Source organism: Acinetobacter johnsonii, assembly GCF_048551975.1.
Lineage (GTDB): Bacteria > Pseudomonadota > Gammaproteobacteria > Pseudomonadales > Moraxellaceae > Acinetobacter > Acinetobacter johnsonii_A.
Map to the genome: position 1 here is coordinate 345,863 of NZ_JBIMCF010000001.1, position 97,271 is coordinate 443,133.

A 97,271-nucleotide genomic window follows, 5' to 3' on the forward strand; every position below is an offset into this window, starting at 1 on the left:
GTATTGGTTGTACGGTTTATAATGGTCATCCTGACTATCAGCGCTTTTTAGACACTGCCGATTCGGCACTCTATGCAGCCAAAAATAAAGGGCGTAACTGTATTCATGTGACTGAAAAAGTTCTGAGTGTTTAAATCTCAGACTTAAACACGAACTGTTCTAAGTCGTTTCAATTCGGTTGTTGAGGTTTTTATACCTCAACAATCACATAGTATTTTTTTACAGCTTCAATCACTTCAAATGTGCCGATAAAACTCGGTGGAATAATTCCTGCCTGGCCTGCTTTGACTTCAATGAAGTTTTGAGTGTGGGCATCATGAATACGGATGCAGCCTTCCATCACTTGAAAGAATTCTTGTTTGTTGTCAGCAAATTGAATATTCCATGAGCCAACTTCACAGTGCCAAATCCCGCAGCCCATGTGTGGGTGTTCATATAGACTATAGGTCTGGCGCTGTGGGTTACCTTGAACCAAACGGTCTGGACGTGGAAAATCAATACTCTGTTCGCCTTGGGTCAAACCATGACCTGCTAACCAAATTGCTGACATTGCGTATTCCTCTAAACAAAAAATAAATCGTTCAATGATATATGCATAAAAAAAGCCCCAACAGAGGTTGAGGCTTCATGTTTCAATTAATAGCTTTCAGGGACGGCACTTAAAAACTCACGACGCTCTTCTTTATTGGTTTTAAAGTCACCAATAAAGGAAACGGTACGAGTAGTCGATTCTTGCTTGCCGACGCCGCGCATCATCATGCACATATGTGCCGAATCAATCATGACTGCCACACCGCGTGCACCTGTCACTTCTGCAACCGCTTCTGCAATCTGCTGGGTGAGGTTTTCTTGAATCTGTAGACGACGTGCAAACATTTCGGTGATGCGTGCAAATTTAGAAAGTCCAAGGACATTGCCTTCAGGTAAATACGCAATATGTACGCGACCATAGAAAGGTAATAAATGGTGTTCACAGAGTGAATAAAATTCGATATTTTTAACCAGCACCATTTCACGGTTGTCCGATGGGAACACCGCATTATTGGTCACTTCTTCTAAGCTTTTGCTATAACCAGACGTTAAATACGAAAAAGCTTTAGCAGCACGCATAGGCGTATCGAGGAGACCTGGACGGGTTAGGTCTTCACCAACGGCAGTTAAGATGTTAGCGTAGGATTGCTGCATAGACATAAGACGTGTTCACTTACACTGATATTGAACAAGGACGGCATTGTAGCAGAAAACTATTCCAATGCCTTATTTTGGACAAAAATCCGATTACTGTTTAAACTTTGGGTTCTTTTCAGCACGTTTTAGCAACACTAAAACTGCACCTGTACCACCTTGCTTCTCTGGTGCACTCACAAAAGCCAGCACATCGCGGTGTTGACGCAGCCAACTATTCACATAGGTTTTTAAAATGGCTTCCGGACCTTTGCCGTGTACAATTTTAATGACATTTTGATTTTCATCTTTGGCCATTTGAATGACTTGTAAAACTGCGACACGGGCTTCTTCAACGGTGCAACCATGCAAGTCGACTGCTTCAAACCAACGGATGTTACCCGCTTTTAAATCTTCAAATACTTTGTGTTGCAGCGTAGCAATGCGATAACTGAGCGCGGCTTGGCTCGCTACAGGGTTGAGCATCGCTTGAGTATCGGACAGCTCAGTTGCATCGGTATACATTGGGCCTTCAGCTGCTGCACGTTTTGCTAAAGTTTGTGCATCGATTTTTTTCTTTGGATTTTTTTCTATTTTGGCAATGTTCGCAGTCTCCATCTTTTGGACACCTTGCATTTGTTTTTGAAACAACGCGAAATCATCTTCTGGCTCGGGTGGAGCAACTTGAGCTTGGGCCTCAGACTGTTTGATGGCAGTCGAATGCGGATTGGTGATTTGCTTTTTAAAGTCTTTCAGTAAATTAAACTGTTCTTTAGAAAGCGATGAATCATGTTTGCTCATAGTGTCAGAAAAATACGCAAAATAAGAAATTAGGCGATAATTATAGTCTGATTTTCCCTATATTTGAACTGAATTGCATCATGCATAGAGGGTTGTATAAACTGAAAGCAGTGTTGAAGCTTTGATCGGCAGTTCTGGGCTTGAGGCCTTATAGAAACGTGAAATCCAAATTTTAGAAAAATTAAGCCGTGGCGGTACCGATGCTGAAATATCGGAGTCGATTTTTTTATCGATCAACACGGTGAAATGGCATCTGCGTAAAATCTATAACAAGTTGCAGGTCCGCTCTCTAATCGAAGCGGTGAATTAGGCCAAGAAGCAGGGCTTAATTGAGTGATTTAAGATTGAATTTTTTATATGTTACTGTTTAACGAGATCTTCAACGGCTTTTTGAAAGGACATATCACACAGTATTCAGGGTAAGAGCATGCCTTACCCTGAATATGCCATTAAAATGATTTAGGTGTTCCAAACAGCTCGGTAAAGGCGTGATCTGGACGCGGCTGCTTCATAAAACTTTCACCGACCAAGAAGGCATGAATGTCATGCTCTTGCATCATTGCAACATCCGCTGGGGTCGCAATTCCACTTTCTGTGACCAGTAGACGAGATGGTTCAAGCAGTTTTTTCAAACGAATCGAGGTGTTTAAGTCCACATCAAAGGTTTTTAAGTTGCGGTTATTGACACCCAATACGCAACGTTCAGATAGACGCAAAGCACGTTCAAGTTCTGCTTCATCATGTACTTCAACCAAGACATCTAAATTCTGTTCAAAAGCCGTTTTAGACATTTCTTCGAGTTGTTGATCGGACAAGCATGCCACAATCAGAAGAATACAGTCCGCATGTAAAGCACGTGCTTCAATCACCCCATAAGGGTCAATCAGAAAGTCTTTGCGTAATGCAGGCAGGGCACAGTGAGAACGTGAAATTTGAATATTCTCATCGGCACCTTGGAAAAAATCGACATCGGTTAAAACCGATAAACATGCAGCACCCGCAGCTTCATATTGCTGTGCGATTTCAGCAGGATCAAAGTTTTCACGAATGATGCCTTTAGATGGTGATGCTTTCTTAATTTCAGCGATCACACCCGGTTGTTTGCTTAGTAAAGACTTTGCAAAACCACGTACAGGAGTTGCCTCAAGTGCCCATTCTTCAACATCTTTATAGCTACGTTGTTTGAGGCGTTTAGCAAACTCTTCCTGCTTGCGATCCACAATTTTGCCTAAAATCGTATTTGCGATATCTACCATGACAAAATCCTGTCTATCAAGCGTCGTATTGTTTAAGGGTTTTGCTGAATTCAGCAAGGATACTCATCTTTTCTAAAGCTTGTCCGCCGTAGATGATGTCATGTGCTAAAGCCACGCCTTGTTTATAACTGGTACAAAGTCCAGAGACATATAAACCAGCCCCTGCATTTAAAGCAATCATATTGGCTGCTTTTTCGCCTTTATCCGATTTGTTTTTACCTAATCCATCTTTGATTAAGCTTAAACTTTCAGCAGAATTTTGAATGATTAAACCTGTTAAAGTTTGCGATTCGATCCCAACATCTTCAGGTTGAATCTCCCATTCGGTGACTTCACCATTTTTGAGTTCAGCCACATAGGTGCTTGATGCAAGGCTAATTTCATCTAAACCATCTTTAGAATGAACCACCATGACATGTTCTGCGCCCAGTTGTTTCATCACTTCTGCAATAGGACGGCACAATTCAGTCGAAAACACCCCAATCACTAGACGTTTTACTCCAGCCGGATTCGTAAGCGGGCCAAGTAAATTGAAAATACTGCGAATGCCTAATTCACGACGTGGGCCAACCGCATATTTCATCGCTTTGTGATGATTCGGGGCAAACAAGAAACCGACACCCATTTCACGAATACAGCGTTCAGTTTGTTGCATGTTCAAGTCAAGTTGGATGCCTGCTTGTTCTAACAAGTCCGAGGAACCCGATTTGGTTGAAACACCACGGTTACCATGTTTAGCAATGGTTGCACCTGCTGCTGCAATCACAAAAGCAGATGCAGTCGAGACGTTAAATAAGTTCTGACCGTCACCACCTGTACCGACGATGTCGACTAAATAAGGCACATCACTGACATCAATTTTGATGGCAAACTCGCGCATGACACGAGCCGCTGCGGTAATTTCATCAATACTTTCACCTTTTAAGCGAAGACCCATCATCAGTGCACCAATTTGGGCATCTGTTGCTTCACCATTCATGATGGTGCGCATGACGTCTTCCATTTGCGGCTGCGTCAACTCAATGTTTTTAGTGATGTTATTTAAAGCTTGTTGCATATTCATTTTTCACTGCACTCATTTATGCGTAAATTTCTAAAAAGTTCTTAAAGATTTGATGGCCATGCTGACTCAAGATTGATTCTGGGTGAAATTGCACGCCTTCAACGGCAAGCGTCTTATGCTTTACACCCATGATTTCTTCAATTGAGCCGTCGGCTTCATTGGTCCAGCAAGTCACTTCTAAGCATTCAGGCAAGCTTTCTTGATCAATCACAAGTGAGTGATAACGCGTTGCTGAAAATGGAGAAGGGAGATTGCTAAAAATGCCTTTATTTGAGTGGTGCATGTCAGACAGACGCCCATGCATCACTTTTTTGGCACGAATGATTTCGCCGCCAAAAGCCTGACCAATGGCCTGATGTCCTAAGCACACCCCTAATAATGGAATTTTTCCAGCAAAATGCTGAATGGCTGGAATGGAAATTCCTGCTTCCGAAGGTGAGCATGGGCCAGGGCCAATCACAAGATACTTAGGTTGCCATCGCTCAATATCTTCCAATGTCACGGCATCATTACGTACTACTTTTACTTCTTGATTTAACTCGCCAAAATACTGGACGATGTTGTATGTAAAAGAGTCATAGTTGTCGATCATTAAAAGCATGAGCTTAACCTATTGAAATTTATGCACATAAATGTGCGTGAAGAGTCCTATGGTATTCGTGCGTTTACATTATAAAGCTATAAGTAAATTATTTTTCTCATTCAATGACTTGAATGGAGGCACAAAACCGAAATTATCATAGCAAAAAATACACAGCTAGGGCGCGACATTTTTTTGTGGGTCTAAAAATTACAATGGGTTTTGTTACTAACTGATATAGAGTTTATGAATATCTCAGATTCAAATTCTAATGAGAAGCCTCGTGGACTATGTGTAAATGTCATGAAGCATGCATATTCAATGAATATAAAAAGAATATCTTCTGATGTTGTGAGCCAAAAACTCACCAAATATCACCAAAACAGAGCATCTTTTTTTGCTTGCTCACATCTGAGATGTCGGCTTTATATTTAGTTTGAAAGGAGAGGTTTTTTATTTTTTGAAAATCAAATAAAAACAGTTAATTACGCTGCTTATATTTGATTTCAGGTATATCGCTCGCCGTGATATGAGGTGTGGAAGTCAAATCAAGGCGAAAATAACAGCTTAAACAGCGCTCTAATTTATAAAAAACGGGTGTAAATCGACCCGTAATATTTAAAAATGCACCATTATGATCCACACTCAAAATCTTTTAGATTAAATGTGAAGAAGCGTGCTTGAATATGGTGCATTTACTTTTTAGCTCAGTATAATAGAGCCAAAGCAAACAGCTTAAAACTGTTATTCTGATAATGAATTCAATATTTTAGCTAAGCTTTTTAAAGTTGGTACGGTAATTGCTTTAGAACAACCAACTACTAACACGCACTAAAGAGTGCAACAAAAATTCATCGGAGCAAAATGAGCATGGCGAACAAGGTCCTACAACTCATCCAAGAAAGTGGCGCAAAATGGGTCGATTTCCGTTTTACGGATACTAAGGGTAAAGAACAACACGTAACTTACCCAGCAGATACTATCGACGAAGATACTTTTGAAGACGGTAAAATGTTTGATGGTTCTTCTATTGCTGGTTGGAAAGGCATTGAAGCATCTGACATGATCTTACGTCCAGATGCTGCAACTGGTTTTATCGACCCGTTCTTCGCTGAGCCTACAGTAGTTGTTACTTGTGACGTTATTGAGCCATCAACAGGTCAAGGTTATGACCGTGACCCGCGTTCGATTGCTCGCCGTGCTGAAGAATACCTAAAATCGACAGGTATTGGTGATACTGCATTCTTTGGTCCAGAACCAGAATTCTTCGTATTTGACGAAGTAAAATGGGAAATTGATATGTCTGGCGCGCGCCATACATTGATTGCTGAAGAAGCTGCTTGGTCAACAAACAAAGATTACGAAGGCGGAAACTCTGGTCACCGTCCACGTGTTAAAGGTGGTTACTTCCCAGTTCCTCCAGTTGATTCTTCACATGACATGCGTGCTGATATGTGTGCGCGTATTGAAGACATCATGGGCCCAGGTCGTGTAGAAGTACACCACCACGAAGTTGCATCTTGCCAATTAGAAATTGGTGTAAGCTTCAACACAATGGTTCGTAAAGCTGACGAAGTACAACAGTTCAAATATGCGGTTTGGAACGTTGCACACCAATATGCTAAAACTGCGACTTTCATGCCTAAGCCAATGGTTGGTGATAATGGTTCTGGTATGCACGTTCACATGTCTATCTCTAAAGATGGCAAGAACTTGTTTGCTGGTGATGAATACGCTGGTCTTTCAGAAATGGCGCTTTACTTCATCGGTGGTGTAATCAAACACGCTCGTGCATTGAACGCAATTACGAACCCTTCTACAAACTCGTACAAGCGTTTAGTTCCACACTTCGAAGCGCCGATTATGTTGGCATACTCAGCACGTAACCGTTCTGCTTCTATCCGTATTCCTTACGTTTCTAGCCCTAAAGGCAAACGTATCGAAGCTCGCTTCCCAGATCCAATGATGAACCCGTACTTAGGTTTCGCAGCATTGTTAATGGCGGGTCTTGACGGTATCCAAAACAAGATTCACCCAGGTGAAGCAGCTGATAAAAACTTATACGACCTTCCTCCTGAAGAAGAAGCGAAAATCCCTACAGTTGCGCACAGCCTAGATATGGCGCTTGAAGCGCTTCAAGCGGATCATGAGTTCCTTCTTAAAGGTGGTGTATTCACTAAAGAAATGCTTGATGCATATATCGAACTTAAAACTGAAGAAGTGCGTCGCTTGAACACGACAACTCACCCAGTTGAATTTGATATGTACTACAGCTTGTAATTCTGAACTGAATTTCACTGTAAAAAACCCGCGCTAGTCGCGGGTTTTTTTGTATCATCTGTTTAACTTGAAAAAAATTGATGAGAGCAATGGCACAGCGTAAGAAGCACACCAGTTTTTATCCTTGGATTGACCCTAAAGATCAAGACAAAGGATTTAAGCTAAATTTTTCGATGGTGACTTATATTGAAGTTGGTCGCACCCCTGAAGGTTACAAGCAGGCAGAATTTGTTGCATTGAAAAGCCCAGAGTTGGCACTGGATTGTGATTATCCTCAAAGTTTTTATTTGAGTGCTGAAGGTTTTATTTTGGTGAAAACTCCGCAAGGTAAATTTGAAACCATTGCAAAAACAGATAATTGCTAAAGATTGATCTTACAATCAAATACATTCTTCATAACTCAAAAAGCGTTTAAGCGCACAGTAAATCAATGGTACAGGTAGGCTTATGCAGCAGATTCCAGCTGAACTGAAAACATGGTTATATGCTTCAGGTTCACTTACTCAGCAACTGACGGATTTGGCTGATGGAGCGTTTAGGGTTCAACCAACCAAAGAGCATTTTCAGCGTCTTCAGTTTATCGATGCAAAATGGATGGGCATGCCGTTTCAGCATACGTCATGGGTACGAGAAAGTTTTTTATATGGCAGTGATGCAGAGCCTTGGGTTAAAGCCAAAAGCATTTTCCCGATTTTAAGTTTACGAGGTCGTGCTCGACTATTTAAACATATTGGAAAAAAACCGATTGGTTGGTTTTTATTTCAGCGTACCAATCCGGCATGTGAACGCCGTGTTATTTGGTTGGATGATGGCTGGACAAGACAGAGCTGTTATACTTGGCACGGCTGCAAGTTTATTGTTCAAGAAACGTTTTTAGCGAGTTTTGAGCAATTTTTGCAAAAGCAGAATTCAGCATCTGAAGGACAATCATGACAACTGCGCATCAAATTACTTGGCGTGAACGTTTAGAAGCCTATTATTATTTATGTCGTTTTGATAAGCCTGTTGGCACAGAATTGGTGTTCTGGCCTACCATGTGGGCACTATGGATTGCAGCAGAGGGCATCCCGCCAATTAGCATTCTGATTCCGATGGTACTTGGCACGGTATTTATGCGTGCGGCTGGGTGTGCAATTAATGATTTTGCTGATCGTAAAGTCGATGCGCATGTAGAGCGCACGAAAATGCGGCCTTTAGCAACAGGGATTATCACGGCTAAAGAAGCCATTTATGTGTTTCTAGCTTTAGTCTTTGCCAGTGCTTGTATGTTGTTATTTCTACCGATTGAAACATTCTATTGTGCTTTAGGTGGGCTTTTTCTCGCATTTATATATCCTTTCATGAAACGCTATACCCATTTGCCTCAGGTTGTTTTGGGCATGGCCTTTTCGTGGGGAATTCCGATGTCCTTTACGGCTATGGGCAAACCATTAGATGTAACCTGTTGGTTGCTTTATTTTGGCAATCTGGCTTGGACAGTGGCGTACGATACTCAATATGCGATTACCGACCGTGAATATGATTTAAAAATTGGGGTGAAGTCGACAGCCATTTTGTTTGGTCGTTTTGATATTCAAATTATTTCATTTTTACAGGCGATGAGCGTGGTTTTGATCGGTGCGGCACTTTACCTTGAAAATTTATTGATGCCATTGGGTTTAATCGCATTGCTGGTAGTTGTGGCTGATTTTATTTATCAATGGTCAAAAACCAAAGACAGAGATCCACAGCGTTGTTTTTGGGCATTCCGTCACAATCGTTGGGTGGGATTCATTATTTTTACTGGAATCTTTTTAGAATTAATTATTTAAAGTGATTATTTGGTTGAAAAGCGTCCTATACAGGGCGCTTTTTTTATGTCTTAATAAAACGGCATGTAGTTTCATGCTTAAAAAAACAACGAATAAAAGGATATTTTATGAAACGCTCGAAAATAGCATTAGCCCTTACAGTTGCCGTTTCAATGCTGTTTTTAACTGCTTGTAATGACGATGATGATTCGCCCGCTTCAAACCAACAACCCACTTATCTGTCGGAAGGAAATTATTCTTTAGATACAGTCGAGAATAGCTCATCGATTAAAGTCATGACTTATAACATGACGAATGTGCAGGGGAAGACAGCAACCGCAACGGCAATGGTTTTATTTCCACAGGTAGCTCGACCTAAAGATGGTTATCGTGTTGTGGTATGGGAGCATGGAACGGTCGGAGGTGGAGATGATTGTGCACCAAGTAAAAATGTGATTCATCCACGCTTTAAAATTTTAGCGAATACATTATTGGCTGCAGGCTATGTCATTGTTGCTCCAGATTATGAAGGTCTAGGTACATCAGGTGTACATCCTTATTTGAATTTGTCGAGTCAAGCTAATTCTGCCATTGCAGCCGTCAAGGCCGCAAAAGAGCATTATGGTACCCAGTTAAATGGAGCATGGATGTCGATTGGCCAATCACAAGGTGGACATGCATCATTGGGTACAGCAGAGTTTGCTAATACAGATACGACTTATAAAGGAGCTGTGGCTGGTGCACCTGCGTCAAGTTTAGGACAAATTATTCAAATTTATCTTGATCCGCAGATGAATCTTGATGCGAATAATCAGTCTAAAGGACTCAATCGATTAGATGAGCAATTGCAACAAGTCCGTGGTGCCGTTGCAGGGGGGCTGATTCCGCCAGAGCAAGGCCAAGCACTGATTGATCAAATAGCAGATGGTTATGCTGAACTCTTGGCTTATGCGGCACTCACAAGCTCGGGAATTAAAGCGTATCAGCCTGATTATGATTTAAAGAATATCTTTACAGCGGGTGCTGCTGAAATTGCGGAAATTGCTTATGGACGTACAGGCGATGATGGTGCATGTTTAGGTTATCCAGCACCGAATAGTGCAAATGGCTTACAAGAACAATTTAAAGCGGGTGTTGTAGAGTTCTTGTCAGATCCAACACACTGGACTTCACAGTATGGTGTTGATTTAAATAAAATTAAAACAGATCCAGTGGTTCAGAAATTTTTGTCGGATAATCAACCAGCAACCAATGCCACTGCTGCGAAAGTTATTAAGACCCCTGTATTTATTATTCAGGGAGAGAAAGATCAAGCGGTACTACCTGTAGTAACGCAAGCGTTATATGCAAATATGAAAGCAAAAGCGACTGCATACTTCCCGCAAAATGCATATGCTGATGGTTATAAATTAACTATTGTACCTAATGCGACGCATACCCAAGCAATCGTATGTCAAAATAAGGAGGCTGTAGATTTTATTCAGACCTATATGTCTGCGGGTACGGGTATTGTGTTAACTGATGCACAAAAAGATGCCAGCACCAATGAAAACTGTACAGGTAAAGCACCGACATAAAATTAACCATTTAAACTGAAGATAGAGCCTCATGATTGAGGCTCTTTTTTTGTTATAGTATTGGCCCATCAAAATCTAGATATTGGAAATAGGTTGGCTATGACGAAATCAACTCAAAAACTAACGCCAAAAGTGATGTTTTTAGCGAGTCTTGGTATTGTGATTCCATTGCTTATTTTAGGGATTGCTTTTTTAGCGGTAAAAAGCGATGCAAAAAACCAAGCGGAATATCAGCGTATTAAAGAAGAACAACAGCAGCGTATTCAAGCAAAGTTGGCTGCCGAAAAGCAATTAACACTGCAGGAAGCGAGCAGCGCAGTCTCAAAATAGTTCAAGCACGGATTGCAGGCGTAATCCCAATGTGTTTGTGCAGTTGGCGAATGCTTGGAATTTCAGTAAAACGCAGAACAATGTAACCTGCTTCATTGAGCATCGCATCACGTTCTGCATCTTCTTGTTCCTTACCGATATGGGAAGGATCATCGAGTTCAATAATCACCACAACCGCTAACTGTTCATCTAATAAAACGAAGTCGGTGACTTTACGGTTAAATTTGGCCCGTATTTTATAGTGATCACTGGTAATCAGCGAACTAAATGAAACTTGAGCTAGAACATGATGGCGTGGAAATGCTTCTTTTAAGCGAATAAACATTTTACATTCAAATGGCGTAATGACGTGTTTTGCATAAAACTTTTGTTTACGGCGAAATAGGTCAGGGTAGACCATCATCACTAACGTAATAGTAGAGAAGCAGCCGATGATAAAAAAGATGATTTGACTCAGATCGAACACAATATTTTCTAGCGCAAAGAAAAAACCCACTCGAATGGAGTGGGTTTTTAGAATTTTGGCTCTCCAACCTGGGCTCGAACCAGGGACCTGCGGATTAACAGTCCGTCGCTCTACCGACTGAGCTATTGGAGAATCTGCACGCATTCTATGTGGCAAAGCTCAAAGGGTCAAGTCTTTGGCCTGATATTTTTATATAATCTGCTTTAAATGATTTAAAAATAAACGGTTTAGCTTTTATTGATGTGATTCGATTCAGCTATCTTTGATTTTCTATGAAGATATTATGGGTATTCAAGCTGAGAAGGGCCTGTATGGAAAGCTGCTTTGGAGTGATTTTGAGAGATTGGTTTTACTTATGGGTGAATGTCGTTTTTATAGATAGAAAAAAACCCAAGTCATAATGCTTGGGCTTTTTAAAATTTGGCTCTCCAACCTGGGCTCGAACCAGGGACCTGCGGATTAACAGTCCGTCGCTCTACCGACTGAGCTATTGGAGAATCTGAAATGCAGTATAGAGAAAATTACACATCGGTCAAGTTACAATTCTAAAAAAAGTCGAATTTTAGATTAAATGTTTTTTTTATAAACAATTTGATATGTCATAGCTGTATACCAGAAGGGTATAGGGTGTGTATCAAAACAATGAGTGATAAAAAAAGCCCAAGTCACGATGCTTGGGCTTTTTAGAATCTTGGCTCTTCCACCTGGGCTCGAACCAGGGACCTGCGGATTAACAGTCCGTCGCTCTACCGACTGAGCTATGGAAGAATAGTGGCTCTCCAACCTGGGCTCGAACCAGGGACCTGCGGATTAACAGTCCGTCGCTCTACCGACTGAGCTATTGGAGAATCTGATGCGCATTTTAGGGAGGAAAGGAAAATGGGTCAAGCAAAAAATATTGAGAAATGAATTGTTTGCTTTATAAATATGCGTTTAGGTAGCAAAAACAAAAAAACCGCTCAAAAAGAGCGGTTTTTTAAACAAGACGAATCTTATTTTTCAACGCCAGCAGCTTGGCCTGCATATTTCGCGTTTGCATAATCCCAGTTTACAAGACTTTCAAGGAAAGTTTTGATGTAAACAGGACGTGCATTACGGAAGTCGATGTAGTAAGCATGTTCCCAAACGTCAATGGTTAACACTGCAACTTTACCGTGTGCAAGTGGAGTGTCTGCATTTGAAGTTTTAAGGATAGAAAGGTTGCCATTTACTTCATCAGCAACTAACCAAGCCCAACCTGAACCAAATTGAGTTGTAGCAGCAGCAGCAAATTCTTCAGCGAATTTTTCGTAAGAACCGAATGCTTCATCAATTTTAGCAGCTAAAGCACCTGTTGCTTTACCACCACCGTTTTTAGCCATACAGTTCCAGTAGAATGTGTGGTTCCAAACTTGTGCTGCGTTATTGAAGATACCTGCTTTAGATGCATCACCAGCAGAAGCTGTGATGATTTCTTCTAAAGTTTTACCTTCAAGGTCAGTACCCTTGATTAGGTTGTTTAGGTTAACAACATAAGTATTGTGGTGTTTGTCGTGGTGGAATTCTAAAGTTTCTTTGCTGATGTGTGGAACAAGATCTTCGTAGCCATATGGAAGTGCAGGTAAAGTAATGGTTGTCATGTTTCATTCCTTGCAGATTTGCTGGGTTTTACTTTAAGTGCATTTATTGTAAATGATTCTATAGACAATAGGGCAGTCTTTTAATACACAAAATATGCAAAAAACTTCGTAAGGACACATATACAATACACAAGATATCGTTAGAGTCTTTCGTACAGAATATATTCATTTTAAAAGACTCCAAGCTCTAGATAGATTGAGGCGTGAGATTAATTTTTATTCTGCAACGCTGCATGGTAACGGCGATTTACTTCATCCCAATCGACTACATTATAAAAGGCATTGATATATTCAGGACGGCGGTTTTGATATTTTAGATAATACGCATGTTCCCATACATCTAAACCGAGAATAGGGGTATGACCGTGCATAAGAGGGGAATCCTGATTTGCACTGCTTTCAACAATCAGCTGGTGTTCAGGTGTCACGCTTAGCCATGCCCAACCACTGCCAAAACGGCTAATCGCTGCTTTGGTAAATGCCTTTTTAAAAGCATCAAAACCACCGAGTTGCTCATCAATAGCTTTTGCCACAGCTCCAGTTGGTTGCCCACCACCTTGTGGACTCATGACTGTCCAAAACAGTGAGTGGTTGGCATGACCACCTGCATTATTGATCACCATATTTTTAAGATCAGTAGGGACATCATTGACTTTGGCAACCAAATCTTCCGCAGACAGTTTCTCCCATTCTGTGCCTACAATCGCGCCATTAATGTTATTGATATAGGCTTGATGGTGTTTACTGTGGTGAATTTCCATTGTTTTCGCATCAATGTTGGGTTCGAGTGCATCATAGGCATATGGAAGAGCGGGTAAAAAATAAGCCATGTGTTTGATTCCTTTAATCATCAAATTTTGTTTTATTGGGATTTTTCAAAGCAGTTTTATTATCTAATTAAAAGTTAATGAGAATCAATATATTTATTATTTGCAATATTGGGGTGCAGCGTAGCAATTTATATTGTTCGTATTGGGGGGAACGTTCAACAGGTATAACAAAGATCAAATGCAAAGCGTTTTTGAACTGATGCTATGTTTTGATTTAAAAAGATGAAAGGCTAGAAATAATATTTTAGAAATTATTCATTTGCTGAAATGAGAGTGATGTCGGATACCATGCGATGTAAGCGCATTGAAAGGACTGGGATGAAAAAAGTCTCATCCCAGTGATTGCTTAGATCGGGTTATTTAACTCGAAATAAACATATTCAATATCAAATTGTTCTGAAATGGCTTGACCTAATCGCTGCACGCCGTAGCGTTCAGTCGCATGATGTCCGCAAGCAAAATAATGTATGCCTAACTCTTTGGCTTCATAGAAGGTACGTTCACTGACTTCGCCTGAAATATAGGCATCACAGCCTTGTTCAGCGGCTTTTACAATAAAATCTTGTGCACCACCAGTACAAAAACCGACTTTTTCAATCATGTTCTTATCCGCAGGAAGATGGATGGCATCGAATTTTAATTTTTCAGATACAAACTTTTTAAACTCTTCCACAGGCATTGGCTGGTTTAAATAACCAATATTGCCAATAGGATGACGCTCAGATGGATCAAGTGCCTCAATACGTTCCAATCTGAGCAAATCTGCAATCGCTACATTATTTCCAAGACTCGGATGGCTGTCGAGGGGGAGGTGATATGCCAACAAAGAAATGTCATGTTGAATCAGACTCTTGATCCGTTTACCTCGCATACCTGTGATGGGATAGGCTTCACCTTTCCAAAAATAACCATGATGCACCAGTAAAAGATCCGCATTTTCTCGGATCGCGGCATCTATGGCATCTTGCGATGCAGTCACAGCAGCTAAAATTTTACGCACTTCGGTTTTACCTTCAATTTGAAGGCCATTCGGTGCATAGTCCTTAAACTCAGGTGATTTGAGGGTTTGATCACACCACTGAATAATGTCTTGTAATTTTGCCATATCGACTTAAAAACTCTTTTTAATTGATTACATCGGAATCTATTGTTTATTTTAACTAAAGCATGACAAAACTCTTGCTTATTTTTGTGCTTCGGCTTGAATTTCGCTTTACAATAGGCATAAATTACTTAGTCATCAATGAATTAAAACATTTTAGAGGGTGAAATCGTGCGCAGGACCTTTTCCTGGTTACCTTGGGTATTACTCATTTTAGTCATTGCTGGATTTTTTGCTTGGCAGCAGTATCAAAAGCCAAAAGCGCCTGTGGCGTCAGATGGGATTAAGATGCCTGCTGAAAAGGTTGAGCCTTTAATTAACACCACGCGTACCGGTGGCGTGGTTTCTTATAGTGCCGCTGTGAAAGTGGCTGCGCCAGCAGTAGTGAATATTTTTACCACGCAAAAAGTCAAACAACTTGACCATCCATTACTCAATGATCCTGCGTTCCGTGAATTTTTTGGCAATCAAATTCCAGATCAGTTTAGCCAAAATAAAAATGAAAACAGTTTGGGTTCAGGTGTGATTGTTCGTCCTGATGGTTATATTTTGACAAATAACCATGTGATTGCTCAAGCCGATCAAATTGTTGTGGCGTTACAAGATGGCCGTCGTGCAGTGGCAAAAGTGATTGGTACAGACCCCGATACCGATTTGGCTGTGATTAAAGTTGAGTTGGCGAATCTGCCTGTTTTACCCTTTAAGCTCAGTGGCAACGAAGTGGGTGATGTAGTCTTGGCCATTGGTAACCCATTTGGTGTAGGTCAAACCGTTACGCAAGGTATCGTCTCTGCTACAGGACGCTCTGATCTAGGTATTAACACTTATGAAGACTTTATTCAAACCGATGCTGCAATTAATCCCGGCAATTCTGGCGGTGCTTTGATTGATGTCGCGGGGAATTTGATTGGAGTGAATACGGCCATTTTCTCTCAGTCAGGTGGGTCTTTAGGTATTGGTTTTGCCATTCCTGCAAGAATTTGCCAACAAGTACTGAACTCTATTCTTAAAGATGGTCGTGTGGTACGTGGTTGGCTGGGTATCAGCTTATTGCCTGTTGAACAAGTCAATATTCTAGAGCCTAAAGGGCCTGGTGTGGTTGTCGCGGATGTGTTAAAAACGGGACCTGCTGCAAAAGCTGGTTTAAAGAAAGGCGACAAGATTGTGAAAGTGAATGATGAAGTGATTACTTCAACCTCACATTTGATTAATTTTGTGGCTTTACAACCGCCAAATAGCACTATTCAGATTTCACTTGAGCGTGATGGCAAACCTTTAGATGTTGCTGTGGTTGTTGGGGAAAGAAAAGAGCAAAATCAGGACTCTCAATTTATTCCATTACCAGAACGTTAATCATTATTTAAAAATATTAAACCCTGATTATTCAGGGTTTTTTATTGCTTAGAATTTTATGATTCAGAAATTATCGTGAGGGCCAATTTGCACAAGGATTAGGGAGTAAGCTATGAATTTCTCCAAGCTCTCCATCTGCCAGTTTGCCATCCTTATTTTTATCCAGATATTTAAATAATTTAAAATTTTTATCTTTAGCTTGGAAGCGTTTATCATCGGGCCAAGGAAGAGGGTCAAAATCTTTAACGCTTAAGAATTCTTTTAACTCGAAGGTTTTATTTTTATTTAGATCATAGGTCTTATGAAACTGTTCCCAATTTAAGGAGGCTGGCTCGCAGGGGAGACTATGGGAACTGATAAATAGTGAAATGCAAAGCATGGTTAAATTTTTCATATTTTCTTTCTCAGTAACATTATTTACAGAGTGTTCAAAATGCGAAACTATTTGTGATATGGCTATAGCCTAAGCGCAAAATAGAATTCTGAATATGAATACTATAATTTATTAGGTAGGAGATTTATTGAAATATCTGTTCAGTTTTTGTGGATGCTATTTTGTATTGAGAAGTTGTATAGCGATTTATCCCTAATTTAATTGTTGAATCTGCGCAATAAAAAACAGCGACCGAAGTCGCTGTTTTTTATCTTTAGAGATTAAGCTTCTTGCTGGATACCCGCAACGAGCCAGTCTTGGGTAGAACCCGCTGGTTTTACAAAGTGCCAAACTTCAGCAAAAGGTTGCGGTAAGCTGTTGAGGTCTTCACTTACTGTACCAGTAAAACGTACGCTAACCACGTATTGACCATTTTCTGTCGCAGAGTCCGCAACCATTGCATTAAGGTTTGAAAACTCAGCTACATCTTGATCTTGGTTCGCCATAATGTCTTGATACATAGACTGGTAAAGATCAGGTGTTAAGTAACGCTGAATTTCAGAAATGTTACTTGCCGTGTTCATCGACTGAATATGATTGAAACGTTGACGAGCAATACGTAAGAAAGCCGCAGGTTCTGTACCGTCTGGCAGCTGACTACCACTATTGGTATAGGCAGCGCCAAAAGGTGCATTGTTTTGTGGTGTAGCAGCTGAACCACCTACAGACTGACCAAAAATGTTACTGTTGTCATTTGATGTACGTGGTGCAGCTTGTTGGCCAAACGGTGCTTGAGTTGAACCATTGTTTGGCGCGTATGGATTAGGTGCTACTTTTTTTTTTGCGCCCATTTTACGGAAAATGAAGAAGGCAACAGCAGCGGCAAGAAGAATCCAAATCCAGCTCGGAATACCACCTTTTTCTTCCTGTGCTTGCGCTTGAGAAGCAGAGTTATCATCTGCCAATGCATTTGCAGCTACAGCACCAATTGCAGCACCCGCTACACCGGCCGCAACCATACCACCGACGCCTGGACCAGATTTAGCTGGAGCTGTAGCGGGCGCGGTAGGTTGTTGAGCTGGAGTTGCTTGACGAGGTTGTTGATAAGACTGAGTTGGTGCGGCCTGACGGCTCATGCCGTGGCTTTTACCACCACCTGCACGTTTAGCTTCTGCGGCTAAGGGTGCAACTAAAAGAGCCGCTGTTAAAAAACCAGCAATCAAACCACGCTGTCGAACTTCCATCAAATTTTCCTACTCTATAAAAATAAATTTTAACTCTACCTTTATGCAGTCTTTTATCCTAAATTTCAATAAAAAACGTGTTTATTTTATGATAAATCCAAATGAATGGAATTTAGCTTAGTTGAGTTCGTCACTTAAGCTCATGGCTTCAGTGAGTGCCTCATGTAAGCGCGCCACGGTGATTACCTTCACTCCCGCAATGTCTTTTTGCGGTGCGTTGCCTCGCGGTAGAATAATGTACTTAAAGCCATGTTTAATGGCTTCTTTTAAGCGTTCCTGCCCATTGGGGACTGGGCGAATTTCCCCAGAGAGTCCTACTTCACCAAAAACAGCCAATTGTTGTGGCAGGGCTTTACCTCGCAGGCTAGAGGCACAGGCCAATAGGACGGCCAAGTCAGAACCTGTTTCCGTGATTTTTAAACCACCGACAACGTTGACATAGACATCTTGTCCAGATGTTTGCACGCCACCATGGCGATGCATCACCGCCAAGAGCATATTTAAACGGTTTTGTTCCAAACCTAAGGCGACTCGGCGCGGTTGACCATGTGCATCATCCACCAAAGCTTGAACCTCAACCAACAGAGGACGTGTGCCTTCACGACTGATCATCACGATTGAGCCTGCAATGGCTTCATCATAACGACTTAGGAAAATGGCTGAAGGATTCGCCACTTCTCTTAATCCTTTATCAGTCATGCCAAAAACCCCGAGTTCATTGACTGCACCAAAACGATTTTTAACGGCACGAATCATCCGATAACGTGAGTCGGACTGACCTTCAAAGTACAGAACACAGTCCACCATATGTTCAAGCACACGCGGGCCAGCCAGTGCACCTTCTTTGGTGACGTGTCCGACAATGAACAAGGCTGTACCACTATTTTTAGCAAAACGTGTCAGTAAAGCTGCGGACTCGCGAATTTGAGAAACACCGCCTGGCGCTGACTGGAGTGTTTCAGTATATAGGGTTTGAATAGAATCTAAAATTGCCACGGCGGGGCGCTCGTGAGCAAGCATTTCACATATCCGCTCAACACAGGTTTCTGCCATGACTTTGAGTTTATCTGTAGGCAGATCAAGGCGATTTGCACGCAAGGCCACTTGAGAGAGTGATTCTTCACCTGTGACATACAATGCCGCACTGTTGGCCGCGGCCATATGCGTTGCCGTTTGCAATAAAATGGTCGATTTTCCAATGCCCGGATCGCCACCAATCAGTACCACAGAGCCCGTGACGAGACCACCGCCAAGCACACGATCAAACTCACCAATTCCTGTAGCCAAGCGAGTCTCATGTGAAACAGAAATTTGATTTAAGGTGCTAATAGCAGCAGCTTGACCTGCATAGCCGCCACCCATTTTGGGCTGCGCACGATGTGTGACTGCAGGTGCAATATTGACTTCAACTAGACTATTCCATTCTCCACATTCAGAACATTGACCCGCCCATTTTGAATGGTCAGCGCCACATTGTTCACAGCGGTAAACACTTTTTGCTTTTGCCATACTTTATTTGATGCACTATTTGGAGTATTCGATGGTTCAACAGCATACAGAGGATTGGATTTGAAATGAATGCTCTGAATCAAAAAGCCACCCGAAGGTGGCTTAACGATTGAAGATTTTAAAAATTTGCTTTGAAAATAACCTTAGTACAACTCACCTGATTTACGCTTTTCGACAAAATCACGTGACTCTTTCACAATCACCGTCGACAGCAATAACAAGGCAATTAAGTTTGGAACCGCCATTAAACCATTAAAGGTATCGGCAAATAGCCAGACTAAATCAAGAGATGCCACGCAACCAATAAAGACTGATGCGATGTAAATGAGACGGTACAACAGAACATACTTTTCACCGAGTAAATAAGTACAGCATTTTTCGCCGTAATAGCACCAACCTAAAATGGTGGAGTAAGCGAAGAAAACAATACCAAAAGTCACGATCCAGCCTCCGACACCCGGCAGTAATTGGTTAAAAGTATGAGTGGTTAATACCGCGCCTGTTTCGCCACCAAAACTATTGCCCGCCATAATAAAGCCCATAACCAAAACGATCCCTGTAATACTACAGACGATAATGGTATCGATAAACGTACCTGTCATTGAGACTAAGCCTTGACGTGCAGGGTGGTCGGTTTTTGCAGCAGCGGCAGCAATGGGTGCTGAACCCATCCCTGCTTCATTTGAGAAGACGCCACGAGCAACACCGTAACGAATGACGGCACCGATTGCACCACCTGCTACAGCTTCACCCGTAAAGGCATCACGGAAGATCAGTTCAAGTGCAGGCATGACGAGTTCAAGATGGTTGAAGATAATAATGAGGCCACCGAGGACATATCCAATTGCCATAATCGGAACGATGAAAGAAGCTGCTTTAGAAATAGATTTAATCCCGCCTAAAATAACTAAAGCAGAGAATACAGTAATGACGATACCTGTGATCCATGTTGCAACTCCCGTACTGTTTTCAACAGCGAGAGCAACTGTGTTGGATTGCACTGAACTGCCAATCCCAAAAGACGCTAAGGTGCCAAATAGTGCAAAAATCAGTGCTAACCATTTCCATTTTAGGCCGCGTTCAATGTAGTACATTGGACCGCCAGACATTTCACCTTTTTCATTTTTGATTCGGTATTTAACTGCCAGTACACCTTCACCATATTTGGTTGCCATACCGAACAGGGCTGTCATCCACATCCAAAATACCGCACCTGGGCCACCAAGGACACAAGCGGTTGCAACACCGGCGATATTACCCGTACCAATGGTGGCAGAGAGTGCCGTCATGAGGGATGCAAAGTGCGAGATATCTCCTGTATGAGAATGTGCTTGGTCATGTTTGCCAAAGACTTGTTTAAAGGCCAGAGGCAACATGCGGATTTGCCAGAAGAACAAGCGTAATGTGAGGAATATCCCTGTTCCGACAATGAGGACCAACATATAGGGTCCCCAGACCAAACCACTGATAGTTTCCATAAAAGTTTGTAAACTTTGTGTATTCATTTTTCTTTTAGTCCTCTATATTTTAAAACTTTAAATTTCTAGAAAAATTTTGAGTTTTATTAAGCAATTGATATGCCACAGTCATGCTTCCTGCACGATTTTTTATTGATTTTTAGTCTTGTTGTATTTGTTACACGGAAATTTATTTTTGACAAGTGTTTTGCTGATTTTTTCAACAGGAACTTTTACGTGTCCTTTGTCGTATTAAATATAAGAAAAATTAATTAACTTTTCAAAAGATGTTGAAAATATAGATTAATACAATTTTATTTTTATTTTTTTGTTCTTTTCGGGTAATTTTGGCGACTGGAAATAAAAGATGACATCAAGAATGAGTTTAGAAAATACAGAATCGACCTCTGAACAGGGTGATTTAAAACGGAGTTTATCCAACCGCCATTTACAACTCATTGCGATTGGCGGTGCGATTGGTACAGGTTTATTTATGGGGTCGGGGAAGACGATTAGTCTCGCTGGGCCATCGATTTTAATCATTTACATGATTATTGGTTTTATGGTGTTTTTGGTCATGCGCGCGCTTGGCGAATTACTGCTTTCTAACTTGAAGTACAAATCGTTTATCGATTTCTCTACCGATTTGATCGGACCGTGGGCGGGCTATTTCGTTGGTTGGACCTATTGGTTATGTTGGATCACGATTGGTATCGCGGACTTATCAGCCATTATTTATTACCTTCAGTTTTTTAATGGAGGGATGCCGTTCACACCTGGGGAAGGGGTGATGATCAGTGTTGCGGCCATTGTGTTCATCATGGGCTTGAACTTGGTCACGGTGAAACTGTTTGGTGAGCTAGAGTTCTGGTTTGCACTGATTAAGATTATTGCCATTGTGGTGTTGATCGTCGTTGGTCTGTGGATGATCTTTACGGGTTTCACTTCAACGACGGGTGAAATTGCATCATTTAGTCATCTTTGGTCACATGGCGGAATGTTCCCAACAGGCGTGACCGGCTTCCTTGCTGGTTTCCAAATTGCGATCTTTGCCTTTGTGGGTGTAGAGCTGGTCGGTACTACGGCTGCTGAAACCAAAGACCCAGAAAAGAATTTGCCTAAAGCAGTGAACTCGATTCCAATTCGTATCATTGTTTTCTATGTGCTGTCTTTGGTGATTGTAATGTCTGTGACTCCATGGAACGTGATTGATCCGGCGGTTTCGCCTTTTGTGAACTTGTTTAGTCAAGCGGGTATTGCAGCAGCAGCAATCATCATGAACTTGGTGGTATTGTCTTCTGTGATGTCATCAATGAACAGTGGCGTGTTTTCAACGTCGCGTATGTTGTTTGGTTTGTCTCGTGAAGATCAAGGGCCAAAAGCATTTGGGCATTTAAATAAGCGTGCTGTTCCTGCAAATGCATTGTACTTTTCAGCAATTTGTTTACTGTTAGGTGCTGCACTGCAGTACTTTGTACCGAATACCGTTGAAGCCTTTACTTTGGCAACCACACTGTCGACGATTTTGTTTATCTGCGTCTGGATCATGATTATCTGGAGCTACATTGTGTATTACAAAACACGTCCAGAGTTACATGCAAAATCGACCTTTAAACTACCAGGTGGTCTATTTACTTGTTGGTTTGTGATTGTTTTCTTTATTGGTGTGATCTATGTGTTATCACTAGAAGCCGATACCATGAAAGCTTTAATGGTGAGTCCAATTTGGTTCATCATTTTGATTATTGGTTATTTTGGTTTCTACAAACCGAAACATAAATAATCGATGCCATTTAAAAAAAACGCCAGTCTTTAACTGGCGTTTTTTTTTAACTCACTATAATCTTTAGCGCTTAGTGGTTTGGTCATGTATGTTGATCAGGTTATACTTCTTCAAAATATCAAATAGGTGATCAGATGCGTTCTGTCATTTGCTGCATCAGTGTCTTGGTGATGAGTACTGCATTCGTCGGTTGTGGTCAATCTGGTACATTACATATGCCAAATGATCCAAACTATGACAAGCGAGCGAAATATTTGCTTTATAAAGACGCAGCATCTAAGCCGTCTGCACAAAAGGAAGATACAGCGCCCGTGAAGCAAGAGTTTGCTGCACCTTCAGTTGAAACCAATCAGCCTTAATACCTTAAACGCTTCATAGAAAGGATACATTCATGAGTTTTACCCGCAATCATGGGGTTTTGCACGCTGAGCAATGCTCGCTGCAACAGCTTGCGCAGCAATTTGGTACACCACTGTATGTTTATTCAAAAGCGACTTTTGAAAAACACTTTACAGAGATGGATCGTGCTTTTGACTTTATCGATCATCAAATTTGCTTTGCGGTTAAGTCAAACTCAAACATTGCGGTATTGAATGTCCTTGCGAAGCTCGGTGCAGGTTTTGATATTGTGACCGGTGGAGAACTGGCTCGTGTACTAAAGGCGGGTGGCGATGCTTCTAAAATTGTCTTTTCTGGTTTAGGTAAAACTGAGGTTGATGTTCAAAAAGCATTAGAAGTGGGTATTGCATGCTTCAATGTAGAGTCTCATGCCGAGCTAGATCGTATTCAAAAAGTTGCAGCGAAGCTCGGCAAAAAAGCACCCATTTCATTGCGTGTCAATCCAGATGTAGATGCGAAAACGCATCCTTACATTTCAACAGGGCTGAAAGAAAATAAATTTGGGATTCCGTCAGATACAGTTTTTGAAACCTATCAATATGCTGCAACGCTGCCGAATTTAGACATTATTGGGATTGACTGCCATATTGGTTCACAGCTGACTGAAACACAGCCTTTTGTGGATGCGCTAGATCGCGTGATTGTGATGATCGATCAGCTTAAAACCATGGGTATTCAGCTGAAACACATCGATATTGGTGGTGGTTTAGGCGTGACCTATAAAGATGAAGTGCCGCCTACCGTTTTTGAATATGCCAATGCAATGAAGCCCGCTTTAGAAAAATTGGGCTTGAAAGTGTATATGGAACCAGGACGCAGTATTTCGGCAAATGCAGGGGTACTCCTGACCAAAGTAGATTTACTCAAACCGACCATTCACCGTAACTTTGCGATTATTGATGCAGCCATGAACGACTTGATTCGTCCTGCACTGTATGAAGCATGGATGGATATTCAGCCCGTTACACCGCGTTCAGATGTCGAGGAAAAAGAGTGGGATGTGGTTGGTGCGATTTGTGAAACAGGTGATTTCTTAGGGAAAGAGCGTGTGCTTGCACTCAAAGAAAATGACGTACTGGCTGTATTGGGTGCTGGCGCTTATGGTTTTGTCATGAGTTCTAATTATAACAGTCGCGGTCGTGCCGCTGAAGTGATGGTGGATGGTGAAAACGCACATTTGATTCGTGAGCGTGAAACCATTGAGTCGCTTTGGGACAAAGAACGTTTATTGCCTGAAGGATAATTCAAGATGTTATTAGAATTTACCAAAATGCATGGTCTAGGCAATGACTTTATGGTGGTTGATTTAATCAGCCAAAGAGCATTCCTTGATGCTGTCACGATTCAGCGCTTGGCGGATCGTCATTTCGGCATTGGTTTTGATCAGTTGTTGATTGTTGAGCCACCTGATTTACCGAATGTTGATTTCAAATACCGAATTTTCAATGCCGATGGTTCTGAAGTAGAGCAATGTGGTAATGGCGTGCGCTGCTTTGCGCGTTTTGTACATGAGCGTCAGCTCACTACAAAAACCAAGATTAAAGTGCAAACCAAGGCAGGGATTGTAGAACCCGAACTCGGTCAAAATGGTTGGGTACGCGTGAATATGGGCTATCCAAAATTCTTACCACAGGAAATTCCATTTATTGCGGATGCTCCTGAAGCTTTGTATGACATTGCTTTGGCGAACAATGAGCAATTGACCATTGATGTGGTGAATATGGGTAACCCTCATGCAGTTACTATCGTTCCTGACGTGATTACAGCTGATGTTGCACGTCTAGGCTCTCAGGTTGAATCGCATGAGCGTTTTCCGCAGCGTGTGAATGCTGGGTTTATGCAAATCATTGATGAAAAGCATGCGCGCTTACGTGTGTTTGAACGCGGCGTAGGCGAAACCTTGGCCTGTGGGACAGGAGCTTGTGCGGCTGCGATTTCAGGTATGCGCCGTGGTTTACTCGATTCATCTGTTGAGATTGAATTGGCAGGCGGTAAGTTGCATATCGAATGGCGTGAAGGTGAAGTGGTTTGGATGACGGGACCAACCTCAAATGTCTACGAAGGACGTATCGATCTGAGTTACTATCAAAACTAAGTTTAGCGTCAAACAAAAAGCACTGATTCATCAGTGCTTTTTTTATGAAAAATGAAATAGGCATATAAAGAGCTGAGACAGTGCTACTATGCAAAAGAAAATCAATCTTCCACAGAATAGAACTATAGAGGCTGACTTGTGACTTTTGAGCCCATGCAACTGCTCGCGATGTGGTTAAAACAACGAGAAATACAAAATCAGTCTGCCCATACTTTGCAGGCTTATGAACGAGATGTGTCTGATTTTCTGCTATTTTGCGAACAGAAAAAGCTTGAGTTGGGCGATGTTGAAGCCACTGATTTACGCGAATTTATTGCACAAAAAGTTGAACATCAACAGTTGAGCTCCAGTAGTTTACAGCGGATGTTATCTTCTATTCGTCAGTTTATGAAATGGGCTGAGCAGGGGCAACATTTGGCTTTTAATCCTGCCGATGACTTTCAACTCAAACGTAAACCTCGCCCTTTACCAGGGCTAGTGGACATTGAAACTATCAATCAAATTTTGGATCAGGCCTTGCCTGAGAAAGAAGTCGAACAGCAAATGTGGTATCGAGACAAAGCTTTGCTAGAGTTGCTTTATGCCAGTGGATTACGCTTAGCGGAAGTGCAAGGTTTAAGAATTAAAGATATCGACTTTAACCGACAGTTACTGCGTATTACAGGTAAGGGGAATAAAACTCGGGTTGTGCCTTTTGGTTCTAAAGCCAAAGATGCAGTAATGAAATGGCTGAGCATTTATCCGCTGTGGAATGGTGATTTTGTGCCCGATGCACAAGTTTTTATTACTCAAAAGGGCAATCCTTTGGGGATGCGCCAGATTGAAAATAGGGTTAAGTTTCAGGCACAGCGTGCGGGCGTAAATATCGATCTGCATCCGCACTTACTCCGTCATTGTTTTGCTAGTCACATGCTGTCAAACAGTGGTGACTTGCGTGCAGTGCAGGAAATGTTAGGCCACAGTAACTTAAGTACCACCCAAATTTATACCCATGTCGATTTTGACAGACTGGCTCAAGTGTATGATCAGACACATCCACGAGCACAGCAAAAGGTAAAAACTTAGTTTATTCATACTTTAAAAATAGTGTCACATAATGCATGCACTATAGCGCTGTGTTTTAGGTTAAATGCCAAAGGTCAGAACAAACGGCGTGAACACATCCGTTGATAACTATTGTACGCACTAGGGCGCCTGTGAGATTCGGCATTATTCTTGCTTTAATCAACTTGATTAATAAGTATCAATGATCGCTCACTTTTGTTAGAAAAAGTGTGATTATGAACTTTTGTAGAATAATAAATCGGCAAAAAATAGAGTATAAACTTAAAAGAGGATGGGCTGAATATTCCAGTTTAATGAAACGGTAGATTTAAGCTTATATTGAAGATGACAAATGTGAAAATAGGTCAGTATATGATTTCAGATATACAAGCAAAGTATGATCAACTCAGCTCCGCGCAAAAAGAAATTTTTGCGGGCTATGGTTTGCGTCAGGTCAAACACTTTGTTGAAATTAGTTTATCCAATATTGAACCTGTACTGCCTGAAAATGCATTTGTTCAAGGCGTCAATGCGGCAGGTAAAGTTCAGGCTTTTAATGCAGAGACTGGGCAATACTATTTATGGATTTCCGATTTACAGTGGCAAGCGACTGCACAGCCCTCAAATAGCATTGATTTGAAAGATGACTTTCTTGAAGTCTGGAAAATTTTTAATCTTGGACAATATGAATTGATTGATTTAAGTCATATTCATCGTGATTTTTTAGAAAGTCAGTTGGCTTAATAGCATAGAGTGTATGTCGAAGCAGTGGGCTATTTTGGTCGAGTTTAGGATGATTAAAATAGCCACGATGTTGCATGCCGAGATGTTTCATTACCGCTTCAGAAGCGCTATTTTGAACTGCGGTAAAAGCAACAACCTCATCCAAGTTTAAAACCGAAAAAGCAAAATATAGACAAGCCTGTGCAGCTTCTGTGGCATAACCCTGATGCCAAAACTTCGACTTCAATCGCCAACCAATTTCGACACAGGGTGAAAAATCAAAGCACTCAGATTGAGCATGTAAGCCTGTAAATCCAATGAACTCTTGACTATGCTTCAGTTCGACTGCCCAAAAGCCCCAACCATTTTGACTGATGAATTGCTGAAACGTTTGCGCAAGAGCATCGCTTTCTGTTTGCGTGAGTGGACTAGGAAAATAATACATCACTTGAGCATCGGCATTTAACTTAGCAAATGCAGGAAAGTCATCTGCGCGCCAAACTCTTAGACGTAAACGCGCCGTTTCTATCGCAAAATTTAAATGCGCTGACATTAGATTTCATCAAGCGGCAGTTGGAAACTTTGTTTAATGATTTGACTTGGCAAGTCTGTTTTGACACTGGTAATGCCATTCTTTTTGGTTAAATGTGTGGATTGGAACTCGCGATAACTTTCTAAATCAGGCACTACAACTTTCAGCATTGCATCGCATTCCCCTAAAATAATGTAGCATTCCATGACTTGAGGGAGCTCTTTCATGGCTTCAATAAAGGTGTCGATGGTTTCGGCATCTTGACCGACTAGCCAAATACGCGAGAACAGAATCAGTTGAAGGCCAATTTTTTGTGGATCGACCACTGTAGTATAATTTTGAATAACACCTGCTTCTTCTAATAGTTTGACGCGTCTTAGGCATGAAGATGGTGATAGACCGATTTCGCGTGCTAAGTCATTATTTTGAATACGACCATTGTCTTGTAAGTGGCGAATGATATTTTTATCAATACGGTCAAGTTTTATGCGCACAGACTTTGGTGATTGTTTCATATCTTAGAATATAATTTGAAAAATACGTTTTATTATAGAATAAATTGAAAGCCAATTTTGTATTATTTCGCACATACTAATTTTCACTTTCTAATGGATGAAAGGGGAAAGGAAATGTCTGTATATGTACTCTTTGCACTGACCGTGCTGCCGCTGATTTTTACACCTGGGCCAGATATGTTATTTATTCTGTCTCAAGTTATGGGCAAAGATGCAAAAGCAGGCATGATGGCGACTGTCGGCGTATGTACAGGCTATTTACTACATTCAATTTTAGTGGCTTTAGGTATTGCTGCTATTATTGTGTCTTTCCCACTTTTATTTGAAACCATCCGCTGGTTGGGCATTGCATATTTGTTGTATTTAGCCTTTGGTTTATTAAAGTCGGTTTTTAGCACTAAAAAATTGCAACTAGACCGAAAAACGGAAAATAACCCGATCAAAAAAGGCTTTTTTACCGCACTATTAAATCCCAAAGGTATGCTTATCTATTTTGCAATCTTGCCGCAATTTATTGATAAATCTGCCAACACTGTCAGTCAAGGTTTGATTTTATCTTTACTCTTTATCGCGATGATTTTTGTGGTCTACTGTAGTTTGAGTCTGGTTTTTGCAAAACTGACACAGAAGGCCCCAATAGATGAACGTAAGCAAAAATGGATTGATGGTACTTCAGGTGGGCTGTTGGCATTGGCCGCGACATGGCTGATTGCCAATTAAACCCAGAGAAGCATGTCAGAATGGCATGCTTTTTTTGAGGAATTTTTTTGGATTGGCTAATTAAACAGCAATATTGTGTCATCGTATGTCTAGAATAATTAGTATTTGAATCTAGGGATGTGTGATCTATCTTAAATGACAGATTTATGAAGCCTGATAAAGATGTGAACAGACAGTCAATAATATATTTAATGGTGAATATTAGAGAAAAGAAATCAAATCTTTGAATAATGTAAATCAGCTAAAAATATAATAAAAATCATAACTTAATCTGAGTCCGATTTTGTGCAAATATAGTGCGTACAAAAAATTATGAACGCGTCGTTCAGCTAAATTTACGCATTTTTACAGCTCTTTGGTGAATTGTGACTTGACCGAAATGCCATACACATTGCAAGATAGGGCACCTAAAAAAATTTAAGTGAAGAGTTAAACTAACTTTTCTCAACATTTACATTTGCTAAAACAGCCGAGGATTACATGAAGGCTCTTGTTGCTGTAAAACGTGTGGTTGATGCCAACGTTAAAGTTCGCGTTAAGCCGGACAACAGTGGTGTTGACTTAACCAACGTTAAAATGTCAATTAACCCATTCTGTGAAATCGCAGTGGAAGAAGCGGTTCGCTTAAAAGAAAAAGGAACTGTTTCAGAAATCATTGTAGTTTCTATTGGTCCTAAAGAAGCGCAAGAGCAAATCCGTTCTGCAATGGCGCTTGGTGCTGACCGTGGTATTTTAGTTGAAGCTGATGACAGCCAGCTGGGTGCATTAGAAATTGCGAAAGTGTTGAAAGGCGTTGTTGACGCTGAACAACCTCAGTTGATTCTTCTTGGTAAGCAAGCAATTGATGATGACTCTAACCAAGTTGGCCAAATGCTTGGTGCGCTTCTAGGTGCAGGTCAAGGTACCTTTGCTTCTGAAGTTAAAGTTGAAGGCGACAAAGTACAAGTAACTCGTGAAATTGACGGTGGTCTACAAACTGTTGAATTATCGCTTCCAGCGATCATCACCACTGACTTGCGTTTAAACGAGCCACGTTATGCTGCTCTTCCAAACATCATGAAAGCGCGTAAAAAACCGCTTGATACCAAGTCACCTGCAGATTTCGGTGTAACTACTACAACTAAACTGAAAACAGTAAAAGTTGAATCTCCTGCAGAGCGTAAAGCTGGCGTACAAGTGAAGTCTGTAGACGAGCTTGTAGAAAAACTAAAAAATGAAGCGAAAGTGATCTAATACAGAAGGATAAAAATCATGAGTATTTTAGTAATCGCTGAGCACGACAACAAAGCACTTAACGCTGCTACTTTAAACGTTGTTGCTGCAGCGCAAAAAATCGGTGGTGATATCACTGTATTGGTTGCTGGTTCTGGCGCTCAAGCAGTTGCTGATGCTGCTGCAAAAGTTGCGGGTGTAAGCAAAGTATTACTTGCTGATAACGCAGTTTACGCAAACCAATTGGCTGAAAATGTTGCAGCTTTGGTTGCAGATATTGCTAAAGGTGGTTTCAAACACGTATTGGCTGCATCAACTACAACGGGTAAGAATATTCTTCCACGTGTGGCTGCACTTCTTGACGTGAGCATGATTACAGACATCATTGCTGTTGAATCTGCAAATACATTTAAGCGTCCAATCTATGCAGGTAACGCGATTGCAACAGTTCAGTCTGATGAAGCAATCATTGTTGGTACTGTACGTGGTACGGCATTTGACCCTGTCGCTGCTGAAGGTGGTTCTGCTGCGGTTGAAGCTGTAAGCGAAGCAAAAGATGCGGGTATTTCTAAGTTTGTTGCTGAAGAGATCGTAAAATCTGAACGCCCAGAATTAACTGCTGCGCGTATCGTGGTTTCAGGTGGTCGTGGTGTGGGTTCAGGTGAGAACTACCATACTGTTCTTGACCCATTGGCTGACAAACTTGGTGCAGCACAAGGTGCATCACGTGCTGCAGTTGACGCTGGTTTCGTTCCAAACGACATGCAAGTAGGTCAAACAGGTAAAATTGTTGCGCCTGATCTGTATATCGCTGTAGGTATCTCTGGTGCGATCCAGCACTTGGCAGGTATGAAAGACTCTAAAGTGATCGTTGCGATCAACAAAGACGAAGAAGCGCCTATCAATGCAGTAGCAGATTACTGGTTAGTAGGTGATTTGAATACCGTTGTTCCAGAATTAGTATCTAAAATCTAATCCCTAACAATGTTTCAAAAACGCTCCGAAAGGGGCGTTTTTTTATGTGCGCTTTGTTTGATAATGCATACTGCCTTTATGCAAATGAAGAATGAAATAACTTATTGGTGTTTTGTTGTTTTAAATCATTGTAATCTGAAAATTTAAGCATTTCTTAAGATGAATGTGCATCTGAATATTCAGATTTATGATACTATTTGCCATCCATTTTTAAGCTTAACTTACACAAAACATTTTTTGTTAAGTTGGGAGTTGTAATCTTGCTGATTAATACGCGTGTATCTTGGTTTGTTCTGATCCTTGCTGTTCTGTGTCTAATTTTTCCATTTTTAGCTGATCTGCAGTTTCCACTTTTAGGTGGTGCTGTTGTACGTGGCGTGGAAAATATTCAAGCGTTACTTTTATTGATATTTGCTGTATTTAGCTATTTTTACATGCAACCGATGCATCTTCCTGATGGTAAAAAGTATTTTTGGATCTGGGCTGTGTTGTGGTGGTTGCTTTTGTTTGGACGTAGCACCAGTTGGGGTAGAGACTATTTCCCTGAAGTCCCAAAAGTATATTTTCGTGGCATCTCGGTAGTTTTGATTGGTTCAGTCGTATTTATGTTGTTGGTTAAACCATTGCGCCATGAGATTGCGACAAAAATGAAGAACATTACGATACCTGCTTGGGCAATGCTGCTCACGGTGTTGGGTTTGATTATTTCTGACGGCATTGAACACAGTCGCATTTATGGTGGAATTTTCTTACATCAGATTGCATATAAAGACCTTATGGAGGAGCTATATGAGTTTCCTTTAATATTGGGCTTGTTTATGGTGGCATTTCATATTATGCGGCGCGATAAGCAAGAGATCGATCAGTAAGTCTAAAGATAGGCAAGACATGGCTTAAAGCTCTCAAAAATGAGGGCTTTTTTGCATCTTATGAAACGTTAACAGGGAATGTGATGGAGCTGTAAATGTCCATCCTATACATGTGTAAAAAATAACCCCTAAATTAAAGAAAATTAACGAGATTAACTGTGGTGACGTGACACAAAAATTAGAGTGTTTATGTTATAATTTACGGCTATATTTCAGTTTTTAGTTCAGTATTTTGAACTAATAATTTTGCAAGTTTTACGACATATAAATGCAAGCGGTTTTACGTTTGTAGAATAAGGAGTATGCATGAGCGTATCGGAAATCAGACCGATTGCGATTGAGGATGAACTCAAGAACTCGTATCTTGACTATGCAATGAGCGTGATTGTTTCTCGTGCTTTGCCAGATGTCCGAGATGGTCTAAAACCTGTTCATCGTCGTGTGCTTTATGCAATGCACGAATTGGGTAATGACTACAACAAAGCTTATAAAAAGTCTGCCCGCGTGGTTGGTGATGTGATCGGTAAATATCACCCACACGGTGATTATGCTGTTTATGAAACCATTGTTCGTATGGCTCAAGACTTTAGCTTGCGTTATCAATTGGTTGATGGTCAGGGTAACTTTGGTTCGGTCGATGGTGATAGCGCAGCTGCGATGCGTTATACCGAAGTTCGTATGCGTAAGTTGACTCATGAAATCCTTGCCGATCTTGAAAAAGATACGGTGGATTGGGAAGACAACTACGACGGTTCTGAACGCATTCCGCAAGTGATGCCAACGCGTATTCCTAACTTACTGATTAACGGTACAACAGGTATTGCTGTGGGTATGGCGACCAATATGGCGCCGCACAACATGACTGAAGTGGTGAACGCTTGTTTGGCTTATGCTGAAAACCCAAATATTTCAATTGAAGGATTGATGGAATATATTTCGGGTCCAGATTTTCCTACAGGTGGCATTATTTACGGTAAAGCGGGCATTGTTGATGCTTACCGTACGGGTAAAGGTCGTTTGCATATTCGTGGTAAATACCACTTTGAAGAAGACCAAAAAACAGGTCGTACCACGATCGTTTTCACAGAAATTCCATATCAAGTCAACAAAGCGAAAACCATTGAACGTATCGCTGAGTTGGTGAAAGAGAAAAAACTGGAAGGTATTTCTGAGCTACGTGACGAATCTGACAAAGATGGGATGCGTATTGCCATCGACTTAAAACGTGGTGAAAACGCTGAAGTCGTGGTAAATAACTTATTCCAAAACACGCAGTTGGAAAACTCTTTCAGCATTAACATGGTATGCCTAGACAACGGTCAGCCAAAGTTAATGAACTTGAAAGACATTATTGCGGCATTTATTCGTCACCGCCAAGAAGTGGTGACGCGTCGTACTATGTTTGAGTTGCGCAAAGCACGTGAACGTGGCCATATTTTAGAAGGTTTGACGGTAGCATTAGCAAATATTGATGCGATTATTGAAACCATTAAAACTTCTGCAAACCCGGCTGAGGCGCGTGAGCGTTTACAAGCGGGTGAGTGGGCAGCAGGCAATGTGATTGCATTGCTTGAAAAAGCAGGTTCTGTTTCTGTACGTCCCGACGAAATTGAAGGTGAAGACCCAAGTCGTCCGTTTGGTTTAGATGGTCAGATTTATCGTTTATCGCCTGCACAAGTGGGTGCGATTCTTGAGCTTCGTTTGCACCGTTTAACGGGTCTTGAACAAGACAAGTTGCAAGCTGAATATACTGAAATTTTAGGTCAAATTACTGAACTCACAGCGATTCTCAATGACTTCAATTTATTGATGGGCGTGATTAAAGAAGAATTAGCTTTAATTTTGCAACAATACGGTGATGCTCGTCGTACCGCAATTGTCGAGTCTCGTATTGACTTCTCGCGTGAAGATTTAATTCCTGAAGAGCAAGTGGTACTGACTGTTTCAAAAACAGGTTATGCGAAAACTCAACCACTTTCAGACTATGCTGCGCAGCGTCGTGGTGGACGTGGTAAATCTGCAACATCGATGAAAGAAGATGATTACATCCAGCATCTGATTGTGACCTCTAACCATGCCACAGTACTGTGCTTTACCAATGTTGGTAAAGTCTATCGCCTGAAAGTGTTTGAAGTGCCTCAAGCGTCGCGTGGTTCAAAAGGTCGTCCAATGGTGAACTTATTGCCACTGGATGCCGATGAGACAATCACAGCAATTCTTCCGATGATTGATGCGCCGAAGAAATTTAAAGAACGCTTAGCTGAGTTCAAAAACTTTGTGCGTAGCAATGTCGCGACATTACGTGAAAATAGTATTATCGACGCGCATTATGAAGCATTAAAAGCTTCATTCGATGAGTTGGCTGAAGATGCTGATGAACTTTCTGATGCATTACATAAGCAATTGAAAGAGTTGGGTGTTGAGCTTTCAACAACTGATTTAGACAATGAAACGGTTGTTGAATTTGCTGATCTTGCAGAGAAAATGCGTAAGAATTTCTTTGTATTTATGGCAACAGCATCTGGTACAGTCAAGCGTGTTGAATTAGAGCAATTTAGTAATGTTCGTTCAAACGGTTTACGTGCAATTGAGCTAAAAGAAGAAGATACCTTGATTGGTGTTGCAATCACCGATGGCGAACAGCAAATCATGTTGTTCTCAAATGAAGGTAAAGCAATCCGCTTCTCTGAAACTGATGCACGTGTGATGGGACGAACTGCAAAAGGGGTACGTGGTATGCGTGTCACTTTAGCTGCAGCCCAGACCGCAGATGATGTTGAAACCGACACAGATTCAGATGATGAAGAATCTTCTGATTTAAATGTGGCGAGCCGTATTGTTTCATTAGTTGTTGTACCTGAAACTGGCGAAGTACTGTGTGCTTCTGCAAATGGTTATGGTAAACGTACGCCAGTAGATGACTTCCCAACCAAGAAACGTGGCGGTAAAGGTGTCATTGCAATCAAAACATCTGAACGTAACGGTGAGTTGGTCGGTGCGGTTGCCATTGATGAATCTAAAGAGTTGATGTTGATTTCTGATGGCGGTACTTTAGTTCGTACTCGTGCCTCTGAAGTTGCTAGAACGGGTCGTAATGCACAAGGTGTACGTCTGATTCGTTTAGGTAATGAAGAAATCTTGGTCGGTGTCGTTGCTGTTGAAGCAGTTGAAGTCGAAGATGATATTTTAGATGCTTCTATTGAAACAACTGAAGAAACTGTGGTTGACGAAGTAAATGTAGATGCATCTGAAAATACAACAGATACCAATACATCGAACGAAGACTAACTGAATGAAAAAGAAAAGGGCGCTTCGGCGTCCTTTTTCATATTGGCGATGACCGAGTGGTGGATAAGATTTTATGAAAGCAAAATTACTGGTTTTGAGTTGTGCTTTGGCTTTAACAGCGTGTGATAAATTGGCACAACAGGCATTGGATTCGATCCCAAATCCGAGTCCTGCTCAAGAGAAAGTAGCTCAGCAAGCTTATCAAGCCTTTACTCAGGGCGATTTTCCACAGCTCTATACTTATTTTGAGCCAGAGTTACAGCGTAAATTTAAAACTCATGAAAAAGACATGCGCAAATTTTCAAAATCGATTCCTAAACAAGCCATAACGACTCAAAAAATTGTATCGAAACACATTGAAAAATCGACGGAAAAACCAAGTTTGTATGCAGTTACCTATGAGTATGCTTATAGCAATAAAAACCTAGTTCAATATGATGTTGGTTTTGACAAAGCCGGCGGAAGCACAAAAATTCGCAGCTTTGATGTCAAACTTTATGGGGCTTTAACGGATTAAATGGGTAGGATTGCTATCAATACGTCGTTCTAAAATTTAGTGATGCTTGAGACGCCAATAAGCAAATGCTGCACAAGCTATACCAAACACAAAGAGATACAGTAGTTTCGACAGAATAAGTGCAGTTGGTACACCCATTTGGTTCAGTTGAATAAACATTTGAATCCCTTGGGTCGATGGCAAAACATTGCCCAAGTGTTGCATCCACAGGGGCATTGCGGCGTGTGGCCATGCTGTTCCTGAAAGTAGAAATAGCGGAATAGAGGTAAATACAATGACATGTCCTGCACGTTCAGGCATATCGAAAAATGTTGAAATCAACATGCCTAAAGCCACGATACAGCCAATAAAAACCGGCACGGCCAGTAACATACCACTAAAATTTCCCCCATGTGGGTAGTCATTTAACCAATAAATAAAGCCAAATAAATATAAACAACCGAGCATACCAATGGTCAGAATTGCGCAAAAAATCGCAAAAAATTCCATCGTCGTTGGTTGCCATTTCTGTTCGCGGTATCCGGCCAATAACATCCCTAAACCGAGTACGATGGTTTGATGAATAATCAGCGGAGCAATGGCGGGGAAAATATAACTGCCATAACCCGACATGGTGTTAAAAAGTGGCGTTTGATGAATGGAAATGGCTGGAGAAAAGTGCGAAATATTGCCAAATTTTTCCACATGCTCGCGTACAGCATTTTCAATTGAGGTAGCGAGACCTAGTCCAATTTGCTTGGTTTTTAAAAAGTTTGCCGCGCTGAGATAGAGCCCAATCCCCCCGACTTCGCCATGCCGAAGACTATTGGAAAGATTTTCGGGTAAGAGCAAAATACCATCGGCTTGCTGTTGTTTAATCATATTTTCAGCATCGAGGAAATTGCCTGTCACAGCTTTCACTTCAACATTTGGACTGAGCGAAACTTGCTGAATGATGTTATTGGTCACGATACTTTGTTCTTCATCCACAATCACAATGGGCAAAGCTTCTGCTTGCTGTGCTTTGTAGGCAGTCGGATAGAAAACACTATAGAAAATCACCGAGAGGATGAGCGTGGTTAAAATCGATTGATTAGCGATAATGTCTTTAAATGTCTTGATGTAATAGTGCAAAAATGACTTCATGACACTGCTCCTTTGATTTGTTTTTTGAGGAGCAGGACAGAGGTTACAGCGTAAAAGACCACATAGAGGATAAGTATGAGTAAAGGCAAAAGGGATGAACTGATTGGGCTACCAATGACCCATTGTTCGGTTTGTAGTTTGGCATAAGGTGTGTAAGGGATAATATTGGCCCAAAATTTGGTAAACAGTGGTGCGTTATTTAAGGGGAGAGTCACTCCTGCAAAACTGAGTGATGAGCCGCCGTACACAGCAATTAAACCAAAGGTTTTGGATAAGTTGTTGGTGGCTAAAACAATGGTGCTACTGATTAAGGCATAGGCACTATAAAATAAAAGCTGTCCCAACATGATCAACCAAAGTTGACCTGCAATAAACCAACCGCGAATCTCAATCAGCCAAAACATCCACGCCCATGTCCATAAGCTAAAAATAAGTACATAGGTCAGGTTTTTCGTGAGGATGGCTTTAAAAGCAGATTGGTTGTTTAGCCAATTTTGCGCTGTATGAAACTTAAATTCTTGGCCGACTGAAAATGCGACACAGCAGCAGAGTAGTAAATGCAAAATTGCAGGAATCATAAAGGGTTCTAAATAGAACTCATAACTCAAATTTGGGTTGTATAAGGTCGAAATTTTAACGTGTGGTGTAGGTACATCTAAATAAGGGATCGTATTTTCTAAATAGCTTTCACCAGCATAGTCTGCCATTGCTTCAACTGTGCTGAGTAACATGGCTGATGAAATGGTGTTCCCCACACTAAAGTAACTTTGGTTATAGGCGATGCTGATTTCAGCATCTTTAGCTTGAACAAAACGTTGTTCGGCACCATTGGGAATACTGACGTAACCCCAAACTTTGGTTTGGTTCAGTAACTTTTCGACTTCAGTATTTTGATCACTGACGATGGCGATATCTAAAGTATGGTTGAGTCTTAAGTAGCGCTGTATGTTTTGGCTTAGCTCACTTTGGTCCTGATCAATAATCGCAATAGGCAAATGTTCAGGTTTACCTTGGGCAAACATACTGGAAAACAGTACGATAATAAACAGTGGGGCAAGCGTGACTAAACATAAATCCCACTTATGCTTGAGTAAATAGTTCAGTTCCCGCAGTAGTCCACTTAGCATTATTTGCTCTCTTTGACTTTAAACAACACACTCATGCCAACTTTTAGGTCTGGAATGGCTTGCGCAGGTGTCAAATGAACTTTAAAGCTACGAATGTCATAGCCTCCTGTTTGGCGTGTGGTCTTAATGGTGGCAAATTCGCCTTCGGCATCAATATTCTTAATATTAAAGTTGGTATGTAGGTTTAAGGCTGGAATAAAGCCTTCAATTTGTTTTGCCTGATAGATGTTGGCGTATTGGTCTTCACGAATATTGAGTGATACCCAAAGCTCGCGATCTTGAATAATACTCACAATCGGTACCCCCATCGCTACCAATTCAGAGGGTTTGCCATAAGTTTTAGAGACAGTACCGTCAATAGGTGAGAGTAGTTTGGTTTCAGCTTCAAGTGCATTGACTTCAGCAACAGCTGCTTTTGCAATTTGCACTTGCGCATCTGCTGAACTTTTTTGCTGTGGCGTGCTGCCACGTTCAGCCCGAGCATATTGTTGATATGCCGCTTCTGTCATTTGAGCGGCTGATTGTGCTGCGGCTTGCATTTCATCGCGACGTTGGCGTGAGATGACACCTTGTTGGTACAAGTTTGCACCACGTTGATAGGTGGTTTGTGCCAAAGCTTGCTGTGCTTTCAGTGCTTGCCAGTTGGCGTATAAACTCGCAATATTTTCTTCCTGAGAGCCACGTTCAGCGGTGGATTGGAGTGCTAAAGCAGCCTGTAAGCTGGCCAGTGCTTGCTGTTTTTTGGCATCGACTTCAGGGCTATACAGTCGAACGAGTTCTTGGTTTTTACTGATCTTCTGTCCGTCATGGACATAAATTTCATCAATTCGACTGGGCACTTTGGTACTGACATGGATCGTTTCTGCCTCAACCCGACCTTGGATTTCAACTGTTTTCGGTTGATAGGCCTTCCACAGTCCAAAAGCAATAACGATGAATAGAATAATAAGAGAAAGGCCCCCAATTAGCTTGATCGCTTTGGACTTTTGTTCTGTGTTCGTATTGACTGATGTTGGCTCAGTCTGTTCGCTCTCAGTCTGTGACTGCTCTTGAGTATCATTTGTGGTTAATTCCTCTTTTGATGGCACCGCTTGATCTTCTTGTTTTTCAGGTTTTTGCGGATCAGATTGGTTTTGATCTTGATTCATTAAATGGCTCTCATCAAAGAATTAACGAATAAATCGCGTATTGGGTTGCAGAAGATAAGTTTGGAACTGATGGATCGAACCATGACTTTGTAGAAGCGTCGCCAGTGACATGACATATTTATAGGCATTCAGTGCGGTTTCTGCTTTTAAAGCACTGAGCATATTTTGTGCATCGATCACTTGGGTCGCTGTTCCCATATCTTCTTTAAAGGACAGTTCTTGTATACGTAAATTTTCTTGTGCTGCTTTTATATTTTGCTCTAATAACAGATCACTTTGCTGCGCTGTGGTGGCTTCGCTATACGATTTATAAATCACATTTTCAATTTCTTGTTTAGTCCGTGCTGTCATCAGTTCAGAAGCGTAGCGTTGTAACTCTGCTGCTTGGACATTTTTGTTTTTATCAATGCCTGAGAACAGATTGTACTGTGCGGCTAAGCCAACGATCCAGTTATTTTTATCGTCTAGACTGTATTCACCAAAGGCAAAAATATGTGGTTTCTTGGCGGCGTTTTGTGCGGTGACATTGGCTTGTGCCAATTGAGTGTCCATTTGCAGTTTTTGTACTAAAGCCGATTGATCTGCATATGACTTGAGTAGGCTATTTAAATCTTGGTTTTGGCTACTGTTAATAAAGAGTGGTGTAGTGAGCTCAGTAATTTGACTGCTTTGCAAAAGGTTATTCAGTTGAAATAAACTGGCTTTTAAATTGGCCTGACTGGCTTGTTCACTGCGCTGTGCATTGTTTTTTGCCACTTCAAATTGCATGCGCTGGCCTTTACTAATAAAGCCCTGTTGTTCAAGTTTAAGTGCATTGTCATAGTGTTTTTGCATCGCATGCCAATTATATTTGCTAGACGCGAGTAACTGTTTTTGCAGTTGAACATTGAAATAGGCTTGAATCAGCTCAAAGCGTTGTAGGTCTTGCTGTTGTTTCGTATTGAGTTCGCTACGTTTTGCTTTGATATTGGCGACCTGTTTTGCACTTGAGGTTAACCCACCTGTATAAAGCGGCATCATTGCAGAAATGGTCGGGCGTATGACTTGATCTTCTAAGGTAATTTGCGAGCTATTCGGAATAAGCCCGACACCTTTGTGAATGGTTTGATCAATACCTTGCTCTAAACTACTTAAATCGCCCACATTTGGATAGGTGTTTTGCCACTCATCAATTTTCGTGGCTACGCCATCAGTCAGTGTGTGTTCTAAATTATTTTTGAGTGCACCCAGAGGCACATCGAGCTCATTATGAAAAGCATAAGCACGTACGTTCAGATCAATACGGGGGAGCCCCAAACCTTTGACCGCTTCAGCCTCTAGTTTTGAGGCTTGTTGTAAGGCTTGGGTGGCCTGTGTGCTATACGAGTCTTGTAACACACTTTGCTCAGCTTGTTGATAGCTGATAGATGCAGCAAAAATTGTTGAGCTGATTCCGAGACTGAGACCAAACATGCTTAATGACAAGATTGATGGCAGTGATGTACGCAATAAGAATTTGTTGGCTGGTATATTAAGCATGTTGAATAGTCTTTGTGGCATGAGCACGACTCTTTTCTATGTTTTTGCACATTATACGCATAATCTAACTGTTCTGAATGCTGACTCAGTTACTGAATTGTTTAATTTGCAAATGTATATCAATAGATTAGCGACATTTTTAAGCAAAGGAAATGCTTTCGTTTGAGCTTTGGTGAATCGGAAAGTGCTGCTGTAATTGATTGAGCAGTGCTGAGTTCAAACTGGATCGTTGATCTTGATTGAGTTTTTGACTGTAAAGGTGAGATTGCATTGAAATATTTTCGGTTGAATTTACTGCAAGCACTGGCTATCTGTGGTTAAATGCGATCATTTTATTGTGTTTCACTTTGAAAGGAAAAATCATGCGCGCGTACAACTTCTGTGCTGGTCCTGCTGCATTACCTACTGCCGTTTTAGAAAAAGCACAAGCTGAAATGCTTGACTGGCAAGGCAAAGGTCTTTCCATCATGGAAATGAGTCACCGTAGTAAAGACTATGTTGCTGTGGCTGAAAAAGCAGAAGCAGATTTACGTAAACTCATGAACATTCCAGAGAACTACAAAGTCTTGTTCCTTCAAGGTGGTGCTTCACTTCAGTTCTCTGCGATTCCTTTAAATTTGTTGGGTAAAAACAGCAAAGCGGACTATATCCATACTGGAATTTGGTCTGAGAAAGCACTGAAAGAAGCGCAGCGCTATGGTGATATCAATGTCATTGAAGCGGGTACGCAAATTGATGGAAAACTTGCTATTGCAGACTCAAGCACTTGGAACTTATCTCAAGATGCGGCTTATGTGCATTATGTAGATAATGAAACGATTGGTGGTCTTCAGTTTGCGGCTATTCCAGAAACCAATGCGCCATTGGTTGCAGACCTGTCTTCAAGTATTTTGTCTGCACCTGTTGATGTGACTAAATTTGGTATCATCTATGCAGGCGCACAAAAGAACATTGGTCCAGCGGGTTTAACCTTGGTTGTTGTTCGTGAAGATCTGTTAGATCAAGCCAAACCTGAAATTCCAAGCATTTTGAAATACGCTTCACAAGCGAAGAATGATTCCATGGTTAATACACCGTCGACTTATGCTTGGTACTTATCAGGTCTGGTGTTTGAATGGCTACTTGAACAAGGTGGTGTTGAAGCGATTCATAAAGTGAACCTTGAAAAGGCGAAACTGCTTTATGGTTATATCGATGCAAGCGATTTTTATGCAAACCCAATTGCTGTGCAAAACCGTTCAATTATGAATGTGCCGTTTACTTTGGCGAATCCAGATTTAGAAAAACTTTTCCTCAAAGAAGCTGAAGAAAACCATTTGTTGAATCTTGCAGGTCACCGCTCAGTTGGTGGGATGCGCGCAAGTATTTATAACGCAGTTCCACTAGAAGGCGTTCATGCGCTAGTGAATTTTATGGATGATTTTGCGAAACGCAATGCTTAAGTCATAGAAATAAAAAAAGCCCATCAAACGATGGGCTTTTTTATTGGTTTTTTACAGATTATCTAAAACAATCGTGACATTTTGGTGTCATGCCAATGAATTATTCATTTTATTTGTTGCCTGGTACGGACGTCCACCTGCAAGACTAATACGTTTGAGTAAGCGACGTTGATCGACAGGAAAGGGACGACGTGAATGTAGTGTCACCTGATTGTCCCAAAAGACAATATCTCCGGTTTCCCATTGATGTTTATAGCGAAACTCAGGTTTGAGGATGTGCGCACGGAGAACAGCAAGCAGTTCACTGCCTTCGCTATCATCGACATTGAGTAATTCAACTTCCGAACGGGTATTGAGCCAAAGCGCTTTATGCCCAGATTCTGGATGTGTGCGGACAAATGGATTGTAAGTAATCAGCTGTAGCTGGTCGATCTGCTTTTTGACGTCATCGGGAAGCGCATTATAGGCTTTGATGGTATTCAACCAAGAGGTTTGTCCGCCGTCTTGAGGAAGCTCAAGGGCATAGAGCAGAGAGCCAAAAGAGGGAAGCGGTGTCCACTGCTGATCGGCATGGAGGGAGTTCGCCATGGCCAGTGTAGTCGCCTTGACCGACCGCATTGGAAACAGGAACCACATCGTGTGGAACCCCTGTGTTAGACTGGCTAGCAAGCACAGGATTGTCTGCACTTGGGCGGAAAATAGAACCAAAATAGCTGGCAAAGGCTAAATATTGCACATCATCCAAAGTTTGGTTTTTAAAAATTAAAATCAGATGTTCAGCCAAAGCTTGTTTTAAGCGATAGATGGTTTCTCCTGCTTGGGCTTTACGGGCATCTAAACCAAAAACCACAGCACCTAAGGCTTCTTCCGCCAGTGGGATAATTTGTATTTCTTCTGGGTTTTGAAATTGTTTAGCCTGATGCCAACGCGGAGCATCATAAATCGCTTGTGAAAGTTGGGTTAGTGCGGTCATTTTGATTATTTTCTCTAGATATAGGGTCTAGAGAAAATGTAATCAAAATATGTGTAATCTTAAAATTAAAAGAAGTTCTAAAATTATGAAAAAATTTTAAAAAAACAATAATTTATTTATTGTATTGCTTTTCTTTTATAATGAAATATTGAGCTCAAAATATGCAGATTTAATGTGCGCAAAATGCCTGATTAAAATACTCAAACAGGTCAGGCGTATTCAGCCAAAGGCTAATTGCCAGAACAAACAAAGCAACGACGCTAATGCCGATACCACACTTGAGCCATAAAAATGAATTAGTCATGTACAATCGCCTTTTCATCGACAAAGAAATGTACCAGTACGCCAAAAACACTCAGAATAATAGAGAACAGCCAAATCAAGTCATAATTACCTGTCACGTCATGATTGACACCACCTAGCCATCCACCGAAAAATGAACCGACTTGATGGGTAAAGAACACGATGCCGCTCAGCATACTCAGATATTTAATACCAAACATATTAGCCACAATACCGTTGGTCAAAGGCACTGTAGATAACCATAATAAACCCATCACCACACCAAAGCTATAGATGGTGACTGCGCTGAGTGGGAGCATTAAAAAGGCAATAATTGCAATGCCTCTGAGCCCATACAAGCCCATCAGCAACTTAGGTTTAGAATATTTCCCACCTAGCCAACCCGCAGTGTAGGTGCCAACGATATTAAATAAACCGACCAGCGCTAAGAAAACAGTTCCTGTAGTTGCATTAAAACCATGGTCAATCAAATAGCCAGGTAAATGGATACCTATAAAGACGACTTGGAAGCCACAGACCAAAAAACCAAGTGCTAGGAACCAAAATGGTTTATGGTTTTTCGCAATGACTAAAATATCTTTAAAACTGAGCTGAACTTGATTGGTTGACGCAGTCGGTACAACAAAGGTCGGGGCTTTGAGCATCCAGGCCAGTGGAACAATCATCGCAATTAAAAGTGCACTAACGACCAACGCCGCAGACCAGCCAAAGTTTTTTAACAGCAGTAGGGTTGACGGCAGCATAATGAACTGCCCAAAAGAACCCGCTGCACTGGCAATACCCATAGCAAGGCTACGTTTTTCAGGCGGTGCAGCACGCCCCACCGCAGATAACAATACAGAGAAAGAGGTGGCAGATAATGCTAGGCCCAAAATAAGACCGACACTTAAGTTGAGTAACCAACCCGTAGAGCTGACTGCCATGAGCAGCAAACCGATGGTATACAACACACCACCGACGGCAACCACGATTTTAGAGCCATATTTATCTGCTAATGCACCTGTAAAGGGCTGTGCAGCGCCCCAAATCAGGTTTTGCATCGCAATCGCTAGACTAAAAACATTATGTCCCCAGCCAAACTCATCACTCATCGGTACTAGATAGAGTCCAAAGCCGTGTCGGACACCCAGTGATAATGCCAGAATTATTGCACTTCCAATGAGCATGTAAATCAGCGGTTTGGAAAAACGAGTTTCTGACATATTTCAACCAAAAAATGAGCTTAGAGTTCGCTATATTAAGTGAATTATTTACTGAAAGCGATGATAAAAAATTGACTATTTGATCAATAAAAACAATGAATATTCATGAAAAAAGACGACTTGGTGTCGTCTTTTTTGTAGTGCTTTTAAAGCTTAGAACCGGTAGCCGACACCTGCATACGCCAGAATGGGGTTAATTTCAATATCGGCTGTGGATTTAATCAGTTCACCGTGCGTAGCATCTGTGACGGTGATCGTGGTTTCATTTTTAAGATGAGCATAGGACACCGAACCGACAGCAAACCATTTATCATTAAAGTCATAGGTGAAACCAACAGTTGCAATAGGCGCGAAGGCATCAGTTGCTTCTAGCTTAACTTTAGGATTGGCTGAACTCTTTTTTCCTTCAAGTGATGCGCCAGCATTTCCTTCTTTAATATTGGCAATCATATGACCTGCCGCAATTAAATCTTTTTCAGTTTGTGGGTTAATTTCCAACTCATTAAAGTATGCATACATCATTCCAACACCGACATAGGGGCGGAATTTATTCACACCTGTTTTACCAAAGTGATATTGGAACTCGAAAGCAGGTGTCCACGCACGTGCAGATGCCGCAGGACCATGCGCTTCTAAGTCGGTAATGAAAATATCATTTTCAAGCTCTAAATTTCCTAAAGCTCCGCCCATAGGTGTTGCAGTTGCTGAAAAAGGTGCATAAATTTTTCCTTTACCTTGTAAATCGACTTTAGGCGGAATACCAGCTTTCATTTCAAAAGAAATATTGTCGGTAAAAAAGTAATTGGTCATGATGCCCAATGTGGTGACATCATCGGCTTCCAAACCTGTACCTGGATTATCCCATTGACTGAGTCCACGGATTTCAGCAGTTCCACTTAGTGCTGAGGGGACATCAGCATTAATTAAAGCTAGCCCATCAAGAGTAGCCTTTAAGAGGGGATTGACGCTACTTCCTGGCTTGATATTGTCGAGCACCGTTTGTGCTTTGATATCTCCAACTTTTGCAGTTTCACCTTCTTTAACCGATGTGTTAACACGGAAAGGTTGGGCTTTACCTTGTGGCATGACATGTAAAGCACCGACCGATACAGAAAAGCGTTTAAATCCATCACCATCTTGTAGACTAAAATAAGGTGAATCTGCATGTGTGAGCATAGGTAAAGCAGCAATAGACGTTGCTACACAAAGCAATGTTTTTTTCATTCTGGGACTCCATGTCCAAATTAACTATTCGTTTTTATAGAGCGCATTATTAAGGTTGCTGCTACGATAAAGCTGTTGTTTTTAAAGGAGATGTGTTTTTGATATTTGTGAATGTCAAAACCTGTTTTGTGTGATCGTGTTACTAGCTTGCAATCTTTGTTACAGGTGAATGAATATAATAGAGCGCTACTGTTGAGTGTTTTTTGATTCTAGGTGTTTGTAAAATAAAGATAAATTTAAAATTCAATATTTGCTTAGCCATAAAAAAGACCACCTGAAAGTGGTCTTTTTGACAGATGGCATCATATTTCATGCCAATGACATCATTTAAGACTGAAAACGTGATAAATCTTCTTCAGGTCGTGCAGTTAACACTTCAACCCCGTTTTTAGTGACCAACAACGTATGTTCATACTGTGCAGACAAGCTATGGTCTTTGGTCACTACCGTCCATTTATCGCCCAGTAATTTAGTTTTCCAGTCACCACCATTGACCATTGGCTCAATGGTAAAGGTCATGCCTTCTTCTAAAATCATGCCTGAGTTTGGCTGACCATAGTGTAAGACTTGGGGTTCGTCATGGAACACAGTTCCAATACCGTGACCACAGTATTCACGTACGACACTAAAACGTTCCGATTCGACATATTGTTGAATGGCGTGACCAATGTCGCCAATGGTTGAACCCGGCTTCACTGTTGCTATTCCACGGTACATTGCTTCTTGTGCCACTTTACATAAACGATTCGCGAGAATAGACGTTTCGCCACCCACGATGTACATCATGTTGGTATCGCCGTGGAAACCATCTTTAATGACCGTCACATCAATATTTAAGATGTCTCCTTTTTTCAACACTTTTGCATCTGAAGGAATGCCGTGACAGACCACATGATTTACCGAAGTACAAATCACATGTTGGAACGCAGGGCGACCCGGTGCTGCACCGTAACCTAAACATGCTGGAATCGCGTCTTGTTTATTGACAATATAATCGTGACAAATCGTATCTAACTCAAGTGTAGTCACACCTGGTTTAATATGTGGCTTGATCATATCCAAGACTTCAGCCGCCAGTCGTCCAGCCACACGCATCTTTTCGATGTCTTCAGCGCTTTTGATGAGTCGACGGGGTGCTTCGTAAGTACTGTTCATGATCTCTAAAAACTTTTGGAAATTTGTGTGTGACTATGGTATAAATAGCCGCCCATTTTATCAAATGCTTTTTCGTGAATAAATTTCACGGGCTTTGTGTGATGGGGCAATAAAATCCGCACATATATCGACACATTTCTCTGGGTGCCCGTTAGGGTGGAGGATGCGGATATATGGAGGCCTAACCCAAACATTTAAGGTAAAGAAAATGGCAGATTACAACGTAAGCATGCGCGACCTTCTTCAAGCAGGCGCACACTTCGGTCACCAAACACGTTTCTGGAACCCAAAGATGCGTCAATACATCTTTGGTGCGCGTAACAAAATTCACATCATCAACCTTGAGCACACTGTTCCTGCGTTAAATGATGCTTTGAACTTTGTTAACAACCTTGCTAGCAAAAAGAATAAAGTATTGTTTGTTGGTACGAAACGTGCTGCTTCTAACATCATCCGTGAGCAAGCACAACGTGCTGGTCAACCATATGTTGATCACCGTTGGTTAGGTGGTATGTTGACGAACTGGAAAACACTTCGCCAATCTATCAACCGTCTTAAAGACCTTCAAACTCAATCTCAAGATGGTACTTTCGCTAAGCTTACTAAACGTGAAGCTTTAGAGCGTACTCGTGAGATGGAAAAACTTGAACGCGCTTTAGGCGGCGTTAAGAACATGGGTGGTTTACCTGACGCATTATTCGTAATCGACGTTGATCACGAAGCAATTGCAATTAAAGAAGCTAAAAACCTTGGTATTCCTGTAATCGGTATCGTTGATACAAACTCTAACCCAGACAACGTAGACTACGTTATTCCGGGTAATGACGATGCGATCCGTGCAGTTACTTTGTATGCTTCTGCTATGGCTGATGCGATTCTTGCTGGTAAAGAATATGCTCAATCACAAGCAAATGCACAAGCTAAAGTTGAAGAAGCTAAAGAAGCTCCTGAGGCTTAATGCGTTTGACGTAAGCTTGTCATTTTTGCGACATGTGATGGTGGCAAAGTAAGCGTCATGTATGCAGACGGCCCAAGAGACAGCTCTGGGCCGTTTCTGTTCTAAAAAGAATTCATTTTCTACCGTATTTAGGAGATTGACATGACTGCAGTTACAGCAAGCATGGTTAAAGAATTGCGCGATCGTACTGGTCTTGCAATGATGGAATGTAAAAAAGCATTAACAGAAGCGAATGGTGACATCGAATTAGCGATTGATAACCTTCGTAAATCTGGTCAAGCTAAAGCGGCTAAAAAAGCGGGTAACATTGCAGCTGATGGCGCAATCACTATCGCTCAAGACGGTAACAAAGCGCTTCTTTTAGAAGTAAACTGCCAAACTGACTTCGTTGCTAAAGACGAAAACTTTGCTGGTTTCTCTGCTCAAGTTGCTGCTACTGCGTTAGCTGCTGGCGAAACTGATGCTGCTAAAATTGCTGAATTGAAACTTGAAGATGGTGCAACTGTCGAAGAAGCGCGTATTGCTCTTGTTCAAAAAATCGGTGAAAACATCCAAGTTCGTCGTGCTCAAATCATTGAAGGCGAAAACCTTGCAGTTTACAAACACGGTTTAAAAATCGGTGTTGTTGTATCTTACACAGGTGATGCTGCGACTGGTAAAGGTATTGCAATGCACGTTGCTGCGTTCAATCCAGTTGCTATCTCTGCTGAAGGTGTATCTGCTGAACTTATCGCTAAAGAGAAAGAAATTGCTGAAGCTAAAGCAATCGAATCTGGTAAGCCTGCAAACATCGTTGAGAAAATGGTCACTGGTTCAGTTGAGAAATACTTGAACGAAGTTGCTCTTGATCGTCAAATGTACGTAATCGACAACGACAAGAAAGTTGCTGACGTTCTTAAAGCAACTGGTACTACAGTTGTTCAATTTGCTCGCTTTGAAGTGGGTGAAGGTATTGAGAAAAAAGCTGAACTTTCTTTCGCTGAAGAAGTTGCTGCTGCTCAAGCTGCTGCAAAATAATTGAAAAATTATTTTGAGTAAAAAAAGCCCCTTTGGGGCTTTTTTTATACAATAAATAAAAATAAAACCGGGAAGTAGATAAGTGTCCAACAAAACCAACCTGAGTATTGGTGCTGTGACCGTACTTTTGATTGTTGCGTATTTCGGAATCGATCTTCAAGAAAATCAATTACAAACATCCACACCATCAGTCGCGGTAGAGCCCTCTACACAGACCAGCCAGCTGCAAAATCAAGTGCTTGATGGCACAGCAAAAATTGCCCAAGCGTTTCAAAGCCAGAAAAGTAATATTCAAGTTCAATCACAAGGGCGTGTTGTGGCAGTGCTTAAAGATGATAATCACGGTTCTCGTCATCAAAAATTTATTGTAGAACTCCCTAATGCAATGACGGTTTTGATTGCACATAATATTGATTTGGCACCACGCATTGAGCGTTTACAAAAAGGCGATACCGTTGGTTTCAATGGTGAATATGAATATAGTGAAAAAGGCGGGGTGATCCACTGGACACATCACGATCCACAACAGCGCCATGAAGGTGGTTGGTTAAAACACCAAGGAAAAACCTATCAGTAGCAGAGCAATTGTGTTCTATACGTTTTGCTGAATCGTAGTATGCTGAGTGTTCAGGAGAGGCCAACTCATGCACGAAATCAGACCTAGTGAATTTTTAAATTACCATCATGTTCAAGAACTTGATGGTCTTGAGATGTTAAAAGCCTCTTATCAGCATACACAGTTTTCAAAGCATAGCCATGAAGGCTATTGCATCGGCTTAATTGATGAAGGTGCGCAGTCTTTTTTACGCACAGGAAATCAGCATATTGCGCCGTAAGGCGATATTATTTTAGTGAATGCTGATGAGGTAAATACGGGTTCTTCTGCTGTTGAAACTGGTTGGTGTTATCGGGCAATTTATCCGACCCCTAAAATGATTCAAGAGGTGAGTCAAGATTTTTTTCATGAAGCCGGTACTATGCCGTGGTTTCCGCAAGCTGTGGTTCAAGATGAAGGGCTAGACGAACAATTGAATTTGCTGTTCGATTTGTTGCTACAGCCTAAAAATACACTGTTTAAGCAGAGTTTATATATTTCAACTTTGGCTTATTTATTAAGCCGTTATAATCAATCTAAGAAAATATTAAAAGAATTACCCGAAGCACAGCGTAAAGTGGTCTTGGTAAAAGAACTACTTGCTGCGGAACCTGAAAGAGAGCATCAACTGGCCGAGCTCGTCGCTGTCGTCGGGATGAGCCCATGGCATTTACTACGTCAATTTAAAAAGTTTACTCGACTTCCACCTCATACATGATTGGTACAGTTTCGATTACGTAAATCTTTATATTTAGTTAAACAAGGCTGTGAGATTGCGACAGTCGCACAACTCTGTGGTTTCTTCGATCAAAGCCATTACACTCGACATTTTAAAAAGTCTTTAGGCTGTACGCCTGCGCAATATCTGGCACATAAAATTTAAAATAACAGCAATTTCATACAAGAAAACCATCTAAGCTATGCCGCATATTGACTCTAGCGAATTGAAAAATGGAGTTTGCTGTGCAGTCGCAATTGATTCAACATAAAAGTTTAGGTTTTTTCCGTGGCGTACAGGATATGTTGCCGCTTTCTGTCGCGTTTATTCCATGGGGAATATTGGCAGGCTCAGCAGCGATTAATGCGGGCCTGAGTGTCATGCAAGCTGTAGGCATGTCAGCCCTAGTGTTTGCAGGTGCGGCACAATTGGTCAGTTTGAGTATGCTCATGACGGGTGCATCTTACTGAGTATTCTGATCAACGTATTTTTTCTAAAACAGTCAGCACTTTATTTATGCACTGAGTTTAAGAGAGGAGGTGAAGCCGTGGTCACTCAAAAGAAGATTGAGTATCGGTTTTTTGCTAACCGATGAACTCTATGACACAGCGATGCTAAAGGAAAAGCCATCTTATGCCTGTATGTTGGGTGCTGGACTCAGCTTTTATGTTAGTTGGGTGCTGTTTAGTTTAATGGGTATTTTACTTGCAAATAAAGTACCTGATCTTTCGAATCTCCACTTAGAGTTTTCAATTGTGGTGGTTTTTTTAGTTATGGCGGTGATGCTGATTCAAAATAAGGCTGCAATTTATGGTGTTGTCAGTTCCTCGATCATGGTGCTGATTTTGAGTTGGTTAGAGCTAGGATCAGCTATTTTGCTGGCTGGGTTTAGTGGTATGTGGGTTGCTACGTTGTTTGATCAAGCAAAGGACTAAAACATGACCTGGTTATTTGTTTTGAGTTTGACCTGTGTCACCTTTTTTAATCGTTATTTATTTTTAGAGCCTAAAACTCAAATTCGACTGCCTAAATTTGCGACACGCATGCTGAAATATGCGGCGCCTTGTCTGAGGGTTTCGATTTGTTTGCCACTGGTTTTTTTCGAAGTCGGGCACTGGAAAGGGATACTTCAAAATAGTTATTTTTATGGGGCAATTTTTACGCTGTTAATCACTCTTTTGACGAGAAAATTATTGCTCAGTATTTTGCTGAGTTAAGGATTTTTTATGGTCTGAATCTATTATTTGATTTCTAGCATTTCATCAGCAAATAAGTACATAAAATACCGAAAAAAGGATAAAAAGCTGTGAGAGCCTGATCTTTTCCATTACTTTTAAATTTGTGTTGCTCTAAAAGCTAACCATTTGCGATTTTTTCTATGTCTACCAAATTGGCGTAGCTTTGATTGGGGAACTAGAAAAGTTGAAAATAGAGCAAATGAGACGGGGTTTGAGAACTTTGAAGAAATAACAAGGTTTTCTTTTGAGTTTTGGTCCATAGAGTTGACTCAATTATATAAAACAAGCAGGGCAATAGTGAATTTAATATTGCAAAAATGGTGCTTAATTTACTAGGTAATTTATAAAATCATTTGAATTTGACGAATGCATAAAACTACAGTTCAAGATGGGTAGAAAAATTGGCTTTTATCAGATAAAAATGAGCTGAGAAAATACTTAACTTAGCTAGTATTCCACCGCTGTAAAAATGTGAGCGCACTCACTTCAAAAAATCGGTTCGATGGGTTTTTTCATTTTATTCAAACTGAGCATCTGAGAGGGGATCAAATGCTAGAGATTGAGCTGTTTACGATTGTGTAAAACATAAGGCAAAGATGGGACAATAAAAAAAGCCACATTACTGTGGCTTTGCTGTCAAATGCGTGTTGTAAGAATGATTCTTAAGAGTTTGGTCCATCAATACGTTCAATGCTGACTTTCGCAGTACCTGCATTGGTAATACCCAGTTGCTTAGCAGCGCCATAAGAAAGATCGAGTACACGGTTACCGTGGAATGGGCCGCGATCATTTACTTTAACCACAACACTTTTACCATTGGTTTTATTCGTTACACGAATAAAGCAGTTTAGTGGCAAGCTACGATGAGCTGCAGTTAATGCATTCATATCGAATGTTTCACCACTTGCTGTTTTACGACCGTGGAACTGACGACCATACCAAGACGCCATGCCCGTTTGACTAAACTTACGGACTGTATTTGATGCAACAGTATTTAACTTTTCAATCACTGAAGGCTCTTCTTCAGGAATCTCAATTTTTGCAGCGATTGTTTCTCGACGAATTTTATCGCCTGAACGTTCAGTGATTGAAAGGCTATTTAAATTTGAGAAGTGCGAGTTGAAGCCTTGAGCATCTTTATTCAAGACACGCGCAGCTAGGCGAGAGTTATCGTTATCATTGGTAAATGATGACTGAACCATCTCTGCTTGCGATTGGCTCAGCGCGATGGTCGAGGCAATGGCCAGTATATATTTAAGTGAAGACTGCATTTATAAACTCCAAAAGACAATACTTTTTTCTTTAAACTAAGTGGTTGAAAGATAAAAAACTTGCCTGTTAATTCACTTTTTCAACTACATTTGACGAAATGGATAATATTCATGCAGTCATAAGCATGTCTAGTGTTTAATTAAAATAATGATAAAAACTACATAAACCGAACATTTTTTGGTTAAAAATAATCAATATTGTAACAAGGTATGAAAAATGCCGAAATTTACATCATTTTTACATATTTTTTTATTGACATCTCAAACTTGAATAAAAAGCTAGCCCTATCGGCTAGCAATTTCAGCCCCTAATTGCCACACTGCAGTCGCATACATACGGCTCTTGTTATAGGTCGTAATCACTTGAAAGTTAGGGTAAGTGATGTAATAACTTTGCCCATAATTTTCCTGTAGTTGGATCACATTCACCATATCTAAATCATCGATTTTGACAATCGGATTGGTCGGTTGAATGCCCTGATTTTTTAAAACGCCATAAGGCGTTGGTAAAGTTAAATCCTTGGCAATCACTGATTCAGGATTCGATCCACTATAGCGTGCTGCGAATCCAATAGGTTGATTACGTTGCCAGCCATGATTTGCTAAATAGTTGGCAATTGAACCAATCGCATCGACTGCCGAATTTCGTAAATCGACATGACCATTGCCGTCATAATCGACACCAAACTTTGGAATATTGCTAGGCATAAATTGTGGGTAGCCCACCGCACCTGCATACGAACCTACAACCGAGTTGGTTGGCACGCCATCTTTATAGCTCCACGCAATTAAGGCGCCGAGTTCATCTTGGAAATATTGCTTACGACGTTCATAACCAAAACCTAAAGTAGCTAAAGCATCACGGGTGACAAAATTGCCTTTGTTTGTTCCAAAACCTGTTTCTACCCCTAAAATGCCGAGAATTACTGATTGCGGTACACCAAATTGCTGTTCAGCTCTATTGAGCGTATCTGCATATTGGGCTTTGAAACGGACACCACGTTGAATAGTGCTTTCTGCCATAAAGTTGGTTTTATATTCGTACCACGGTTTACTTTCACCAGGGCGGTTCATAATGTTGATGATGTTAGGTACATTTTTAGAACCACTCATCGCCCAATCGACTTGCTCAGCAGACAGACCATAATTCTGCATGGCTTTTTGTTTAAAGCTGAAATAGTCAGCATGAGAAGCGAAATCGTTGGCTTGGCAAAAACTGGTGATCGACAAAGCGCCAATCAATAAAGGTAAACGTTTAACTTTGTTATAAAAGTTTAAATTTAACATAGAAGTCTAATTTCCAGAGTCGTTATTGGCAGTGGAGCAAAGCGAATAGGGGAATGCCCATAGTTCGCGTTTCTGTTATGTCGAAATTCTTGTGAACGGAGTCTAGCGTGAATAGGCTTTAAGATAACATTGTCTGTACTGAAGCGGGCAAATAGGTATACAAAAAAAGACAAACTCAGCCTATCTAAAGGACAGATCAATCAAAATGATACAGTTTTTCAGGAAGAATATTTACGTGACTATATAAGTCAAGTTTTACTGACTGATATAAAAAGTCTTCCTTATATAGAGGCAATTAAAATTGTAGTGTTTAGGGTCTAGTGACAATGACAAAAAAGATCTGGTTTCAGCTTATAGATGGACTTTATATATAGCTTTATATAAAGACTAAGAAATCACAGCTTAGAAACTAAAATGACCCTACATCAGTAGAGTCATTTTGATCTGAAAAGTCTCGAAGACTTTTAGTACTTAAGCATGAAATAAGGTGTCGTGATATTCAGCCAAAGCTAAAAGTTCATCTTTGGTTAAATTGGGGATGATTTTATTGGCTGCAATATGCACTGCTTTAATGACAGCTGCAGAACCGATATCTGCTGCTTTACGCTTAATCATGCCCAAATCGAGGGTTTTATTAAAGTCATTCATGAAGTGGCGTACAGTCGCTTCAGCAAACTGTTTATACAGTTCGGTTAACGCGGCTTTATCTACTTCATTACCTGCTTTAATTTCAGCATAGTTATATTTGAGGCTGGTCACTAAGCTTGCATCTAGCGCTTCACCCACACGGAACTGACCTTCAGCATCTTTAAACAAGCTTTTTTCAGAAAACTGAATCGATGCTTGAACCACATCATTCGATGATTTGCCTAAAAGCTGCTTCAACAAAACCGCAACTGTTGACTTAATATAGCCAGCCAATTTCTCGGCTGTGTCACGTTTATCACTGGGTGGAAAACGGCGAACTAACTCAGTCAAAATGGCATCAATAATTTCATCATTGATGAGGAGTGCTGTTTGATCTCGAAGTGGATATAAAGGTTCACTTGAGTCTTTCTTCTGCTGTGCAGTTTGAATAGTCTGTAAAAGTTCAGTCGTTGGAATAAAACCAAAAAATGGCATCGTGTATTAACCTCAATGTTCTTTATTTTATTGTCGCGCCAATCGAATTGGGCGGGGTATCCATGACACATCTGACACACGACAAGGGTTAATATCTAAACCACCACGGCGTGTATAAGCTGCGTACACCATCAGCTTTTCAGGTTTCAAATTTTGCCAAATATCGGCAAATATTTGTTCCACACATTGTTCGTGAAAACCATTGTGCTGACGATAAGAGATAATATAAGCCAGTATACTGTTATAACAAGGCTTTTTACCTTTATATCGGATAAATACCGTGCCCCAATCAGGTTGTCCAGTGACTGGACAGTTACTTCTGAGTAAATGCGAGTAAATCTGTACTTCAACATCTTCTGCTGCATCATCTAATGCCAATAGATTTGCATTGGGATGATTTTCCAATTGGGTCGGAGTCAGTTCATCTATACAGATGCCTTCAGGTTGACTAATTTCCACATCATCGACATGAAAAAGATCAATATTCACATCTGCACCAGCCGCCGCCGATAAATCCTGTTCGACTGTTTCTTTAAACTCAGCTTTAGACTCAAACTGAGTAAAGTTCATGCTATTAAAGTAGAGTTTTAATGATTTTGACTCAATCAGGTTGGGCGAGGTGGCAGGCAGACTGATGCGACCAATCGCAACTTGAGGAACACCATGATGATTTAACCAAGAAATTTCAAAAACATGCCACCAGTCTTTACCTTGTTGAACACCTTCAACATGCGCATAGTGCTCACGTGCTGTGGCACGTGCAATAGGAAAAAGAATGTCGGGTTGATAGGTTGTAGGGTAATTGGTGTCTTTACCCAAAAGAGAATGTTCTACACTCATTATTCACGCATTCCTGAACCACGAGAAAGTAAATAGTAAGCAATGCCATAAAGCACTGCACAGCATATGGTCATAACAGGTAGGGAGACGACGACGTTAACATCGCTATGACCTAAGATACCGAAACGAAAAGCATTGACCATATATACAATCGGATTGATCAACGATAGATTTTGCCAAAAAGGGCTGAGTGCTGAAATGGCATAAAATACGCCACCTAAATAAGTTAAAGGCGTCAGCACAAAGGTTGGGATAATGGAGATATCATCAAAAGATTTGGCATACACCGCATTGATAAAACCACCCAGTGAAAATAAGAATGAGGTGACCAAGACGGTGTAAATCGTAACAAACCAATTGGTAATATAAAGGTCGGTAAAAAATAAACTCATGGCTGTCACAATGATACCGACCAAGACCCCACGACAGACACCGCCTAAGACAAAGCCCCATAAAATTGCATGCAAAGGTACAGGGCTCATGATCAGCTCTTCAATACTTTTTTGAAATTTGGCACTAAAAAAGCTCGAAGAAACGTTAGCATAACTGTTGGTAATCACCGCCATCATAATTAGTCCAGGTACGATGAACTGCATATAGCTAAAACCACCCATCTCACCAATACGAGAACCGACCAAATTACCAAATATCACAAAGTACAAACTCATGGTAATGGCAGGTGGAAGCAAGGTTTGTGGCCAGATGCGCATAAAGCGGCGAATTTCTTTATGCACCAGAGTATATAAAGCTACGCTAAGTTGATTTAAGTTCATGGCGTAGTTCCTTCAAGATTTTTTTCGACCATCTTCACAAACAGTTCTTCTAAACGGTTGGATTTGTTTCGCATACTACGAACTTGGATTCCTTGCGCTTCGAGTAATTGAAATAAGTCATTGAGGGTATGTGCTCTATCCATAGTCACTTCTAAAGTCACAGCATCGACTAAATGGAAACGAACCCCAATGATGTCGATATGAATCGGCTCAATCGGCGCGGCCAAATCAAAAATAAAGGTTTCTTCATTGAGTTGATTGAGGAAATTTTTCATGCTGGTGTCTTCTTTAATGACACCACGATCAATAATGGCAATTCGACGACACAGCATTTCCGCTTCTTCTAAATAGTGTGTGGTTAAAATGATCGATGTGCCTTTATTGTTCATTTCTGTGAGAAAGTCCCACATCGAACGACGTAGCTCAATATCAACCCCTGCCGTGGGTTCATCTAAAATAAGAAGTTTCGGTTCATGCATCATGGCACGGGCAATCATCAGGCGACGTTTCATACCGCCCGAAAGCATACGGGCTTGAACACCGCGTTTTTCCCATAAGCCGAGTTTTTCTAAATATTCTTCAGCACGAACTTCTGCAATTTTTTTAGGGATTCCATAATAGCCCGCTTGTGTGACTAAAATATCGAAGGTTTTTTCAAACTGACCGAAGTTAAACTCTTGAGGTACAACTCCTAAGCATTGTTTAGCTTGAGAGGGGTGTGTGTCGAGATTATGTCCAAAAATTTCGACAGTACCTGAGGTTTTCTTAGTCAATGAGCTGATAATACCAATCGTTGTAGATTTGCCTGCACCATTGGGTCCAAGAAGGGCATAGAACTCGCCTTCAGGAACAGTTAAATCGATGCCTTTTAAAGCCTGAAACCCATTTTTATAGGTTTTAGACAAATCTCTTAACGTCAATGCATCAGTCATGAAATTCTCGAATGATTAATAGTGGCACTATTGTGAGCGATTATGCCTAATAAACCAAGTAATCTACTCGCAATTCTGTGTTGCAGATATGGAACATTGTATAAAGCATAAGCAGGAAAATCACTCTAAGCTAGATAGATGCTTTACCTTGTGATTTTTTTTGATATGATGTGCTCGCGCGCTCATAGCTCAACTGGATAGAGTACAGGTCTCCGAAGCCTGTGGCGTGGGTTCGAGTCCCGCTGAGCGCACCAATTTCTTAAAAGAATAAAACAAAATATAGTTAAAAGTTATTTAAAATTAGTATCTTAATCTTATTTATACACCAAAATATACCTTAACTTATCAGGATACAGTTGCAAAGAATAAGGATATAAATGAGGATATAATGGATTCGATCATTTTTTGTATCCTTATTTACTATGGCTAAGCATATTACCCCCCTGACAGATTCGAAGTGTTCAAGCGCAAAACCGAAAGATAAAGACTATTCTTTATATGATGGGAATGGTTTAATTTTATTCGTTCGCAAAACCGGTACAAAGGTATGGCGATATAAATATAAAAAAGCCAATGGTAAAGATGGATTGATGACATTAGGCAACTTTCCATCTTTAACTTTAAAACAGGCGAGAGATAAACGCCGTGAATATGAAAAGCTACTTGCTCAAGATATAGACCCCATCGAATATGAAACCACTCAAAAAATTAAAAAGAGTAATGCATTTAGTTTTGAATCAGTGGCTAGGGATTGGCATAAGGAATATACCAATACAGGCAGATGGGTTGAGCATACTTCTATTAAGGCTTTACGCGTTTTAGAAACCTATGTCTTTCCTTTAATTGGTGATAAACCGATTGATGAAGTGAAGTCAAAAGATTTAGTCACAGTTTTACGTTCAATAGAAGAAAAAGGCTTAACCGAAGTCTTAAAGAAATCACGCCAGCGTTTTAATGCCATTTTTGCTTATGCAATTTCTAGAGGCTTGATTGAGGATAACCCAGCTTATTTCTTAAAAGATGTATTTGTACTCACTAAAAAAACAAAACACTATCCACAATTATCGTTAGAGAAATTGCCTGAGCTACTGCAAAGGCTTAAAGCCGATAATGGCTATCTTTTAACACGACTATGCACAGCATTTACTTTGCATGTCTTTGCTCGGTCAAGTGAAATCCGTTTCGCACGTTGGTCAGAATTCAATTTTAAAAATGCAATTTGGACGATACCAGCAGTACGAGAGTTGGTAAAAGGGCAAAGATTTTCTGATCGTGGCGCAAAAATGAAAATGGAACATTTAATACCCCTGTCACCTCAAGTACTTTCAATTTTGAATGAGATTAAAGTGTATAGTGGAATGACCAATAATGTTTTTCCGAAGAATGGTGACCCTCAAGGCTTTATCTGTGACAAGGTTGTAAATGATACTTTGCGCCGTATTGGTTATGACACTGAAAAAGATATATGTGGGCATGGTTTTAGGGGGATGGCTTGTTCCGCATTGGTACAAAGTACCTTGTTTCAAAAAGAAGCTGTAGAAAAACAAATGAGTCATCAAGAACGTGACCAAGTGCGTTTGGCTTATACACATCAAGCGGAATATATGGAAGAACGTAAAGCCATGCTGAATTGGTGGAGTGACTATTTAGAAGCAAATCAAGAAAGCTATATCAGTCCCTATGATTTTTCTCAGCAACTATCAAAGAATGATGGGATTAACTTTAAATATGCAAAGCTAATTCAATGAAAGACATGTAAAAAAAAATTGGTTAATTTCTGGAGATAGATTATCTGTATCAAGATATTAATATTCTGTTTTTTTAAGAAGAGATCTATTTTAGACGACTAATTTTCCAACTTATTGATAACAAATTGAAAAATGAACAGCTTATTCCATTTATCAAAATAAGATGACAAAATATAAAAAATTATACTTACATAAAACTTTGTAGAATATTTGCATACTGATATTTTTACTTAATTTTAAGGGGGATTAATGGCTTTACTTGATCATATTCGACTCACTGATGAATATATGTCTATTACTGATACTATCGAGAAGATTGCAGGGTTGGGGGAGCCTATAAGGGATGTGATCCAGTTTTTTATCTATCATAAAATCGAAAAACATATCAGGTGTTTTTATTGTTATGAAGATAAAACTATTGTTGATATTAACGATGGTAAAAATAGTCAATGGGAAATAGGAACAGCAGAAATTATTAGGGAGCTTGAAGATGAATTAGATTTTGTAAAAAATGCTTCTCCTAAAAAAATAAGTAGTACAAGTAAAGAAAAATATAAAGATTATTTTTGGAAAATTTCAGAAGTTTACGATTTTGAGCCTCTTACTGCATGGTTAAATGAAATTGGTATCAGTAAGAATAATTTCTTAGAAATAAACGCTGAAAAGAATTATCCAAAATTAAAGAAAATAGGGACTCAAATTGATAAAAAATCTAAAGAAATTATCACAGCTGAGTTATCTAAAAAATATTTAGAAATTATAGGAGCCATGCTAGAAGAAAGAAAAATTTATCAAAGAGGTCTAGGGCGTTCCGATAGAGTTCAAGATTTGATAGCAATTACTATTGAAGATATGACTAAAGATACAGATGCAAAGTTATCAGCTGAAAAGCTAAGAAGAGTTTTTTCTACAGCAAATAAAGAATTTAATAAATATAAAATAAAGATTTAGATTAATTATTATGGTTTTTAAATAAGAGTTTTTTGTAAATACAATGTTATAAAAGTGGTGATATATAAGAATTAACCCATACTTTTTTATGTATGGGCATTTTATGGCTATTTCTCAAATTCGCATCCAATTTAAAACTACATGTCAGCTTCTTGATGTGAGCCGTGAAACATTGCGCTCATTGGTACGTAATGATCCAACTTTCCCCAAAGCATTGAAACAAGGAACTTCAAAGCAAAGTCCTGTTTATTTCGACTACATACAAATCATTGAATGGCACAAAGCCCAAATGAAAAAACTCGATGCAGTTCAGAACGAGGTTCACGAATGAAATCAATTATTAATGATTTATTCAAGCGTACGTGTTAAGGCGCAATTTTTATTGTGCTGCTATTCATCATTGATTTTGTTATTCGGAATATTTGAGGAGCTTACATGACTGGTACTCATGAAACCCCGAGCTTAGAAAAGCCTTTGGACATTCTAGCAAATTGCTTAAAACATAATCCACAAGATGACGCTTATTTGCGTCATCCTGTGATTGAACGTTTTGGCAGTCCTGAACAAACTATTCATATAGATGAACTGACCGTCAATTTAAACGGTGTTCAATATGAACAGCCTTTGATTTTACCTGTACATAATGCACAGCTTGAACTGGTGCAATGTGCCGTATTACAGAACCAACAGCCTGTAAAAGTCATTCCTGATAGAATGGAAAAAGGATTCGCTTACTATGGCGAATTGCAAAAAGATCATCCTGTGATTATCACATACAGTTTGGAAACATTTTTCAAAATTGCTCAAACGAGTTACGCCGTTGTATTGGTGATATTACAAGACTTATGCAGACAGACATTAAAAGAACTCAAGGCATTCGATTTTGAGCAGATTCAAACTGTGGTGAATCAATTATCCAAAGCTGGATATAAACGCTTATATATGCCAGTCAGAGCCGAACATATACAGCTTAAGCCATTTCAAAAGCTGGAGCAACACACAGAACTTAGACTGCTTAATCAATTTCAGTTGATACAGGAAAATGAATATCTAACCGAACTATCACAGGATGAAGATGCTTTGGAAATTGAAGCATTTTTACAGGATGCTATTGCATTTTTGACTGAGCAATACACATTGCCGAAAGGACATATTGCCAAGCCAATGAAATGGGAGAAAGGATATTTTCATATCAAACAGGACGGCATATTTTTTGTAGATGAAGATAGCAAGGGTGATACCCATACACGTTTTATCTGCAGTCCGATTTTGGTCAAAGCCAAAACAAGAGATGACGCCAGTAATAATTGGGGTGTGTTGTTGGAGTGGCACGATGACAAACAGGTCAAACATACTCAAGCTGTGGCAATGGAGCTTTTCCAAACGGATGGCAAAGAACTTCGCACCACATTAGCCAATCAGGGCGTGAGGATTGCATCCGATCAACGAGGCAGAAACTTATTCCAGTGTTACTTGATGAATTATCCCATCGAGCAATATGCCTTATGTGTGAATCGTGTCGGTTGGCATGGTGATGTATTTGTGTTGCCCCATCAACACTATGGGGAGATGAATGAACACATTGTTTATCAGTCGGTGACAGGCTTAGACAATCGCTATAAAAGGAAAGGCACATTGGAACAATGGCGAAGTCAAGTAGCGCAATTGGTGGAGCAACACAGCTTTTTAGTCTTTGCCTTGTGTACAGCGTTTGCAGGTCAATTACTTAGACCATTACAACAACAGGGATGTGGTTTTCATTTTAAAGGAGGCACATCCAAAGGCAAAAGCACAGCTTTAAACCTTGCATGTTCTGTATGGGGCAATCCTGAACAGTTTTATCGTACATGGAGAGCAACAGGTAATGCACTTGAGCATACAGCCTATATGCACAATGACAGCTTTTTAGTGTTGGATGAAATCGGAGAAATTACCTATCCAAAAGAGCTTGGCAATATTATCTACATGCTTGCCAATGGCATTGGTAAGGGGCGTATGACCAAGCAAATTACAGCCAAGCCCATGTACCAATGGAAAGTGATTTTTCTATCCAGTGGTGAAAAGAGCATGAAAGAAATCATGCTCGAGCAAGGTCAAAAGACCAAGCTAGGACAGGAAATCAGACTCGCTGATATTGATATAGATCAATCTCAATATGGTGTGTTTGATTGCTTGGATTTTGCAGAGGATGGTGCTAAGCAAGCGATTGAATTAAGCAAACGTATGAATGACTGCTACGGCGTGGCAAGTGAAGCATGGTTGGATTATCTCAGCAACAATAAACCTGAGCGTATGGAGCAAGCAAAACAGCTTTTAAACCAATATCGTGAAAGTTTGATAGTTGAACATACTCAAGGGCATATCAGTCGAGTTGCAAACTACTTTGCGATGGTTGCAACGGCTGGGGAAATGGCAACACAAGCCAAGATTACAGGATGGCAAACAGGCACAGCATTTAACGCCGTTGCCAAAGTATTTAAGCACTGGTTAAGTGGTTTTGAGCATGTAGGTGATTATGAGAATCGAGAAATCATTGCACAGGTCAAAGCATTTTTTGAAGCGAATGAATCCAGTCGTTTTGAAGCCATTACACCTGATCCAGAGAACCATGAACGTATTGTGAATCGTGTTGGTTATTGGAAGATCGAAAAGGATGAAAAGATTTTCTATGTATTGCCTGAGCAATTTAAAAATGAAGTCTGTAAAGGTTATGACAGTCGCAAGGTGGCAAAGGTACTTATGGAACATCATCTACTTGAGCATGATACTGCGAAGAAAACTAAAACCGTCCGATTGCCAAATAGAAGTCAATCCATCCGTGTTTATGCCATTAAAGAATCAATCTTTAGTTGGGATATGGATAATTCATAAGGCAACACAGGCAACGAGGGCAACAGGCTTGTAAAAAAGGCTTGTAGTGTGTTGCCTTGCAAATTAATCAGATGCAACAAGGGCAACATTGAATAGGTTGTTGCCTTTGTTACCCGAGTCAATTTTACATAGGCAACGGTGTAAAGGCTTATGTGGTGGGTATGTTGCCTTTGTTGCCGATGTTGCATATAAATTTTATCAATATTTTTTCTTATTTATTGAAAATTAAACTAATATGAGCTGCAATAATTCATATTCTAGAGGGGAAATTAATGCTGAAAAAAACGATTGTTGCTGCTTTAACTTTAGGGGTTTTTTCTAATGCTGCTTTCGCAACTGAATTTCAAGATAAACAAGCAATTATGAAAATGATGAATCAGTATATTAATGCTGTAGCTTGTGCAACAAGTAAGGTTGAACTGAAGGACATTGTAAATATTCATCCTCCTGAAGAAGATTATACAGGTTCAACCTATTATGTTCTTTGGAGCGGTGATAAAGGATGTGAAGGTGGTTCAGGTACAATGTCAGCATATATTTCTGAGGTATCAAGATACTCAAAAAGCCGTCCATTTTTAGTAAATACTGATGATGCTTTAGGTGATAATAACGAGAAGGCATGGGCGACTAGATCATCTTTTACTAATTACCGTTTTATAAACTCTATGAAGAAGACACAAGACGGTTTGTTGGAGATCGTTAGTTGGAACTATGCAGATGATATTTATGGCGGTAAAGACGGGGGGAATAATTTTCCTGCCAATAAATTTAAATACACTTTAGCCTTAGATGAAGAATCAGGTTGGAAAGTTATTAAGCAAGTTTTGTTAGAGCAAAATAAATAAAAATATAAGCCCTTTTAAAAGGGCTTTTTTATTCCCGGATTTCAATGAAATCAAACCTGAATCAATAGTTAAAAACCATACTTTTTTAGTGCGAAAAATGATTAGTGAATTGATATATAAGGTAAAGATACTTCATAAAGAACATTGAACTAGTTGTCTAGCCGGTCTTGATTTAACGTGCGCATAATAAAAAAATAGCCATTTGGGTGCGTACAGTCGTGCGCACGGTGTATTTTACAAAAAGATGATGAGCTTTTATGAGGTGTACAATGGTTTCTTAAAGTATTCTTATTTTAATAAGATATTGATTTTTATTATTAATTTTTAATTATTTTAGGTGTTGAAAATATGAACGAATGAAAACGAGTGATTTGTAAGTGTGCGCAAGCATCTAAAAATATTGGAGTGCGTACCATTTTGCGCACAGTTTTGCGCACGATATATCTTCGTAAAGCCTGTAGGAATTTAACGGATATAGTCGTTTTTTTAAAGGTTATATTTTATTAAAAATTTGATTTTTAATAATAAATTTTATTTTTAATAATAAATTTTATTTTTATTTTAATGATAATCAGTGTGCGCACTTGTACCTAAAAATGTCTAGCTGCGTACAGTCTGCGCACGCTTCATTCTATGAATGAACTTAGCGTAAAACGTCTTGTTTCTATAAAGGGTTCGCATTCTTGAATCAAGATATTGAAATATGAACTAATGTGAACTTTAAATCGATTTATAAGGAATATAACTTATAAAAAGTGCACAGATATGGCAAAGTAATGTCATCTTAAAATAATGATTTTGGTTGATTTTTAACATGACCCAAGTGCAACTCCAACAACTGCAAAAACAACTCTGGAATATCGCAAATACTTTACGTGGGAAAATGGGAGCTGATGAGTTCCGTGATTACATCCTCGGCTTTATTTTCTTTAAATATTTATCGGAAAAGTCGGTTAATTTTGCTAATGAATTGCTGGATGGCGAAGAAGTCAGCTTTCTTGAGCTGGATGAAAACAATCCTGAGCATGTACCGTATATCGAAGAAATCAAAAAGAATGCCATTGCCGAAGTGGGTTATGCGCTCACGCCAAAACAGCTGTTTCATAGCTTGGCACAGCGTGGTCGTCAGGGCGAATTCATTCTGGATGATTTAACTGCGACCTTAAAATCAATTGAACAAAGCACGTTAGGTACTGACTCTGCCGATGACTTTGCCAATCTGTTTGAAGATTTGGATTTAAACTCGACCAAGCTCGGCAATAATGCCAGTGACCGTAATGCACTGGTGGCGAAAGTCCTGAGTCATTTAGATGACATTGATTTTGATATTAGTAATACCGAAGCCGATGTACTGGGTGATGCTTACGAATACCTGATTGGTGAGTTTGCATCAGGTGCGGGCAAAAAAGCGGGGGAATTCTATACACCGCAAACCGTATCGACCTTACTGGCGAAGATTGTCACCCAAGGCAAAGAACGTTTACGTTCAGTCTATGACCCGACTTGCGGTTCGGGTTCGTTGTTACTACGTGTAAAACGTGAAGTTAAAGATGTCGATATGATTTACGGTCAGGAGATGAACCGTACTACTTACAACTTGGCGCGGATGAACATGATTCTGCATGACGTGCATTTTGCCAAGTTCGACATCAAACAGGAAAACACTTTAACCCGTCCGCAGCATCTGGATAAAAAGTTTGATGCGGTGGTGGCCAATCCGCCATTTTCAGCCAACTGGTCAGCCGATCCATTATTTTTACAGGATGAACGCTTTGCTGCTTATGGCAAACTGGCGCCAAGTTCCAAAGCCGATATGGCTTTTGTGCAGCACATGCTGTATCAACTGGATGACAACGGCACTATGGCGGTGGTGTTACCGCATGGCGTGTTATTCCGTGGTTCCAGTGAGGGCGTGATTCGTCAGTACCTGATTGAACAGTTGAATGTGGTGGATACCATTATTGGTCTACCGGCCAATATTTTCTATGGCACGTCTATTCCGACCTGTATTTTGGTGTTGAAGAAAAACCGTGAGCATACAGGCAACATTCTGTTTATTGATGCCAGCAACGAGTTTGAAAAGCAGAAGAATCAAAACAAGCTGTTGCCTGAGCATCTAGAGAATATTGTTGCGGCATTTGAAAACCGTCAGGACATTGAAAAGTATGCGCATGTCGCTACATTGCAAGAAGTTAAAGACAACGATTACAACCTGAATATTCCGCGTTATGTGGATACCTTTGAAGCAGAAGCCGAGATTGATCTGGATGCGATTGCCCAACAGCTTCAAGCTTTGGAACAAGACAGCCAAAAGACCGATGCCATCATTGCAGATTTCTGCAAAGAGCTAGGCATTGTTTCACCGTTTTCGGAGGTGAAGTAATGGTTGCGCCAAAGTTAAGGTTTAAAGAGTTTGATGGTGATTGGACGAGTAAGCAATTAGGAAAAATTATTGGAATTTCCTCAGCATCTCGTGTTTTTAAAGAACAATGGCAGGATTCTGGCGTTCCATTCTTTCGTACTAGTGATGTAGTTTCTATTTTCAAGAATAAAGAAAATGAAAAAGCATACATTTCTTTAGAGTTATTTGAAGAACTAGCTAAAAAATCAGGAAAAATTAAGCAAGGTGATTTATTGGTTACTGGCGGAGGGAGTATTGGTATTCCTTACCTAGTTCCAAATGATCAGCCTCTTTATTTTAAAGATGCCGATTTACTTTGGATGAAATCGTCAGGAATTGTTGAAGGATCTTTCCTTTATAATTTTTTTATTAGTCCTAAATTTAGAGAGTATTTAAAAAGTATTTCTCATACTGGAACAATTTCTCATTTTACGATTGAGCAAGCTAAAGCTACACCTTTTGGTTTCCCATCCAAAGAAGAACAAACCAAAATCGCCTCTTTTCTTTCTGCTGTGGATGAAAAGATCAGCCAACTCACGCAAAAACATCAGCTACTGAGCCAATACAAACAAGGCATGATGCAAAAGCTGTTTAGCCAGCAGCTTCGTTTTAAAGCGGATGATGGCAGTGAATTTGGGGAGTGGGAGGAGAAGATACTAAAAGACTTATTTCCTAAAATTAGAAATGGATTTGTTGGTGTTGCTACTCCTTATTATGTGAATTATGGGGTTAAGTATTTACAAGGTAAAAATATTAAGAATGGTAAAATTGATGCCACAGGATTGATATTTATCAATCAGGAATTTCATCAGAAAAAGACAAACTCCATTCTAAAGACAAATGATATTTTGATGGTACAAAGTGGACATGTAGGTGAATGTGCTGTTGTTACAGAAGATTATGACAATGCTAACTGCCATGCTCTTTTAGTTCTATCTCCAAAGTCTTCAAAGTTAATAAACTCTAAATTTGTTGTTTATTATTTTTATTCAGAGATCGGAAAGAAAAAAATTGCCTTAATAAAAACAGGTAATACGATTGAGCATATTTTAGCGTCAGATATTAAAGAGGTAGCTTTATTATTTCCTTGCCTAGCAGAACAAACCAAAATCGCCAATTTCTTATCTGCAATTGACCAAAAAATTGAAGTGGTGGCACAGCAAATTGAACAAGCGAAAACTTGGAAAAAAGGCTTGTTGCAGCAGATGTTTTTTTAAGTTTTTAAAGCCAAATCTTATAAGGAGGTTTGGCTTTTTTTATATTTTAGATGGGGAAAACATGGCTGAATTAGACGATAAAGAATTACAACGATATGAAAATTTATTGCTTAAAGCACAACAATATAAAATTCCTGAAAGGGAAATGACAATTTTTGATACGGCGTTAAAAAATCATCACGAAAATCCAATTACTGAGCTTCTATCATTTTTTCTTAATCCAAATGAAAAGCATGGATTAGGAACGAGTTTTTATGATGGCTTCATCAATAGCTTGAATGATAAAGAAGAGTATGAAGATTTTGATTTTGGAAGCTTTTTAAAGGTATCTACACAACAAAAAACAGATAAAGGTAACTTTATTGATCTATGGGTAGAAACAGATACAGCATTAATTATAGTTGAGGTTAAGGTCTATCATTATCAGAAAAACCCTTTCCCAGATTATTTGGCATGGGGTAGAAAAAAATTAAAAGAATTTAGTAATCTAACAAAAAAAGAAGAAAGCTATTTTGAAAAAGAATTAGTCCCCCTCATTTTATGCCCAGATGGCATAAGCTATGCGGAGCAGTGGTTAGGCTTGGCATACAATGATTTGACTTTGGAAATAAGAACAGCATTGGCGCATGAGTTCTTCAAAATTTCTATAAATAAGTGGGGAATATTTGCGCGTGATTTTTTATTACATTTAGATAGCTTTGTAGACTTATTGGAAACGAATATGGAAAGTATAAATTTCGTAGTTCAGAATATGAAAAAAATTCAAGAGCTAGTGGTGTTGAGAGATAGTGTTTATCAGGAAATCATTGATTATATTAATAATGAAATAAAAAATAAGCTTGGTGAAGATTTTGAACCTATTGTGAAATGGCATACTTGGGCAGAAAACCATCCAGCTATTCGTTTTAGTGGCAGTAATTGGAAAGATAAGTGGACAGATACAACTTTGAATCTACATATAACTAAAAATCCAATGAGTTGTTCAGTCCATATCCATATTGAAAATCAAAATGATGAACTTATCAAAAAGCTCAAGCAATATTTAAGGAGAGTGAAATTTCAAGCTAGTGAGCCTTGGTATGAAAGGAATAAGAAATTTTGGTGTATGAAATGGGATTTTGATGAATTTAATCTTGAAGAAATCGCCCAATTTTTAGTGTTTACTCAAGTAGGACTCAATAAAGTAGAAACAGAATGGAAAATAAAAACAGAGTGCTAATGCACTCTGTTTTTGAGTCTTATAAAGTCTTTCTAAAAGCAATTAATTCTGATTTGTTAAACACAGGAGAGAGGGCATTATTTTGATATTTCGTGGGATAGTCCATATAACGCATCCGAATGCGACCAATATCATTAAATTCCCCGTTAATAAGCATATCCAATAATTCAATTAAGGTAGCTCTTTTAAATGTATTGCTTCCATTGATTGAGTATTGAAAATATCCCTTATCTTTTCCACGTGTCACCACATAGGGATGAGTGATAACCCCTTGGGTATTGATGCCATGAATTAGGGTAAGAAAAGTAAAGCCTTTTGAATTGATTAGCATTTGAATTTAAGCATTATGTGTAAACCTTTAAATTTATACTAATCAACAATTTATTTTCAACATTAAGTGAATTAATATCATAGAAATAAATGACATATAAAGAATTAAATATGGTAAGCATGACAGTACAAAGTGAATATCAACTTGAAAATGAATTGATTGCACAACTGCAAGGGCTAGGATATGCAACCGTTACCATCAAGGATGAACGCCAACTACTGTCTAATCTCAAAACACAAATTGAACGTGCCAATGGACTTGCGCCACTGTCAGAAACTGAATGGAAGCAGGTCATTAGCTTTCTAAATACAGGCACGGTATTTGAACGGTCTAAAAATCTACGTGACCAGTTTCCTGTTAAATTTGATGATGGTACAAGCAAGCACATCTTCTTTTTATCAGATGACCCAAGCAAAAACGTATACCAAGTCACCAATCAAATCACTATCGACCACCGCGACTATAATGGCAGAACCAGCCGTTTTGATGTCACACTCTTGGTTAATGGTTTGCCTTTGGTACAGATCGAGCTGAAAAAACGAGGCATGGAAATTGCCGAAGCTTTCAATCAAACGCAACGCTATATTCGTGAAGCTTATTGGGCAGGGCAAGGACTGTTTGGTTTTATTCAGCTTTTTGTGATTAGTAATGGTGCAAATACTCGCTACTATTCAAACGGTACTACAGGCATCGAGTTTGCCTTTCCGTGGGCGGATGTCCATAACAAACACATCAATGAAATTGTCGACTTTGCCGAAGCATTTTTAAATCAGCAGCATCTGACCCAAATGCTGACCCAGTACATGGTGCTGCTAGAAACCATCAAAAGCCTGATGGTGCTGCGTCCCTATCAGATTTATGCAGTACAGAAAATTGTGGAGCATGTGCAAAACTCCGATCAGAACGGCTATATCTGGCACACTACAGGTTCAGGTAAAACCCTGACTTCATTTAAAGCCAGTCAGATCATCATGAATATGCCCGATGTTGAAAAGGTTTTATTTGTGGTGGATCGTAATGACCTCGACACGCAAACCTCACGTGAGTTTAATGCTTTTAAAGCTGAGAGTGTGGATAGCACAGACAGCACGCATACTTTGGTCAAGCAACTCGATCAACGCCACGACAAGCTGATTGTGACCACTATTCAAAAGTTAAATCGTGCGATTAGCACAGACCGCTATTTAGAATCGATTGATTATCTTAAAAATAAAAAAGTGGTGTTTATCTTTGATGAATGTCACCGTAGCCAATTTGGTGATACCCATCAGAACATTAAAAAATTCTTCAGCAATGCACAAATGTTTGGATTCACGGGAACACCGATCTTTGAGGAAAATAGTCAATCCAAAGCAGGTTTAAAACTCACCACAGATTATTTATTCAATCATTGTCTGCATCAATATGTCATTGTGGATGCGATTCGAGACCGTAACGTACTTCAATTCCAAATTGATTACCGTGGCAAATATACTGCTAAAGGTATGCAAAACAATCTTGACTATGACGAGGATGTTGAGGGGATTGATACCCAAGAGCTATATGACAATCCGCAGCGATTAGAAATGATTGCCCGTTATATCGTTGATACGCACGATACTAAAACCAAAAACCGTGAATTTACCGCAATGTTTTGTGTCAGTTCAGTGGATACCTTAACTCAGTATTATGAACTGTTTGAAAAGGTACAAGCTGAGAAGCAACAACAAGACGAAGCGGAGGGTCGATTATTTAAACCTCTCACCATTGCGACCATTTTCTCCTACGGTGCGAATGAAGCTGTTGAGAACAACGACCAAAATGGATTGATTCAAGAAGAATCAACTGATGCTCCGAGCCAAATCAATCAGTCTAGTCGTGATAAATTGGATCGCTACATTGCCAACTATAATGCTCAGTTCGGCACGAATTATAACTCTGGTGATGGATTCTATGCCTATTACCGTGATATTGCAGATCGGGTAAAGAAAAAGCAGATTGATATTTTACTGGTCGTAAATATGTTTCTCACAGGTTTTGACTCTAAGCCTTTGAATACCTTGTATGTCGATAAGAACCTTAAATATCATGGTCTAATTCAGGCTTTTTCACGGACTAACCGTGTCTACAACGATAAAAAACCATTTGGTAATATTATTAGCTTCCGTAATTTAAAACGTGCCACAGATGAAGCATTGGCATTATTTTCCAATAAAGAAGCACGGAAGACTGTACTTGTCCCAAGTTTTGATGAAATCAAAAAAGATTACGAGGATGCTGTCGCTAAGCTATTGGGCATGACACCAGACTATAAGTCAGTTGATACTCTGAAGACAGAAGAGGCTCAATTAGAGTTCATTAAGGCATTCCGTGAGGTGATGCGTTACAACGCACAATTACAGACCTTTGTAGATTATGACCAAGATGCCACGGCGTTAGATAAACAGCATTTTGCTAATTTTGCATCTAAATATGCCGATCTCTGTTGTGCGATTCGAAAAACCACCAAGAAAGAAAAAGTCTCGGTGCTGGATGATGTCGATTTTCAATTGGATTTGCTGCACAGTGATCGTATCAATGTGGGTTATATCCTTACACTGTTACAGATGGCAGTGAATGCTGAAACAGATGAGCAGCGTAAGAAATACGAAACCCAAGTACATGATCTGATTGGCAGTGATATTAGCTTGCATGATAAGCAAGACTTGATACAAAAATTTATTGAAGAAAACATGCCAAAAATGATTAATGGGCAAAGTGTCAAAGATGCTTTTGCAGAGTATTGGGATGTACAGAAAGAACAGGCATACCAGCATTTATGCGAACAAGAAAATCTGAAACCTGAAGTGATGAAAACGGTTTTAGATAACTATGAATTCACGAAGCGTTTACCAAGGAAAGAAGAACTCAAAGACCTCCCAAACTTTAAAGTGAAGCTTTTTGAGCGAGAGAACGTGTTTAATCAGTTATGGGATAAGACTAAACAGTTCATTCAGACTTTTTATACTGGGCTTTGAGTAGATAATGGATATGCAGAATATTGATGCTCAAGTAGATGCCTTACTTACTGATCCAGTGACAGCAAATAAATACCTTTCGTACTTTGATAAAGATATTAAAAAACGATGTGTTGAAAAAAGTGAGTTCTTTGCACAAACCTTAATTCATGATGAAGATGCTGAAATTAGACAGTTGTGTGCTGTGCATTATGAGTTTTTAGCCTTAAAACTTATCGCAGATGGCGATGCTACTGTTCGTGCGGCATGTGCAGAAAAATGGGAGTCTTGTGCTAAGTATTTATTTGCAGATGATAGCTATGAAGTACGTCGAGCATGTCTAGATTGGGAGTTATGTCATCCTCTGATATTGATGAATGATGCTGAGTGGCAATCAGATATATTACAAACAGTTTCCTTAACGGGAATTGATTCAGATGTACTAGAAGAGAAAGAAAGGGCTAGAGAAATTTTAGAAAATGAAATTGCTACAGATGATAATTTTGCTGATATTTGTGTAGAGTTAGAGAACAAATGGATCAAACAAAAGTGCGCTGAAAGTTGGAGATTATGTGCTTTAAAATTAGTGCATAGTGAAGATGAAGATCTTGTTGAAATAAGTATTCAGCGGCTTTTGGAAGATGATGATTGGTGCTGTTTAGATTCAGAGGAATTGGTTGAGCTGTGCCGTATTGATGAACGTCTAGCCTTACAAATTTTAGATAATCATTTAGATGATTGGTGGGTGAAATCAGCTTGTGTTCAACTTTATGAAAGTTGTGCTATTCGGTTAATGACGGATGAAGAAGATGTCATAGCAGAGCATGCTCAATTCATGATTTTGGAAAGTCAGAACACAGAGCTAAAGTTAAATGCTTTAAAAGAATTAAATAATTACCATACTGCAGCTATCTTGATTCAAGACCGTCATCCAGAAGTTCGGAAGGCATGTATTGCAGTTGATGAAGATTTTGCTAACGAGCTAGTTACTGATCATGATATGAGTGTTCGATTGGCTTGTTTAGAGACTATAGATTGTGTAGATGAACTTGTGAATGATCATGAGGTAGAAATTCGCAAAGCTTGTGCTCGATATTATGAGGGTGCTACTCAATTAATAAATGATGAAGATCCAGAAGTTAGAAAAATTTGTGCTGAACATTATCAATGTGCATTAGGTTTGGTAAATGATATTGATAAAGAAGTGAGATCAATAGCGAAGATAACAGTAGAGACCAATAGAAATTTGAATCTTCCTTTTGACTAGCAGAGAGGAAAGTAGGTTTTTAAAAGTATTAAGTAAAAATAAAGTGGATTTTTGAATGAGGATACATATAAGGATATAATTAAATTTTAAATTTAAATTATTTAATAAAAACAATTATTTAATATAAAAACTACATCCTCGCTGAGCGCACCATATTCTTATTATAAGTTATTGTAATTTATATTTTTTAAATAATAAAGTTTTGCTCCGTGTACTCATGTTTATTTTCACTTGTTTGTAATTGAATACTTTATAACTCTGGAAAGTCTCATTTCGTTAAATGATATTTATCGGATGAATGTGTATTTATAAAACAATATGCACTTATTGAGCTTTGGCATTCATAAACAGGCATTCAGTGTTTTCCATGTGATGGGGATTATACAAATACAAGATCGGGCAATTAGATATATTCGAAGAATATGACGAGTTGGACGGCGTTATTGAGCAGTTGGATAAGTGATTTAAGATAAAAAGCATCCTCAAGTGCCAAATTATATTTTACAGCATAAGGGAGCTGGGGACTTCTAGTTGATATTTATCTTTCTTCAAATTTGATTGATAACAAAGTACGTTTTATGGCAGTAGAAGATAAAAACTGTTAAATCCCATAAAATGTCTATACAAGGAACTGTAAGTAATGGAAGTTTTTTAGACTGTAAGATTTTGATTTATATATAAATATTTAAAAAGGAGTCAATCTAAAAGTCCCTCAGGTTTTCCCATATCGTGAGTTTAATATTTAACATCAATGGGTTATTCAGCTATTCCATCACCACGACATCATAGATCCCAGCGACAGTAAAATGTTGATCATCTGTACGTTTGAAGATGTACCAGTGAGGCTTACCATACAATTTATCTTTGACGATAGAATCTTACTAAACACTATTGTTAAGTATCTATCTGTTATAAAAATCTGGTCTTGATTATCTTCTGTTCATAAGTAGTGAGGTGTTTTGTATTCCTCGAATAAAATCTTGCTGTATAGCAACAATGCTGTATATAGTTTTAAACATATATATGTCAAGTAATGCTTAAATTCGTAGCATGTTAAGGGTTGATGATAAGTCTTCGGAAATAGAGAACGAAAAGATCACTGATGAGACGTCTTCTCCGTACAGGCATAGATTTTAGTGAATAAAATTAAAATAATTTGAAATTGGCGTAAACTGCCAATAACCAAGATAGGAACAAAATGAGTGCAGAAGTAGATTCACTGGGACTGGTTGGGCCTGTTGTACTGTTGAGTGCAGCGGTCATTGCCGTCCCTATTTTTAAACGTATTGGTCTAGGTTCGATATTAGGCTACTTAATTGCTGGATTGATCATTGGGCCATTTGGTTTTGCCTTTTTTAACAATCCCACAGCCATCTTACATATTGCTGAACTCGGCATCGTGATGTACCTATTTATCATCGGATTGGAGATGCAACCTTCGCATTTATGGAATTTGAGGAAAGAAATTTTTGGCTTGGGCAGTTTGCAAATCCTTATTTCGATCATTGCCTTAACGGGTATGGGCATGTTGTTTGGCTTTAGCTGGAAAATTGCGTTCATTGGAGCAGCAGGCTTTGTCTTAACATCGACTGCGATAGTAATGCAACTGTTAAATGATCGTGGAGAGCTGCATCAACAACGTGGTCAAAAGATCGTTGCAATCTTATTGTTTGAAGACTTATTGATCGTTCCTTTATTGGCATTGGTTGCATTTATGGCACCCAATCAAGCGGCGGAAAGCTCATCTATCAATTTACAAGGGATTGGTATTGGACTGTTGGCTATTGCTGGATTAATTGTTGCAGGGCATTGGTTACTCAATCCATTATTTAAAATTTTAGCTGCTGCTAAAGCACGTGAAGTGATGACTGCTGCGGCATTGTTGGTGGTATTGGGTGCGGCATTACTGATGCAACTCAGTGGTTTATCCATGGCGCTGGGTGCATTTCTAGCAGGAGTGTTACTGTCTGAGTCGACTTTCCGTCACCAAATTGAAGCGGATATTGAACCCTTCCGCAGCTTATTACTCGGCTTATTCTTCTTGGGCGTCGGGATGTCTTTGGACTTGGCAGTGGTCAGGCAAAATTGGCCAATAATTGTCAGTGGTGTAATTGCGTTGATGTTCACCAAAGCACTGATGATTTATGCAGTCGCACGTTTGACCAAGAGTAATCATCCCGAAGCTTTAGATCGATCCTTACTGATGGCGCAGGGTGGTGAGTTTGCCTTTGTATTATTTAGTGCTGCGACGACAGCTCAAATTATTGACAATACCATTAAGTCTAATTTAACCGCGATTGTCGTATTGTCTATGGTGCTAACGCCAATCATTGGGGTGCTGTTTAAACGCTTTACCCTTGATCAGGATGAAAGTTCTCTTGATCAGGTCAGGGTTGCCGATGGCTTAACAGGTAAAGTATTGATGATTGGTTTTGGTCGCTTTGGTCAAGTGGCGAGTCAGCTGTTATTGGCGCGTAGTGTGGATGTGACCATTATTGATAATGATGTCAACATGATCCAAAATGCGGAAAAATTTGGTTTTGATGTCTATTATGGCGATGGATGTCGTTTAGATATTTTACATGCCTCAGGGGCTGAGGCCGCGGAAGCAATTTTAGTCTGTGTCGACCACAAAGAAACGATTAATAAAATTGTAGAGTTGGTGAATGCTGAATTTCCTTTGGCTAAGCTGATTGTTCGTTCCTATGACCGTGAACACGCGCTGTATTTGTCCAAGAAAAATGTCAGTCTGATGGTTAGAGAAACCTTTGAGTCTGCATTGGCTTTAGGTCAAATGGCCTTGCAGCAATTGGGAGCAAGTCAAGATGAAATTCAGCAGGTGAGTGAGGATATCCGAGCTTTAGATAATCAACGTTTTGAAACGGAAGTTGCAGCTGATGATGTCAAAGCAGGCATAGGTATACAATATACGCAGCGTAACCCACGACCTACAGCACCCTTGATTAAGCCGCAACATACGGGGCAGTTGTTAAATGATGCAGAACTAGAAAAACTGCTTGAAGTAGATGATAGAACTTAAAAATATGAGTTGAATCATCTTGCATGAAAAGGCCTATTTTAGGCCTTTTCATTTTTGAACAGATGGATCTGTAAGCACTGAATGATTTTGCTTAATTTTATATTGAACGAAAGTTATATCAGTCCGATGATGTCGAACGGATACAATTTCGACCATCATTCTTGGCTTGATAGAGTTTTTGGTCTGCCAGTTTCATCACATCTTGAATACTCTCTGAGTCTTGAGGCCACGAGGCAATACCAATTGAAACTGTGATCGTGCCAATTGGGTCAATGTAGCTTTGTGCTACTGTTTTACGAAGTCGTTCAGCTGCTATATAGGCAATTTGCGGATCTTCGTGTACCACAAATACAATAAATTCTTCTCCACCGACACGGCAGCACACATCATGTTGACGAAAGTTACTTTTCATATGAGAAGCTAACTTTTTCAACACATGATCACCTTGATCATGCCCATAGTTATCATTTACTGCTTTAAAGTGATCGATGTCCAATGTCAGTACGGAAAAAGGCGTATTGGTTGCTTCTAATTCATTTAAAAATAGTTTCATACCACGGCGGTTATAAAGTTCCGTCAGCGGATCGGTATTCACGTGTTGTTTAAGCTCTGCAATTTCATCTTTAAAATGTTTAGAGCTAAGCAAAAGAGCGGTGCGAAAGCGTAAAGCCTCAAAATACCATGGATCGATTTTTTTAATATCTTGATCAATATTTGGGCGCATTAACATGCTGGCCATTTGTGCAAGCTTATTGAGTGGTGACGAAATCCAGTAAGAAAGTTTCCACACAAAAATGAACAGGAGTAAATAGAAGCCGAGCATAGCCAGTGTTACTTTAACGATGATCGAGTTAGCTTGACTTAATAACTCTAACGTCGGTTGTTGCGACACGACAATCCAGTTTACACTTGGAATTACTGCAAATCCCGCAAGGTTTTCGATCCCTTTACTATTGACCAGTGCAATCTTTCCAGTGGGGTGGGAGGTAATATATTGCATTCCAGTATTATTTTTTAATGAGTCGCCAATGCGAGACTTATCTGGATGGAAGATGATCTTATTCTTATTATCAACAACATAAGTATAACTTTTCTTATAAGAATAAGTGGTAGCTAATAGCTCACTCACCAAGTTTTCTTTATTCAAATAAATCGAGCCCGTGACGATACCGAGAAATTCATTTTTACGATTAAAAATAGGCTGAGCAATCAGCACAATTAAATTGTTTGACAAACCTTTGTATGGAGAGGAAATATAGGTTTTCTTGAGTTTTAATGCTTCGGTAATACCTAAAGTTTTATATTGTTTTTTTTGATTAATATTTAAGGTCTCGGGTGAGTACTCCAAAATAAAAGCATTTTTATCGATAATCGTGATTGAGTTAAATTTTTGTGATTGCCCCTTAAGACGCGTAACTTCAGCTTTTAAAACTTGTTGATTGGAGAAATCTTGACCAACAATTTGGGCGCTGTAGCGTAACTCACTCAACATACTTTCAAAATATTTATCGGTACTAAATGCAATTTTTGAGGCATAGCGTTGATTGGCAGCTAAAGAGTTTTCGGTTAACTGCTCTTTGATGACATAGTTCAGAACAAAAAATGAAATTATAAATAAGCTTGAAACACAGCCAATAATTAAAATCAAAATAAGTTTTTGTAAATCTAAACGATGAAAAACAGATTTCTTGATCACTCATGCCCCCAAGCCAAGAACAGATTTTTTAAAGTTTTGTTGTGATGCCTATAGAAGCTCAATTCTCATGATTGAAAATCAATCTGGGTGAAAATCGCTCGAATTTGATTGCTGGTATTCTTGTAAGTATAGAGAAACTTCATATTAATATATACATAATTTTTATATAAAAATTACATTAATTTTCATTAAGATAATATGAATAGTACACAATAGCGCATAATCAATCAAAAGCACTATTAAAGTTTAATGAAAACAACATTAAATTGACATGCTTAAACGTAATAATGAGCTCCTTATTATTACGATCATTGGAAAACAAAAATGAATGTCTTTGGCATCGCATTGATTACCTTATTATCATTCATTGGCTTAGGGGCGCTCATCACAAGTTTCGTTGTGGGTGAAACATTCTTTATCGTGATTGGATTACTTATATTTATTATGACCTTTTTGGTTTGGTTAAGTCTTAAAGATAAAGTTTCAAATCCTTTTAAAGATTAATAATTTTGTATTTAATTGATTTTTATAATTTTACTATAGCTTAATATTGATCAAGCTTAGATAGGTGGATGTAGATTACATGGCAGACTAAAACTTGAAGTGCGACATAAACCACCTAATTTCTCCTATTCATGTGCTTTTGAAATACAACAGCAACATATTATGTCTTAAAATTTACGGAGTATAAAAATGTGATTCTGCGTTTTATTTATAGAGCGCTAAGCTGATTAAATTATGCTGATGTTGTTTTGTTTTCCATTTAGCCAGCGTTTATTTACTGAATTTCCAGCATTATTATAGTGGATGATTTTTGCATAATTACCTACAGATGTTGCATTATCGCCAATTTTAACATGATCGATAATATAATACAGACATTTGGACCAATATATACATTGTTGCCAATTACAGCGGCCTGACGACCGCCATTGGCAACAATCGTTTAAATTGCGATAGGTTGCATTGTTTCGAAGAACATTAGTTACGGTGACAATCAAAGGTCTCCCATGACCGATGAACAAGCCATAGCCAATTTTTGTGGTGTAGTGGATATCGATCCCGTATTTCTTCTTATAATAAAAAATAGGGTAGGCCAGTTTGCCGATCCACGATTTTGAAGCCGAAAGAAGTAACCAAATGATAAAGTTAAAATCACGATTAAACAAATAAGTTTTCAGAAATGAACTTAATTTCGTATTGCCACCACAATACCGATATAAATCACTCAAAATCAATTGAACTAATATGTAGAAAAACTCATAGGTTGAATGCGCGATTTTACTTGATTTGATGCTGAGCTGTTATCTAGATTTAGCCTTTCAGTATAATCTCTTATTTTTAAAAAATATCAATTGTCTTTTATTTGTACAGTTGTTTCGAAATGTCATACGCTCTTGTCGAGAGTAAAAAATGCTTTTATATTGTACTTACAGTAGGTCGATAACTAAGACGCTACGATGTAGTTGGACGGATCAATGACAGCTCGTTGAGTTTGAAATGAAATGTTCAAACAATAAATCAGCACTAGCCTTCCAACATAGAAAAGCTCGCAGCAATGCGAGCTTTTTTTATGTGAAAAAATATGACTATGTATCTCGGTTGTTAAGCATATTTGATTTAAGTTTATGATTTATAAGTCTGATTTTGAAAATATTTATATAAATTAACATTGCGATAAATTCTAACAACTCTATGGGCAGTGTTGGAAAAAACTTGTGTTATAAGATTAAGCAGAGCTAAAAAAAGAAAAGGAAAATGACCATGACTCAGCTTGTAGATGTAACAGTAAAGGACCAATACAGCCAAACCTATAATGTGAAGGCCCAGTTAAGACAAGTACCTGAAAACTCCGAAGCAGAACGTTTGGATTTGTTTAAACGAATTGAACATATCGTCGTTGATGGTGAAGTGATTCTGCCTAGTATTGAACTGTTATTTGAAAGTCGGCAAACGGAAAATATATATCGAGTTGTTGACTAACACTTTTGAAAAAAAGCTCATGTTTACATGGGCTTTTTTATGGGAGATCTATATCAAGTTAAGTTATCCCATTGCATTATATAAGAGATAAATTTTTTTGAGCGATTATCTTGAAAGTCATAAAATAAAATCAGCATATCACTTCACACATAGTTATTATTTATCAAGCTGTTTGATAAATGGTTCAAGTAACCATGGTGCCAAAGTCTTAAAAAGTCGATGAAAGACATTAAGATTTATTGCCTGAATTATAAAACAATAGATTGCTAATCAAACTCGTAGTCTTTAAATCTTAACTAAGACTGAAAAAGAATCAATTATCCATTGAGTTTATTTGTTTAAGCTGCCTGCAAATGCAACAGTGAGTGATTGATCTGTTGTAAGTGTTGGTTGAGTACTGCGGGTTCTATTCGACTTTCCTGCAAGGTCGTAATCCATTGCATTTGGCAGCGTTTGAGACTGTGTAAGTCTGTCGCCGATTGAATTTGAAGAATGAGTTGTTTTGCCATTAATCCACAATAACGTTGTAATAAGCTCATCATCAAATTGCGTGTTTCTTCAAAGCTATAAGCTTTAAGTGGTGGGGCAGAGCTTTGTGTAGGAGTCTGCGCTGTACTGTCTAAATCTATTCGATTGACGTTATTTTGACTAATTTCTAGTACAGACGTCGATGATTGAGCCTCCGATGACGGCTGTATTGGGCTAGAGACGTGAGCTGTTTGTGTGGAATGAATTAAACCCAATTCAATTAATTGTTCGAGGATTTCAGGCGTTGCGATGCGTTGTTTGAACTGGTCAGCCAATTGTTCAAAATCTTCTGTACCAATTAAAACCAATAGTCGTCTTTGACGCGCATTGAGTGGGATATGACGTTGTTGTAAAGCATCTAAACCTAATGCTGTTTTTTGATAATGATTCATACCTTAATTTACTCCCCCCGAAAAAATAAATTAAGGCTGAACATACAGGCTGAAAATTACAATAATATTAAGGATTTATGACAATACATTTTAGAGCGTTTTAATGCTCGTATTTTCTAAAGCTTTACGTAAGTATGGGTCGAGTTCATCTTGACGCATTAACCACTGAATATAGTCAGCAGGGAGTTCAGCAATCGCTGTGCCGCGATGCTTGCCAAAATTAATGACTCGCGGAATACGAGCATCTTCAGAGACAGCAAATAATTGCTCCATGCTGTTTATTTTTAATTGATGAACCACATGCATTAAAATATTGGCCGTTAAAATAATATCCATATCGGCACGATGAGCTTTTTTAATCATTTCACGGGCTTTTTCACTGCCTTTTGAAATCATATAAATGAGTGCCGAAATATTGTGGGCTTCAGCATCAGGCCAGACCAAACGTGCAAGTGCGAGTGTACAAATCGCTTTAATATGAGAAGTATCGACACCACATTTTTCGATAGCACGAATATCATAATCAATATTATGACCAATGATGTACTGCGTTTCGGCAGGTAGTTTAAAGGTCGTGTAGTGTGGCTTCCCAATGAGGTCTGACTCTAAAATATGATGCACAGCCATCGCTGCGAATGAGATCGGTTCATCGACGGTATAGAGCTGATCAAATACTTGGCTTTTGTCTAGGCTTAATTTGCCATTTGCAATTTCAATCGGTGCATATGCAATCTCAATGGGTTGACCATTTAGAGTATGGGTTTCTGTGTCAAGAATAATGGCTTGCATGTGCATATCCGAAAATTAAAAGCTGAATAAATTTATCATTTCCAAGACTATCAAGACAGCCTATGACTGCCATATTTGTGGTTTATTCGCTGATTTTGTACGGTGATGTTGTTTAAATCATCTGGTGAACCTAGGTGATTAGAGATTAGGCTTTATTAAGCAAGGGAAAAGTCAGAAGTTACTTGTCAATTTATTTAGGCAGATTGCAAGGAAAATGATTGCTTAAAATAAAAATGATTCTTTGGGATTCAGCTCAAACAACGACTAGGAGATTGTTCTGCATCTAAATTCAGTTGTAGGGTCAGGATTTATTTTAAACTTCAAGTCACTAGTTTTTATAACAAAGGCGAGTATGCATTTGCAGACTATGTTCACTTTGTATCATTCTCGTAACTGGTCTTGCCATGCGTCATTTTGAGGCGTAAATCATTAATCTATTCAAGTGATTTGAATCGTTACAACAAGAAAAAAATGTCATTAAGGAATTTTAAGATGAAAAAACATATATTGGCCGTGTTCGTCAGTAGTTCTGTACTTGTTTTAACAGCTTGTGGAGGAGGGGATGGCGATTCAACTTCTGTTGGTGTGGATGATGGGATTCCTAAAAACAATATTGTTAATCCAGTCGTAACTACGCCAACAGCTTATACGGCTACAGATATGTCAGCTACGGCTGGTGAAAGTGTAGTCATGACTTATAAGATGCTGGGTCAGGACAATAAAGAAACTCGCGCAACGGCATTGCTTTTTACCCCTAAAACAGTAGCTCCCGCGAAAGGTTGGCCGATTGTGGTGTGGGCACATGGTACTACTGGTGTTGCTGATATTTGCGCGCCAAGTAAATCTTCTATGGATCCCGATGTAAAATCGATGATTAATGAGTTACTTAGCGCGGGATATGTCGTTGTTGCTCCCGATTACGAAGGACTGGGAGAGCCAAGTGGTACAGAAGCCCATCCTTATCTTAATTTAAAAAGTGAAGCTTTTTCGATTACAGATGCAGTAGTTGCAACACGTGACTACTTAACCAAGCAAGGTAAATCGGTTTCAAAAAACTGGGTGACGGTTGGGCATTCACAGGGCGGTCATGCTGCTTTAGGTGCTGGTGAATATCAAAGTCGCGCGCAGTTAGATTATAAAGGGACAGTTGTGATTGCACCTGCGTCTAATTTAAAAACGATCTTTCAAGTGGGAGCTGCAAGTGTTGCAAATTTGCCAGCAACTCAACAGGTTGCTACTTATACTTCACTGAATACCTATGCTGCACTCATCACTGCAGGTATGCAAAATCCACCCAATATAACTTTGTACGGGCAAATGTTTGAGTCTGAAGCAGCCCGTATTGCACGAACGGCTGAATCGGCATGTTCAGGGACTGTTTCTGTAAATTACTATACGGAAATGTGGGCTTTAGCGACTGGTTATAACACATTAAATGGATATTACCCAAAAACAGGCTTTCTAGATTTGCCAGTCATAAAAAACTTTTTAGATAACACATCTCAGCCTTTGAAGGTCAAACAAACAGCGCCAATTATTATTTATCAAGGCACCAATGACACGACTGTTCCAAGAGCGATTACGAATATTTTATATGCTGGTGCTTCTCAAGCTGGAAACAATATTCGTTATGTGACTGATGACAGTGAAACGATAAAATGGACCCATACCACATCGTTTAGTGAAAATATCGATGATATTGTTGATGATGTCAAAACACTCATGCCAATTCAGTAATTTGCTTTAACCCAAATCGCTCATGGAGTTCTGCTTCATGAGCGATTTTTTATTTAAACTGCGTAAAGTTCATTCTCGAAATTTATAAACTTCATGCTACAATACGCGCCAATCTTAGCACGGCTTAAAAGCCCTAATTTCATAGGACCTCGCTAATGTTTGCCAATATCTCAATTGCTGAATTTGATCCAGAAATCGCGCAAGCAATCACAAATGAAGATGCTCGCCAAGAAGCGCACATCGAACTGATTGCTTCTGAAAACTATTGCTCTCCAGCAGTAATGGAAGCGCAAGGTTCAAAACTTACAAACAAATATGCTGAAGGCTACCCAGGCAAACGCTACTACGGCGGTTGTGAATATGTAGACGTGATTGAACAATTAGCGATTGACCGTGCTAAAGAGCTTTTCGGTGCAGATTACGCAAACGTTCAGCCACATGCTGGTTCACAAGCAAACTCAGCAGTTTACTTAGCGCTTCTGAACCCGGGCGACACTGTTTTGGGTATGAGTTTGGCTCACGGTGGTCACTTGACTCACGGTGCAAAAGTAAGCTTTTCTGGTAAAACATATAACGCAATTCAGTACGGTTTAAACCCTGAAACTGGCGAGATTGATTACGAAGAAGTTGAGCGTTTAGCAATCGAGCACAAGCCACGTATGATCGTAGCTGGTTTCTCTGCTTATAGCCAAATTGTAGATTGGCAGCGTTTCCGTGACATCGCGGATAAAGTTGGCGCTTACCTATTTGTAGATATGGCTCACGTTGCTGGTCTAGTTGCTGCTGGTGTTTACCCAAGCCCAGTTCAGATTGCTGACGTAACAACAACCACTACACACAAAACACTTCGTGGCCCACGTTCAGGTTTAATCCTTGCAAAAGCAAACGAAGAAATTGAGAAAAAATTACAATCAGCTGTATTCCCTGGCAACCAAGGTGGTCCATTGGTTCATGCGGTAGCGGCTAAAGCAATTTGCTTTAAAGAAGCAATGGCTCCTGAATACAAAGTTTACCAACAACAAGTGGTGAAGAACGCTCAAGCAATGGCTGAAGTTCTTATTGCTCGTGGTTATGACATCGTTTCTGGTGGTACACAAAACCACTTGTTCTTGTTATCTCTTATTAAGCAAGATGTAACAGGTAAAGAAGCAGATGCATGGTTAGGCGCAGCTCACATTACTGTGAACAAAAATGCCGTACCAAATGACCCACGCTCACCATTTGTGACTTCTGGTATCCGTATTGGTACACCAGCTGTGACGACTCGTGGTTTCGGCGAAGCTGAAGTGCGTGAACTTGCTGGCTGGATCGCTGATATCCTAGACAGCAAAGGTGACGAAGCTGTGATTAACGCTGTTAAAGCGAAAGTTGAAGCTGTTTGTGCGAAATTCCCTGTTTACGCAAACTAAGTTCTGACTTGAGAAAGCCCCCTCAAGGGGGCTTTTTTTATAGCATTAAAAAATCAAAATCAGTTGAAATGTAATTTTTACGGCATTTCTGATATAACAGAAGTTATAGGCTAATAATTTATTTTTAATAAGAATTTTATTCATACCGTATTCAAATAGGAATGCAGCACATGGCAAACCCAGCAATTATCATTTCTGAGCAGGATCTTCATCGTTTAGAAACGATGTTAGAACATCAGTCTAAACTTACACCAACCATGCAGTTGCTTGAAGAAGAATTGGCCCGCGCCGATGTTGTTGTTCCACAAGATATGCCTGCTAATGTGGTAACAATGAATGCAAAAGTTTTATTGACCATTGCACCATCTACAGAAGCATCTGAAATTACGTTGGTTTATCCGCATGATTTTAAAGGCGAGAAGGGACAGGTCAATGTTGTAGCTCCAATTGGTGCAGCAATTCTGGGCTTAGCTGAAGGTCAAGAGATTGAATGGCCACAGCCAGACGGTCAAATGATGAAAGTCAAAATTGAAAAAGTGGTTTATCAACCTGAGCGTGAAGGCGATTATTTATAATATCGAAACATCCCATTTTAAAGCCATGTTGATCATGGCTTTTTTATGACTTTAAATATTTTTTTCTAAAATAAATGACTGTAATACAAAAGAAAACAACAAAATAGAGTGCTGATTGATTGCGATTTTTTATTTCTACTCAATAGATTTGGATTCTAGTACCAATAGAGTACCTAATAACTGATATGACCTTCATGATAATTTCTACGGCACAAAAGATGTCACAGCATTTTTGCAAAAATCTACATGTTATTTGACATAAAAGCTGTACTATAAAAATGATTTTATTCAATTTCTTTATTGGGTTAAAGCGCTATGGCACAAATTGACGTTCTTGTTCCTTTAAGGGATATACCAGTCAATTCAGATGAACTTTTAAGTATCCAGCGTAATGATTTAGTTCCGTTGCTGAACGATCAATATCGTCTCAATCATTATGCAGATAGTGTCATTCAAGCACAGTCTGTGCTGCTTAACGGGGTAGATCCGCAGCTCACTTTACAGTTGAGTCAAACCATTGAGCAACTCATCCAGTCACTGGCTGACTCAAAAAAATACTTGAAGAAGCGCAAATTTAATGGGCTACAAAAGTGGCTCGGGATTGATATTGAATATGGTTCAACCCAAGTTGAATACTATAAAAAACTGGATCAGCTGTTGGATCGAGCCAATCATCTTAGTCAAAAATTACAAATCGAAATTCAAAAGTCGCAAGCACGTTATCAGCAGCTCACTGGTTTACGTGAGCAAATGGCCAAATATGTATCTGCGGCTGAAGCATTTTTACTGGAATATCCTAAATTTGTGAAGAATGCACATCCTTTAGATAATTTTGCAGAACGTTTATCGAAGAAAATAAACAGCTTGCAGACTTTGCAAAGCAGTAATGATATTGCGATTACGCAAATGCAATTGTCTCAGCAGATTTCATTGAGTTTGTTAGATCGTTTTAAAGAAGCACAGCAGGTCTTGATCCCAGCATGGCAATATCATGTCAAACAATCGCAGCAATCAAGCTCGACAATTGAACTGGAAAAGCTCGATAATAGCCGTGAAAAATTGATTCGTACCTTAAAAAAATCACTACAGAAACCAACACTTTAAGAAATAGATTAGGTGAATTATGACCAACTCAGAACAAAACAGTCTTGTGGTAGAGCCAACCACTGAAGTGATTGAACATAAGTTTCAACAGTTAAATTTGCAAGAAATTGGCTTGCAACAAGATGACTTCAATGCGGTCTTGGCAGCACGGAAAGAGTTGGCAGAAATCAACCATAACGCCGTGGCGGATTATGGTAAAAATATTGCGACACAGACCTCAGGATATACTGATGAGTTGTTAAATTTGGTTCAAAATAAAGACTTGGATGAAACGGGGCAAAAACTGAATCAGGTAGTACAAGTTGCACAACAGCTCAATACTTCAAGTATCTTAAATAAAAAGAAAAATTCAGGTTTCTTCGGTGGGTTGATGAGCAAAATTAAAGGCGCAAAGAATAATATTGATATGCACTTTAATACCACCAAAGAACAGATTGATACTTTGGTGAAAGAAATTGAAAAATCGCAGTCTGGTTTAAAAGCGCGTGTCGATACGCTAGATCGGATGTTTGATGGTGTACAAAGTGAATATAAACAGCTCGGTGTGTATATTGCAGCGGGTAAGTTGAAACAGGATGAAATTCAGCAGGAAATCTCAACACTGACCTCACAGGCGCAAGACCAAACCACGACGCAGAGGGTTTACGACCTCAATCATTTAGCGAATAATTTGGAAAAACGCGTGAGTGATCTGCAGGTTTTACAACAATCAGCCATGCAAACACTACCGATGATTCGTATTATCCAGTCTAATAATTTGATGTTGGTCGATAAGTTTTATGCGATTAAAAACATCACATTGCCTGCATGGAAAAACCAAATTAGTCTGGCAATTTCTTTAAATGAGCAAAAGAATAGTGTGCAGTTGGCCAATACCATTGATGATGCGACCAATGACTTATTGAAGCGCAATGCTGATTTGTTACATCAAAACTCAGTAGATACAGCAAAAGCCAATCAACGTTCAGTGATTGATATTGAGACGCTTGAACATGTACAAAACACCCTCATTAAAACAGTAAATGATGTGATTCAAATACAAAAAGAAGGGATGCAGAAACGTGCGGAAGCAACCACACGTTTGCGTAGTTTGCAGGACAATTTGAATCAATTGGTTTTAGACTCAAGTTCTAATCGTACGACACCATCTTAATGCCGAGTTGGGTGGTCGATAGAGGAGAAGCGTTTGCCTTCCTTAGATGAGTATGTTGTTCAGCCTCAGCACATTGAACAAGGCGTGATTGCACTCAAACAACGTCAACGTAAACTGAGTTTATGGTGTATGTTGAGTGCTGTCTTGTTTATTGCCTCCAGCATTAGCTATTTTTTACAACATGATTTTGTCTATAGCTTCTTTGGACTGAGCACTGAAATACAGCAACTGCATATGCCCATGAGTGTCGATGCAAATTTAGCATCACTAGGACATCAGCCAGATTATTTTCTGAATTTGCTGTCGTGGTTTGGTTGGCTTGTGCTCAAGATTATGGTGTCTTTTATTGGGGCATTTGTATTGGTGCACTATGCACGGAAAATTCATTTTTTCTATGTACGTTTTCAATCTTTTATACTGAAGTTTGTGGCATGGCTGATTGCCTTTATTCTGCTTTGGTCAGGGCTGACTTATTTGCAATATGATTTAAAAGATGATGAAAGCGAGGCTTTTCAGCAAATCGTACACTACGATAAAAATATTCAGCAAAGTGAAATAGCGCAGTATTTGCAGCAGTCTCAAATTCAAATGCCTGTAAAGCATTATTTGCTTGCACAGACGGCATTGTTACACCAACCTGTCGATAAAAATGCAGCCATTCCGCATGTGCTTGCTCTTGTCCAAGCAGAAAAAAATGATTCATATTTTATTGAATATGGGTTTAAGCCTGAACAGTTATGGACGATGCAGCATCAACTCTATGGCAAAACACTCACGCCAATGGCTACAAGTGTAGAAAAACAAGTTCAGCAAGCAGCGCAGTTCACTAAGGTCATGCAATTCTTCTCGCTTATCTTGATGCTACTGATGGCAGTGCTGAGTCTTGTGTTGTTTGGTCTGACGCGTCAGTTAAAAGCCAGAACTTTAAGAATTGAACAGCGGATGGAGAGTGAATCCTAAGCTTTGACTTCATTTAAAGTCCTGCGTTTAATGGGACTTTTTATGATGAATATCTTTAAATCTATAAAACCGATTATTAAAATAAAAACAAACTGTTTTATCTATTTTTAAATTTACTCTATGATTCTTCTATCAAATAATTTTACAGACTGCTTTGGAGAGCTTAACAATGTTAGATCAAAATACTTCAGCTCAATTAAAAACACTTCTTGAACGCCTCGAAAGTCCGATTGAATTGGTTGCGACTTTGAATGGTTCTGAGAAATCATACAAAATCAAAGAATTGGTTGAAGAAGTTGCAGCACTGTCTCCACTGGTGACTGCACGTTTTGATGGTCAAAACTCACGTGCACCTAGCTTTGGTGTGGCAAAAGCCGGTGAACAGCCGCGTGTCTTCTTTGCGGGTTTGCCGATGGGACATGAGTTCACCTCTTTGATTTTGGCATTGTTACAAACCTCAGGTTATGCACCCAAAGTATCGGATGAAGTTTTAGCTTCAATCAAAGCTTTGGGCATCCAGTCTGACTTTGACGTCTTTGTGTCTTTAAGCTGTCATAACTGTCCAGACGTGGTGCAAGCGTTGAACCTGATTGCCATTTACAATCCAGGCACGACAGCAACTATGATTGATGGTGCATTCTTCCAAGACGAAGTTGAAGAACGCAAAATCATGGCTGTACCGATGGTGTTCCAAGACAATAACCATATCGGTCAAGGCCGTATGACCTTGGAAGAAATTATTGCCAAACTAGATACCAATTCAGCAGTCAAAGAAGCTGAAAAACTCAATACCAAAGATGCTTTTGATGTTTTAGTGATTGGTGGTGGCCCTGCAGGAAATACCTCTGCCATCTACGCAGCACGTAAAGGTATTAAAACAGGGATCGTGGCTGAACGGATGGGTGGTCAAGTCATGGATACCATGGACATTGAAAACTATACCTCGATTCAAAAGACTCAAGGGCCGAAGTTTGCTGCTGAAATGGAAGCACATGTACGTGAGTACGGTGTGGACATCATGAACTTACAACGTGTTTCTAACATCAAAGGTGCAGATGAGACCGCGAATGGCTTGGTTGAAGTCACTTTAGAAAATGGTGCGAAGCTTGAATCTAAAACTGTGATTCTTTCAACAGGGGCACGTTGGAAAGAAATGAATGTGCCGGGCGAAGCAGAATACCGCACTCGTGGTGTTGCTTACTGTCCACACTGTGATGGTCCACTGTTTAAAGGCAAACGTGTAGCAGTGATTGGTGGAGGTAACTCAGGTGTCGAAGCTGCGATTGATCTTGCTGGGATTGTAGAACATGTGACTTTGGTTGAGTTTGATACCAAACTACGTGCCGACCAAGTGTTGCAAGACAAATTGCATAGCTTGCCTAATACTACAGTGATCCTAAATGCACTCTCGACCGAAGTTGTGGGTGATGGTTCACAAGTGACGGCATTGAAATATAAAGACCGCGCAACTGATGTAGAACATACGGTTGAGCTTGCAGGAATCTTTGTGCAAATTGGTTTATTACCAAACACTGATTTCTTAAAAGAGACTGCTGTTGAGCTTTCAAACCGTAATGAGATTATGATTAACGATCGCAACGAAACCAATGTCAAAGGTGTATTTGCCGCAGGTGATTGTACGACTGTGCCATACAAGCAAATCATCATTGCCACAGGTGAAGGCGCGAAAGCATCTCTGTCTGCTTTTGATTACATTATTCGTTCTGGGCTGTAAGTGTGAAATGAAAGAGCCAACGCTCTCCCAAAATATACGTTGGCTTTTTCCCTTTATGTTGTATCGCTGATTTTTGGTTTTACCCTTGATAGGAACTGAGTCGCTAACAGCTCAGTTCCTTTTTTTTCGTTTAAAGCAAATATTTTGTACAAAGAAAAAGCCAAAGTGCTCCCCAGTCACTTTGGCTTTTTCATTTAGTTTTTGTTTATTGTTATTCTTTGCCCAGTTTTTGTTTTGAAACTCTGAGTGTGGTCAGTACTCGGTTTCTTTTCTACTTTCCCCAAGGTTAGATGTTAAATAAGTTCAATCCTTTAAATTTTTCTAACAATTGTTGCTGTGTTTCAACGTGTTCTGGATGTGGCTCGATACAAGCAATTGGGCAAACATCCACACAGGTTTGGGTATCATAAAAACCAACACACTCGGTGCAGCGGTTGACGTCTATTTCATAAATTTTATCACCTTCAAAAATAGCGGTATTGGGACATTCAGGAAGACACATATCACAGTTAATACATGCATCCGTTATTCGTAGTGCCATGGCATTAACCCCAGTCAGCTTGCAACATAAGCCAATGCAGGCGCTGAAATGTCAGCACTTGAATGCGGTAAGTTACGAATGAGTAGGGCATAGTGCATGTCGACATCAGCAGGAACAGGGATTTCAACCACATGCCCTGAACCTTTCGCCTCAAGGATTGGATTGCCTTTTTTATCGAGGATTTCTGTTAGTTCAAAAGTGATGTTGCCTGAAGTGGTCATGAGTTCGAGCACATCACCCACTACAAAACGGTTTTTGACATCGACTTTCAGATAATCGCCATTTCGTTCTAAAATTTCACCGCAGTATTGTTGATGGTCAAAACTGGATGAACCATTTTCATAGTTTTGATATTCACTATGCACATGGCGACGTAAAAAACCTTCGGTATAACCACGGTTGGCCAGACCTTCGAGTTGTGTCATGAGTGAGGAATCGAAAGGTTTACCGGCGAGCGCATCATCTATGGCTTTGCGATAAATTTGTGCTGTACGCGCACAGTAAAAATAAGACTTGGTACGTCCTTCAATTTTTAAAGAATTGATCCCCATTTGGGTTAAGCGCTCAACATGCTGCACCGCGCGCAAGTCTTTTGAGTTCATAAAGTAAGTACCATGTTCGTCTTCTTCAGCAGCAAACATGTCTTCATCATGACGTTGTAGTAATATGGGTTCATCGAACTGATGCTGTGCTTGCATATGCAGTTCATCAGCATCAGGGCTTGAACAGCAATTGGAGTCTGTATTCAGATTCTGGACTGGGATTACATCACCATTTTCATCTTGCGTAGTCTCATGAACTTTGTATTCCCAACGGCAGGCATTGGTACATGCCCCTTGATTGGCATCACGTTTATTCATATAGCCTGAAAGCATACAACGTCCAGAGTATGCCATGCATAGCGCACCATGCACAAAAACCTCAATTTCCATGTCAGGCACTTGCTGCTTAATTTCTTCAATTTCATCAATGGATAATTCACGGGATAAAATGACCCGAGTCAGTCCCATGTTTTTCCAAAACTTCACAGTAGCCCAGTTGACAGCATTGGCTTGAACAGAAAGATGCACATCCATGTCTGGAAAATGCTCGCGTACCATCATAATTAGCCCTGGATCCGACATGATCAGGGCATCGGGTTGCATCGCAACCACAGGTGTGAGGTCACGAATAAAGTTTTTGAGTTTCGAGTTATGCGGTTGAATGTTGACGACCACATAAAACTTTTTGCCTAAGTCATGCGCTTCTTGAATGCCGATAGCCAGATTCTCATGGTCAAATTCATTATTGCGCACACGTAAACTGTAACGAGGTTGTCCGGCATAGACTGCATCTGCGCCATATGCAAATGCATAACGCATATTTTTAAGCGAACCTGCAGGAGAAAGAAGTTCAGTAACGTGATGAATGCTCATGATTAAACTAAGGCATAAAAAAAATATGGGTTTATTGTAGGGCTTTAAAAAATAGATTCAACCTAGTAAACAACTCGGAATTTAAAAGGTTATATGCGCGAAAATTACATGTTCAAACGCTGGATGTGAGTGCTCCATTATAAATGTTTGAATATATGATTTTATGTAGCTAAGGATAGAAGTAAATTTAAATATCCTTGTTTTATAAAGTAAAAGAGCGGTTATATAAAACTTACCAGAGATTCTAATCATCAAAAAGCTAGAGTTCTTTGTGGCCTTTTATTCGAAATAATTAGGGATCATTTTTATTAGATTTGCTGTGAAGCTATATTTTTTATTTGTGAATTTATTAAAAAATTAAAAGAAAATAAATATAAAAATTTTGCATTGACTATGTAAGGCTTGGGTAAATAGATAGCAAAAACGAGTAATACCCGTATTCTAAATTCTGCGTTGATGTGTTTTATGCATCTGAAAGCCCTGCTTCAAGATGTCTTAAAATTTGACAATCATCAATGGTTGATTGGGTTGTGCAAGACTGCCGAAGTTGTTGTAGTTGTATCTGAAATTTTTGCAATTCAATGATTTTTTGTTCGACTTGTTTTAAATGCTCATCAATTAGTTGATTGACCGCACTACAGTCTTGTTGAGGCTTTTGCTCCAGTTCAATCAGGTATTCAATTTCTTTGAGTGAGATATCTAACGCGCGACAACGTTTAATAAAAATGAGTCGTTTAAGCGCGTCATCTTGATAATAGCGATAGTTATTGTCCCCGCGAAAAGAAGGCTCTAATAAATGCTTTTTTTCATAGAAACGAATGGTATCGGCACTTAATCCTGTTTTATGAACTAAGTCTTTCATCAAATAAATAGGAGATGATTTTTGTTGATTCATTTTGCTTGACCTTGGAGCGACTCCATAGTTTTTAATCATAATAGAAAATGATTACGTCTGAATAGAGGTTGTATATATGGCATGTTCTTCTTGCAGTTGTGCACCTGCACCGCAAAAGCCAAATAGTAAGTTTAGAACGGCATTGTGGATAGCTTTATTTATCAATTTAGCTATGTTCGTGGTGGAGCTTATTGGTGGAGCTTATGCACATTCGTCATCTTTATGGGCTGATTCTCTAGATTTTTTTGGTGATGCAGTCAACTATGGTATTTCCCTAGCGGTGCTTGGTGCGAGTTTGTATTGGCGGGCGACAGTGGCACTGCTCAAAGGCATTACTATGGCACTATTTGGTTTAGTGGTGATTGGTAAAGTGATTTATGCCTATGCTTTGGGAATTCCGCCTGAAGCCATGACCATGGGGGTGATTGGTGTGATTGCTTTGCTCGCGAATGTGGTTTGTGCCGTCATTTTATATGCCTTTAGAGAAGGTGACTCTAATATGCAATCGGTCTGGCTTTGTAGTCGAAATGATGCGATTGGGAATGTGGCAGTTATTTTTGCTGCAATAGGGGTGTTTGGTACAGGTAGTTTGTGGCCAGACATAATCGTGGCAGGCATTATGGCGACTTTAGGTATGTCTGCGGGTTATCAAGTGGTGAGCAAAGCATTATCTGAGCGTAGATTACAGCTAGAGAATTAAGAAAACGCTAAATTTCTTAATCAAAGTAAAATTATTTTCCATAAAAATGCTCCGCAGTTGCTCGGAGCATTTTGTTGTTTACATAATAAGAATAAAACTCTGCTCATTTGTCGGATTGATCTGGCTATAATGGCGCCTAATTTATGATCGTTGTTTGCGATCAATGTTGACTGAAACTTACTTTTTAAAAATATAGACGATGATAAATACAATCACTCAAGTGCTAGAGCAATTGGGGTTAAGTGCACAAAAGCGTGCCATTCATGCACAATTTTCACATGCTGCATTAAATCATGACATCTTTTTACAGCATATTGAGGGTACCCATGCATTAAACCAAGGTTTAAACGTTGAATTGATCTGCCTCTCAACCAATGCTCTGATTCCACTCAAACAATTTATCGGGGTACAAGTCGCGGTGGATCAGGTCACAGACCAAGGCACATTATTTCGCAGCACAGGGATCATCACCCACGCCGAACAAGGACAAAGTGATGGTGCGCTGACCCTGTACAAACTTCGCTTAGAAGACGCAACGGCACTTTGGCATAAACGTCGCAACAGTCGAGTGTTTATGAATAAAAGTGTGCGAGATGTCAGTGAAATACTCTTTAAGGAATGGCAGAGTAAAAGTCCGCTATTTGCTGCTAGCCTCAGCCTTAATCTTTCTGGTTTAAATACAGAGACCGATGTTCGTCCCTTCATCATGCAGTCAAATGAAACCGATTATGACTTTCTAACACGGCTCTGGCGCAGTTGATGTGTGCTGAAAAAACAGGAGGTTTTAACTTGGTAAACTAAACACACTCATCAGGAGTTTACCATGAGCAAGAAACACAAGACTTACACCACAGAATTTAAAGCTGAAGCCATCAAATTAATTGAAGCCAATCAAGGCAATGTCTCGGAAACAGCTAGACAACTTAGCATTTCAATGCAAACTCTTTCAAATTGGGTGGTGTTTTAAAAAGTATGCTGAGATTAAATGAAGCCATTATTGATGTAAAAGAAGGTTAAGTCGAAGGCTTTAAAATGGTTTTCAAGCTTTTTGGAGAAATTGCAACTTCTTCTAAAACCACGCCTTATTCGATGCCTTATTTTGCAATTATTACCTTCAATTCCTACAGTAAACAACTTACCAATACTTTGCTTGCAGTTTTTAAAAGCAGTGATGAAACTGTCCCAATGATCACTTGCAATTCGGGTGTAGTGAATACCTAATTGTTTAAGCTTTGTCTTCAACCTTTGGACTGTAGCTAAATCTCTCTTACCCCAAACATAAGCAAGAATCTCACCTGTTTTTCGATGGTAGGCGTAAATAAGCCATTGTTTATTATTTTAATTTCCACCAAAAGTCCAGAATTCATCTACTTCGAGAGATTCATAATGACTTTGTTTAGGCTGAATTTGATAGGCCGATTCAGTTAAAGTCCGTAAGACATTACCGATACTAATGCGCTCAACTTCAGCGATATCTCGTATACCGCTGCCTCTGACCATTAACTGTAATATTTTACGAGTAATGCCAGAATTACATCCTAGATAGCTCAGAGCATGGTCACCAATAAACTGACGTTTGCAGTCTTTGCATTGGTAGTTTTGTTTCCCATCTACTTTGATACCATTTTTCTTTATACTGTCACTGAGGCAGGTTGGACATTTGATTTCTAGCGTTATTTGCATTTCTCTATTTTATCAAAATTCAACCTGCTTTTTTTTAGCATACTTTTTGATACACCACCGTTTTTTGATTTATGACGGAAGTCTAATGTCTCAGATAAAAATTTATGTTTTAAATGAAACAATAGAATTACATCGTGATAATTTAAGTAAAGCTGTCCATCAGGCTTTAGTTAAAGAATTAAAATACCCTGAAGAGAAAAGGTTTCAACGTTTTATAGCACTAGAATCCAAGAATTTTGTATATCCAGTAGATCGCAGTAAATCTTATATAATTATTGAAATTTCTATGTTCGATGGACGAAAAAAAGAGACTAAAAAAGCATTTATTAGGTCTCTATTCGAAAATATAAACAATCTATGCGGTATTGATTCAAATGATGTTGAGATAACTATATTCGAAACTCCTAAAGAAAACTGGGGCATTAGAGGGAGAAATGCGGATGAAATACAGTTGAATTATAAGGTAACCTGAGTTCGATGAAATCCACTTAACCTTTTAGCATATTTTGGAAAGTTGGCTTATTGGGATTCAAACAATAAGCCACTACAGCAGCCATGATATTCACCATGAAGTTATTTACCGAACGATGACGTGAATGTTCAAGTTGATGTAAATTTTTTAATTGATCATTCACGGTTTCGATCAATCCTCTTCTGCAAAGTAATTATTTTTCTTCTTAAGTTTGGATGGGTTTATTTTTCATATTCCGACGTGATGGAGTCAATATTTTCAGTCCTCTTGCTGCTAAAGCTTCGGCTTTTGCTTTGCTCAAATAGCCTTTGTCTCCGAGTAGGATTCCTTTTAATTCTTGAGTTAAAGATTCTAATATAGCAACATCATGAACATTTCCCTATGTCAGTTTGAGATTAATAATTTCACCTAAATTATTGATAACGAGATGTAATTTAAAACCATAAAACCAACCCGTACTACTTTTTCCACGACCGGCCAAGCCTTTAAATACACGATGCCTTTTAATCCGAAGATTATGGCAAACTACCAATTTAGTGGAATCAATGATACTGATTCCCGTATCTTTTCCTTTCACCTGATGGAAGAAACCACTCAGAGCTTGCAAACAACGGGGCATAATTTCAATAAATCGGTTGTAGCTAAGCAGTTTAGGAAAAGCAGATTTCGAGAATGGAACGATCATTTGGCAATAAAAATATTTGAAGAATCTAAAACCGGATTGATGAAATAAAATGACAATGGTCATTGCTTCAGACAAGCTTAAAGCTGACTTTTTCAACCTGGTTTTTTGATTAGAAATTAAAGCTTTCTCTAAAGATTCATTAAATTTTTTGCAGAAATCATCCAAAATACAAAATAATTCGGTAATATGATCCATTGAGAAGCCTTGTTTTATAACATTTTGTCTTGAGAACCAATATGTTACAAAAACAGGGCTTTTTTTCTACTCTTTTTTTATATCGAACTCAGGTTAAGGTAAATGTTTAAATTTGCTAAAATGTGTGATTGATAGAGATCGTTTCAATTTAGCGATCTCTAAATCCATCTTGTAATTGGCGTGTTGAATCCGTTCATTGGATGGGTTGTATTGCTTCTGGACCTCATTAGAGAAAGGGGTTTCTTCACATAATTCAAAGTACCTTTCCATCGGTGTTTTACCTTTCAAAGCTGGTGCTGGTCTCATCCAGTTATAGTAATGCTGC

The 97,271-nt window shown here is 39.5% G+C and carries 86 protein-coding genes, 5 tRNA genes and 8 pseudogenes (1 of these 99 cut by a window edge); 53 read left to right on the top strand and 46 right to left on the bottom strand.

Translation table 11 applies throughout. The features are described 5' to 3' along the window. Positions 1–134 carry the final stretch of a diguanylate cyclase gene (locus ACG9ZB_RS01640; protein WP_419323656.1) on the top strand. 1,243 nt of this gene lie to the left of the window's left edge, so only the last 134 of its 1,377 coding nucleotides appear in the window; its start codon lies beyond the left edge, outside the window; the stop codon is at positions 132–134. A 56-nt stretch (positions 135–190) separates the two neighbouring features. On the opposite strand, the gene ACG9ZB_RS01645 is transcribed toward ACG9ZB_RS01640, so the two are convergent. The 3 genes from ACG9ZB_RS01645 to ACG9ZB_RS01655 form a co-directional block, all read right to left on the bottom strand. After that, complete coding sequence (locus ACG9ZB_RS01645) at positions 191–550, bottom strand: cupin domain-containing protein (protein WP_125273255.1); 360 nt, start codon at positions 548–550, stop codon at positions 191–193. 86 nt (positions 551–636) lie between these two features. Further along, positions 637–1,185, bottom strand: coding sequence for a GTP cyclohydrolase I FolE (folE, locus tag ACG9ZB_RS01650; protein WP_171054237.1), 549 nt, complete (start codon positions 1,183–1,185; stop codon positions 637–639). A 93-nt stretch (positions 1,186–1,278) separates the two neighbouring features. Further along, positions 1,279–1,965: a Smr/MutS family protein gene (locus ACG9ZB_RS01655; protein ID WP_419323658.1), complete on the bottom strand. Its 687-nt coding sequence runs from the start codon at positions 1,963–1,965 to the stop codon at positions 1,279–1,281. Between the two features lie 163 nt (positions 1,966–2,128). Here ACG9ZB_RS01655 and ACG9ZB_RS01660 point away from each other — a divergent pair, with 163 nt between their 5' ends. Beyond that, positions 2,129–2,275: a helix-turn-helix domain-containing protein gene (locus ACG9ZB_RS01660; RefSeq protein ID WP_419323805.1), complete on the top strand. Its 147-nt coding sequence runs from the start codon at positions 2,129–2,131 to the stop codon at positions 2,273–2,275. A 139-nt stretch (positions 2,276–2,414) separates the two neighbouring features. Here the strand turns inward: ACG9ZB_RS01660 and trpC are convergent, their stop codons facing one another. The 3 genes from trpC to ACG9ZB_RS01675 are packed head-to-tail and all read right to left on the bottom strand — an operon-like array spanning position 2,415 to position 4,885. After that, complete coding sequence (gene trpC / locus ACG9ZB_RS01665) at positions 2,415–3,221, bottom strand: indole-3-glycerol phosphate synthase TrpC (RefSeq protein WP_419323660.1); 807 nt, start codon at positions 3,219–3,221, stop codon at positions 2,415–2,417. A 16-nt stretch (positions 3,222–3,237) separates the two neighbouring features. Beyond that, the gene (gene trpD / locus ACG9ZB_RS01670; protein ID WP_419323662.1) at positions 3,238–4,284 is read right to left on the bottom strand and encodes an anthranilate phosphoribosyltransferase; all 1,047 of its coding nucleotides are present in this window, start codon (positions 4,282–4,284) and stop codon (positions 3,238–3,240) included. Positions 4,285–4,300: 16 nt separating this feature from the next. After that, positions 4,301–4,885 carry an anthranilate synthase component II gene (locus ACG9ZB_RS01675; protein ID WP_005400479.1) on the bottom strand — a complete coding sequence of 195 codons (585 nt, stop codon included), beginning with the start codon at positions 4,883–4,885 and terminating at the stop codon, positions 4,301–4,303. Between the two features lie 843 nt (positions 4,886–5,728). Between ACG9ZB_RS01675 and glnA the strand changes: the two genes are divergently transcribed. The 6 genes from glnA (at position 5,729) to ACG9ZB_RS01705 (ending at position 10,841) form a co-directional block, all read left to right on the top strand. Continuing rightward, on the top strand, positions 5,729–7,144 hold the full coding sequence (gene glnA / locus ACG9ZB_RS01680; RefSeq protein WP_005400480.1) for a type I glutamate--ammonia ligase: 1,416 nt from the start codon (positions 5,729–5,731) through the stop codon (positions 7,142–7,144). 89 nt (positions 7,145–7,233) lie between these two features. Next, a complete protein-coding gene (locus ACG9ZB_RS01685; protein ID WP_419323664.1) occupies positions 7,234–7,509 on the top strand; it encodes a hypothetical protein in 276 nt (91 codons plus the stop codon). An 82-nt stretch (positions 7,510–7,591) separates the two neighbouring features. Continuing rightward, positions 7,592–8,077, top strand: a complete 486-nt coding sequence (locus tag ACG9ZB_RS01690) for a chorismate--pyruvate lyase family protein (RefSeq protein ID WP_419323666.1) — start codon at positions 7,592–7,594, stop codon at positions 8,075–8,077. Next, positions 8,074–8,955 carry a 4-hydroxybenzoate octaprenyltransferase gene (gene ubiA, locus ACG9ZB_RS01695; protein WP_419323668.1) on the top strand — a complete coding sequence of 294 codons (882 nt, stop codon included), beginning with the start codon at positions 8,074–8,076 and terminating at the stop codon, positions 8,953–8,955. Before ACG9ZB_RS01690 ends, ubiA begins: the two co-directional genes overlap by 4 nt. 107 nt (positions 8,956–9,062) lie before the next feature. Next, the gene (locus ACG9ZB_RS01700) at positions 9,063–10,511 is read left to right on the top strand and encodes an alpha/beta hydrolase family protein (RefSeq protein WP_419323670.1); all 1,449 of its coding nucleotides are present in this window, start codon (positions 9,063–9,065) and stop codon (positions 10,509–10,511) included. Positions 10,512–10,610: 99 nt separating this feature from the next. Continuing rightward, complete coding sequence (locus tag ACG9ZB_RS01705; protein ID WP_259233060.1) at positions 10,611–10,841, top strand: hypothetical protein; 231 nt, start codon at positions 10,611–10,613, stop codon at positions 10,839–10,841. A gap of 1 nt (position 10,842) precedes the next feature. On the opposite strand, the gene ACG9ZB_RS01710 is transcribed toward ACG9ZB_RS01705, so the two are convergent. The 8 genes from ACG9ZB_RS01710 to ACG9ZB_RS01745 form a co-directional block, all read right to left on the bottom strand. After that, on the bottom strand, positions 10,843–11,307 hold the full coding sequence (locus ACG9ZB_RS01710; RefSeq protein ID WP_419323673.1) for a DUF2726 domain-containing protein: 465 nt from the start codon (positions 11,305–11,307) through the stop codon (positions 10,843–10,845). A 56-nt stretch (positions 11,308–11,363) separates the two neighbouring features. Beyond that, a tRNA-Asn gene (locus ACG9ZB_RS01715) sits at positions 11,364–11,439 on the bottom strand. Between the two features lie 289 nt (positions 11,440–11,728). Continuing rightward, a tRNA-Asn gene (locus tag ACG9ZB_RS01720) sits at positions 11,729–11,804 on the bottom strand. A gap of 195 nt (positions 11,805–11,999) precedes the next feature. Further along, positions 12,000–12,075: transfer RNA gene (locus ACG9ZB_RS01725), tRNA-Asn, on the bottom strand. A 4-nt stretch (positions 12,076–12,079) separates the two neighbouring features. Then, a tRNA-Asn gene (locus ACG9ZB_RS01730) sits at positions 12,080–12,155 on the bottom strand. Positions 12,156–12,299: 144 nt separating this feature from the next. After that, complete coding sequence (locus tag ACG9ZB_RS01735) at positions 12,300–12,926, bottom strand: superoxide dismutase (RefSeq protein ID WP_419323675.1); 627 nt, start codon at positions 12,924–12,926, stop codon at positions 12,300–12,302. A gap of 209 nt (positions 12,927–13,135) precedes the next feature. Next, positions 13,136–13,756 (bottom strand): superoxide dismutase, encoded by a 621-nt coding sequence (locus ACG9ZB_RS01740; protein ID WP_419323677.1) that lies wholly within the window; start codon positions 13,754–13,756, stop codon positions 13,136–13,138. A 346-nt stretch (positions 13,757–14,102) separates the two neighbouring features. Continuing rightward, complete coding sequence (locus ACG9ZB_RS01745) at positions 14,103–14,861, bottom strand: Nif3-like dinuclear metal center hexameric protein (protein WP_419323679.1); 759 nt, start codon at positions 14,859–14,861, stop codon at positions 14,103–14,105. Between the two features lie 168 nt (positions 14,862–15,029). Between ACG9ZB_RS01745 and ACG9ZB_RS01750 the strand changes: the two genes are divergently transcribed. Beyond that, on the top strand, positions 15,030–16,211 hold the full coding sequence (locus ACG9ZB_RS01750; RefSeq protein WP_419323681.1) for a S1C family serine protease: 1,182 nt from the start codon (positions 15,030–15,032) through the stop codon (positions 16,209–16,211). A gap of 70 nt (positions 16,212–16,281) precedes the next feature. Here ACG9ZB_RS01750 and ACG9ZB_RS01755 read toward each other — a convergent pair whose 3' ends face one another. The 4 genes from ACG9ZB_RS01755 to ACG9ZB_RS01770 form a co-directional block, all read right to left on the bottom strand. Then, positions 16,282–16,605, bottom strand: coding sequence for an EF-hand domain-containing protein (locus ACG9ZB_RS01755; RefSeq protein ID WP_419323683.1), 324 nt, complete (start codon positions 16,603–16,605; stop codon positions 16,282–16,284). A 260-nt stretch (positions 16,606–16,865) separates the two neighbouring features. Further along, the gene (locus ACG9ZB_RS01760; protein WP_004695769.1) at positions 16,866–17,828 is read right to left on the bottom strand and encodes a Tim44 domain-containing protein; all 963 of its coding nucleotides are present in this window, start codon (positions 17,826–17,828) and stop codon (positions 16,866–16,868) included. 117 nt (positions 17,829–17,945) lie between these two features. Then, entirely contained in the window at positions 17,946–19,337 is a 1,392-nt protein-coding gene (gene radA / locus ACG9ZB_RS01765) for a DNA repair protein RadA (protein ID WP_419323685.1), read from the bottom strand. A gap of 143 nt (positions 19,338–19,480) precedes the next feature. Beyond that, positions 19,481–20,842, bottom strand: a complete 1,362-nt coding sequence (locus tag ACG9ZB_RS01770; RefSeq protein WP_183172985.1) for an alanine/glycine:cation symporter family protein — start codon at positions 20,840–20,842, stop codon at positions 19,481–19,483. A gap of 331 nt (positions 20,843–21,173) precedes the next feature. On the opposite strand from ACG9ZB_RS01770, the gene ACG9ZB_RS01775 reads away from it, so the two are divergent. From ACG9ZB_RS01775 to ACG9ZB_RS01800, 6 genes are all read left to right on the top strand, one after another. Continuing rightward, positions 21,174–22,577 carry an amino acid permease gene (locus ACG9ZB_RS01775; protein WP_419323687.1) on the top strand — a complete coding sequence of 468 codons (1,404 nt, stop codon included), beginning with the start codon at positions 21,174–21,176 and terminating at the stop codon, positions 22,575–22,577. Between the two features lie 134 nt (positions 22,578–22,711). After that, the gene (locus tag ACG9ZB_RS01780) at positions 22,712–22,936 is read left to right on the top strand and encodes a hypothetical protein (RefSeq protein ID WP_004982578.1); all 225 of its coding nucleotides are present in this window, start codon (positions 22,712–22,714) and stop codon (positions 22,934–22,936) included. Between the two features lie 32 nt (positions 22,937–22,968). After that, positions 22,969–24,219 (top strand): diaminopimelate decarboxylase, encoded by a 1,251-nt coding sequence (gene lysA / locus ACG9ZB_RS01785; protein WP_148825687.1) that lies wholly within the window; start codon positions 22,969–22,971, stop codon positions 24,217–24,219. Positions 24,220–24,225: 6 nt separating this feature from the next. Beyond that, complete coding sequence (gene dapF, locus ACG9ZB_RS01790) at positions 24,226–25,071, top strand: diaminopimelate epimerase (protein ID WP_419323689.1); 846 nt, start codon at positions 24,226–24,228, stop codon at positions 25,069–25,071. Positions 25,072–25,224: 153 nt separating this feature from the next. Further along, positions 25,225–26,136 (top strand): tyrosine recombinase XerC, encoded by a 912-nt coding sequence (locus ACG9ZB_RS01795; RefSeq protein WP_062033935.1) that lies wholly within the window; start codon positions 25,225–25,227, stop codon positions 26,134–26,136. A gap of 324 nt (positions 26,137–26,460) precedes the next feature. Further along, positions 26,461–26,859: a hypothetical protein gene (locus ACG9ZB_RS01800; protein WP_419323691.1), complete on the top strand. Its 399-nt coding sequence runs from the start codon at positions 26,461–26,463 to the stop codon at positions 26,857–26,859. Here the strand turns inward: ACG9ZB_RS01800 and ACG9ZB_RS01805 are convergent. Both ACG9ZB_RS01805 and ACG9ZB_RS01810 read right to left on the bottom strand, forming a co-directional pair. Next, a complete protein-coding gene (locus tag ACG9ZB_RS01805; protein ID WP_419323692.1) occupies positions 26,786–27,391 on the bottom strand; it encodes a GNAT family N-acetyltransferase in 606 nt (201 codons plus the stop codon). The genes ACG9ZB_RS01800 and ACG9ZB_RS01805 overlap by 74 nt on opposite strands. Continuing rightward, positions 27,391–27,885, bottom strand: a complete 495-nt coding sequence (locus tag ACG9ZB_RS01810) for an Lrp/AsnC family transcriptional regulator (RefSeq protein WP_004695793.1) — start codon at positions 27,883–27,885, stop codon at positions 27,391–27,393. Before ACG9ZB_RS01810 ends, ACG9ZB_RS01805 begins: the two co-directional genes overlap by 1 nt. A 114-nt stretch (positions 27,886–27,999) precedes the next feature. On the opposite strand from ACG9ZB_RS01810, the gene ACG9ZB_RS01815 reads away from it, so the two are divergent. The 6 genes from ACG9ZB_RS01815 to ACG9ZB_RS01840 all read left to right on the top strand — a co-directional run bounded on the left by ACG9ZB_RS01815 (position 28,000) and on the right by ACG9ZB_RS01840 (position 35,466). Then, positions 28,000–28,605, top strand: coding sequence for a LysE family translocator (locus tag ACG9ZB_RS01815; protein ID WP_125273272.1), 606 nt, complete (start codon positions 28,000–28,002; stop codon positions 28,603–28,605). 480 nt (positions 28,606–29,085) lie between these two features. Next, the gene (locus ACG9ZB_RS01820; protein WP_419323694.1) at positions 29,086–29,838 is read left to right on the top strand and encodes an electron transfer flavoprotein subunit beta/FixA family protein; all 753 of its coding nucleotides are present in this window, start codon (positions 29,086–29,088) and stop codon (positions 29,836–29,838) included. Between the two features lie 18 nt (positions 29,839–29,856). Continuing rightward, complete coding sequence (locus tag ACG9ZB_RS01825) at positions 29,857–30,792, top strand: FAD-binding protein (RefSeq protein WP_183172982.1); 936 nt, start codon at positions 29,857–29,859, stop codon at positions 30,790–30,792. 260 nt (positions 30,793–31,052) lie between these two features. Next, a complete protein-coding gene (locus ACG9ZB_RS01830) occupies positions 31,053–31,661 on the top strand; it encodes a hypothetical protein (RefSeq protein ID WP_419323696.1) in 609 nt (202 codons plus the stop codon). A gap of 306 nt (positions 31,662–31,967) precedes the next feature. Then, a complete protein-coding gene (gene gyrA, locus ACG9ZB_RS01835; protein ID WP_419323698.1) occupies positions 31,968–34,949 on the top strand; it encodes a DNA gyrase subunit A in 2,982 nt (993 codons plus the stop codon). Positions 34,950–35,022: 73 nt separating this feature from the next. Beyond that, positions 35,023–35,466 carry a DUF3887 domain-containing protein gene (locus tag ACG9ZB_RS01840; RefSeq protein WP_419323700.1) on the top strand — a complete coding sequence of 148 codons (444 nt, stop codon included), beginning with the start codon at positions 35,023–35,025 and terminating at the stop codon, positions 35,464–35,466. A gap of 36 nt (positions 35,467–35,502) precedes the next feature. Here ACG9ZB_RS01840 and ACG9ZB_RS01845 read toward each other — a convergent pair whose 3' ends face one another. From ACG9ZB_RS01845 to ACG9ZB_RS01860, 4 genes are read right to left on the bottom strand one after another with little or no spacing between them, the layout of a single operon-like run. Continuing rightward, entirely contained in the window at positions 35,503–36,591 is a 1,089-nt protein-coding gene (locus ACG9ZB_RS01845; RefSeq protein ID WP_419323702.1) for an ABC transporter permease, read from the bottom strand. Next, a complete protein-coding gene (locus tag ACG9ZB_RS01850) occupies positions 36,588–37,718 on the bottom strand; it encodes an ABC transporter permease (protein WP_419323704.1) in 1,131 nt (376 codons plus the stop codon). The genes ACG9ZB_RS01845 and ACG9ZB_RS01850 overlap by 4 nt, the downstream gene beginning before the upstream one ends. Beyond that, positions 37,718–38,866, bottom strand: coding sequence for an HlyD family secretion protein (locus ACG9ZB_RS01855; protein WP_419323706.1), 1,149 nt, complete (start codon positions 38,864–38,866; stop codon positions 37,718–37,720). The genes ACG9ZB_RS01850 and ACG9ZB_RS01855 overlap by 1 nt, the downstream gene beginning before the upstream one ends. Before the next feature lie 21 nt (positions 38,867–38,887). Then, positions 38,888–40,384 carry a TolC family protein gene (locus tag ACG9ZB_RS01860; RefSeq protein ID WP_419323708.1) on the bottom strand — a complete coding sequence of 499 codons (1,497 nt, stop codon included), beginning with the start codon at positions 40,382–40,384 and terminating at the stop codon, positions 38,888–38,890. A 362-nt stretch (positions 40,385–40,746) separates the two neighbouring features. Between ACG9ZB_RS01860 and serC the strand changes: the two genes are divergently transcribed. Then, a complete protein-coding gene (gene serC / locus ACG9ZB_RS01865; RefSeq protein WP_419323710.1) occupies positions 40,747–41,826 on the top strand; it encodes a 3-phosphoserine/phosphohydroxythreonine transaminase in 1,080 nt (359 codons plus the stop codon). Positions 41,827–41,913: 87 nt separating this feature from the next. On the opposite strand, the pseudogene ACG9ZB_RS01870 reads toward serC, so the two are convergent. The 5 genes and pseudogenes from ACG9ZB_RS01870 to map form a co-directional block, all read right to left on the bottom strand. Further along, positions 41,914–42,799 (bottom strand): annotated as a pseudogene (locus ACG9ZB_RS01870) (TauD/TfdA dioxygenase family protein). Positions 42,800–42,968: 169 nt separating this feature from the next. Beyond that, positions 42,969–43,103, bottom strand: a complete 135-nt coding sequence (locus tag ACG9ZB_RS01875; RefSeq protein WP_029575080.1) for a hypothetical protein — start codon at positions 43,101–43,103, stop codon at positions 42,969–42,971. Beyond that, positions 43,096–44,304: an MFS transporter gene (locus ACG9ZB_RS01880; RefSeq protein ID WP_419323713.1), complete on the bottom strand. Its 1,209-nt coding sequence runs from the start codon at positions 44,302–44,304 to the stop codon at positions 43,096–43,098. Before ACG9ZB_RS01880 ends, ACG9ZB_RS01875 begins: the two co-directional genes overlap by 8 nt. A gap of 153 nt (positions 44,305–44,457) precedes the next feature. Continuing rightward, positions 44,458–45,528 carry an OmpW/AlkL family protein gene (locus tag ACG9ZB_RS01885; protein ID WP_419323715.1) on the bottom strand — a complete coding sequence of 357 codons (1,071 nt, stop codon included), beginning with the start codon at positions 45,526–45,528 and terminating at the stop codon, positions 44,458–44,460. Positions 45,529–45,855: 327 nt separating this feature from the next. Beyond that, positions 45,856–46,683 (bottom strand): type I methionyl aminopeptidase, encoded by an 828-nt coding sequence (gene map, locus ACG9ZB_RS01890; protein WP_234955633.1) that lies wholly within the window; start codon positions 46,681–46,683, stop codon positions 45,856–45,858. 208 nt (positions 46,684–46,891) lie between these two features. Between map and rpsB the strand changes: the two genes are divergently transcribed. The 6 genes and pseudogenes from rpsB to ACG9ZB_RS01920 all read left to right on the top strand — a co-directional run bounded on the left by rpsB (position 46,892) and on the right by ACG9ZB_RS01920 (position 51,188). Next, on the top strand, positions 46,892–47,641 hold the full coding sequence (gene rpsB / locus ACG9ZB_RS01895) for a 30S ribosomal protein S2 (RefSeq protein WP_004982536.1): 750 nt from the start codon (positions 46,892–46,894) through the stop codon (positions 47,639–47,641). A gap of 141 nt (positions 47,642–47,782) precedes the next feature. Continuing rightward, positions 47,783–48,658, top strand: coding sequence for a translation elongation factor Ts (gene tsf / locus ACG9ZB_RS01900; RefSeq protein WP_419323717.1), 876 nt, complete (start codon positions 47,783–47,785; stop codon positions 48,656–48,658). 82 nt (positions 48,659–48,740) lie between these two features. Continuing rightward, positions 48,741–49,235, top strand: a complete 495-nt coding sequence (locus ACG9ZB_RS01905; protein ID WP_419323719.1) for a DUF3465 domain-containing protein — start codon at positions 48,741–48,743, stop codon at positions 49,233–49,235. A gap of 67 nt (positions 49,236–49,302) precedes the next feature. Continuing rightward, positions 49,303–50,136, top strand: a pseudogene (locus ACG9ZB_RS01910) (AraC family transcriptional regulator). Positions 50,137–50,273: 137 nt separating this feature from the next. Further along, a pseudogene (locus ACG9ZB_RS01915) lies at positions 50,274–50,906 on the top strand (AzlC family ABC transporter permease). A gap of 3 nt (positions 50,907–50,909) precedes the next feature. Further along, complete coding sequence (locus ACG9ZB_RS01920; protein ID WP_419323721.1) at positions 50,910–51,188, top strand: AzlD domain-containing protein; 279 nt, start codon at positions 50,910–50,912, stop codon at positions 51,186–51,188. A gap of 683 nt (positions 51,189–51,871) precedes the next feature. Here ACG9ZB_RS01920 and ACG9ZB_RS01925 read toward each other — a convergent pair. The 6 genes from ACG9ZB_RS01925 to ACG9ZB_RS01950 form a co-directional block, all read right to left on the bottom strand. Continuing rightward, positions 51,872–52,480, bottom strand: coding sequence for a septal ring lytic transglycosylase RlpA family protein (locus tag ACG9ZB_RS01925; RefSeq protein ID WP_004695839.1), 609 nt, complete (start codon positions 52,478–52,480; stop codon positions 51,872–51,874). Between the two features lie 285 nt (positions 52,481–52,765). Beyond that, entirely contained in the window at positions 52,766–53,767 is a 1,002-nt protein-coding gene (mltB, locus tag ACG9ZB_RS01930) for a lytic murein transglycosylase B (RefSeq protein WP_419323722.1), read from the bottom strand. Positions 53,768–54,238: 471 nt separating this feature from the next. Further along, on the bottom strand, positions 54,239–54,889 hold the full coding sequence (locus tag ACG9ZB_RS01935) for a hypothetical protein (protein WP_419323724.1): 651 nt from the start codon (positions 54,887–54,889) through the stop codon (positions 54,239–54,241). Positions 54,890–54,916: 27 nt separating this feature from the next. Then, positions 54,917–55,729 carry an NADPH-dependent 7-cyano-7-deazaguanine reductase QueF gene (queF, locus tag ACG9ZB_RS01940; protein WP_419323726.1) on the bottom strand — a complete coding sequence of 271 codons (813 nt, stop codon included), beginning with the start codon at positions 55,727–55,729 and terminating at the stop codon, positions 54,917–54,919. Then, complete coding sequence (locus ACG9ZB_RS01945; RefSeq protein ID WP_419323728.1) at positions 55,729–56,502, bottom strand: ABC transporter permease; 774 nt, start codon at positions 56,500–56,502, stop codon at positions 55,729–55,731. Before ACG9ZB_RS01945 ends, queF begins: the two co-directional genes overlap by 1 nt. After that, positions 56,499–57,434 carry an ABC transporter ATP-binding protein gene (locus ACG9ZB_RS01950; protein ID WP_159127344.1) on the bottom strand — a complete coding sequence of 312 codons (936 nt, stop codon included), beginning with the start codon at positions 57,432–57,434 and terminating at the stop codon, positions 56,499–56,501. The genes ACG9ZB_RS01945 and ACG9ZB_RS01950 overlap by 4 nt, the downstream gene beginning before the upstream one ends. A 178-nt stretch (positions 57,435–57,612) precedes the next feature. On the opposite strand from ACG9ZB_RS01950, the gene ACG9ZB_RS01955 reads away from it, so the two are divergent. The 9 genes from ACG9ZB_RS01955 (at position 57,613) to ACG9ZB_RS01995 (ending at position 68,686) form a co-directional block, all read left to right on the top strand. Continuing rightward, positions 57,613–57,688: transfer RNA gene (locus ACG9ZB_RS01955), tRNA-Arg, on the top strand. A 168-nt stretch (positions 57,689–57,856) separates the two neighbouring features. Continuing rightward, positions 57,857–59,182 (top strand): tyrosine-type recombinase/integrase, encoded by a 1,326-nt coding sequence (locus tag ACG9ZB_RS01960; protein WP_419323730.1) that lies wholly within the window; start codon positions 57,857–57,859, stop codon positions 59,180–59,182. 249 nt (positions 59,183–59,431) lie between these two features. After that, positions 59,432–60,133, top strand: coding sequence for a hypothetical protein (locus ACG9ZB_RS01965; protein ID WP_419323732.1), 702 nt, complete (start codon positions 59,432–59,434; stop codon positions 60,131–60,133). A gap of 103 nt (positions 60,134–60,236) precedes the next feature. Further along, the gene (locus tag ACG9ZB_RS01970; RefSeq protein ID WP_419323734.1) at positions 60,237–60,464 is read left to right on the top strand and encodes a transcriptional regulator; all 228 of its coding nucleotides are present in this window, start codon (positions 60,237–60,239) and stop codon (positions 60,462–60,464) included. A 104-nt stretch (positions 60,465–60,568) separates the two neighbouring features. Then, positions 60,569–63,004, top strand: a complete 2,436-nt coding sequence (locus tag ACG9ZB_RS01975; RefSeq protein ID WP_419323736.1) for a DUF927 domain-containing protein — start codon at positions 60,569–60,571, stop codon at positions 63,002–63,004. 272 nt (positions 63,005–63,276) lie between these two features. Next, a complete protein-coding gene (locus ACG9ZB_RS01980; protein ID WP_419323738.1) occupies positions 63,277–63,849 on the top strand; it encodes a hypothetical protein in 573 nt (190 codons plus the stop codon). Between the two features lie 814 nt (positions 63,850–64,663). Beyond that, positions 64,664–66,232 (top strand): type I restriction-modification system subunit M, encoded by a 1,569-nt coding sequence (locus tag ACG9ZB_RS01985; RefSeq protein WP_419323740.1) that lies wholly within the window; start codon positions 64,664–64,666, stop codon positions 66,230–66,232. Next, positions 66,232–67,467 (top strand): restriction endonuclease subunit S, encoded by a 1,236-nt coding sequence (locus ACG9ZB_RS01990; RefSeq protein ID WP_419323742.1) that lies wholly within the window; start codon positions 66,232–66,234, stop codon positions 67,465–67,467. Before ACG9ZB_RS01985 ends, ACG9ZB_RS01990 begins: the two co-directional genes overlap by 1 nt. 61 nt (positions 67,468–67,528) lie before the next feature. Next, entirely contained in the window at positions 67,529–68,686 is a 1,158-nt protein-coding gene (locus tag ACG9ZB_RS01995; RefSeq protein ID WP_419323744.1) for a PD-(D/E)XK nuclease family protein, read from the top strand. 19 nt (positions 68,687–68,705) lie between these two features. On the opposite strand, the gene ACG9ZB_RS02000 is transcribed toward ACG9ZB_RS01995, so the two are convergent. Next, the gene (locus ACG9ZB_RS02000) at positions 68,706–69,017 is read right to left on the bottom strand and encodes a hypothetical protein (protein WP_419323746.1); all 312 of its coding nucleotides are present in this window, start codon (positions 69,015–69,017) and stop codon (positions 68,706–68,708) included. A 119-nt stretch (positions 69,018–69,136) separates the two neighbouring features. Between ACG9ZB_RS02000 and ACG9ZB_RS02005 the strand changes: the two genes are divergently transcribed. The 3 genes from ACG9ZB_RS02005 (at position 69,137) to ACG9ZB_RS02015 (ending at position 76,299) form a co-directional block, all read left to right on the top strand. Further along, on the top strand, positions 69,137–72,013 hold the full coding sequence (locus ACG9ZB_RS02005) for a type I restriction endonuclease subunit R (protein ID WP_419323807.1): 2,877 nt from the start codon (positions 69,137–69,139) through the stop codon (positions 72,011–72,013). Positions 72,014–72,020: 7 nt separating this feature from the next. Further along, positions 72,021–73,259 carry a hypothetical protein gene (locus ACG9ZB_RS02010; RefSeq protein ID WP_419323748.1) on the top strand — a complete coding sequence of 413 codons (1,239 nt, stop codon included), beginning with the start codon at positions 72,021–72,023 and terminating at the stop codon, positions 73,257–73,259. Positions 73,260–74,457: 1,198 nt separating this feature from the next. Further along, positions 74,458–76,299: a monovalent cation:proton antiporter-2 (CPA2) family protein gene (locus tag ACG9ZB_RS02015; protein ID WP_419323749.1), complete on the top strand. Its 1,842-nt coding sequence runs from the start codon at positions 74,458–74,460 to the stop codon at positions 76,297–76,299. A 118-nt stretch (positions 76,300–76,417) separates the two neighbouring features. Here the strand turns inward: ACG9ZB_RS02015 and ACG9ZB_RS02020 are convergent, their stop codons facing one another. Next, on the bottom strand, positions 76,418–77,995 hold the full coding sequence (locus ACG9ZB_RS02020) for a sensor domain-containing diguanylate cyclase (protein WP_419323751.1): 1,578 nt from the start codon (positions 77,993–77,995) through the stop codon (positions 76,418–76,420). A 324-nt stretch (positions 77,996–78,319) separates the two neighbouring features. Here ACG9ZB_RS02020 and ACG9ZB_RS02025 point away from each other — a divergent pair, with 324 nt between their 5' ends. Continuing rightward, a complete protein-coding gene (locus ACG9ZB_RS02025; protein WP_419323753.1) occupies positions 78,320–78,499 on the top strand; it encodes a hypothetical protein in 180 nt (59 codons plus the stop codon). A gap of 227 nt (positions 78,500–78,726) precedes the next feature. Here the strand turns inward: ACG9ZB_RS02025 and ACG9ZB_RS02030 are convergent, their stop codons facing one another. After that, on the bottom strand, positions 78,727–79,164 hold the full coding sequence (locus ACG9ZB_RS02030; RefSeq protein WP_419323754.1) for a serine acetyltransferase: 438 nt from the start codon (positions 79,162–79,164) through the stop codon (positions 78,727–78,729). A gap of 595 nt (positions 79,165–79,759) precedes the next feature. On the opposite strand from ACG9ZB_RS02030, the gene ACG9ZB_RS02035 reads away from it, so the two are divergent. Next, on the top strand, positions 79,760–79,978 hold the full coding sequence (locus tag ACG9ZB_RS02035; protein WP_419323756.1) for a hypothetical protein: 219 nt from the start codon (positions 79,760–79,762) through the stop codon (positions 79,976–79,978). A 338-nt stretch (positions 79,979–80,316) separates the two neighbouring features. On the opposite strand, the gene ACG9ZB_RS02040 is transcribed toward ACG9ZB_RS02035, so the two are convergent. Together ACG9ZB_RS02040 and ACG9ZB_RS02045 are read right to left on the bottom strand one after the other, a co-directional pair. Beyond that, positions 80,317–80,898 carry a hypothetical protein gene (locus ACG9ZB_RS02040; protein WP_148825719.1) on the bottom strand — a complete coding sequence of 194 codons (582 nt, stop codon included), beginning with the start codon at positions 80,896–80,898 and terminating at the stop codon, positions 80,317–80,319. A gap of 90 nt (positions 80,899–80,988) precedes the next feature. Beyond that, positions 80,989–81,687: an exonuclease domain-containing protein gene (locus ACG9ZB_RS02045; protein ID WP_419323758.1), complete on the bottom strand. Its 699-nt coding sequence runs from the start codon at positions 81,685–81,687 to the stop codon at positions 80,989–80,991. A 492-nt stretch (positions 81,688–82,179) separates the two neighbouring features. On the opposite strand from ACG9ZB_RS02045, the gene ACG9ZB_RS02050 reads away from it, so the two are divergent. The 7 genes from ACG9ZB_RS02050 (at position 82,180) to ahpF (ending at position 90,360) form a co-directional block, all read left to right on the top strand. Continuing rightward, positions 82,180–83,424 carry an alpha/beta hydrolase gene (locus ACG9ZB_RS02050; protein WP_419323760.1) on the top strand — a complete coding sequence of 415 codons (1,245 nt, stop codon included), beginning with the start codon at positions 82,180–82,182 and terminating at the stop codon, positions 83,422–83,424. Between the two features lie 155 nt (positions 83,425–83,579). Then, positions 83,580–84,833, top strand: coding sequence for a serine hydroxymethyltransferase (gene glyA, locus ACG9ZB_RS02055; protein ID WP_419323762.1), 1,254 nt, complete (start codon positions 83,580–83,582; stop codon positions 84,831–84,833). Positions 84,834–85,003: 170 nt separating this feature from the next. Further along, on the top strand, positions 85,004–85,408 hold the full coding sequence (rnk, locus tag ACG9ZB_RS02060) for a nucleoside diphosphate kinase regulator (protein WP_419323764.1): 405 nt from the start codon (positions 85,004–85,006) through the stop codon (positions 85,406–85,408). 315 nt (positions 85,409–85,723) lie between these two features. Further along, positions 85,724–86,512 (top strand): tellurium resistance protein, encoded by a 789-nt coding sequence (locus ACG9ZB_RS02065; protein ID WP_419323766.1) that lies wholly within the window; start codon positions 85,724–85,726, stop codon positions 86,510–86,512. A gap of 19 nt (positions 86,513–86,531) precedes the next feature. Further along, on the top strand, positions 86,532–87,665 hold the full coding sequence (locus ACG9ZB_RS02070) for a toxic anion resistance protein (RefSeq protein ID WP_419323768.1): 1,134 nt from the start codon (positions 86,532–86,534) through the stop codon (positions 87,663–87,665). A 33-nt stretch (positions 87,666–87,698) separates the two neighbouring features. After that, positions 87,699–88,625: a hypothetical protein gene (locus tag ACG9ZB_RS02075; protein ID WP_419323770.1), complete on the top strand. Its 927-nt coding sequence runs from the start codon at positions 87,699–87,701 to the stop codon at positions 88,623–88,625. Between the two features lie 169 nt (positions 88,626–88,794). Then, positions 88,795–90,360, top strand: a complete 1,566-nt coding sequence (ahpF, locus tag ACG9ZB_RS02080) for an alkyl hydroperoxide reductase subunit F (protein WP_419323772.1) — start codon at positions 88,795–88,797, stop codon at positions 90,358–90,360. Between the two features lie 286 nt (positions 90,361–90,646). Here the strand turns inward: ahpF and ACG9ZB_RS02085 are convergent, their stop codons facing one another. From ACG9ZB_RS02085 to ACG9ZB_RS02095, 3 genes are all read right to left on the bottom strand, one after another. Then, entirely contained in the window at positions 90,647–90,901 is a 255-nt protein-coding gene (locus tag ACG9ZB_RS02085; protein WP_419323774.1) for a YfhL family 4Fe-4S dicluster ferredoxin, read from the bottom strand. A gap of 14 nt (positions 90,902–90,915) precedes the next feature. Beyond that, positions 90,916–92,316 (bottom strand): tRNA 5-hydroxyuridine modification protein YegQ, encoded by a 1,401-nt coding sequence (gene yegQ, locus ACG9ZB_RS02090; RefSeq protein ID WP_419323776.1) that lies wholly within the window; start codon positions 92,314–92,316, stop codon positions 90,916–90,918. 463 nt (positions 92,317–92,779) lie between these two features. After that, a complete protein-coding gene (locus ACG9ZB_RS02095; protein ID WP_419323778.1) occupies positions 92,780–93,211 on the bottom strand; it encodes a Cd(II)/Pb(II)-responsive transcriptional regulator in 432 nt (143 codons plus the stop codon). 76 nt (positions 93,212–93,287) lie between these two features. Here ACG9ZB_RS02095 and ACG9ZB_RS02100 point away from each other — a divergent pair, with 76 nt between their 5' ends. From ACG9ZB_RS02100 to ACG9ZB_RS02110, 3 genes and pseudogenes are all read left to right on the top strand, one after another. Further along, positions 93,288–93,911, top strand: a complete 624-nt coding sequence (locus ACG9ZB_RS02100; protein ID WP_419323779.1) for a cation transporter — start codon at positions 93,288–93,290, stop codon at positions 93,909–93,911. A 199-nt stretch (positions 93,912–94,110) separates the two neighbouring features. Continuing rightward, positions 94,111–94,668: pseudogene (locus ACG9ZB_RS02105) on the top strand (phage late control D family protein); the annotation flags it as partial. 66 nt (positions 94,669–94,734) lie between these two features. After that, positions 94,735–94,866: pseudogene (locus tag ACG9ZB_RS02110) on the top strand (transposase); the annotation flags it as partial. 26 nt (positions 94,867–94,892) lie between these two features. On the opposite strand, the pseudogene ACG9ZB_RS02115 reads toward ACG9ZB_RS02110, so the two are convergent. Beyond that, positions 94,893–95,594: pseudogene (locus ACG9ZB_RS02115) on the bottom strand (IS1 family transposase). A gap of 85 nt (positions 95,595–95,679) precedes the next feature. On the opposite strand from ACG9ZB_RS02115, the gene ACG9ZB_RS02120 reads away from it, so the two are divergent. Continuing rightward, positions 95,680–96,066 (top strand): tautomerase family protein, encoded by a 387-nt coding sequence (locus ACG9ZB_RS02120; protein ID WP_419323781.1) that lies wholly within the window; start codon positions 95,680–95,682, stop codon positions 96,064–96,066. Between the two features lie 16 nt (positions 96,067–96,082). Here ACG9ZB_RS02120 and ACG9ZB_RS02125 read toward each other — a convergent pair. Together ACG9ZB_RS02125 and ACG9ZB_RS02130 are read right to left on the bottom strand one after the other, a co-directional pair. Continuing rightward, positions 96,083–96,946 (bottom strand): annotated as a pseudogene (locus ACG9ZB_RS02125) (IS982 family transposase). A gap of 93 nt (positions 96,947–97,039) precedes the next feature. Next, positions 97,040–97,271 (bottom strand): annotated as a pseudogene (locus tag ACG9ZB_RS02130) (hypothetical protein); the annotation flags it as partial.

Excerpts from the sequence above, each read along its gene's own strand:
- ACG9ZB_RS02085 (WP_419323774.1), bottom strand. The coding sequence starts at position 90,901 with ATGGCACTACGAATAACGGATGCATGTATTAACTGTGATATGTGTCTT.
- rnk (WP_419323764.1), top strand. The coding sequence starts at position 85,004 with ATGGCAAACCCAGCAATTATCATTTCTGAGCAGGATCTTCATCGTTTA.
- glyA (WP_419323762.1), top strand. The coding sequence starts at position 83,580 with ATGTTTGCCAATATCTCAATTGCTGAATTTGATCCAGAAATCGCGCAA.
- ACG9ZB_RS02040 (WP_148825719.1), bottom strand. The coding sequence starts at position 80,898 with ATGAATCATTATCAAAAAACAGCATTAGGTTTAGATGCTTTACAACAA.
- ACG9ZB_RS01875 (WP_029575080.1), bottom strand. The coding sequence starts at position 43,103 with ATGACTAATTCATTTTTATGGCTCAAGTGTGGTATCGGCATTAGCGTC.
- ACG9ZB_RS01700 (WP_419323670.1), top strand. The coding sequence starts at position 9,063 with ATGAAACGCTCGAAAATAGCATTAGCCCTTACAGTTGCCGTTTCAATG.
- gyrA (WP_419323698.1), top strand. The coding sequence starts at position 31,968 with ATGAGCGTATCGGAAATCAGACCGATTGCGATTGAGGATGAACTCAAG.
- ACG9ZB_RS02000 (WP_419323746.1), bottom strand. The coding sequence starts at position 69,017 with ATGCTAATCAATTCAAAAGGCTTTACTTTTCTTACCCTAATTCATGGC.
- ACG9ZB_RS02120 (WP_419323781.1), top strand. The coding sequence starts at position 95,680 with ATGTCTCAGATAAAAATTTATGTTTTAAATGAAACAATAGAATTACAT.
- ACG9ZB_RS01775 (WP_419323687.1), top strand. The coding sequence starts at position 21,174 with ATGAGTTTAGAAAATACAGAATCGACCTCTGAACAGGGTGATTTAAAA.
- ubiA (WP_419323668.1), top strand. The coding sequence starts at position 8,074 with ATGACAACTGCGCATCAAATTACTTGGCGTGAACGTTTAGAAGCCTAT.
- ACG9ZB_RS01840 (WP_419323700.1), top strand. The coding sequence starts at position 35,023 with ATGAAAGCAAAATTACTGGTTTTGAGTTGTGCTTTGGCTTTAACAGCG.
- ACG9ZB_RS01920 (WP_419323721.1), top strand. The coding sequence starts at position 50,910 with ATGACCTGGTTATTTGTTTTGAGTTTGACCTGTGTCACCTTTTTTAAT.
- dapF (WP_419323689.1), top strand. The coding sequence starts at position 24,226 with ATGTTATTAGAATTTACCAAAATGCATGGTCTAGGCAATGACTTTATG.
- ACG9ZB_RS01770 (WP_183172985.1), bottom strand. The coding sequence starts at position 20,842 with ATGAATACACAAAGTTTACAAACTTTTATGGAAACTATCAGTGGTTTG.
- ACG9ZB_RS01820 (WP_419323694.1), top strand. The coding sequence starts at position 29,086 with ATGAAGGCTCTTGTTGCTGTAAAACGTGTGGTTGATGCCAACGTTAAA.
- yegQ (WP_419323776.1), bottom strand. The coding sequence starts at position 92,316 with ATGAGCATTCATCACGTTACTGAACTTCTTTCTCCTGCAGGTTCGCTT.
- ACG9ZB_RS01985 (WP_419323740.1), top strand. The coding sequence starts at position 64,664 with ATGACCCAAGTGCAACTCCAACAACTGCAAAAACAACTCTGGAATATC.
- ACG9ZB_RS01655 (WP_419323658.1), bottom strand. The coding sequence starts at position 1,965 with ATGAGCAAACATGATTCATCGCTTTCTAAAGAACAGTTTAATTTACTG.
- ACG9ZB_RS01860 (WP_419323708.1), bottom strand. The coding sequence starts at position 40,384 with ATGCTTAATATACCAGCCAACAAATTCTTATTGCGTACATCACTGCCA.
- ACG9ZB_RS01885 (WP_419323715.1), bottom strand. The coding sequence starts at position 45,528 with ATGAAAAAAACATTGCTTTGTGTAGCAACGTCTATTGCTGCTTTACCT.
- ACG9ZB_RS01995 (WP_419323744.1), top strand. The coding sequence starts at position 67,529 with ATGGCTGAATTAGACGATAAAGAATTACAACGATATGAAAATTTATTG.
- ACG9ZB_RS01845 (WP_419323702.1), bottom strand. The coding sequence starts at position 36,591 with ATGAAGTCATTTTTGCACTATTACATCAAGACATTTAAAGACATTATC.
- lysA (WP_148825687.1), top strand. The coding sequence starts at position 22,969 with ATGAGTTTTACCCGCAATCATGGGGTTTTGCACGCTGAGCAATGCTCG.
- map (WP_234955633.1), bottom strand. The coding sequence starts at position 46,683 with ATGAACAGTACTTACGAAGCACCCCGTCGACTCATCAAAAGCGCTGAA.
- trpC (WP_419323660.1), bottom strand. The coding sequence starts at position 3,221 with ATGGTAGATATCGCAAATACGATTTTAGGCAAAATTGTGGATCGCAAG.
- queF (WP_419323726.1), bottom strand. The coding sequence starts at position 55,729 with ATGAGTGTAGAACATTCTCTTTTGGGTAAAGACACCAATTACCCTACA.
- ACG9ZB_RS02010 (WP_419323748.1), top strand. The coding sequence starts at position 72,021 with ATGGATATGCAGAATATTGATGCTCAAGTAGATGCCTTACTTACTGAT.
- ACG9ZB_RS01690 (WP_419323666.1), top strand. The coding sequence starts at position 7,592 with ATGCAGCAGATTCCAGCTGAACTGAAAACATGGTTATATGCTTCAGGT.
- ACG9ZB_RS02045 (WP_419323758.1), bottom strand. The coding sequence starts at position 81,687 with ATGCAAGCCATTATTCTTGACACAGAAACCCATACTCTAAATGGTCAA.
- rpsB (WP_004982536.1), top strand. The coding sequence starts at position 46,892 with ATGGCAGATTACAACGTAAGCATGCGCGACCTTCTTCAAGCAGGCGCA.
- ACG9ZB_RS01815 (WP_125273272.1), top strand. The coding sequence starts at position 28,000 with ATGTCTGTATATGTACTCTTTGCACTGACCGTGCTGCCGCTGATTTTT.
- ACG9ZB_RS01825 (WP_183172982.1), top strand. The coding sequence starts at position 29,857 with ATGAGTATTTTAGTAATCGCTGAGCACGACAACAAAGCACTTAACGCT.
- ACG9ZB_RS01855 (WP_419323706.1), bottom strand. The coding sequence starts at position 38,866 with ATGAATCAAGATCAAAACCAATCTGATCCGCAAAAACCTGAAAAACAA.
- ACG9ZB_RS01705 (WP_259233060.1), top strand. The coding sequence starts at position 10,611 with ATGACGAAATCAACTCAAAAACTAACGCCAAAAGTGATGTTTTTAGCG.
- ACG9ZB_RS02005 (WP_419323807.1), top strand. The coding sequence starts at position 69,137 with ATGACAGTACAAAGTGAATATCAACTTGAAAATGAATTGATTGCACAA.
- ACG9ZB_RS01975 (WP_419323736.1), top strand. The coding sequence starts at position 60,569 with ATGACTGGTACTCATGAAACCCCGAGCTTAGAAAAGCCTTTGGACATT.
- ACG9ZB_RS01795 (WP_062033935.1), top strand. The coding sequence starts at position 25,225 with ATGCAACTGCTCGCGATGTGGTTAAAACAACGAGAAATACAAAATCAG.
- ACG9ZB_RS01925 (WP_004695839.1), bottom strand. The coding sequence starts at position 52,480 with ATGCAGTCTTCACTTAAATATATACTGGCCATTGCCTCGACCATCGCG.
- ACG9ZB_RS01945 (WP_419323728.1), bottom strand. The coding sequence starts at position 56,502 with ATGAACTTAAATCAACTTAGCGTAGCTTTATATACTCTGGTGCATAAA.
- ACG9ZB_RS01965 (WP_419323732.1), top strand. The coding sequence starts at position 59,432 with ATGGCTTTACTTGATCATATTCGACTCACTGATGAATATATGTCTATT.
- ACG9ZB_RS01800 (WP_419323691.1), top strand. The coding sequence starts at position 26,461 with ATGACAAATGTGAAAATAGGTCAGTATATGATTTCAGATATACAAGCA.
- ACG9ZB_RS01745 (WP_419323679.1), bottom strand. The coding sequence starts at position 14,861 with ATGGCAAAATTACAAGACATTATTCAGTGGTGTGATCAAACCCTCAAA.
- trpD (WP_419323662.1), bottom strand. The coding sequence starts at position 4,284 with ATGAATATGCAACAAGCTTTAAATAACATCACTAAAAACATTGAGTTG.
- ACG9ZB_RS01970 (WP_419323734.1), top strand. The coding sequence starts at position 60,237 with ATGGCTATTTCTCAAATTCGCATCCAATTTAAAACTACATGTCAGCTT.
- ACG9ZB_RS01810 (WP_004695793.1), bottom strand. The coding sequence starts at position 27,885 with ATGAAACAATCACCAAAGTCTGTGCGCATAAAACTTGACCGTATTGAT.
- ACG9ZB_RS01960 (WP_419323730.1), top strand. The coding sequence starts at position 57,857 with ATGGCTAAGCATATTACCCCCCTGACAGATTCGAAGTGTTCAAGCGCA.
- folE (WP_171054237.1), bottom strand. The coding sequence starts at position 1,185 with ATGCAGCAATCCTACGCTAACATCTTAACTGCCGTTGGTGAAGACCTA.
- ACG9ZB_RS01760 (WP_004695769.1), bottom strand. The coding sequence starts at position 17,828 with ATGGAAGTTCGACAGCGTGGTTTGATTGCTGGTTTTTTAACAGCGGCT.
- ACG9ZB_RS01805 (WP_419323692.1), bottom strand. The coding sequence starts at position 27,391 with ATGTCAGCGCATTTAAATTTTGCGATAGAAACGGCGCGTTTACGTCTA.
- ACG9ZB_RS01990 (WP_419323742.1), top strand. The coding sequence starts at position 66,232 with ATGGTTGCGCCAAAGTTAAGGTTTAAAGAGTTTGATGGTGATTGGACG.
- ACG9ZB_RS02100 (WP_419323779.1), top strand. The coding sequence starts at position 93,288 with ATGGCATGTTCTTCTTGCAGTTGTGCACCTGCACCGCAAAAGCCAAAT.
- ACG9ZB_RS01950 (WP_159127344.1), bottom strand. The coding sequence starts at position 57,434 with ATGACTGATGCATTGACGTTAAGAGATTTGTCTAAAACCTATAAAAAT.
- ACG9ZB_RS01780 (WP_004982578.1), top strand. The coding sequence starts at position 22,712 with ATGCGTTCTGTCATTTGCTGCATCAGTGTCTTGGTGATGAGTACTGCA.
- ACG9ZB_RS01675 (WP_005400479.1), bottom strand. The coding sequence starts at position 4,885 with ATGCTTTTAATGATCGACAACTATGACTCTTTTACATACAACATCGTC.
- ACG9ZB_RS02035 (WP_419323756.1), top strand. The coding sequence starts at position 79,760 with ATGACTCAGCTTGTAGATGTAACAGTAAAGGACCAATACAGCCAAACC.
- ahpF (WP_419323772.1), top strand. The coding sequence starts at position 88,795 with ATGTTAGATCAAAATACTTCAGCTCAATTAAAAACACTTCTTGAACGC.
- radA (WP_419323685.1), bottom strand. The coding sequence starts at position 19,337 with ATGGCAAAAGCAAAAAGTGTTTACCGCTGTGAACAATGTGGCGCTGAC.
- serC (WP_419323710.1), top strand. The coding sequence starts at position 40,747 with ATGCGCGCGTACAACTTCTGTGCTGGTCCTGCTGCATTACCTACTGCC.
- ACG9ZB_RS02095 (WP_419323778.1), bottom strand. The coding sequence starts at position 93,211 with ATGAATCAACAAAAATCATCTCCTATTTATTTGATGAAAGACTTAGTT.
- ACG9ZB_RS01880 (WP_419323713.1), bottom strand. The coding sequence starts at position 44,304 with ATGTCAGAAACTCGTTTTTCCAAACCGCTGATTTACATGCTCATTGGA.
- ACG9ZB_RS02050 (WP_419323760.1), top strand. The coding sequence starts at position 82,180 with ATGAAAAAACATATATTGGCCGTGTTCGTCAGTAGTTCTGTACTTGTT.
- ACG9ZB_RS02025 (WP_419323753.1), top strand. The coding sequence starts at position 78,320 with ATGAATGTCTTTGGCATCGCATTGATTACCTTATTATCATTCATTGGC.
- ACG9ZB_RS01645 (WP_125273255.1), bottom strand. The coding sequence starts at position 550 with ATGTCAGCAATTTGGTTAGCAGGTCATGGTTTGACCCAAGGCGAACAG.
- ACG9ZB_RS01755 (WP_419323683.1), bottom strand. The coding sequence starts at position 16,605 with ATGAAAAATTTAACCATGCTTTGCATTTCACTATTTATCAGTTCCCAT.
- ACG9ZB_RS02070 (WP_419323768.1), top strand. The coding sequence starts at position 86,532 with ATGACCAACTCAGAACAAAACAGTCTTGTGGTAGAGCCAACCACTGAA.
- tsf (WP_419323717.1), top strand. The coding sequence starts at position 47,783 with ATGACTGCAGTTACAGCAAGCATGGTTAAAGAATTGCGCGATCGTACT.
- ACG9ZB_RS01740 (WP_419323677.1), bottom strand. The coding sequence starts at position 13,756 with ATGGCTTATTTTTTACCCGCTCTTCCATATGCCTATGATGCACTCGAA.
- glnA (WP_005400480.1), top strand. The coding sequence starts at position 5,729 with ATGAGCATGGCGAACAAGGTCCTACAACTCATCCAAGAAAGTGGCGCA.
- ACG9ZB_RS01980 (WP_419323738.1), top strand. The coding sequence starts at position 63,277 with ATGCTGAAAAAAACGATTGTTGCTGCTTTAACTTTAGGGGTTTTTTCT.
- ACG9ZB_RS01685 (WP_419323664.1), top strand. The coding sequence starts at position 7,234 with ATGGCACAGCGTAAGAAGCACACCAGTTTTTATCCTTGGATTGACCCT.
- mltB (WP_419323722.1), bottom strand. The coding sequence starts at position 53,767 with ATGTTAAATTTAAACTTTTATAACAAAGTTAAACGTTTACCTTTATTG.
- ACG9ZB_RS02065 (WP_419323766.1), top strand. The coding sequence starts at position 85,724 with ATGGCACAAATTGACGTTCTTGTTCCTTTAAGGGATATACCAGTCAAT.
- ACG9ZB_RS02015 (WP_419323749.1), top strand. The coding sequence starts at position 74,458 with ATGAGTGCAGAAGTAGATTCACTGGGACTGGTTGGGCCTGTTGTACTG.
- ACG9ZB_RS01935 (WP_419323724.1), bottom strand. The coding sequence starts at position 54,889 with ATGCCATTTTTTGGTTTTATTCCAACGACTGAACTTTTACAGACTATT.
- ACG9ZB_RS01735 (WP_419323675.1), bottom strand. The coding sequence starts at position 12,926 with ATGACAACCATTACTTTACCTGCACTTCCATATGGCTACGAAGATCTT.
- ACG9ZB_RS01850 (WP_419323704.1), bottom strand. The coding sequence starts at position 37,718 with ATGCTAAGTGGACTACTGCGGGAACTGAACTATTTACTCAAGCATAAG.